This is a genomic window from Paenibacillus sp. MER 99-2 (assembly GCF_023714095.1).
Classification (GTDB): Bacteria; Bacillota; Bacilli; order Paenibacillales; family Paenibacillaceae; genus Paenibacillus.
In genome coordinates this window covers 1-115,343 of the sequence record NZ_JAMAUZ010000011.1, presented here as the reverse complement: position 1 = coordinate 115,343, position 115,343 = coordinate 1, and the positions used below count along the sequence as shown (strand labels likewise).

Here is a 115,343-nt window from a genome sequence, read left to right as displayed (position 1 = left end):
AACAGTACCGATTTGCCTCCATGCCATATGAAGAGGGAGCCAAAAGCCAAGATAAGGGCTGCATTGATTAGACGCCCGGCAAATATGCTCATTGCCTCCGTCCCCTTCCCTGTGCCGACAACTGAACCGGAATCGGAACGGAAGACAGCGCCTCATGAATCACCTGCTCCTGTGACCATGAACCCTCTGCTCTGTTCTGGGATTTAAGCTGAATGCGATGGGAAAGTACAGGAATTGCCATCTCTTTGACATCATCCGGAATCACATAACTGCGTCCTCGAAGATAGGCAAAGGCCTGTGTGGCAACCATCCAAGCAAGTGTGCCCCGAGGACTAACTCCAAGTCTCACGGATGGATGGCTACGTGTCGCTACAGCGACAGAGACCAAGTATTGCTTAATGACCGCATCAACATGTACCAGCCGAACCTCACGTTGCATCGCTACCACTTCTTCTGCGAGCATGACCGGTGGACTTGCCAAGCTGGACTCTCTATTTTGCATCCGTGTTAATAGCTCTACTTCTTGATCAGGCTCAGGGTATCCGAGTCCAATCTTAATCATGAAACGATCAAGCTGTGCTTCAGGTAAACGGTATGTGCCCTCAAACTGCAACGGATTCTGCGTCGCTAGCAAAAAGAAAGGACGCGGTAACGTATACGTTGTACCATCAACCGTAACTCGGCGCTCTTCCATCGCTTCTAGTAGAGCCGACTGGGTTCGGGGCGAAGCCCGATTGATCTCATCGGCCAACACGAAATTAGACATCACCGGACCAGGGCGGAACGTGAACTCCCCTGTAGGTGGATGATATATCGAGGTACCCATTACGTCTGCCGGCATAACATCCGAAGTAAATTGAATGCGTCCCATGGAACAGTCAAGCGCAGAAGCCATAGCACGAACTAACATCGTTTTGCCTGTGCCTGGTACATCCTCCAGAAGTGTATGTCCACCACCGAGCATTGCCGTAAGCACATATTGAATCTCTTGGTTCTTACCAATAATGGCAGTCTCGACTCGTTTGATTACTCTATTTAATAACTCCACTGCATGCTCATGTTCTATTCGCATATATGTCATATCACTCGTTCTCCTTCCATTTCATCGGCATTTCTAAGTCATAGTAATCTATGATTTTAGTGTTGCCCGGAAGTTGAGAGATTAGACGTAGATTGTAAGATTTCCCCTTCCCACTGCAGCCACAGGGATGTTCGCCTTCACCGTCCACTCTACTTTATTGGACTTCATCGATTGTACGCTCAGTCCCATCTCTTCTAACAGATCTCGAAGTGGAACCCAAGTTGTACCGCCCTGGCTTCGAACCTTCCCCTTCACGTTATCTCCCGCTTGCCCTAATCGTCCTGAAGTTAATTCCCCACTGATGCTGTTAGCGTAGATGGTTCGATCTTTCCAGACTACCGAAGCCGTTCTTGTCTCTGCATCCCAACGTGCATTACTGCCGAACTTCTTCATGAAGCTTCGCAATGGCACCATGATCTGCTGCTCTTCTACACGAAATTCTCCTGATCGCAAAGTTGCTGCCGCCATCCCTATTTCAACCTTTAGTTCCTTACCTGCCAGCCACAATTCTGAATTGGACTCTACATGCTCAGCAATCCATGCTTTGCCAGGTGCTTTACGAGAAGCATATGCCCCATCCGACTTAACGCGAAATTGGACAGGCTCATCGGAAGCTTTAATCGTATCGAATTGATAGTTTTGCTCTTTGTAATAACGGATAATTTCCGGTAAAGCTTTTACCGTTTCGGCGTGTGCTCCTCCATCATGCATCAATACAATAACCGAGCTGGTTCCAGCAGGCACCTTGGTGGCATTACGTAGAATTTCGCTTGCAGGCACACCTTTACGTTTGGAATCTCCACTGTCCACATTCCAATCCATTACGGTGTATCCCCCTTGCTGCAACAGGTCGAAATAGCTTTGATCAAAGTGACCGTAGCTCCCACCCGGTGCTCTAACCAGATTAGGACGTAACCCGGTGATTCCATATATCACTTCTTCCGTCTGTTTAATCTGTTTCCAGAACTCTTTAAAATCACTATATAATTGCTTGTAATTATGATTAAAAGTATGATTTCCCACTGCATGTCCGTCTTCTACAATTGCTCGAATAAGTTCAGGATTTCGCTGCGCCTGCTCACCAAGTACGAAGAACGTAGCGGGGATCTCCTCTTTACTCAAAATATCCAGCACTTCCCGAGTATGTACTCCAGGGCCATCATCGAAACTCAGATAAACCATCTTCTTCGAATTATTATTCTCGCTGGGAGTGGGTACATTAGAACCTGAAGCATAAGAAATGTTGGTTATCCCCGGGCATGTCGTAAACAGACATATCGTTATTGCCACCCGGACTAGGAACGTAATCCATTGGGGAAGCCTACATGTATGTTTTTGGGTACTATTCACGGACATATCTACTTCTACACTGATTCTCGATTCCATGATCTGCGTCATTTATGAATCAACCTCCAACGTTTCTAGTAAATTTGCTGATAGACTTCAGCGGATTTGTTAGAATTATATGGAGGGCATGTGAAAAAAAGACGTCATTCTTCACTATAATTTTTGGGATCGGTATCGTATGGATTACGATTGATTCTTGGCCATGAATTAGGTAGCATATCCTAAACAAGACGTGCCCCGAGAGTTATGGTTCGCTCGTAACTCACACCTTAACTTCAGGAGAGTGAAAAGTATTGGAATTGCTTGAGAAGATCCAACATTTATTTGGATCCTACGGATATAGTGTATTATTTTTTGGACTGTTGCTTGAGTTCATTGCCCTCCCCTTCCCAGGAGAAACAACGATGGCCTATGCAGGTTATTTATCATACAAAGGACAGCTCGACTTCGGAATCCTTCTTATCCTTGCGTTTCTAGGAACAACGATCGGCATGACCATCACGTATTTTATTGGAGCTAAGGCAGGGCTGCCGTTTATAACCCGCTATGGGAAATGGTTTTTACTGAAGCAGGACAAGCTGGATAAAACGCAAAAATGGTTTGGCAAATACGGTAACGGCTTGATCTTCATTGGCTATTTCATTCCAGGTGTACGACACTTTACAGGTTATTTTGCAGGCATTGCTGCCATTCCCTTTCGTAAATTCGCTCTCTACGCTTACTCGGGTGCGTTATTCTGGGTCGTCTTATTTTTAGGCATCGGCAAACTATTTGGCCCTCAGTGGAACGTCGTATTTCAGCTCGCGCATCAGTACTCCGCGTACCTCCTAGCTGGTGTTGGACTTCTCTTATTAGTCGCTGTGGTCTACCGTTACCGCACGGTCTGGAGTCACCGCAACATGAAGAAAAGCGCCCCTGTTCCCCAACGACAAAAACAAAATGCAGACTGAACGTCGTTTCCACACATCCCATGACAAGGAGCCGCAGACTATGCAGCTTCTTTTTTTTATTTTTTCTACGTCTTAAATAACCTTGCTCACGAAAATCAACATACGATACCGCACTATAGCCGGAGAAGCCCATGACTACTCCAAACCCTCAACAATTTCCTAAATCCACTTTCAACGTATTGCTCTATGTAATCTGTATGATTCGAGTCAATTTATGTTGCCTCTTCGTTACCTTCACTTTGTTGTCATAATCTGTATTCATTCAGGTCATACTACTTTGCAAATAAAGGATGTAAGGGGGGATCGAAGATGAGCATCGATGCGCAAAGCCATGATACATCACAGCAGATCCATCCAAATCTGAGTCAAAACATAGAGTACTGCAAAGAGATGATGGGTAACAGCAATGACTTAATGATCCGCCCTTTTCAATGCTTGCACAAATGGCCTGCCGTTCTGCTATATATCGATGGGCTCGTTGACGTACAGATATTAAATCAAGCAATTCTTGAATCATTGCTACAGCGACGGGAACTCCCTGATTTCTCAGTAGATGATGAACATCTGATATACCTGCAAAACGATGTTCTTGCCGCTAGTGAAGTATTGCTTATTGAGGATATGAATGATGCATTAAATGCCATGATTGCAGGCTTTGCCATTCTGTTAATTGAGGGTTCCGTGCGTGGTCTCAAGATTGGAGCCGCCGGATGGGAAGATCGCTCTGTCAGCGAGCCTATTTCTCAGACTGTTGTCCGTGGCCCCATGGAAGGATTTAATGAAAATTTACGTACAAATACAGCGATGATTCGTAGAAAAATACGGGATTCTCGCCTCTGGATTGAAGAAAGAGAAATTGGACAGATCACCAAAACAAGAATCGCTGTACTCTACATCAAGGGTACGGTCAACAATGATGTCGTTGAAGAGCTCAGAACACGTCTGGATCAGATCGATATCGATGGCATCCTGGAGGGCGGATATATAGAGGAGTTTGTTCAGGATGAGACACGCACCATCTTCCCGACGGTCTATAACAGCGAACGCCCCGATTCTGTAGCTGCTGCACTGCTTGAAGGTCGAGTTGCCATTATTGTGGACGGTACCCCTTTTGTATTGCTTGTTCCGGCCTTGTTTGTACATTTCTTTCAATCCCCCGAGGATTATTATCAACGGGCAGATATTAGTACACTGATTCGTATGATTCGGTACCTGGCATTTTTTATTGCTCTACTAGCTCCATCCTTTTACATTGCCATCACAACCTTTCACCAAGAGATGTTACCGACCAATCTGCTGATCAGCCTCGCTGCACAACGTGAAGGTGTACCCTTCCCAGCGTTCATTGAGGCAATACTCATGGAGTTAACCTACGAAATCTTGCGAGAAGCGGGTATCCGAATTCCCAAAACGGTCGGTCAGGCTGTCTCCATCGTAGGTACACTTGTTATCGGTCAAGCAGCGGTTGATGCTGGGGTCGTCTCAGCAGCAATGGTCATTATCGTTTCCATTACCGCGATTTCAAGTTATGTCATTCCAGAGAACGGTCTATCGATCTCTGTCCGGATCTTACGCTTTGTGCTGATGATGTTGGCGGCTGCCTTTGGTTTCTACGGCATCTTGATTGCACTGCTTATTACTGTCACTCATCTGTGTTCGCTTCGTTCATTCGGTGTATCGTACATGTCACCTTTTGCTCCCTTCATTCAGAGTGACTTAAAAGATACGTTGTTCCGGGTACCGTGGCCTGATATGAGAACTCGTCCACAATCTACAAAATCACCGAACGTCAACAGACAGCCCCCTAAAAAAAAGAAGCAACAACGATAGTCAGGAGAACATGACATGAAGACATCCTTACGCCTTATATCCTGCTTTCTCGTAGTCCTCCCTCTCCTAACCGGATGTTGGGATCGTCAGGAGCTTAACCAACTTGGTATTATGCTAGGTCTGGGTATCGACAAGGACGGCGACAAAATAAAGGTTAGTGCTCAAGTTGTTGTGCCCGCCGAAATCTCTTCCAAATCTGGTGGAGGAAGAGGTACGCCGGTTACACAGTACCAAGCCACAGCAGACTCTATGCTGGAAGCCATTCAAAAGTTGACCGAAACAAGTCCGCGTCGAATCTTCATGGCACATGTCCGAATTCTTGTGTTCGGGGAAGAGTATGCAAGGGAAGAAGGGATTTATGACGTTATGGAGGGACTCATGCGTGAGCCTACTGTTCGTCCTGACTATTACGTTATGGTAGCAAGGAAGACCCAGGCTTCCAAGGTTCTTGATTTGCTCACGCCACTTGATAACATTCCTGCGGAAAAGTTATTTAATTCACTTGATGTCTCCGCCAAGATCTGGTCACCTACCACCACGGTAACCGGAGACGATCTAATCAATACTATGCTATCCCCAGGCATACAACCTGTGATTACTGGGGTAGAAATTATAGGGGACGCTAGCAAAAGCGGGGAAAAGAGTAATATCGAGAACATCATCGTGCCTGCACGCCTCAATACAACTGGACTATCTGTCTTTAAAAAGGACAAGCTGATTGGTTGGTTAACCGAAGAAGAATCCAAAGGATTCAATTATGTAAAGGGTAATGTCAAAACAACTGTTGGTCATGTGGATTGTCCAAAGGACGAGGGCACGGTAACGATGAAGACACTTCGAACATCAACTGATCGCAAAGTAAAATTTATGCGTGGAGAACCGGTCATTAATCTTAAAGTCAAAAACGTCTCTTCCATTGGCTCGGTGGAGTGCAATTTTCAGATTGGTTCCATGACTGCCATCCATGAATTAGAGAAACTATCCGAAGAACGGCTCATTGAGTTAATGAAAAATTCGGTGAATTCCGTGCGGCGCAAATTCCACGTTGATATCTTTGGATTCGGCCAAGAGATATATCAGACTAACCCTAAATATTTCGAAAAGGTAAGAGAGAACTGGGATCAACATTTCGCAGACCTTGAGGTTAACTATGAAGCAAATTCACAAATCAGACGTGTGGGTACGTTGGATAATTCATTCCAAAATGAGCTAAAGGAGTGATAATATCGCATGGTTCTCTCCATTATCGCCGTAGTGATTGGAATCATCATCGGCTGGATTGATCTCCCAACCCTGTTTAAGAATAAGCAATGGAAAGAAACGGCAGTATATAGTGTCTTACTTCTAGCAGGCATCACGTTTAGTGTCATCGCGGTCAATCTGTGGGAATTTCCGAGTCCCTTAAAGCTCGTGGTTTGGATCTATGAACCAATCAATCAGTTATTAGCTCGAATTACAGGTACTTAGTTAAAAGGGGTGGAGATATGCTTGAGCAAGGGCGGCTTGGAACGAGACAATTGGCTACGCTAACGATCATGATGGTCGTTGGCGACATGATGATGATCTATCCTTCCGTAATTACGTCCTATGCGAAACAGGATGCCTGGATGTGTGCTCTGGTCGGTATTCCTTTAGGGATGGGTCTCATGGCAATGTTCCTTAAACTGGGCAACGCCTATCCGGGTCAAAACCTCGTATCCCTCTCCAGATCCATTTTAGGTTACTGGCCTGGAACACTGCTATCTCTTTTTTACCTGTATTTTTTTGTAATCGGAGCTGCCACCCATACCCGAGAAGTTGGGGATTTCATGACAACCCAAATTTTCATATACACACCGATCCGGGTTGTCATTTTATTATTTGTCATTGCTATTGTGTGGGCCGTCTTTCATGGTGTGGAGTCACTAGGACGAACCAGCGAACTTCTGTTACCTTTGCTTATTGTATTTATCGTTGTTCTTGTCGTTAGCTTGTTACCCCAGGTTGATGTCAATAATCTAAAGCCAGTCAGAGAGAACACTAGCGTTACAATTGCTCAAGGCATCTTGGTTAGTATCATTTATCCGGTGGGCGAGGCTATCCCTATTCTCATGCTCCTTCCCTACACTGCCAAAACCGCTCATCGAAACAGGGACGTTATTCTGGCTGCGGGCATTGGAAGCCTTATCCTCTCATCTCTAGTCACAATATCTATGCTTGTTCTAGGTGCTTTTCTTACACAGCATAATATCTACGCATCCTTCATTTTGTCGCAAAAGATCAACATTGGTGACTTTTTCCAACGCATTGAAGCCTTTATGGCCTCTGCATGGTTAATCTCTACTTATTTTAAAGCGTGCATCTATCTCTATGTCTTTGTACTAGGTATCGCTGAACTGTTTAACATGAAACAATATCGTCGACTTATTCTACCTACTGGCTTGCTGATCTTTGGACTTGCCAATCTGATCTCGCCCGGGATTACGTATATCATTATCACCGTCGTACCTTATTGGGTGGATTGGGATACGACGATAGGCATTATCCTTCCAGGATTGCTTCTTATGATCCATTGGATCAAATCAATTTCTCATCGTAAGAAATCATGAACAGTCAGCCTGAAATCATGAGCGCTTAAAGGAGTCCAGGTATGAACAAAGAAACGCTTACACTTAAACAGTTCACAGCACTCACCTTCCTGGTCGTCCTTGGCGACATGACCTTGATCTACCCTTCAATGATTGCTGCCTCCGCTAAGCAGGATGCTTGGCTCGCTTCACTCGTAAGTCAACCATTCGGATTACTCATTGTGTATGTAATCTATAAACTTCACCGTACTTACCCTGAGTTAAGTTTTATTCAGATCTGTATGAAGATTCTTGGGAAATGGATGGGAACTATTTTCACGGTAGCCTACCTATTTTATTTTGCCATGATCGCCTCTACGTGTATTAGAGAAGTTGGGGACTTCTTAACCACAAAAATTTACATTAATACTCCGATTCGAGCAATTATCATCTTGATGGTGGCAGCACTCACATGGGCTCTTCTCAAAGGAATCAGCAGCATTGGTGCCACCAGCGAGATTCTACTTCCGATCTTTGTGCTGTTCATGCTTATCCTGCTCCTAGGCCTCCTGCCACAAGTTGAGTTATCTCGTATTAAGCCTATACTTAATTCCAGTCTGATTGAATTCTGGAAAGGTGTTGCGATTGGAACCTTTTCTCCTTTTGGAGATATACTTGCACTTATGATGGTTATTCCTTATGTCCGCACAAAGACCCATCTTAAACGGGATTTGTTATTGTCCTCCCTAACAGCAGGTATCATGCTCACGCTTCTTGTTTTGATGTCATTGGCAGTAGCAGGTTCATTTATCACCCAACATAACATTTACATCTCTTATTTCTTGTCCAAAAAAATTAATATCGGAGGTTCTTTTCTTCGTATCGAGGCGATGATGGCTTCAGCCTGGTTGATCTCTACCTACTTCAAAAGCCTATTGTACATGTATTCGTTTGTGGCGGGAATCGCCCAACTGTTCCAACTTAAAAGCCATAAAATGCTGATCCTACCGTCCTCCATGCTATTCTTCTCAATGGCAGTGCTACTCGCTCCCAATGTGCTCTACTATATGGTCATCACCGGTAACACCTGGCTCTTGTGGGATACAACAACAGGCTTTGTGATCCCATTACTTCTGTTATTGATTCACCGAATCCGCAATGGGAAGTCTACACAAAGTTAAACATGGCTATGTAATGAAAAGTCGGTCGACGAGCATTCTTTTCAGCAATACAGCGAAGATGCCCCTACTCTTCTGGATGCTCTCTAAATAGCCAAAAAGGCCATGTTCCAAGGAATCGTCCATTCCTCAAACACAGCCTTTTCCACTTTTATATTTTCCAATAACTTGTACTAGCTCGATAACTCCCGAACTGCCTCAAGTGCTGCTTCAATATGTCCCTTTACTCGCACTTTAGACCAATCCTTTATCAATTTCCCCTCTTCATCAATCAAAAAGGTAGAGCGCACAATGCCCATGTATTCCTTGCCGTACATCTTCTTAAGCTGCCATACGCCATACTGCTCTGCTACTTGATGCTCCTCATCCGATAGCAAGGCAAATGGCAGCCCATGCTTGGCAATGAATTTATCGTGCTGCTTCATCGGATCCGTACTGATGCCTAAGATGACGGTATTCAATCCTTGAAACTCTTCATGCAGATCTCGAAAATCACAGGCTTGTTGTGTGCAAGAAGAAGTTAGATCTTTAGGATAAAAATAAAGCAACACCCGCTGTCCACGATAATCGGACAACTTAACATTCTCTCCCGTACTGGACGGAAGTTCAAAATCCGGGGCCATCTGGCCTACGGTTACAGTCATCTGAATCCCTCCTCATTTTTCACTCACAATTGCAATATGTAAGTTCAACTAAAAAATGTTTAGTTGAACCCATTTATTACGATCCTGCTCCGCGATAACGTTTCACGCCGAAATTCCATAGAAGTAAGCCCACTGAGCCAAATACGAGTCCCATGACTGGCGTCAGAAGTGCCATACGATGCATCTCCGATCGCTCTAGGAAGAGCGCTGCTGGATAGATGCCCACAAAGGCAAATGGAATAATCCAGGTTAACAGCACCTGTATCGCACGATTGTAGATCGTCACCGGATAACGACCATACCCTTGAATGTTATACATCAAAGGCAGAATTCCTGTTGGTGCGTCTGAATAAAACGAGAGCGAGGTCAGAATGGTATATATACCCGTGTAGATCATTACTGAACTTAATGCCAGAATGATAAGCGCCGGAATATGCCACCACTCCAGTACTAGTCCCATTTCTGCTCCGCTTATAACCATAATAATCAAACCGATGAACGAACCTACCAGCGCCGGTGGATCCACATTCTCCAGCAAGATCTGGAACAGATTATGGGCAGGACGAGTCAGTATGCGATCCATCTCACCCTTGACAATATAACGCTCACTGAACCCCCACAGATTAACGAAACAACTAAAGATACCGTACGGTACCATAAAGTATCCATAGACGAAAAGAACTTCACTCTCGCTCCAGCCACCTAAGTTATCCGTATGACGGAAAACAACAAAGATAAAGATCAGATTGGTTGCCTGAAACAACAGATCCGATATGATCTCAACCCAGAAGTCGGCACGGTAGGTGAGCCTGGTTTTCATATAATTTTTCAGATATTCTCCGATTAAACTTAAATAGTACATTCCGTTAACCCCCTTGCACGAACAAACGCTTACGCGCCTGCCGCCAGATCAGCATCATCGGAATCAGCAGCAGAACAAACCACAGCACCTGAATACCGAGTACATTCCATATGCCTGTGCCTTCCACTCTTCCCGTAAATACAGAACCGGGCAGATACGTAATCGCTTGGAAAGGCAGCAGCTTCATGATGGTTGACAACCAATCTGGATATAAGCTGATCGGAATAATTAAACCTGAGAACAGATCCACCACTACCCGTTTCATGCGCATCATACCTTCGTTATTTTCCACAAAGAATGCCGCAAGTCCCGTAATGACGTTAATCTGGGAGTTAATCAGGAAGCTGAAGAACAGCATCACCAGAAAACCAATCCACGCCGAAGGCGCAGTAGGCAGCTCTACCGGGAAGAGAAGAATGGCAATCAACATGCCCGGGATCATTAGCAACAAGAAGCGGAATATGCCTTCACCAAGCCCTTGCATCATTTTGACCATCACATAGTTAATCGGCCTGATGAATTGAATCGCTATGGAGCCATCACGAATGTCAGCCGCAATCTCTCGATCCAGGTTGTTAAAATAAAATGCCCGCGCCATCCACGACACCGCAACATACGTCGTCATCTGAGCAGCCGTGAAGCCGCCAATTTCTCCGCTTCCTCCGTAAATTGCTTGCCAGGTGAAGTAATACACGCCGATATTCAGCGTATATATCAAAATGCCGGAATAATAATTCACCCGATATGCCAGCATCGTTAGAAAACGAATGCGCATGAAATCAATAAATGCACTGTTCATCTAAGATACACCCACCGCTTCGTTGCTTGCCGTTACGATCTCAGGGCGCTCAGCAGAACCGGATTGATAGATACTACGTACGATCTCATCCGTATTAATCTCAACAATCTGAATATCCGTAATGTCAGCTTGTCCAACAACCCTTCCAAGCACGTCGGATACATTAAGCTCCAATGGAATCCAGACGGATGCCGACAGCTCGTTCTCCACTGTCCAGCGTACAGGCATTGCGGCAGTCCACTCCTGCATTTGGCTCATCGTGTGTGCTGTACCGAACTTGAAGCGGATCTCTCGCTCCGTTCCCCATTGGGATTTCAAATGATCCAAACCACCGTCATAGATGATATTTCCTGCATCCAGCATGATTACTCTTGAACAAAGTGCCTCAATATCCTGAAGATCATGAGTAGTCAGCAAAATGGTTGTACCATGCTCCTGGTTCATGTCTTTCAGGAATTCCCGAATCTCGGACTTCACGACAATATCAAGTCCAATTGTCGGTTCATCAAGAAATACAATGCCTGGATTATGCAGCAAGGCTGCTACTAGCTCACAACGCATGCGCTGTCCAAGGCTAAGCTTACGTACTGGACGACTGAGCAGGTCTTGAAGCTGTAACCGCTCAACAAGCTCATCCAGTCTTTTACGGAAATCAACTTCGCCTACGCGGTATACTTTGCGTAGCAGATGGAAGGATTCAATCACGCCGATATCCCACCACAGCTGACTGCGCTGACCAAATACGACGCCAATATTCTGTACAAACTTCTCCCGTTCCAGATATGGAACATATCCACCTACCGATATTTGGCCTGAAGTAGGCACCAAAATGCCGGTCAACATCTTAATTGTTGTTGATTTGCCGGCACCATTCTCCCCGATATATCCGCAAATTTCGCCTTGCGGAATTTGAAACGAAATGTCGTTTACAGCCAGTACCTCCTGGTATTGACGTGCAAACAGGTCCTGAAACGCGCCCTTGAGGCCACCGCGGCTCTTCTGAACGCTAAACGACTTGCGTAAATCTTTGACATCAATCGCCAGCATGTTTATACCTCACTTGGATTTTGTTGAAATTGCTTGTAGCCCAAAAAGAAATTATAATAGTATCAGTCGAAATTCAGCAAGCTTTAAAATAGTGTGAGGAGTGTCCTCTCTCGCATCTGTGAAAGAGGTCGTGCGCGGAAAACCTCGGCTAGATGATCATCGGACTGATTTTTAATTCATTTTGAATACAAAGGAGAGCTAGCATGACCAGAAAGACGAAGAGAACCATATGGATATCTCTTGCCGCCTTCGTATTGATTGTTGGTGGAGCTGCGGCATTTTATTTCGGTTCTATTCTCAATCAGTTGAATGGTTTGCAAAAGGAAGGCGACGAATCTCCGTTTGCCGGTATCGAAAATGTTGAAAAAGTGAACACCCCTGACCCGCCGAAGTGGGAGGGAACTGACACCGTAAATATTTTGGTTATGGGTGTCGATGCTCGTGGATTAGCCAAAGGCGAAGTTCCTCGTTCAGACAGCATGATGGTGGTATCACTCGATCCACTCACCAAAAAAATCAATCTGTTCTCCATTTTGCGAGACACTTATATGAATATAGACGGCTACGGTAAGGAGCGGATTAATACCGCGATTACACATGGTCCTAACACAGCAATGAAAGCCGCAAGTGACTTACTTGGTATCCCTGTTCAGTATTATGTGTATACGGATTTCCAAGGATTCATCAAATTAGTGGATGCCGTTGGCGGTGTAGACTTTGACGTAGAGAAGGACATGCATTATACAAGTAAAGCAGACAATAACGAATACGATATTGATCTCAAAAAAGGTTATCAGCATCTAGATGGAAATACCGCTCTGATGTATGTGCGCTTCCGTCATGATGCGATGTCAGACTTCGCTCGATCCGAGCGTCAACGCGAGTTCCTCAAGGCCGTTGCGGCGAAGATGCAGTCAACAACAACCATCGCAAAGCTGCCTTCCATTCTGGAAGAGGTTAGCCCATATGTAGATACGAATCTCACCCTTTCCGACATGTGGAAGCTAGGTGGACTCGGATATCAGAGTAGCATGAACGGTAGTGAACAGATTCCTCCAATGAACATGCTCAAGGAAGAGCGCACAGCTGGTGGAGCACAAGTACTAACCGTTACAAACGAAGAGAAACTCAAACAGCACATTCAGGATATTATTCATCCGCCTGCTGATCCTGAAGACAGCAGCAAGGTAACGGAAGATAAAACGGCTAGTGGGGACGAACCCAAATCCTCCGAACAGCCAGCACAGTAACAACTTCGAAGTCGAACACACAGAGGGCAGCCATCACGCTGCCCTCTCGCTGTGTTGTGCTAAGTATAGAAATCATTCAAACCATATTGAAAGGAAGTTATTCCATGAACTCATTCCCATCTCGCTCACGTTCCGAAGTTTTATATGAAGAAGCACTTCAACATATCGTTGGTGGCGTCAACAGCCCCTCCCGCTCATTCAAAGCCGTTGGCGGTGGTGCACCCGTATTCATGAAAAAGGCACAAGGTGCTCATTTCTGGGATGTTGATGACAACAAATATATTGATTACCTCGCAGCTTACGGTCCTATTATTACAGGACATGCCCATCCTCATATCACAGAGGCAATTACGAAGGCGGCTGCCAATGGCATCCTGTACGGTACACCAACCGAGCTTGAGATTCATCTGGCCAAAATGTTAAAAGAAGCGATCCCTTCCATGGATAAAGTTCGCTTCGTTAACTCAGGTACCGAAGCTGTCATGACAACGATTCGTGTAGCACGTGCATATACCAAGCGTAACAAAATTGTGAAATTCGCTGGCTGTTATCACGGACACTCCGATCTCGTATTAGTAGCTGCCGGCTCTGGTCCATCGACGCTTGGTATTCCGGATAGCGCAGGTATTCCAACGAGTATTGCCCATGAGGTTATTACGGTTCCCTTTAACGATCTGGATGCTCTCAAAGACGCTCTAGAGCGTTGGGGTGACGACGTTGCCGCAGTCATGGTTGAACCCATCGTAGGTAACTTCGGTATGGTCATGCCAGAACCGGGCTTCCTAGAAGGGCTCTGCGCGATGACACGAGACAATGGCTCACTCGTCATCTATGACGAGGTTATTACAGCCTTCCGTTTCCACTATGGTTCTACTCAGACATATGCTGGTCTGGAGAATCATGCTGAGATTGAACCAGATCTGACGGCATTAGGTAAAATTATTGGTGGCGGTCTCCCGATTGGTGCATATGGTGGACGTAAACATGTCATGGAACAAGTTGCTCCACTCGGCCCTGCTTATCAAGCAGGAACCATGGCGGGTAACCCGGCTTCCATCTCCGCGGGTATCGCCTGCCTTGAAGTGCTGCAAGGTGAAGGTGTATACGAAGAAATGGAACGCCTTGCAATTGATCTGACCACTGGGCTACAAGCTTCGGCAGATCGCCATGGTATCGATGTAACAATCAACCGAATTCGCGGTGCCTTCTCCACTCATTTCTGTAATCACCCGGTTACGAACTATGACCAGGCGCAGGATACAGACGGAGAAAAGTTCGCGTCCTTCTTCCGGCATATGTTGAACCGTGGCATTAATCTGGCTCCATCCAAGTATGAAGCGTGGTTCCTGACTACTGCACATACCGATGAGGATGTACAAGCGACATTAGAAGCAGCAGAAGCTTCCTTCAAAGCTATGGCTCAGGAATAATTTACAATGCTAAGTCGTGTCTAAAAACTCGGCAAACTCTGCGTCCTTCGGAATTCTCAGACACGCCTTAGAGGCGTCGATAAACGGTGATGGTGACCGTTTACGACGCCTGTTTTTTTTGCGTTTCTATCTGATCCATTCTAATACTGGACTACATGTAACCTCGTAATCTGCTCTGCGATTATTCGGATTCCCTCTGCGATTCGCTGTTTCGGCACGTTGGATATGTTTAATCGCAGCATTTTATCCCCGTGCATCCCCTCCGGGTAATAACGCTCTGTAGTTCCTGCCAGAACTCCATACTGTTCCAAACGAGTCAACAATGCCTTGAGCGGAATGTTGGCCGGGAGGGGCAGCACCGTATGCTCCCCTCCTGTACGCGGCGCTTCCTTGAAAGGTCCAAATTCAGGATAAACATCTAACTGCTCATGAACCTCACGCATGCGCGCGGCATAGCGATTGCGAATCACTTTGCCATGATGGGCAAACATGCCACTGCTTATATAAATCTCTAGTGCAGCCTGAGACAATACGGAGGTGTCAATATCGAGCATTTTTTTGTACATATGGAAGGAAGAGGTAAGCTTCTGGGGCAAGATCGCAATGCCTATGCGCAGACCCGGAAACAGAATTTTGGAATAACTTTTCAGATAAATGACCCGTCCGTCCGTATCATGGGAAAATAAAGGGTCTTGCTTCGAATTATCTTCCAGATCGGCCAAAAAATCGTCCTCAACGACGTATACATCGTACCTCACGGCGAGCCGAATTAACCGTTTCTTCTCCGACGTTGTCAGTGATGTTCCAAGCGGATTATGAAATCGTGGCATGACATAAAAGAATTTGATATCGCCCTCTCGGAATTGGCGTTCTAATTCATCCCAGTCCAATCCTCTTAGTGAGCGCTCAACTCCTGCAATCGGCACGTTTAATCCACTTAATAGTGAAGGCATATTGTGATACGTCGGTGATTCGAGCAGCACTCGCTGCTTTCCGTTCGGAAAAGGCATTAGTGCGAGCACTGCAAGTGCCTGCTGTACCCCTGATGTGATAAAGAACTGATCCGTATGGGCAAAAACCTGATAATCGGCAAACTGTCTCTGTACTAACTGAATGAGTGAAGGCAGACCTCTCTCCGTCCCATACAGAAATAAATCAGCCTGTTTCTTCTCCATCGCTTGATCTACACAATGGCGAAAATCGGAATAAGGAAATACCCGTGGATCAGGTGCAGCGGAGGCAAAATCCAGCGGCTCATTCCATTCACCATCATCTACATCTGCACCATTCTGTACAGCATAATAGCCAGACTGAGGGATCGCATACACCAGATGTCGTTCCTCAAGCCACTCATACGCTCTAATCACGGTACTGATGCTACATCGATGCTGCTGTGCTAAAGTCCGAACTGCTGGAAGTCTGATCCCCTTATCCATCCATTGCCCTGTATTCTGCTCGCGAGACTGCTCCTGAATCCAACGTTGTATGGACTCCGCGATAACTTCATATTTCTTCTTCATTCCAAGTTCGCACCTCCACAATTGTACCGGTACAGTCTTTATTTATGTTCATTGTAACACGTTCTTCCCGGCAGTATATTGATAGGGTCAACATGATCTTATGAATTAAGCGGAGGAATCGACATGAAACAATCCCCTACTCGTACTCAAGGTTTGGCCTATGTGGCAGCGGTTGTCTATGCGGCTATTATCGGCTTATCCTTTTTATTTGCCAAAATGACAGTGAATATCGCTCATCCAATTGATGTGTTAGCACACCGATTTGCCCTGTCCCTGTTCGTGGTCAGTATACCTGTTGTTTTGGGATGGATTCGGATTAAACTCACGTGGCGAGATCTATTGCGGATTATCCCACTTGGTCTTCTGTCTCCTGTATTATTTTTTGCATTCCAGACCTTTGGGCTTGTCTCATCAAATTCATCAGAAGCTGGTATTATCCAGGCCATGGCTCCTGTATTCACACTCATTCTGGCTTCTGTTTTTCTGAAGGAAAGAACAACAACGTTGCAAAAGCTATTTCTGATGTTATCGGTGGCTGGTGTGATCTACATCTTCTTGATGAAAGGTACTGCAATGTCTCTCGGCAATTTTAAGGGCATTGCACTACTTCTGCTCTCCACCATTTGCTTTGCAGGTTATGGTGTTCTTGCACGACCCCTGACGCAAAAATATAAACCGATGGAATTGACGTGGGTAACCTTGATGGTTGGAGCCATTGTCTTCAACGCCACATCTGTCATTCGCCATACTTCAATGGGAACATTATCGGATTATGTCAAACCACTTGGGGATGGTTCTTATCTGGGCTCGATCGCCTACCTGGCGATCCTATCAACCATGGTCTCTACCTTGCTTGCTAGTTACGCACTGACCCATTTGGAGGCTTCGCAGATGAGTGTATTCAGCAATCTGTCCACGTTAATTTCGATTGCAGGCGGGGCTTGGGTTCTACATGAGCCGGTTAGTGGTTATCATTTTATCGGAGCATTGCTCATTATTGCAGGTGTTCTTGGCACCAACATTAGTGGTAGGAAGCGCAGTCTAGAACCTGAACTCAGAGCCTGATGTTGCGTTAATTCGTTGTTGAAATTAAGCAAATACATTGACCTAAGTACCACTCACTTGTATGAAGCACAGGATTCAAGTAAACACTGCTGAGATAATCTATAAGTAAGTGAGGTTCCCTCAGCATGAAACCAACCCAGCCTTCATTCCTGCAAGCATTAATGCTCATGATGTTAACGGTGGGGCTTGTCAGTCACGTATTGATCATCCCTGCTCTTCTCACGGCTGCCAAACGAGATGCGTGGATATCCGTTCTGCTGTCTGCAGGCCCCTTCCTGTTATTCACTCTCATGCTTGCCTACGTCTCCCGGCATCTTGAGCATCAAACCTTCAATAACTGGTTATCGAATCATCTCGGTAAACCAATCGGTCTGCTGTTTCGTATCGGAAACAGCCTCTTTTTCCTGTCCTTGATCTATTTCACTTTGCATGATACGACCACATGGACCAAAACAAACTATCTGCAGGATACGCCAGTAATTGCAACGACTATCGCGTTGATGGCTGTGTGTGGCTACACCGCTTATAAAGGTATACGCACGCTGGCGTTCACAGCCGGATTGCTGCTTCCGCTCGTGGTTCTGCTTGGCTTCTATGTAGCTATCGTTAACATGCAATACAAGGACTACAGCCGCTTGCTGCCTGTGCTTGAGCATGGGTGGTCGCCTGTCATGAATGGAACGTTGTACTGCCTGGCTGGCATGTTTGAGTTATTGTTTATCTGGTATATTCAGCCTCATCTGCGTTCTCGCATTCGCCTGTGGCAGTATCTATTACTCGCCTGCATCATCGTAGGATTAACACTAGGCCCACTGATCGGAGCAATCGTGGAATTTGATCCGTATGAGGCGGCCAAGATGCGTTATCCCGCCTTTGAGGAATGGCGCATTGCTTCCCTGGGCAAGTATATAGCCCAAACGGATTTTTTTTCGATCTACCAGTGGCTCGCAGGTTCATTTACACGGATATCCCTCGGTATGTATATTGTGGTGGAGATATGGAATATTAAAAACGCCTATACAAGAAAAGCTGCCTTTAGCGCGCTCACTGTCGTTTTTATCATGACGATGTTACATCCATTGGATGATATCACGTTCGAATATTTGCTCGTACATGTTATTTTCCCGGTTAACGTGCTATATCTGAGCAGCCTTGCTGTAGTCGCCACTTTCACTGCGTGGTTCAGTTCACGCGCTCAGAGGAGAAAACAACATGGAGCACACACCGATTAACTCCGAATCCCCAGAGTCCCTATACGCTTCATTACAGCAGTTATTCAATTCATGTGCAGACGTTGTTGTACAAGCCTATCCTTCTAATCAGCCAGCTGGATTATCTGTTATTTTGGTCTATTGCGAGGGCTTAACCGACACCAAACAAATTAATCAATATGTTGTCCCTCGACTAGAACAGGCTAGACTCGATGCAGACATACCATTACCTTCACAACTAGGGCTCTCCATAAGCTCCATTCAGAATATACAAGATGTGCCCAACATTAATCGCCTCGTATTTAGTGGACAACTTGTCCTTTTCTTCGGGCAGGGGCATCCCGCTTATAGCATGGACATTGCCTCTATTCCGGGTCGTACACCCGAGGAATCCGCCATTGAGACCTCGGTCAAAGGGCCCCGTGATGGATTTACCGAAGAGCTTAGCACCAACATTGCCCTTATTCGAAAACGTCTAAAAAGCGACTCGATGTGTTATGAGAAAATTGTTAAAGGAACCCGGACACAAACCTCCATGGGACTGTTGTATATAGGCGATATTATTAACCCGGATATTCTAAGCGAAGCTCGTCACAATCTCAATCAGATTGAGATTGATGGAGTTCTCGGAACCTCGCTTGTGGAAAGGGCCGTTATGGGCGGAATCAAAAGTATTTTTCCTTTAACAGATAGCACTGAACGTCCTGATTACGTCGTTGATTCCATCCTTAATGGTCGCTTTGCCGTGCTTATTGAAGGTTCTCCAGTAGCGACAATTGCACCTACTACCTTATTCAATCAGCTGAAGTCCCCAGAAGACGAGAGTACTCCGTTCTTTATCGTGACCTTTGAGCGGATTCTTCGCATTGCGGGGCTATTAATCGCCTGCTTTTTTCCTGCCTTCTATATCGGACTTACAAGCTTCAATCTGGAACAGATCCCACTACCTCTGCTCGCGACCATTGCAGGTACTCGATTGGGATTACCTATGCCGGTTACACTAGAAGCCTTCTTAATGATCTTTATGTTTGAATTATTCAATGAAGCTGGACGTAGACTTCCCAGAGCACTAGGACAGACAGTCAGTGTCGTTGGAGGACTTATCATCGGGGATGCGGCTATTCGGGCGGGAATAACCTCCCCCACCATTATTGTTACCGTGGCGATCTCTGTCATCTCTAGCTACATTCTTGTGAATTCCGTTCTAAGCGGAGCCACTTCACATATCCGAATTTTCATGCTGGTTCTCTCTTCTGTACTTGGGCTGTTTGGGTTCATGATTGGTTTCTTCGCTCTGATTGTACACCTGGTGTCCCTAGAATGTTATGGCGTATCGTATCTGTCTCCTGTATCGCCTTATATCCCTGGTGATTTTACTCAATCCGTATCGATGCTGCCTACACTGAAACGCAAACAACGCCCTAAGGCTCTTCATACCCAAGATACCACTCGAAAGAAGGGAGATTCATGAGGTGCTCCGTGCAGTATATGACATGTCTTACTCAAAAAATAGGGCTCTGGCTGATCGCCATTATTATGACTATTCCCCTATCTGGCTGCTGGGATTCGAAGGAAGTTCAGAGCATCAATTTCATCACTGCACTAGGTATTGATTATGTCAAAGATCATTATGTCGCCTATGCACAACTGATTGATTTTTCGAGCATTGCGAAGCAGGATGGACCTACCTCTCGTGAAGGGAGCCAAATCTGGATCGGTCAAGGTGAAGGAGCAACACTGAATATGGCGATCAACGATCTGTACCGCAGTTCTCAGCAGCAGACGTTATGGACCCATGTGAAGGCTATCGTATTATCCCAAAATGCGCTGAATGGGCATCTAGAGGATATCTTCGATACACTGATGCATTCCGGGCAACTTCGTTATACCCCTTGGATTTACGGAACGGAGGATGATATGAAAGATCTGCTCTCTTCATCCGCTCTACTAAACCAATCTGAACAGACGATCGAGTTATTCGAGCCGGTTAAGCTATATAAACAATATTCAGCATTTGAGCCTATTCGCATGCATCAGCTTCTTGATGGATTCCGGGAACCCGCGTCCACCGTCCTTGTTCCTTCTGTTACCAATACAAATCACACGTGGACAAACCAGGATCGGAGGCCCTCCCTCGTTCAAATGAATGGATTTTACGTTATCACAGGTGGGCAGAATCAAGGAAGAGTAGACGCAAATCATGCGGCAGGAGCAAGATATGTCAACTACAACAAGGTCTATCAGTATCCACTGTATGTCTATTCGGACAAGCAAAAAACACCCAGTCTATCCCTCATGCTCCGTGATCCACGAACGGTGATCCGAGCAAAGAAGAATGGAACTGGGGTTCAGTTTGATCTTAAGACAATCGTTAAAGGTACGATCATTGAAGACCATAGCACACATCAATCCAAACGCATGTTGGAAAAAGAAGCTGCGCAGCAAATTCAGAACGAGATACGACACACCTTTCGACATACACAGGCGATGAAAATAGATACCTATGGCCTGGTCGAGTATCTATACCGACATGACCATCCCTTGTGGGCTACACACGCCAATAAACGAGCTAATCCTCTCGCCCAATTCAAGCTGGGTCAGGTGGATGTTCGTGTCGATATTATGAATGCAAGCACCTATAAATATAATGCTTCCAAATAAAAGACGATCCATTTCCCTTACTTAGAGGGCGATTGGTTCGTCTTTTGGTGTGCTATCATTTTAGTGTTCTAACTTTTTTGTTGCTCCACTATTATTTATCTAAGCTATCGGAAAAGCAACAACACTCATCAATGCTAGTTCAGGCTGCGTCGTATCCAATCGACTGTACTGCACAATGATCGGCACATTGCTGGACACCGTTATGGCGTAGGGAACTCCGAGTGGAATCGACTCGCCATTTGCTTGCAATGAAGCTGTTCGGATGTGTTTCGTTCTCCGCCCAGGTACCGTTGCCTCGATCTGCTCCAACGGTTCCCGATCCTCGAAGAAAATGGTGATCTGAAGTTCAGCATCTTCCGTGCCTGTATTCAATACACAGATGCTCTCATGGCTCTCCAATGCACCGCTACTATCTGGCGGAATGTATCCGTCGGGGATCACCCAATATGTATGGCCTTTCGCTCCCCCTGCGCTGTTTCCTGTATTATCGCTCGTGACATTCGTCTGATTCGTTCCCACGATGCCTACCTCCTCGTCTTGAACTGAGTCCTTCCGATTGATTCCGATCGGCTCTTGCTTCATTGCTAAAATTCTCGCCTAACGCAAGAACATCTGTAATGGCTGTAGTCTCAACTCACGGATGGCTTCTGCCACTTGCTGAGCAAGACGATGAGCACCGCGCTCTTGAAAATGCGTGTTGTCTTCAACACCTGCAGGGAAATTCATAAATTCACCAGGCAGCACCCACATAAAATCCTCTTTGGTACCCTCTATACCCGTCTGCTCGAACATAAGACGGCTTCGCTCAGCAAGATCAATTAGCGGTACTTCCTCCTCTTGCGCTAGTTCACGTACAGCTACGATATAATCGCCATGCGTATCTGTCAGCGTACCGTCGTCTGCGAAATAGCGACGATGAACGGGAGTAACCAGCACTGGACGAGCCCCCGCCTCATGGGCGACATCAATATATTTTTTCAAATGCTCTTTATATGTTGTGAAAGGCTTCGTTCCCCGACTAGGATCTGGCTTCTCATCGTTATGTCCGAATTGAATAAAGAGAAAATCCTCTGCCTTGATCTTCCTCTGAATGGCATCTAAGCGTCCTTCATTAATGAAACTGCGAGAACTGCGCCCTGACTGCGCGTGATTATCTACAGCCACATCGTGTTTGAATTGAGCAGGTAACAACTGACCCCAACCACAGTAGGGGTAGCCACTTTCGGGTTGATCCGTAACCGTGGAATCCCCTGCGAGAAATACCGTCATGGTCTGGTTCGCAAGTGTAACCTCTAATGCATTAATTCGTGGTGCTGGGCCAGAGAAGGATAAGCGAAGCTTGCCGCCTCGAACAACGACAGAGAATCGAACCTCTGCACATTGCCCTGGCAACGTATGGATGGTTGGCACCATCAGTCTGCCTTCTCCAGCTTTGACACGGGTACGTGTCTCAGCCAGCTCATCTCCTGCTAGCATCATGATCTGGTACGTGCCATCCGGCACATCCATGATAAAGGAGGCTTTCGTTGGAATACAGAAGCTTGAACGTAATTGGGAGGCCAGGTTAACCGGCTCCCCACTACCTTGAGTGCGATTAGCCCCTCGTGATGACTCATTCTCATGAATCCGTTGTTTCTCGTACACGATGGAGCCTTGTTCAAATCCGAATCCCTGATGAGTCTCATAAATTGTATTCGAAGATACCGCCTTGTATCCTTCTATTGATTCTCCAGGGCCAAACTTAAACTTCCATGCTGTAGCTGTACTCTCGTTGTTCTCTGCCGTTGCCTCCGGAGCAACGGCATGACGATCCTGAGCATTATTCAATGGAAATAGCCTCCTTGTTCAGCGTTCTGTTCCAACGCGTGCAATTAGCCTTTCAAACCGCTGGTGCTCATCCCTTGTACAATTTGTTTCTGGAAGATGAAGAACACAGCTACAACAGGTACGAGACTGACGATGGACATCGCGAACATCGCTCCCCAGTTAGAGGCAGATTCGCTATCCAGGAACATTTTCAGAGCCATCGAAACGGTGTATTTATCCGGTGAATTTAGGTACAATACTGGACCTAGCAGATCCTCCCATCTCCAGTAGAAGGAGAAGATTGCGGCAGTAGCCAGTGATGATTTGATGAGTGGCATAATAATCTGAATGTACAGCCTGAATTTGTTACATCCATCAATCGTAGCTGCCTCATCCAATTCCTTAGGAATGGTTCGAATGAACTGCACCATCAGGAAGATGAAGAACGGCATCCCGAAGAATGTAGGAACAACGATCGGCAGGATCGTATTCAGCCAACCAAGCTTCGTGAAAATGATGTATTGAGGAACGAGTACAACGTCATGTGGCAGCATAAGAGTCAACATCATAATGGAGAACCAGAAGGCACGTCCTTTGAAGTTGAGTCTGGCAAAACCGAAAGCGATCAATGATGATGATATCACTGCACCAATAGTTGAGATGATAACAATGACAAGCGAGTTCGTAATGTAATCCATGAACGGTCTACCGCCAGCACCTTTCCAACCATCAACATAGTTGCTCCAGATCCATTCTGTTGGGAAGAGCGTGTCTGCTGTAACAAAGATGGTGCGGCTTTCCTTGAAGGAACTAAACAGCATCCAGAGTACTGGATAGAGCATCAGGAGGGCCAGTGCTGCAACGAACAGGTGATAAATGGGCCATTTCACATTTCTCCAAACCATCGTTACTTCCCTCCTTCGGATTCATAGAACACCCAGAATTTGGATGTCAGGAATACGGCTACAGTAAGCAAACCAATCATCAGCAACATAATCCAGGCCATTGCCGAAGCGTAACCCATGTTGTTAAACATAAACGCCTGACGGAACAGGTACAGAGAGTACAGCATTGTACCGTCCATTGGACCACCCTCTCCTTTGGAGATGATGTAGGCAGGTACAAACGTCATGAATGCACCAATCGTCTGCATGATCAGGTTGAACAAAACAATTGGACTGAGGAGTGGCAAGGTGATGCTGAAAAATTTACGAATCGGATTCGCTCCATCCACGCCCGCTGCCTCATACATCTCAGGAGAGATATTTTTGAGACCCGCTAGGAAGATCAGCATGGAAGAACCAAACTGCCATACAGACAGCGAGATCAGCATCACGAGGGATGCATCAGGGTCACCGAACCAGCTTATTGGCCCCACCCCGATTGCTACGAGTGCACTGTTAATGACACCTTCATTACTGAAGAGGTTACGCCACATAATGGATACAGCTACACTACCACCGATGATAGATGGCAGATAGTACAAGGTACGATACGTTCCAACCATGCGAGAGCCAGTATTCAGGATCATCGCTACGAAGAGGGCGAAAATCAACCTTAACGGTACCCCAATGAATACATACAGGAATGTTACCTTAACCGAGTTCCAGTATTTCGGGTCTTCAAAGAACATTTTGTAATAGTTGTCGAGCCCGATCCAGCGCGGAGAAGTGAACAAGTTATAACTCGTGAATGACATATATAGAGAAACAAACATGGGGATCAGCGTAAAGCCCAGAAAGCCAATAATGAACGGGCTGATAAACGCATATCCGGTCAGGTTTCTACGTAACGACGAATACTGTCTCAATGGAACGAACCTCCTTCATAGTGCGTGTTCAAAAACGACGGTTTTCAGTACCGAGAAGATGGGATGAAGATAGAAATGGAGTAGCGGAGCGTAGGCAAAACTACGTGAGCAACGGACATTTCGGCTGAATCTCATCTTCGATGCTGAGATGCCGTCAGGCATCCATCGTAATCAAAAGCGGACTTTTTGAACAACATCTCATAGATCTGCTTGCGCTACGACTGGTTTTCTAGTGATGATTGGACGGGGAAAGGCCCTCGCAGAAGCGAGTAGCCCTGTTCCCGTCCATCCCAGTCCCGGGATGAGCAAGCAATCATTCAACTGTTATTTATTGTTGGCTAGGACAGATTCAGCATTTTTGCGGAATGTCTCTGCCGCTTGCTCTGGTGTGATTTTGCCAAAGTTCAGTTCTTCAACAACATCTGCTAGGGATGAGATTACTTCAGGTGAACCTACTGGTGGTGGCGGGCTCATTGGAGAAGCTTTTGGCTCCATCGATGCTACGAATTCAAATACCTGTTTGGTTGCATCGCTCAGTTCAGGTGCAATCGCTTCTTTGATTGCTCCAGAGATTGGCACACCGCGCTCACCTTTGATCAATTTGTTAGCTTCTACATCGTTCACCCAGAAATCGATGAATTTAGCCGCTTCTTCTTTTACTTTCGAGTTGGACGTTACACCCCAATACATACTTGGCTGCATATAGAGTCCTTTTTCCATATCAGGACCTGGCATTGGTGCAATTGCAAGTGGACGGTCAGCTACTTGTTGCAAGGCTACAAACTGATTCGACCATTGCCATACACCGATTCCTTTTTCTTTGACAAGATCGGATTCTTCGATAATGCCTTTGGTTTGGTTCGCGATATCTGGAGTAGGCGCTGCACCTTGCTCAATCATGCGACGCATAAGTCCGAAGAACTCAACGAATAATTTATCGTCGTCATAACCAAGGCCAGTTCCTTCCGCATTGTACAATGACAGTCCTTTCGTACGCAGGAAGTAGTGGAAGAAGATATCCGGCGCTACCCCACCATCCAAATACAGACCTTTATCTGCGGTTTGTTTACCCAGCTCTTCGTAGGTTTCCCAAGTCATATTATCCGGAATGGCATCCACGCCTGCTTTTTGAAGCAATGCCGGATCGTATTGGAAGCCTAGAACGTTAACACCAGCAGGCACACCATACTGTTTGCCGTTAATTACGCCAGTGCTGATAACATTCTCAGAGACATCGTCTACTTTGATCTGGTTGCCTAGATAAGGAGCCAGATCTTCTAGCTGACCATTCTGTGCATACTGGCTAATGTAAGAGATGTCCATCTGCACAATGTCCGGCAATTGACTTGCTGCTGCTTGTGGAGCGAGCTTTTTCCAGTAATCATCAAATGAAGCATATTCCACGTCGATTTTGACATTCGGGTTTTTCTCTTTGTACAGGTCGATGACCTTCTGTGTGTATTCATGCCGTGCATCTGAACCCCACCAAGCGATTCGTAGGTTAACCGATCCATCCGAGGATGAACCTTCTGTTCCTCCGCCTGAACTACATGCCGCTGTAAAAACGAGCAAAGCAGCCATCATCAGGAATATTGCCTTTTTCACCATGCCAATCTCCCCTTTTATGTTGATATGGTTGTGTGAACGGGTTACCTTTTCTTTCCTGATAACGCTTTCACAAACTTGATACTGTCATTTTCGCAAATGTACGCGCAGAGTTGAATACACAAATCCGTCTTGTTGGTTCAAAAAACAGAGGAGGACGACATTGCCCCTTATGGCACTGTTCGTCCTCCCCATATTGTCACCACAGGATCGGTGTGCAATTGTTACGTGCCGGATCTACGGAATTCAGTCGGTGTCATTCCCGTCCACTTTTTGAACACCTGACTGAAATATTGAGAATTGCCGCCGAAGCCGAATAATTCAGCAAGCTCAAATACTTTTACATCCCCGCCTCTACGAATATGGTCACACGCCCGTTCAATCCGCAGACGATTCACATAGTTGGAGAAATTTTCACCGGTCACCTTTTTAAATATTTTCCCCAAGTAGTCCGGGTTCATATATAACATCTGATGTGCTACGCCATTGAGCGAGAGATCCGCTTCACCGTAATGACGATCTACGATATCCATCATTTTCTCCACCGCCGAAGATTGACGACTAATATGATTCTTGTAGTAACCCGAGGTTAACCGAGCCGCACTGCTGGATACAAAAGATTTCAGACCAGATAACGTATCAATATGAGACAGCTCTGCCATCCGCTGAGTGAATTCCGTCGCCTCTTCGGGCGGACAGACTTGAATCATTGCCGAATACAATTGCACCACGTAAGAGCGGGTAACCTCAATCTCCAGCTGATGCTCTGATAACAGATCAAACAGACGATCTACTTCAGCTGCTGTTTCTTCGGCATTCCCCGACTTGATTAATTGACACAATTGATCCGCATCCTGTTCCACATGAATACCTTCACGTTCCCCCGCTAATACAAGGTCGTTCTTCGTAATGAGCTTCCCTTCTCCGATGAAAAAGCGATGATTCAGACATTGCAGTGCTTCACGGAACAAACGCCGAGCCTGAATCATTCGATCTGCTTCGCTCAGTGCAGCAGTCACCTGTAATTTATACAAGCGGGTAAATGTAGCCCGAACTTCTTCGATACTTTCCTGTAATGGAGCTGCATCAGCGGAATCCTTCAGCAAAATCAATAGCTTTCCTTCAATCGTTGTACTTAACATGACATGTGGGAGAAGATCGTTCGCGATATTCTTGATTGCAAATAAATGACTATAATCATGCTCATCTGCAATTCGGAACAGCAACAGGCGCACTTCAGTACCCTCAAGCTCCAGATCGAACAGCTCCTGATAATATTCCAGATCCCCTGGCCCATAGGTTCGATTTGTCATGAATTCTAGCAGAAACTGTTCTTTCACATGTGGAAGAACCCGTTCCAGACGTTGCTTCATCTCTCCCGCTACATGCTCCTTCACCTGGGCAACCTGCTGTTCCTGTAGCAGCTCTGAAATGGCGTCATGGATCTGGTTTTCATTACAAGGTTTCAGCAGATAATGCTTCACCCCATATTGCATAGCTCTGCGGGCATATTCGAACTCCTTATAACCCGACAACATAATAAACCGCAGATCAGGGTAGGCCTCAGACGCCTTTTCAATAAGTCCAAGACCGTCTAAACCTGGCATTGAAATATCCGTAATGACAATGTCAGGTCGGGATTGCCCAATTTTATCCAATGCTTCGATCCCATTTCTCGCCGTATCCACCAGCTCCGTGCCTGCCGCTGCCCAATCGACCACCTGGGAAATCCCCTCTAGAATGACACGCTCATCATCTACGAGCATCACTTTGTACATCGTCATCGTCCTCTCTAATCCAAGGTATGCTGATCGATACTACAGTTCCTGATCCAGGGCTGCTGCTCATGACCATTGTGCCTTCATCACCGAAGGTCAGTCTGATCCGTTCTTGAATGTTAGATAACCCAATGCCCTGCCCTCTTGTCTGAATCTGCCCCTCCTGCAATTGTTGTAGGAACTCAGCTGTCATTCCCGGGCCATCATCCTCCACTTCAATAATCACCTTATCACCCTCTGCCCTCGCTCGGATACGAATACGGCAAGGGTCTATGCTTGGCTCCAGTGCATAATGAATGGCGTTCTCCACCAGAGGTTGTAATGTCAGCTTCGGAATCCGAGCTGTGCCCACTTCAGGAGCAATCTCCATGTCAAAATCCAGCCTTTCCTCAAAGCGTGTACGCTGGATGGTCACATAGCTGCGAACGATATCCAATTCCCTTTCGAGCGTTATCCACTTTTCAGACATGTTCACAGAGCTCCGTAACAAAAACCCTAGCGCCTCCACCATTTCAGAGATTTGACGTTGTTTCTGAACTTTGGCGAGCCAATTGATTGATTCAAGGGTGTTATATAAGAAATGAGGGTTGATCTGTGCCTGAAGCGCTTTCAACTCTGTCTCACGAATCACGAGCTGCTTGGCATAATTCTCATCAATCAATTCACGAATGCGCTGTAGCATCATTTTGAAGGTTCGATGTAACAAGCCGACCTCATTTTGCGGGGAAGACGGAATATCACCGAGTGCAGCTTCCTCCAGCTTGTCGAGATCACCCTTTTCGATATTGCGCATTTTCTTGATTAGATGAGCAATAGGCTGAGTAATGCTACGCGAGAACCGGAATCCGAATACAAGTGCCGCCAGGAATATGACAATGAAAATGACCGTTACCAGCTGTTTGACAAATTGAACCTGCTTAAACATCTGATCAAAGGGCGTCATATACAGGTATACCCAATCCGTGTAAGAGGAGTGAGCACGGGCAACAAAATTCCTTCCCTGTTCAAACGTTGCAATGCCATACGGCTGAATGCGTTTCAGCTCCGACTCAATTTCGGCTTCACTGACTGAGGGTTCAGTTGGATAGATGACTTCTTTGCCATCCGTAATGAGTAGCTGAGAATCCTCTGCCGGATGCTGCATCTGATCCTGGACAATACGATCCAATCGAACACGAATCACTAATGTCCCCAGCTTATCGAGCGTAAACGCACCCCCGATGAAGGATTTTACCTGTCTCACCGACAACAATCTCGCTTGACGATCCCCGCCGGTATACCATGCGTTTGCCCCTGAATGCTGCTCACCGAGCACAACCAGCTCGTTCTGCATCGATTCAGAGACACCTTCCCGGTTTCCCGCAGCCATAATGTTTTTATCATTATCAATAAATATCATAGAGTACACGTATTTCTCTGAACCAGCATAAGCTACAAGTCGATTCGTGATTTTCTTGCGCAGACCGTTCTTCTCGTATCCCGTCTCCGCCTTCTCCAACTGTAGCAGGTATTGCTGTAGCGGTTCGTCTGACATGACTTTGAAGGATAGATTTGCGATCTCGCGAAGCTGATTCTCGATGCCTACAGAAGACATATTAAGAACCTGTGATGATTTCTCGTAGATCTGTCGGTCATAGATGCTAAAGACATATCGCAGGACAGAGACATAAAAGGTGAAGCTGACCAACATCAAAAGCCCGATGAGAAGAATGGTTTTGTGTTGTATCGGCAACGTCATGAAAGCGTTCTTAATTTTCCTCATCCAACGCGCTCCTTTGACTGGAAAAGGGTACGGTGCTTCTTATGGCGTGTAGAACTACTGTAAGTTATTTTCATATTTACACATCCATGGTCAGATGACAAGTCATATTTATTCAACTTTTGGAGTCATGAAACAATCTATTCACGATGTGCCTAGAAAAAGACAAATAGACAGAGGTTTCCCCTATGGAAATAAGGGAGACCATCTGTCTATTCGGATGCGAAGTAACGGTTACGGATTCACAAATACTGTTTTTAGCTTCGCTAGATACTGCACGTCAAATCCAAGACCTTCTGCTACCATAGCAAGAGGTACGTATGTTTTGGACTCTTTGCCTACTTTGTTCAGGAAGGCAGGTGTGTCCACTTTCACCGATGCTCCGTTAACTAGAACCGCATTTGCACCAATCTTCACAGCAACCTTGCGATCACCATACGTAATTGTAGCGGTAGACGTTTTGTTATCCCAAACCGTTGTTGCACCAACCGCATTCACGATATCCTGAATGGCTACAAAGTTTTTGCCGCTGCGGATGATTGGTTTGTACGGTGTATTTAGCGCTTTGCCGCTGACGATAATGTTCATTGGCTCGCCTGCTGCTGGAGCTGTCAATTTGGTATAATTGCCCCAGATAGTTTTGGAAAACACTTCAGCAATCGATGCATATCCCAATTGATTCGGGTGGAAATCACGATCTCTGATCATATGTGTCATCGTACCTTCGCCACCGATAAACTCTTTCGCTACATGAGCTACTTGTACGTTGACCCCTTGGGCCGTAAATTGAGCTGCAATCCCATCAATCGTTGTTGTGAAGCCTTTGGATGCCTCCATGAGTTTAGCATAAAGCTCCTTACCTGCTACCTCTGGCATTGGTTGATACTGATCAGCAATCACAATTCGAGCTGTCGGGTTAATCTCATGAATATCAGTGATCGTTGCATTAATATTCGCTGTATAGGTTGTAAGTAATTCTTTGACCTTCTCTTGCAGTTCCTGATCACTCATCTTATTGGCTGTACCAAGCAACTCCGATACGTCATTACCGCCAATTGTAATGGCTACTAGATTCGCTTGAGCAATACTCTCCCGAATGGCAGCGGTATTCGCTCCAATCTGTCCTGCTCTTGGGTCTGGCAGACTTGGTTGAATCGCTTCTGACGTGAGCGTTTTGCCTTCTTTAATTGCCGTCGTGAATGTCTTCAGACCACTACTCTTCAAACCAGCAATACCGTAGTTATCCACTTGTGCACGGCCATGAAGCAAGCCTTGCTCCTGCAAACGTTCTACATAACCATATGGCTGGTCTTGCTGTTTGAGATTAGGCTCGTATCCTACAGTGATGGAATCTCCCAAGGTTACGATACGAAACTCCTTCGTTACCGCGACTGCGTCTTTCTTCGCTGGCAAGGATGCTTCGCTTGTGCTCGCTGGTAATGTGCTTGTACCTGCCTCTGCTGCATATGCAGGCAATGCAGATGATGCTAAGAGCAACATTCCGGCTAACATACTCGCTGTTAATCCTGCTGCTGTATTTCCCCATGTACGTTTACGCTTCATTCTCGTTAACACTCCTTTTCGCGAATCTATCATTTACACGATTATATAAAATATCAGTCACTTTAATGACATAAGTGCGTGTGGTTCTATTCTATCATTATAAAGTAGAGGTTGTCCCAACTACTGGTGATGCACATGAAATAACAGGCTTCCCGGATGGGATAACCTGTTATTTCGTTCATATATTCATTGGTCGTTAGTTAAGTTTGCGACGGATCCGGATCTTTAGAACGGTTGGAATCCCCTGTGTCTGTATCCGGTTTGTTCCCAGTAGCTCGCTCCAGATAACGATCATAACGATCATCTACTTCACGTGCTAATTGCCGGAATTTTAACGTTTCTTCGACAATGGGGTCGCGTTCCGTCTGAATCCGCACTTCATATTTGGGAGGAATCAATTGGCGTTCACGCTGATCAGCATCGCCGGAGTCCTCCATGTCCCCTTCCATCAGCATATCTCTGAGCCGTTGTTCCAGTTCTTTGGATTCATCCATTGGTATTCGCTCCTTTGATTGAATTCACTTCGTGAACAGAACAATCTTCTGATCGCTGTTATCCTCAGTTGCCTTCAACGTATTCAAGCATACATGAGTTTAATTCACTTACTCCATGCCTGTAGCTTTGGCTTCCTTCAGTACACCTGTCAGGGCGTCATGAATTTTGCCATTACTTGCTACGATGTGGCTAACAGACAGATCGTACGGTGTTCCAACCGTATCTGTGATTGTGCCACCAGACTCAGCAACGAGCAATGCGCCTGCTGCAATATCCCATGGTTTCAGTCCGATTTCCGTATAAGCGCTGAGTCGTCCCGCAGCAACATAAGCCAGATGTAATGCAGCCGAACCGCCAGCACGTAAGTTACGCACCTGTGGTGCAAGTGCCTGTACAGCAGCCATATTAATCGGCAGAGTATAGTTAGGATCAGCAGGGAAGCCAACCGCAACAAGGCTATGTGCCAGCTCTTGCTCTCCAGATACGCCCATACGATTACCATGAACGTAAGCGCCTTTTCCCTTTTCAGCTACAAATAATTCATCCCGTGAAGGATCGTAGATAACACCTACAATGACTTCACCACGATGCGCTAATGCGATAGATACCGAAAAGAACGGAAATCCATGCACGAAGTTGGTCGTGCCATCCACAGGGTCAACAATCCAGAGGTACTCTTCATCTTGGATCTCTTGGAGTGCTCTAGCCGAAGCTTCAGGTCCTGGCTCCACGCCCTCTTCACCCAGAATAGCATGCTCTGGAAAATGGGTAAGAATGAGGCGGCGGATCATCTGTTCCGCTCCTTTATCCACTTCGGTTACCAGATCTTGCGGAGAATACTTGATTCCAAGTTCACTTACCGTTCCAAGGCGACTCTTGATCCACTCTCCAGCTTTGGAAGCTGCATTGATGGCGACGGCAGTATAGCTTTTGCTTGTCACGACATAAGGTGTCTTTTCCTTCTCATTCAAAGCGTTCACTCTACTTTCTATATCAATCTACGAAAAATTAAAATACTTGATAAAAGTATACGCCTCACCAGCGGTAAAGTTTCTGGTTGCCTAAGCCTCTTTTGGCATTAGGGATGAATAATGACCGTTGACTCGTCCACCCATTCCACGCCCTCTTCGTGATAGAATGCTAGCTTCTGCATCAACTGAACCAATGCTTCATCTTTACGTTTGGCCTCTATCATGACATCCAGCGCAGGGGTATCTGCAGCAATGTGCCTTAAAAAGTCCAGCAATGGCTCAACCTCTACCCCGTCCGCATGACCACGCAGGTCTTTCTCACTCTTCGGGCTAGATACGTGAATCTTAGGTGGGAGTGGGCGATCCGCTGGAGAATCTGCCTGTGCAAGTGGTGACGTCCATGTTTTCAAAATATTAGGCCACAGCTCCCAAGGCTTTTCCCCTTCGTTGTTGACCCACTGATGATGAATATCCAGTACCATCGGTAACCCCAAATGTTCACACACCGCAAGAGTTTCAGGCACATTGAAAGTTTTATCATCATTTTCGAGCGTAATCCGCTCTTGAATATCCCTGTCCAGCTTCATAAAGTTCTCTTCAAAACGAAGTGCTGCAGAAGGCTTGTCCCCATATGCACCACCAATATGTATATTGTTCTTGGCAGTTGCATTCAGACCCATTGCATCCAGCATCCGCACATGATGGCGCAGATCCTTGATCGAATTACGTAGCACTTCCTCACGAGGTGTACTGAGTACCGTAAAATGATCCGGGTGAAACGATACACGCATCTCGTTCTCCTTCACAAAATCACCTATCGCTGCAAAATCAGATTTCAGTGCCGGAAATGGATCCCAATCACTTAGATCCTCATGCGTTGCGAGCGGAATTAATTTGGAGGAGAAACGATAGACATGAATATGACTCCCGCGATTATGTCTGAGTAATCGTAACGTATTGTGTAGATTCTCAGCCGCGATCCGTTCCAGCTTACGAATGGCTGCTTGCCTGTCGTCGATCTTTTTGAAGCTGGCCATGGTCATTGTGCGCGACGGTGAAGCATTCTCCACAAGCACAGACATAGCCACGTAACCAAAACGCACGAGCATGAAAGTTCTTCCTCTCTATGGGCGGCAATTCTGCCCGACTGATATACGCCGAGCTTTGCCAACTTGTATATAACCAAGTTTTACCCTAAACGAAAGACCATAATCGCTCAGGCACCAAATCGGTTGATTAACCCTGCGCCTGCTCTCCAAAAAACATCTCGTCGGCAAGTGCAGTCTGGATGCGTGACTCTTCTTCCGTTAATTTACGGATGAGTTGCATCTCCACTTCGGTCACCTCTTGGTTTTGGAAATTAATCTCCGCAATGGAAGCAACAATCTTCACGATGGCAACTGCCACATTGTCCGGTGTGTACGCAATGACTTTCTGTCCGGTAGGGAATACCCGGAAGCCTTGTTTTACCATTTTGCCACGGCCATATTCAAGTAGTTCGAATAGTTCTTGTTCGCTTTTGAATTTGCATACGGAATTGAATTCAGTCTGAAATCCCATGCCTATCCCTCCTTAAATTAGCGTGTAAATAATAAGTTCATTTTATAAAATCCGAAATTATGCTTGCACGCCGTTTTCGTAGTTCAGCGCCTGTTTGCGGTTGTAACGCTCCAAAGCAAGCTCAATCATACGATCTAGCAACTCTGCATACGCTACACCTGTCTCGCGCCACAACAACGGATACATACTGTACGGTGTGAACCCTGGCATTGTATTCACTTCATTAATAAGCAAGGCTCCATCCGATTTGCGAATGAAAAAGTCCGCGCGGGAGATACCATTGCCTTCGATTGCACGAAATGCCTGCAACGCCGCTTCACGAATACGATCTGCTGCTTCTGGATCGAGTGGTGCAGGAATTAACATCTGTGATTGTCCGTCAATGTACTTCGCCGCATAATCATAATATTCACCAGAGGATACGATTTCTCCTGGCACCGAAGCCATCGGCTCATCGTTTCCTAGCACACTCACCTCGACTTCACGTGCTTCAACGAATTCCTCAATAACCACCTTCGTATCATAACGAAGTGCAAATTCAACAGCCGTTTTCAATTCATCCCGGTTGCGTGCTTTGGAGATGCCCACGCTGGAGCCCAAGTTTGCCGGTTTGATAAAGCATGGATAACCTAGCTGATCTTCCACCTGAACGATCATTTCGTGCTCAGATTGCTTCCATTGTGTTGCGTTAAAATAAGTAAAGGCACATTGGTCAATCCCCGCCTGTGCGAACAACTTCTTCATTACAACTTTGTCCATACCACCCGCTGAAGCGAGTACGCCCGCACCAACGTAAGGCATATCTGCCATCTCGAACATACCTTGGATCGTTCCGTCTTCACCGAATGTGCCATGCAGCAGCGGGAACATGACGTCCAATGCTTCTTCTCCGCCGTACAAGCGACCGAATAGCGCGTTCAGCGCTTCCTGCGTTCCGCCAGCAGCTTGTTCCAGCTTCAGATCTTCGATCTGCGCAAATGGCGCATGCATCACAGAGCCTTTTTTCCATGTACCTTGCTTGGAGATATAAAAAGGAACAAGTTCATACTTTTCATAATCAAATGCATTTGTTACAGCAAACGCCGTTTGCAGCGATACCTCGTGCTCGCCAGACTTCCCGCCATAAACGACGCCTACTTTTAATTTATCCATACTCATGCGTAACCTCCGATTATCTGTGCATCATGCCTTCTTCATGACCGTAATCACGATAGGCACCGTTATTATTCTGTACTGAACTTATTTTACACGGAATGGGCTTGGCTCGTCACCGAAAACAAGTCTTTCCCTGTGAGAACAGACTCAAAATTCATCTGCAATGTGAAAAAGCCGATACACCGTCCGCTCTGTCCAAGCGTAAGAGTCCTGGTAATCCCAGTAACGGTGACGACTGCTGACTGTATGTGCGTTAACAAGCGGCATGCCACCAGCATCAAAGGCGGTTACCACCGTGCTGTGCTGAAATCGACCGTCCCCGTCCCAATCGTAGAGAATGACATCCCCCAGCATCAGTTGCTCAGGACGCTCCACTGCCGTTGCGGTCAAGCCCCAAATGCTACTGGACAGATAACGCTCCAAACTGTTCGATACCGCCCAGCTGTAGCTCCACATCTCCGTGCCATTTACATAGCCTTTATACCACCAGCCCGCTTCTCTTCTACCAGTATAGTGGATGGGTGCCTCCCCTGCAAAGAGGCATTGGGACACGTAATTGGTGCAGTCCACCTCGAATTCTTCAAATGCCGGATTGCCTGTATTCCACCAACGATCCGCATATGCAACGGCTAAATCTCGGCGATATAATTGTTGACGAGTGCTGCGTCCCTGTCTAAGCACATCGTGATTGAGCAAAGGTCGATTCATCGCCTGTACAAAATCAGCCTGCTGAAAAGGGCGACTCGCTCCAGGAGGGCGGCGTTCAGGCACTTCACGTTCTACCCGTGTAATCGTCCAAGTTCTGTTCTGCCGCAGAAAGGTCAACCGTTCCCGCTCAATTCGATCTTCGCGATGAGTCATGCCGCTTTTCTCATAAAACAACCTGCTGTATAGCTGCACATCCACCACCGACTCTTCCGGGCTCTCGGTAACCGTACGTACGATCTTGGCGCTGGTCTCGCTCCGCAGCGGCACAGCCCGCCGCCTGCGATACCACTCATCTAATCTCGTCATACGTTCGCCACGATCTAGAACAAACGCAGGATCAGTTACAATACGTTCGCTTGTCTGTGGGCGGTAGTCAATCTCGCAGCGATTATATTGGTTAACATACGTATACAAGGCACTCTTCCATTCCCGTTCCAAGCTGTTGTCCCCCTTCGGCATAAGCTGTGTTTGGACGATCTCCCACCGATATGCACAATAAAACTCCTTCTATATCTATGAGAACCCACCGGGTTGTATGAGTACGCCTTCTCAAATCCAAATGATACGAACTTACTCTTTGTGAGAAAACGCCTTCATTCTTTTTAAAAAGCAGGATTTCACAGGCAAAAAGCCCTTTACGTAGACCCCTTGAAACGGTATACTTAAAACTAAAGTTACGATTATGAAATTATGTTTCACCTAATGAAACCAACGAACAAGAACACGGAGCGATGAAGGCCTGTTCTTCATTTAAAATGAATGTCTTCTTCATCTCACCGACACATTTTTAAGGAGGTACATGTATGTCAGCCAAGAACCATTTCTCCGCCGCACGCAGTCTTGAGGTCGGAGGCAAGTCTTACCGCTACTACAGTTTAGATGCTCTTCAGGAAGGCGGCTACGGCGACCTTTCCAAGCTTCCCTTCTCTATTAAAGTGCTGCTTGAAGCAGCAGTTCGTCAATTCGATGGACACGCAATTACCGAAGAACATGTGAAACAATTGACCGGCTGGGCAGATGGCCGTGACAATAACAAAGAAATTCCATTTATTCCTGCACGTATCGTTCTGCAAGACTTCACCGGTGTACCGGTTGTCGTTGACCTTGCTGCAATGCGTGATACGGTTAAAAAAGCAGGCGGCGATCCAAAACAGATCAACCCGCTCGTACCAGTTGACCTCGTTATTGACCACTCCGTTATGGTTGATGCATTCGGAACAAACGATGCCCTTGACTACAATATCAAGGTTGAATTCGAGCGTAACGAAGAGCGTTACCGTTTCTTGCGTTGGGCACAAACGGCGTTCAACAACTTCCGTGCGGTTCCACCGTCCACAGGGATTGTTCACCAAGTCAACTTGGAGTACCTAGCTTCCGTTGCTGCAACCAAAACAGTTGACGGCGAAACGGTAGTATTCCCAGACTCTCTCGTAGGTACGGACTCCCATACAACGATGATCAACGGTCTTGGCGTTGTAGGTTGGGGTGTTGGCGGGATCGAGGCTGAAGCAGGTATGCTTGGCCAACCGCTTTACTTTGTTACACCTGACGTTATCGGTTTTAAATTGACAGGTAGCCTGAGCGAAGGCGCAACAGCAACGGATCTGGCGCTGACTGTTACCCAAATGCTTCGTAAAAAAGGCGTTGTTGGTAAATTCGTAGAGTTCTACGGCCCAGGACTTGCTAATATCGGTCTTGCTGACCGTGCAACTGTAGCTAACATGGCACCTGAATACGGCGCAACAATCGGTTTCTTCCCTGTAGATAGCGAAACGCTGAACTACTTGCGCAGCACAGGCCGTTCCGATGAGCAAGTGGATCTGGTTGAAGCTTACTACAAAGCTCAAGGTATGTTCCGGACTGCTTCAACAGTAGATCCTGAATTTACAGATGTTATTGAACTTGACCTCGGCTCCGTTGTACCAAGTCTTGCAGGACCAAAACGTCCACAAGATCGCATCGAGCTGACACAAATGAAAGAAAGCTTCAACAGCATCGTCCGCACACCGGTTGATAAAGGTGGATACGGACTGACTGAAGAGAAGCTTGAACAAAAAGTACCTGTTAAACATCCTGATGGTTCAACAAGCGAGCTTGCTGCTGGAGCTGTAGTAATCGCAGCCATCACAAGCTGCACGAACACATCTAACCCTAGTGTTATGGTTGGAGCAGGTTTGCTTGCGAAAAAAGCAGTTGAACGCGGCTTGACTAAACCAGGCTACGTGAAAAGCAGCTTGACTCCAGGATCTCTGGTGGTTACCGAGTATCTGGAAAAAGCAGGTCTGATCGAGTACTTGGATCAACTCGGATTCAACGTTGCTGGTTACGGCTGTGCGACTTGTATCGGTAACTCCGGTCCACTGCCGGATGAAGTAAGCGAAGCTATTGCTGAGAACGATATGACCGTAGCGGCTGTATTGTCTGGTAACCGTAACTTCGAAGGCCGTGTACACGCTCAAGTTAAAGCTAACTACTTGGCTTCCCCACCACTCGTTGTGGCATACGCACTCGCGGGTACGGTGAATATTGACTTCGAAGTCGATCCAATCGGCTATGATACAAATAACGAGCCTGTATTCCTGAAAGACCTCTGGCCTAGCTCTGAGGAAATCAAGGATGCGATTGCTAGCTCCCTGAACGCTCAAATGTTCCGTAACAAATACGAGAACGTATTTACAGCTAACGAACGTTGGAACAACATCCCTGTACCAGAAGGCGAACTGTACGAGTGGGATCCAAACTCCACGTACATTCAGAATCCTCCGTTCTTCCAAGAGCTTGGTGACAAGCTGAACGATATCGCAGATATCCGTTCTGCACGTGTTATGGCATTGCTTGCTGATTCCGTAACAACGGATCACATCTCACCAGCAGGTAATATCGCACCGTCCAGCCCAGCTGGATTGTACCTGAAAGAGCATGGCGTAGAGCGCAAAGACTTCAACTCCTACGGCTCACGTCGTGGTAATCATGAAGTCATGATGCGTGGTACGTTTGCGAATATCCGTATTCGTAACCAAGTGGCTCCAGGTACTGAGGGTGGTATTACGAAATACTTGCCAACAGACGAAGAAATGTCCATCTACGATGCTTCCATGAAGTATCAGGATGAAGGACAGAACCTGATCGTTATCGCAGGTAAAGAGTATGGTACAGGAAGCTCCCGTGACTGGGCGGCAAAAGGAACATTCTTGCTCGGCGTCAAAGCCGTTATCGCAGAAAGTTTCGAGCGGATTCACCGTAGTAACCTTGTCGGCATGGGCGTTATGCCATTGCAATTCCAAGAAGGTCACGGCTGGTCTAGCCTGGGTCTGAATGGACGCGAAACATACGACATTACTGGCCTGAGCAATGACGTGAAACCAGGACAAGAGTTGAAAGTAACTGTAACTCGTGAAGACGGTACACAGTTCGAATTCCCTGTAATTGCTCGTCTGGACAGTATGGTTGATGTGGATTACTACCATAACGGCGGTATCCTGCAAACTGTATTGCGTCAAATGATGAAAAAAGCTTAATCGCATTAACCATTCGTGCTATTAAGTGATATAAAAGAAAGCTCCCCATCGTTGCCGGTTGGCATGATGGGGAGCTTTTTTTGCTGGCTTATATATGTGTTATATCTAGTGGTAGACGATATCTGCAATGAATTAATTTCATCCTAACCAGAAGACTGCTCACTAATGATCCATATGATGGGAGGCTTGATCCAGCATTTGCAGTACTCCCATGATTAGAAATAAGCATGACATCATGATGAGCGAGTATCCGATCCATCGGGATGCCGTACGGTCCATCATACGACGATTCGAGTTATGAGTTACATAACGCGGACTAACGATGAATAGAAGACCTACGCCCATGATTAGAAGAGCCAAAAAGAACATAAGAATTCTCCCCTTTTAGGTGTGACTTTTGTTTGCATCATATCGTTCTCTTGGAGTACGTGCAGGTTTACCTGCTATTATGCGCTTCACCCCACGAGCCATCGTAAATAAAATGTAACCGATGATTCCACCCGCAGTATTGAGAATAAGGTCATCCACATCAAATACACCCATACCGGTCAATAACTGCGATACCTCATAAGCCAGGCTGAGCAGTAGAGATAACACCAATACGTTTGCCCCCGCCAACCACTTGTTGCCCATTAGCACAGGGATAAATATGCCTAACGGTGTAAAAGCAAGCACATTGCCAAACAAATGAATCGCACTACCCGGTCGATGCAACGACACACTATGCCAGTCTCTTGCAATCTCCTGAAATGGCGTCAAGTTGACGATGCGTGTATGAATAAGGTCTGGCTCTTGCATGAGCAACTTAAGTTGAGTCAGTACCAATTTAAAATCAACGGGGTTACCTTTGAATAAGATCAGCTTCGTTAACAAATATAGATAGATGACCAAAGCGGAGATCCATAAGAGTTGGACTATTAATTTTTTTGTGCTCATGATGATGAACCTCCATTATATTGTACGACTGAGACGATCCAAATGTTGCTATGTTAGTATACTGTTACTCCTTCACCGTCACGACGACGCCGTCCATATTATCGCCCGATATCTCATATGAACGGTTCTCAGGTATGTATACCGCTTGTTCTCGGGAAGCAGTGTAATAATGGACGTGATAGGTCTGACCCTCAACATCAACAGTCAGGCTCTTCTTGTCCTTAAGCAACTCCAGATATTGCTCCAACGCCAAATTACGCTGAACCATGACGGCACTATGCGGTAAACCTACATAACGAAAGTGCCAGGGTTCATATTGAATCCCCGTGATATGTACCTTGTCCTTCGGATACCGTAAAATAAAACCGTATTTCCAGGCATTTCGCTCCAGCCATGCCCCTTCTGGTGCTTCACTCATGGCAGCTAGTGTAGAGCCTACATCTACGGACAAGCCTAGATTATGTTCACTGTGCCCCGGAGGGAGCGCATAATCCAGTCCCTTTTGCGCATACAATTGTTCTTGTTCTGCCAAGTCCCGATAACCACTACTTATCATAAAATAACGCACATCATCCTGACCAGCGGCTTCAACCATTTGCTCAAACGCTTGAGCTACATACCGTGATAGTCTTATTTTCTGATTCATCAAACCATATCCACGCACCAGTTCATTCTGTTCAGCTAGATTCACAATATCCGCTCTCACGCCCGCCGGATGTACGGGATATTCTGAATTCACGAGCAATAGATTGCCTTTATGTACTTCACTTTTCATATCGATATGGATCGTATGAGCATGTCCCGCATGAATCTCATTCGTGTACTTAATCTCTACCATCGGTTCGGTCTGTTCTTGAAACCAAGCGGTTGACCTGCTAAAAATATAACCTATGGCAATGATACATATCAAAAATCCCCACTTTTTCATCTCCACGCTCCTCCTTTTCCTCATACAATCAAGGATAGAAGAAACTAGTTAAATAAAAGCAGGGCAATTCTAAAGTTTTTCTTAAATTAGAGCGTATCTTACAACTATATAGGTTCAACTAAAGAAGGTTTACACTTGCCACTCCGATGACAGAATAACCTTCCGATCGCTGTTATCCCCAGATTTTTTGGATTCCCTTCTTCAAAGGGAAAATCCGGTGATGGCGTATGCTTCCGAAGTAGCTTTCTTTCAGAAAGCTTTGAGGCGAGCGCTTCGCTTCTTCACGTTATTTCTGTCCTCTCCGTTCTCGTGTAAAAAGTTTAGTTAAACTTATATATTTCATTGGATTTAATTTAATTTGATTTCACGTTAGCGCGGGCAGGCGAATCTCAAATACCGTCCGTACAACATCGCTTTGAGCTGATATGACTCCATCATGCTGCTCCACAATATTTTTCGCGATAAACAGCCCTAGCCCTGTTCCACCCTCCTGAGGTGTCCGTGAGCGATCTCCGGTATAATACATATCGAAAATATGCGGCAAATCCTGTGGATCAATATGTCCTCCATAATTCATCACCTGAACGATAACCTGCCCTGCTTCGCAATGACCGTAAATATCTACATACAGACCATCCTTACCATGCCGGGCGGCATTAATTAGCAGATTCTCAAAGACACGTGCCAGCAGTTCACCATCGCCAGAAATGACCAGATCGGAATCGATATGAAGCCGAGTAACCAATTTATTTTTTTCAAAAACGGGGTACAACTCTTCATTCATCTGCCGGAGCAATTCACTAATATCCAGTCGCTTTTTCTCAAGTGGTAACATGCCGTAGTTCATTCGCGTAATCTCAAACAAGTCATCAATCAGCTTCTCCAACCGCTGAGACTTGGTATATGCAATGGAAGTAAAATGCTTAACCTGCTCCTCTGTTAGTTGATCATCCTTCACCAATAGATCCAGATAACCTAACACAGAGGTCAGAGGCGTTCGCAGATCATGTGCCAGATTCACCACCAGCTGATCCTTACTGTTCTCTGCAAAATCACCCCGCTCTACCGCTTCCTTGAGCTTGAGACTCGCCAGATTAATATCCTCAGCAATGGTTCCCAGTTCATCCTTCGAGGAGATCTGCACCCGATGCTGAAAATCTCCATTAGCCAAGTGCCTTATGCCTACAGAGATGTCTTTGAAATAAGTAACATAGGGTTTGGTAAACCAGAAGAAGAACAATATCGCAAGGGGAATGAACAGAAGTAAGAAGAAATAAATATCCCCGACGCTCTTCATAAAATGACGATATTCAGCAAGCTGATCTTCAGCTCTCACTCCTGAATAGAAATATTGCATTAGTTTATACACACCATAGGTAATTGCACCAGAGGCGAGCATGCTCAGACCAAGCAACAGAATCATCGTTGTTCGAAAACTTCTACGTTTATTCATTGAATGTGTACCCCACACCCCAGATCGTTTTGATAAACTTATTCTTGTCTACGTCTTCACCAAGCTTCTTGCGCAGGGTTCGAATATGAACCATAACGGTATTACCGCTCTCATAATAAGCCTCTCCTCACACTTGTTCAAAAATGCTCTCAGCACTAAAAACCTGTTTGGGATGGCCTGCAAGCAGATATAAAATATCGAATTCCTTCGGTGTTAACTCTATTGGCTTGCCATAGAGCATAACACTATGCTGATCAGGAGCGATCACAAGCCCACCCTTCTCCAGAACAGATCGCTGCGCAGATACCGCCTGACTGAATTGAAGCGCACGGCGTAGCTGTGAATTAACCCGGGCAACCAGCTCCATCGGATTAAACGGCTTGGTCATATAATCATCCGCACCCATCACGAGTCCCGTGATTTTGTCCATATCCGAGGTCTTCGCGCTTAGAAAAATAATAGGCATATGGTGCTGCTCCCGAATTTTGCGGGTCACCTCATAACCATCCATGCCAGGCATCATAATATCCAAAATCGCTAAATCTATCGTTTGTGTCTGAACGGCTTGAACCGCTGTTTTCCCATCAAATGCTTTGATGATATGATATCCTTCTTTTTGCAGATGCAAAGCAACCAGATCCGCAATCTCAACTTCATCATCTGCAATCAAAATCGTAATACGTTTCATTGCCTATTCCACTCCTATATGTGATAGTGGGCAGTATAATCTATCTGAATCTAACATAATCAACGATCGAAAGGAAACCCACTCATGAAACTGGATCGTTTATTAGCCATCGTGGTGCTGCTGGTCAATCGAGGTCGTGTACAGGCCAAGGACTTGGCAGATACGTTTGAAGTGTCCATTCGCACCATTTATAGAGACATCGACACGTTGGGTCAAGCAGGTATCCCTGTCGTTACGTATCAAGGCGCTAGCGGCGGAATTGGTCTTGCAGAGGGCTATCGGCTTGACCGTAACGTGCTGACAGATCAGGATCTGGCATCGATCGTGACCGCACTTCGTAGTATCTCAACTTCTCATAGCAACGTGGCACGAGATCTCTTGGTCGAGAAGCTCAGCAGTATTGTACCTGAAGCCAAAAATGAAGATTTCCAGTCCAATACAAGCCGCTTCATTGTCGATTATTCAACCTGGACACATCCCGAAGCCTTGCAGATCAAGCTTCAGTTGATCGAATCTGGAATGGATCAGTCACGGCTCATCACCTTCACCTATTGCAGTGCTGGAGGGAATCAGACCATTAGAACCGTTGAACCCCATACGCTTGTGCTCAAACGACATTCTTGGTATCTCTATGCATTCTGCCATGAACGGGATCAATTCCGCATGTTCAAGCTTGTCCGTATGCGAGATGTATCCCTTGCACAAGAACATTTTGAGCGAAGAATTATACAACCACATGATAGACCCTGGCAGCAAGAATGGGTAGTACCCGACAACCAAGCCCCTCTGACCCTGCGATTTCACGCTCGCGCCCGCCATCTAGCAGAAGAATGGTTTGGCATTGAAAATGTCATTCCTGATGGAAAAGGATATTACATCAGTCAGGTCGCCTTTCCAGAAGATAACTGGCTGTACGGCTTCATTTTGGGCTTTGGAGCAGATGTTGAAGTGGTAGAGCCAGAGCATATCCGCGTTACAATAAGGCAAATGGCAGAACAGATTGTACAAAATTATACTTCTTCATCCCAAACCTGACAGACTGCTGTCTAGTTCCTCTCGTTATACTGTCCATATATTCAGTTACAACGATCGAGGAGGAATTGATAATGAACACAACGTTATGTCAAAGCTGCGGCATGCCACTGACAACTCCAGCTCAGTTCGGAACAGAGGCTGATGGGAAGGCTACAAGAGAGTATTGTATCTATTGTTATAAGAACGGGCAATTCGAGCAGCCTAACATTCCACTGGAAGGTATGATCGAAATGTGCACCGCGATTCTCAAGGAGGAAGGCATGGATGAGGAGTCTGCACGATCTATGCTGCGGAATCAGCTTCCTTATTTGAAACGATGGAACGGCACTATAATGAGAGGAACCTCGGCAAGCTCAGGGGACGATTCAAATGATACATCTACGGAGTCGAATGGTCTGAGCGGCGCGCTTCTTGGATTGTCCGAGCCTGTTCGTTATGTGACTCTTCCGGCGAAACGTCTTGCGGGTGTGTCTGCGAGAACAACCAATGCGATTGAGATCAGTGGCAAAGGCTGCATTCAAGGCTTGTGGAATCAGTATTTCTCCTCTGACCAACTACCTGCACCAGAGGTAGCTCGCTATGGCTGTTATAGTGACTATACAGACGGTATTACCGGGGAGTACACCATTCTGGTTGGTCACGAAGTTTCTGCGGACGAAAGGCTGCCCGAGGACATGAATTCAGTTGATCTACCTCCAGCTACGTACGCCGTGTTCACCTCCAGAAGAGGACCTATGGCAGAAGTTGTAGGTGAAGCATGGGGGGCAGTATGGGCTTGGGCGGATCAGCATAAACGTACATTTACGGGTGACTTCGAGCTATATGATGAACGTAGTATCGACCCTGAGAATGTTCAGGTAGACGTATATATTGCTGTTCAGTCAAAATAGTAGATTTTTATTTGATGTGATAGCTATCCTTCATCCTAAATTTAAATTCTAAGATCATATTCAGGCGAGCTGTCGGAGGAATCCGATGGCTTTTTGTTATATGTACTTTTAGCAAATGATTTTAGCCAATGAAAGGTCAATTACTAAAGTAGAATCCATGCAACGACTCATTATTCGCGCAAACAAATTGCCTTTCTCCCCTCCAAACAACGGTCTAAGGTACCAAGTTACTTAGCATTTCCCATACCTATTCAACCAGACAATATGTCTCAATTAGGTCATGGTTGACTTATTTAAAATTGGGTCTATTCACTTAACAACCGATTCTATCCTCCCATTTAGCCTCTTCGAAATGCAGTCCTTTATTCCTGAATTTCCCTAAAAACGTTTACATCTCTCAAATACCGGGTAAAATCACTACAATCCAATTGGAATTACATCATAAATTGGCTCATTTCGTATAACAAGTCACATATACCTATAAATCATGAATACATAAATTACGCATCAAAGGAGGAACCAAGATGATCCGCATGCCTATTCAGCAAATGATCCCGTATCACCACCAATATCCGCGCAACACGGCGACCAATGCTCCAAAAAAGGAGAATGAGAGCACTCAAGGTCTATCCTTTCATGAAATTTTGCAGCAAAAGATCGCCAATAAGAACGCTACGCCATCTATGCGCTAATATATCATGCTCTAACCGGTCTCTTGTTCTTATTCGGTTACACCCAGCTTACCGTCCTTCCAGAACGCTAGGGATGACGGTTATTCGCCTATCCTCTATAATGGGTTAAAACTTTGGCAAGCCTAGGCTGCTCACAGGCAGCTGAAGCCATTAGGGGGAGAAATACTATGCTTACCATCAGTTGTTTTCACGCTCACTATTCCAACATTACCCTGGTCGAAGAAGCTTTGTCTGCCTATGCGGTGGAACTCGTGCATTATGTTGATCCCGGTCTGGATCGGCTTAAACATGATGAAGGCTTCTCTGACGCAATAACGAAGGACAAAGTATCTCAAACCCTGCAATGGATTGAGCGCTGCCATACCGATGCCATTCTCGTGACCTGCACCCTGTTTGCTGCTGTTCTGGAACAGGAAGCACGAAAGATTGCCATTCCTGTCATTGGCATTGATGATCCACTACTAGCGAAGATACAACGGATGGACAATGAATACATATTCGCTTTTACCAATCCAGCTACAATTGAAGGTACAATGGCACGGGTGTATCGGGCTTTACAGCAAGATTATGAGAAAGAGCAGAACTGTGTTACCGAGGTGCCTCAGCCAGAAGCCGTGTGCATTCCTGAGACGTTTCAATTGATTATGCGCGGTGACAAGGAAGGTTATCTTGCAGCAGTACGTGAAGGATTACAGTACATTGCTGGGCAGCATCCCGGCAAAACGGTAGTCGCAGCCCAATTATCCATGGCGCCCGCTGCTGCGCGAGTTACAGTAGAGACCGGTATTGCGATCCATAGCCCTTTGGCATTGCTTGCAACGTATTTGGAGAAGAAGCTAGGCATAGCACCGCATTGAATGTTGGAATGGGGAGTAGATTAGGGCACTAGTTTTATACTTTTGTATCTAGTCTATTTAATATTAATATGTATTTTATGGCTTACATAGTGTTGGATTAACTTTCGGAGCTTTGAGCGTTAGTTTTTCGGGTTCGGCCAATAATGATTCCAGAGGAACACTAAAAAATTTCTATTATTAATTTACTCTGAGTATTAAGAACATTATATCTTATTAGATAAATTTGAATTATTGTTCACACTCTTAAGGTATGTTAAGCACAGTTCCATTTATTGTAGAGGAGTGAATGTTAGTGCGTTTCTTATACATTCTAATTTTGTTTATTATAGGCTTGGCCTGTTCTGCATTTATCTACGGTGGAAGTCTTAAATTAGCAGACGGCATACTATTTGTCATTGCAGGTATTCTGTTTCGAATTTGGAGTAAAATGAAGTAAACTATAGTAGAGATATCTGTGAACGACGGCCAATATTTAGTCAAACCAAAAGAGCAATTCTGAAGGCTACAAACAAAAAACAGTTCATCACTCATTTTATGTGATGAACTGTTTTTTGTTTTTTGCTGCACTATCAATCTCCAATCTCACCTACCGCATCCGATATTCTTCAGCCTTCGCCTGCATCCCTGCGGCTACCGCATCATCTTCGGACAACCCCTTGTCTGCAGCAAATGCACGAATGTCTTGCGTAATTCGCATACTACAGAACTTCGGCCCACACATCGAGCAGAAATGGGCTTCCTTAGCTCCCTCAGCAGGCAATGTCTCGTCATGGTAAGAGAGCGCCCGTTCAGGGTCAAGCGACAAGTTAAATTGGTCGCGCCAGCGGAATTCGAATCTAGCCTTGGACAGCGCATCATCTCGGCGTTGAGCTCGTGGATGACCTTTAGCTAGGTCAGCGGCATGTGCTGCAATTTTGTAGGCGATGACTCCCTCTCGTACATCATCCTTGTTAGGCAGCCCCAAATGTTCCTTCGGTGTAACATAACAGAGCATGGATGTCCCGAACCAGCCAATCATCGCCGCTCCAATAGCTGAAGTAATGTGATCATAACCTGGAGCAATGTCCGTTGTCAGTGGACCCAAGGTATAGAACGGAGCCTCTTTACAGATTTCCATCTGTAGATCCACATTCTCCTTGATCTTATGCATCGGCACATGCCCCGGCCCTTCAATCATCACCTGTACATCATGCTTCCACGCAATCTGCGTTAACTCGCCCAGTGTAGCCAGCTCGGCCATCTGAGCCTCGTCATTGGCATCATAGATACTCCCCGGACGCAATCCATCCCCAAGCGAGAATGCCACATCATACCTTTTCATAATTTCACAGATTTCTTCAAAATGCGTATACAAAAAGTTCTCTTGATGATGTGCCAAACACCACGCAGCCATAATAGATCCACCCCGGGACACAATGCCTGTCATACGTTTGGCTGTCATCGGGATATAGCGCAGTAAGACGCCTGCATGGATCGTGAAATAGTCTACGCCTTGCTCTGCCTGCTCAATGAGTGTGTCTCGGTACAATTCCCACGTTAGTGCTTCTGCTTCGCCATTGACCTTCTCCAGCGCCTGATAGAGTGGCACAGTTCCGATCGGTACTGGAGAATTACGAATGATCCATTCCCGCGTAGTATGGATATCCTTTCCTGTCGACAGATCCATAACGGTATCCGAGCCCCAGCGTACAGCCCAGGTCATCTTCTCCACTTCTTCTTCGATGGAGGAGGAGACGGCAGAATTCCCGATATTCGCATTGATCTTCACATGAAAATGACGACCAATCAACATCGGCTCACTTTCAGGATGATTGATGTTGGATGGTAGAATCGCTCGGCCACTGGCCAGTTCTTGTCGCACAAACTCCGGCTCTACTCCCTCACGAATCGCGGCAAACTCCATCTCTGGCGTAATGATGCCTTGGCGTGCATAGTGCATCTGCGTTACACATCGTCCAGCCTGAGCCCGCAGCGGCTTGCCACGCAAGCCTGGGTAAGCTTCAGCTCCGGTTCTTCTACTCCCCGCCTTGAGCCCGTTATCTTCCGGTTGCACCGTACGTCCTGCATAAGCCTCCACATCCTCACGCTCCGTAATCCAGCGTGTGCGGAGTGCAGGTAGTCCTGCCCGGATGTCTGCGTGAAATTCAGGGTCGGTCATCGGGCCGCTCGTATCGTACACACGCAGCGGCTCATTATGCTCCACCCCTTGGGGAGTACTCGTGTCATGAAGAGCTATTTCACGCTCAGGTACAGCAATGTCCGGACGTGAGCCCTGAATGTATACTTTACGGCTGCCGGGAAAAGGTTGAACCCCTCCAGCCGAACCTGTTTCTTTTGCCGCCTGCGCTTCTGTATTCCCTTGTCCCATCATTGGTTGTTCTGTACTCATCGTCTTTGTCTCCTCCTCATTGGTCTTCACGACTGCATCACTTCTTTTCCATGCGAGCGCATCTAATCTGGAGACCATCCATATAAGGAGCAAGGACAACCTTACCTAGAGAGACATATACAGTAAGACAACATGCAGCAGAGTAAGGTTCATTCACCTAACTAATTGAATAGATTCCACAACAGATACCTACCTCCGCTCTTTTTACGAAAGTAACTCTGAAGTCTAAATCTTGTCTCTGCTCACTGTATATAAAAAAAGCCGGTTCCCGAGGGAACCGGCTATGTCCATCACCAATGATGTACCGATTACCGAACTCTAATTGAGTTCAGCCATAGGTTACATCCCATTGATGTTCGTGGTTGATTGGCCGATTACTTCCCTACGCTGGTATGATCCAGATCAGGTGCAAAGGGTCCAGAATCTCATGCGATTCCGTCTCAGTCCGGACAATTCGGACTCCCCTAGTAACGTTAACAAGTTGCGGCAAGTATACCGCAGTGTCATATTCAATTCATCAAGCCCGGCTGGGCTGTCCATATCAGGATAGCTCAACCGAGAACGAAAAACAACCTTTATGTTCCAGAATCAGCAGATTCATCATGACATATATGTTCCATAAGAGCGTTGTGGTTGAACAAACTCGTTAAGATAACATCAAGCCCATCTGAGCAGCTGCTTCTTTCAACACGGGTGCATACTCATGTAACGTCTCTTGTGATAAACGGCTGACAGGTCCTGATACAGACAATGCAGCAGCGATTTGGCCTTTGCGATCCATAATCGGTACAGATACCGCCGCAGCTCCCGGTTCACGCTCCTCATAGCTCGTTGCATAACCATGCTCCAGAATATCCTTCATCTGCGCGAGATAGACCTTAGGATCGATAAAGACAGGCCACTCCGGCCCATTCATCAGCTCCTCACGATCCTCTTCCGTAGCAAAGGCCATTAGCACCTTACTGGACGCACCTACGGATAAAGGAAGGCGCACACCAACAGGAGCTACACGCCGTATAGCCTGATCGCTCTGAACAGCCTGAATCCGAATCCGTTCACTGCCATCCCGCAAATACAAGCTAACCGTCTCCCCGAGTCGATCTCTCAGACGCTCCATCGCAGGAAGAAGAAGGATAGCTGGGTCATCACTACGGGACATATGAGCGGACAGCTCCCAGATGCGGATGCCAAGCCGATACTTCTCGGTAGCTGCATCCCGGATAACAAATCCCCGTTCTTCCAAGGTTGCCATCAGCCGGTGCACCGTGCTTTTGTGCAGACCAATCTGGCTTGCAATCTCGGTAAGCCCCAGATCACTCCGAGTTGTGAAGCACAATAATATATCCAAGGCTCGTTCCACAGCCCTGACGGTCAACTTGCGGTCTTCCATGACACTAAGCCTCCTCATGTTTCATCACATGAAACTTGGTTACATAAATTATATGAGAAACGATCTCATCTGTAAACTAAAAAGGGGCAATATTCTCCTTTTTATAAGACTAAATATTCCGCGATTTGTACGCTTAGGAAATGTTAACCAGATCCTCTCAGGACTATATAACAATTGCGTAACAAATGCTGCCAATCAATTGACTTTGGTTATATAGGAACATACGATAAAGATAGATTATGCATTTGTATCATTCGTTCCTGTGACTTAGGAACTACGTATATGGGTTGATGGTTCTCGTTGTTATCCTCAATTTCATCTGAACTTATAAGGAGGGGCAATCATGTATTCGACATCCCAGAGCGAAGCCCCGCTGCAAACGAAAGTGTCCGATCTGCCTACTTCGTTATCGCCAAGGCTGATTCGGTTCAAGCATATTATCGTAGCGTTGCTGCTCTCCGTGGTATTTTTTCTACTCTTTTGTTTTATTGCACTACACGGTTACATCGCCTGGGTCTTATCCAACCCAACGGTAGCCCCTGTCTTCTCTAATCCGATGCAAGCGAGGAATATGAAGTACGAAGACATAACATTCCCTGCGGCAGACGGAAGCCGAACGATGCAGGGCTGGTACATTCCTGCCGACAAAGATGTGAACAAAACGATTATCTTCAGTCATGGCTATGGTGCCAACCGTGAGGAAACCTGGGTTCCGATGTATGACCTTGCCCATTATGCGCACCAACTTGGATTTAACGTCATTATGTTCGATTATGGTTTTGCATCTCAGGTGAATAAAGCCGTCGCTACAGGCGGCAAAGCGGAATCACAACAATTGCTGGGCGCCATTCAAACGGCGAAGCAACGAGGTGCTGAGGAGCTCGTCGTATGGGGATTCTCCATGGGTGCAGGCACAGCATTACAGACAGGCCTTCTTACCGAGGATGTTGATGCGATGATTCTGGACAGCACATTTTTACTGGAACCAGATACGCTGTATCACAACATTCATAATCAGATCGATCTTCCGCGCCAACCTACACTTGAGATTATGAAGCTGTTGTTCCCGGTTCTGAACGGCACTGGATTACAGCAAATTCCGTATCAAGAGGTCAAAAACGAGGATTATCCTTTCCCGATTTTCTTCATTCACGGTACGGAAGACGAGAAGGCACCTTATCCGATCGCGGAGCTACTCGCAGCCAATCAAACCAATGCCAATTCAGAGGAATGGATCGTGGACGGAGCCCATCATGAGTTAATCTTCCGTGAGCATCCCAAAGAATACCTGCGCCGCGTATCAACCTTCCTGAGTCATGTAACCAAGACCACCAGTGACGATCTGGATAGATATTAATGTTCATGTCCTGAAGTATGTTGCGCCTGAATATGAACTACGTAAGAGCCCTTATGGGGCTCTTTTTTTATATACATAGGACAACATCTTCTATGAATATATTGATGCGATGGCTATGCACGACATGTTCGAGGATACAGAGACTGGGCAGTTTTAGCCTAATTTCAATGTTAAAAATGGGTTCGGAATCATATCACTGATGGGAGGATGCTTGGTTATGCAATGGAAAGGATATGGACCGCTCTTACCCCTGCGTATACTAGAAGAAATTCGTTTCTGGAAAGAGCAAGAGAAAGAGCACACCCTTGTTATTCGTACACTTGTACCTGACCTAGAACCTGAATATGTCAAACTACTGGAGGAATGGGAGACAGCATTTGCAAACAGCGAACACACGGCTAACCAGCTTATCAAACAAGTGTTACCCGGAACTCACACCCCTGCTCCCTATATTCTTCGTAGTGTAGAACAGTTAGTGTCTGCGAGCATAACACAATCCAGAGAGTTTATCCGGCAACTGTATGTTGTATTGGAACAGAGTGCTGCCGTGCAGGCCGTCCCCTCTGCCAAAGCCGTCATTCTGCATTTCATTCGAGAATCAGAGTACTTCCTTGGTGTATTAGATACACTTCGTGAGCCTGGACTCTTGAGAGACTCTGCAACAGATGCCCCTTTTACGCTGGACAATCTTCTTCAATCATCCCAACGAGAAAGCGTAGAGAAGCCTGCAGCTACATCAGCTAAGGAAACTCCTAATGCCCCTGCTACCACTCAGATCCAGAGCTCTCCAGCAATTCACTCAGCTCCCACACAAACAAGCGATAGCACCAGCACTTCAGTAGCTGCAACACCTCCTGTTAAGGAGCGACCTGTACCGATTGGCGGACATACCTTGCCACCACTGCCTTATGCCTACAACGCCTTGGAGCCACATATTGATGAGCTGACCATGCGCATTCACCATGATAAGCATCACCAGTCCTACGTGGACGGATTAAATACGGCTGAGAAAAAATTAGCTGAATCCAGGAAAAAGAACAATTTCGAACTCGTAAAACACTGGGAACGGGAACTTGCCTTTAACGGGGCAGGTCATTACCTCCATACCATCTTTTGGACAATTATGAGTCCTCAGGGTGGTGGCAAACCGTCGGGTATGCTTGCTGAACAGATCAAACGTGATTTTGGCAGTTATGAAGCATTCAAGAACCAATTCACAGAAGCAGCAAACAAAGTAGAAGGCAGTGGCTGGGCTATGCTTGTCTGGAGTCCGCGGGCACATCGTCTTGAAATTTTACAAGCAGAGAAGCACCAGAACTTATCTCAATCTGACATTGTTCCTCTCCTCCCTCTGGATGTGTGGGAGCATGCGTACTATCTGAAGCACCAGAATGAACGCAAAAAATATATCGAGGATTGGTGGAAGGTCGTCTACTGGCCTGCAGTAGCTGAGCGATACGAAACGGCAAGAAAGCTACTCTGGCCGCCTTATTAAAGACCCCTATGATTCTTAAAGTCTGTCCACCCTAAGAACAACTCCCATCAGCGAGAGACAACATAATTAAATATGTCATACCTCTTTAAGCCTGATGCTTCACAATATCAATGCAAAAAAAGAGATATCTCCAGCCGAATGACTGATAGATATCTCTTTGCATTTGATTATTATGAGATTATAACGATAAAATGTAACGATCTATTGACGGATAGAAGCTGCTTCAATTGCTGCAGAAGCCCAGTGTGTGGCAGGTACATCCGACCACTGTCCTGCTGCATTCGTTACAGCTTGAAGACCAATCAGCTTATTCAGCATCGTTACGGCTTCAGCGCGAGTGATCGGCTGACTTGGACGGAACGTGCCATCTGCATAACCGGTAACTACTCCAGCTGAACTCAATTGTTCTACTGCCTGCTGTGCCCAATGCCCGTTCACATCAGTAAATGCTGTCGGCACAGTCTTCATCTGGTCAGATGTTACCAACGGCTGTAATAGAGCAGCCATTTCCGCACGAGTAATCGCTTGATTTGGCTTGAAGCTGCCGTCCGTGTAGCCTTGAACATAACTGGATTGAGCTGCTGCTGAGATAGCTGCATCTGCCCAGTGACTGGAGTTCACGTCTGTAAAAGGATGACTGGCTTCCAATGTAGATGCTCCTGTAATACGCGTAATTAATGTTGCCATTTCTGCGCGAGTTACATTACGCTCTGGTCGGAAACTACCATCTGCATATCCTTGAATATATGGCTGAGCTTTCAAGCTGTTGTCCGTCCAGTCCTTCACTTTAACAACGGAGAACGTACTGAATTTGTTGACTTGAATCTCAATGCCTTGTTGATCATCATTGTTTATCGTAACGAGTTTACCGTGTACAAGCTCCTTCGTACCGTCGCTATGCTCAATGTATACACCCAGCTCTTCAGAATTCACACCTGCGATCTGACTAGCCTCAACAGGTAATACGAGCGTTACAGGTCTGCTCTGCAGATTCGTTTCGATCGTCATTGGACGACCGAGAATCTGAATATTCGTTGTGCCTACAACTTGAGTAATTGTCTCATTGCTTTGCACTCTCGTTTGGATTTCTGAACGTTCAGTCTCTTTTTTCACCGGTACCAGACGGAAATAAATATCATCTGTACGTCCGAGCAAAGAACTTGCCGGTATAGTAATCTTCACGTTTGGATTGGAAATAACGAGATCCACACCTTGCTCAGCCAGCATTGCTGACGATTGTGGAGAGAGATTAAGGTCCCACTGTGATACTTCATCTTTCGTATCTGGAATCAAGACAACCGCTGTGCGGGAGCCTGTCTGTTTCAATTGATCAATAATGGTTTGGGTCTTGCTCTGATCAAGCAGAAGCTCATCCTTCACCGTGCCATCTGTGCCCCGTGTACGACTAATCTCCAAGGAAGCAATCGTTGACGCCTGATTCCCATTTGCTACATCCACTTTGATTACTTCTTTTTGTGGAGCTTGTGGAGTAGTTGGCGCAGGACTCGTTGTCACAGGTGCTGGTGACGGTGTTGGCGTTACCGGAGTAGGTGTAATAACTCCCCCGCCTCCCCCATTACCCGGTGTTTCTGGATTGGATGGAGTGATGTTAATCTTCACTGAATTAGAAATTCCATATTCCGATTCGCCACCATCATATACAGCTTTAACAGCGAATATATATTTTTCGCCTTCTTTAAGGTCTTTAATTTCCCAACTATTATTCATAATTTCCGTAGAAACAAGAATCCATTGTGAAGGATCTATCGGTGCTGATGAACCTTCGTACATATAAACTGAAGCGTACCCGTTTAAAATTGGATCCCAAGTTAACGTAACCTTTTTATCTCCCTTTGTTGCCACTACGTGCTGCGGTACAGGAAAATTCGGGTCTGGGTCTGGATCTGGATTAGATCCACCACCACCATCATTACCACCGCCTGTATTCTCCTCTTGCGGAGTTACAACGTTAGACGCAACATAATCTGAATTCATTTCATCGGAAGCATACGATCTAACTGCAAATACATAAGATTCACCATTCGTCAGCCCACCGATATATCCATCGATGTAACTGTCCGTTACATTGGTCCACAGATCTGGATCTTTTGGTGCCTCCGTACCTTGGTACATATACACGCGATATTCTACTTCTGGTTCTTCAGTCCATTCAAGGGCAGACTGACCATCACCCGGTGTAGCGACTACATTTTGCGGAAGAGGAGTATAGTTTGCAGGTGTTGGATAAATATTAGATCCCATATCTACGAGTTGACCATTCACATCTTCAACAGCCAGGTACAATCGATACAATGTGTTCTCATCCAAACCTGTAAACAAGAACGTTTTTTCTTCATTCGCAGCTAAATCCACATAGGTTTGTTTGTTCATAGCGTTTAACTTGGTATCTTCTTTTGTCAACTGATCATTAAACATGTCCCACACATCGTTGTCAAAGTAAAATCTACCAGGCTCACTCACCTTCACTGTAACTTTAGATGTGGATTGAGTAACTGTTCCGTACAAAGGGTATGGAGACAGGAAGTGTATTGTCGGATCTGGCAGTGGCGGAGTCGGTGCAGTCATCAGCTTGGATGAACGCAAGATCGGATACCCATCATTAATACGTTGTCTGAATGTCCAAACCTCATCGAAATCCCATCCACTGAAATTAGATTGTTGTTTCATCTGCTCAGTAGTAAGACCCATTGCATAATCAGAACCATTCTGCTGGTTCGTATCAATTTTGTTCAAATCAAAATAATTACCGAAAAAAGTCACTTGATTAGTTGGGCCTTTCACTTTGCCGATGACTGACCCTATCGTCTGATCATCAATAGGTGATGATACACCATTAGAAAGGTCAACTTCGAGGGATGCAGCAACGTAATTATTCTGAATAATTACTTGGATGTCATCATTACGACCATTTTTTCTTACTTCTCCAATTAAGCCTCCAATAGTCTCAGCAGAAAATTCATCCTCACCTGCAGCATAAGTTTTCATTGAACCAACCACATAGTTGTCTTCAATAGTCTGGTTCAGTTCAGATTCAGATTCATAATTAAGTTCACCAATCAAGCCACCAACCTGATAGTTCCCTATTACCTGTCCTGAAGCGTAGCTCTGACGAATGGTATTATCATTCGACTCTCCGATCAGTCCACCTATTGTCTGATAACCACTCACTGTACCTTCAGCAGCATTTGCGATGATTGTGCTCTCGTAAAGTTCTCCAAATAGTCCCCCGAGTGATTCGCCATACTCATCTATAGTGCTCACCACAACGTCAGTACTATTATTAATATATTCACTGTTATTAGAAACCCCTGATATGCCCCCTACTCTTCTATTGCCTTGTATATTCCCACTGATATGCACACCCTCAATACGAGAATTTGATATACTACCTGCAAGCCCACCTACCGACGCATTCCCTGTAAAGGATACATTATTTAATATAAGATTTTTAACCTCAGCATCATACAAATCAGAGAACAGCCCTACATCATTCTGATTTTCATCTGTTGTTTTCAAACCGGAGATTGAATAACCGTTACCATCAAACCTGCCTGTAAAAGGTTCAGACTCATCTTCTACCTCATAGGCAATCGGTGTCCAAGATCCTCCGTTTAAAAACGTGCTCATATCTGCTTCAGAAATATCATTCTTCAGCTTATAATTACCGTTTGCGTCTTCTCCCACGCAGTACAGCTCTTCAGGAGTACTAATGAGATTCCATTCTACATTATTTGAATCGATTTCCGTCATCTCATAACAACTTCTTGCCTGTACAACTCCTTGTTGAAATAGACCTGGCAACAAACCCAAGACCATAAGGAATGTTAAGGCTACAATCCCTATTTGTCTCAGGAGCTTAGAGCGCTTCTGGCCATCCTTTTTACGCATGTTTGAATCTTCCCTTCTCTTTCTTTTTGTGAGAAGAGTATACATGTCAGCTCTGAACGGATTCTGAACATTTTCGACATTTTCCTCCAAAAAGAGCCTTTCTCTCATTTCTGCAAAAAAATTTCAAATATAGATGTTAATAATTTCGCACGTTGTTACAATACAAAAAAGCAAGCCTCTATATCAGAGACCTGCTTATCATAAGAACCTATCCGTGCTAAACATTTACTTAAGAAGCGCACCCTTCACAGGCAACATAGTTGTCGCCAACCTGTTTGCTAATCGCGATGAGATCGCCTAGCTTAATATCTTCCTCACCCGTAAACTCCAAGTCAGCAATTCGTGCAATAATCAACGCCGCAGCTTCTTCTTTACTTGTACCCATTTGGCTGAATTCAGACTTTTCGCCCGAAGATACAACCTCGTATTCAAATGTATATCTCAATGTTTCCATTCTGTCACTCTCCTTCCGAAATCACATCATATCATCTCTATTAACCAATTCCAAGTCAGTGTATTCCAATCTAATGAATCTATATCAATCTAGGTCGTGTCTGAAAACTCCCTAATCATAACGTAACTTCATCTGCTGCATCGTCTGTTCAACCGTGTCCCGGTTCACAGTCAATACTCGGCTCGTTTCTGACGAAGGATAATGGTTACGTAGTGTACGCACCAAGGATGCTGTATATGCCGCCGCAGAAGGTACACCAGCTAGTTCTTGAAGACTCGCCATCGTACCTGAATGTACATCCGGATAGCCAGATTTCATCCCATTGGCCGCTTGCTCATAGAATCGTCGCACCTCTGCTGCAAGCATATCGCCCTTGCCTTCCACAATTACAAACGCAGTAATAATGTAAGCCTTAGCCTGTCTTCGCTGAGCGATTCCGCAAAATTTCAATCCCCCAACACTTACATCATAATCCCCCGGGCAAAAAGCACCTTCCACTTCTCCCGTCTTAGCCTGATCAGACCATGGATTCAGTGAGCGGGCTATCAAAGCAGCCATATGACGGAAATCATCATGAATATTGATCGCGTGCTTAGGATTAGGCAAGATTAGTGACAAGTTAACCACACCTGGATTGAGCGGAACCGCCGCACCACCAGAAGGTCGAACACAGACGGAAATCCCCTCATTTCGGATACGTTCCATGCTCTCAACCGCATGTGGCAGTTTGCGATCACGCAAACCAGCAACAAATGCATCCGTATGTCGCCAAATATGAGCCACCGGTTCATGCCCCTGTCCTACAAGTCGACACATCACTTCTTCCCATGCAAAAGCCTCAAGCACATTTTTGTTCTGCCCCATAAGCGGTGTCTCCCAAATCTGAAGACGGCTGGTAGGACGATCTTCCGACGAACTCTGCTCCATTGGTTTTCCAAATCGATCCTCTGGTGTTGAAGGTACACTCATAGAAGACAGCCTCCGTTGTATATAGATGAATGAGAGCGTACAAGTCATGATACATTCTCGAACCTACCATAACTCCCACTACAATTATAATAGAATCCATATAAATATTGTTCAAAAAAAGGCGGTTTTCAGTACCGAGAAGATGGGATGAAGATAGAAATGGAGTAGCGGAGCGTAGGCAAAACTACATGAGCAACTACATTGTTTCCAAAGGAAACCAACTTCGTAAGCCTCCATTTACTTCGGCTGAATTCCATCTTCGGCGGTGAGATGCCGACAGGCATCTTTTGTAATCGAAAGCGGACTTTTTGAACAACCTCTATAAATAAGCCGTGTTCCCCTGGGAACACGGCTTATTGTTGTACAACCTCAGATGCTTGCTCTATGCTACGCTGCTCCGCATTGAGACATTCTAGTTCGTCCTAATGCCAAACAACATGCAAGAAAGCAGGTGAGAGCATGCAGCTTGTCTATTAAGCCAAGCTGGACCTCAATCTTTAACAAGTGACAGGAACTCAGCACGCTGTGCTGGGTTCTCACGGAAAGAACCACGTACGGCAGACGTTACCGTCTTGCTGCCCGGCTTCTTCACGCCGCGGGAACACATGCACAAATGCTCGCCTTCCACAACGACCATAACACCATGAGGTTCAACTGCCTCTGTCAAAATATCAGCGATCTGTGATGTAATACGTTCTTGCACCTGGAGACGACGCGTTACCGCTTCCACCAGACGAGCCATTTTGCTAAGACCAACGATCTTGCCGCTTGGAACGTACCCAATGTGTACCTTACCGAAGAACGGCGCCATGTGGTGCTCACATTGGCTATAGTAGACGATATCCTTAACGATAACCAACTCTTCATGATTCTCGTCAAAGGTTACCCCCAGTACATCACGTGGATCTACCTCATACCCACCAAAAATCTCTTCATACATCCGGGTTACGCGTGCAGGCGTTTCAAGCAGCCCTTCCCGCGTACTATCCTCGCCAATCAATTTCAAGATCTGTTCCACATGGTACTCGATCTTCTCCCGATTGTCGGATACTTTTGAATTCAAATAATCTTTCACGCCAGCCACTGCCGAACGCCTCCTTTCGAACCACATGGTGTAAAGCAGTTACCACACACTGCTGTTATCTTCGGCGGCCCGAATTTTTACGCGCAGGATGTTGCCCTGGCTGAGGCATTTTACCGCCAGGCTGCTGATTCTTCATCATCTGCTGGGCACGCTGCATCTGCTTTCCATTCAGGTTATAGCCCATTTGCTTCGCCATCTTCTGAAGTGCGTCTGGATCGCTTTGCATTTTCTCAAGCTGTTTACGCAAGTAGAACACCCCGATGAAGAAGCCCCCGACCAGACCAACAATCAATGTAATAATCGGTATTACAATTTCCATCTCTTAGACACCTCTTTATGCAATCTAAAAAGCATGATGATCCGCGCATATACATAACATCCTAACGCCTGTTCATACACGTGTCACGGACCGGATTTCCTGAAAGTTATCATAGCATTTCCGCACGCATGGAGCAAACGGATTTTCCAGCTATCACTGTCATTGGTTATCCATTTCTAAGTCATGACCGATTCAATAAAAACGGTGGTATGCTCCGCTAGATCGATTTCGATAACATCGAGAGAGTAGCGCGTGCTCCCGCGTGCAATCCTCACGACAGGTCGGCCTGGCAGTCCACGATGCTGCCGCACGATAACGCCAGACTCTTTGGTTGAGAGTCGTACAGCGGTTCCATTCGGATAAACGGATACACTTTTGTTAAACTCAATCAAAATGTCCCGATCCAGTCTCGTGCCTGACATCGCCATCATCTCTTCACACGCTTCATGTGGCAGCATGCTGCTTCCAGATAGTCCATTGATCAGATTATCATAGATGTTCGCTGTGCTAACAATTTTGGCAAATACATGAATATCACTGCCTTTGATGCCTCTAGGTAATCCTGTCCCATCGACATGTTCATGATGCTGTAGAGCCGTGTGAGCGACGAGCAAACTGAACTCCCGTTTGTTCTTAATCACTTCGAATCCACGCCATGTATGATGAAGCGAGGAATTGGCAGCAGAGTTACCACCCGGAGGCTCACCAACTTTACCGATGTCATGCAGAAGCGCACCTACAGCGAGATCCTTCAATTGATTGTAGTTAAGCCCCATATTCAGTCCGATTACCGACGACAACAGGCATACATTCATCGCATGAACATACTGTGCATTGTCCTTCGTGCGAATATCCGTAAGTTGCACAAGCAGCTCACGCCCGTTCAATACATCGTTCAACAGTTTATCAATGCTAAGCGTTACCTTCTTCGGACTCCACTCTTTCCCTGAACGAACCGCTTCAAGGGTAACGCTCATTTCATTAATTACTGCTCTTTTCGTGGCTTCATCCAGAATGTCTTCTGTCTCCACATCTTTAAACGCTTCATCCTGGATGTACAGCATGGTTACGCCAATACGCTTCAGCGTATTAACCATAAATACGGTAAGCTGGACGCCGGCAGACAGCAAAACAGTTCCGTTAGCTGAATATACGGTCTTCCCCAGAAGCTCCCCCGCCTCCACACTCTCCACGTTTACATACTTCATGCACGTCCCCCGCTCTTACGATTGCTGCTCCAATGTGAGCAATTGCTCCTTGGTTTGCAGACCGCCTACATAACCCAACAGGGTACCGTCTTTGTCGCTGATGCGGTGACAGGGAATAATGATCGGCATCGGATTTTTGCTGATAGCATCCGAAACTGCGCGAACCGCCTTCGGTCTTCCGATCGTTTCCGCAACCTGTTGGTGTGATGAGGTCTCTCCATAAGATATATCGGATAGAACATGCCATACTTGTAGCTGAAACGGTGTTCCATGCAAATTTAGCTTTAATTCGAAGCTTTTTCGTTCTCCGGCAAAATACTGCTGAACCTGCTTCGCAGCCTCACTTAGCTTCTCTTCATTCTTCTCGTAGCGATACTCACCGATCCAAGTTCGAGCCCATTGCTGCAGATGTGCCTCACGGACATGAAATGTTCCAAAATCAACGTGGCATAAGCCTTCGTCTGTGGCACATAGCGTCAATGTTCCTATTGGCGTCAGCAATTCATCATAATACACAGGTGTACCCTGAAGCCCCGTAACTGCTGAAGGTTTCCAGGCTGCTGCTTCCGGTTTGGCCGGCTGCGGAGGTAACTCACCACTCTGATCAGATGCCATTTCCGATTGCAAACTCTTCTGTAACTCGTGTAGTGACTCAAACTGATGCTGTGCCACTGGTTGTTCTGCTGGTTGTTCCACTGATTGTTCCACTGATTTTTCCACCGGCTGCTTCTCACTTGCTTGCCCAGCCTGTGATTGATCGGGTAAGGTCTCGGACGAGTGTAGTCGTTCCTTGGCCTTCTGCAGCATGCTTAGCACGTTCCCATCTTGTTCGTTAGCGGCAGCTTCCCCAATTACTCTCATTGCGTCTTCTCCTCCAATTCTGCTCAGCGCCCAAGCTGCGGTTCCCCGCAGTTCAGGACGCGGGTCTCGCTTCAATACTTCCGTGAGTTTTGGTACAGCGCTCTTATCCTTGAAATTGCCTAAGGCGATCACTGCATTACGTTGAATCGGTTTCTTTCCCCGCCATGCGGCGGAGCTTTGGCCAAAACGTTCTTTAAATTCACGGTTACCAATGTCTAGGAGTGGCAGTAACAAAGGCTTTACAATCTCCGGATCAGGCTGTAGATCGGGATGATGATCCCAATTTTTGCCCCGATTCTTCGGACAGACAATCTGACATGTATCACAACCGTATAACCGGTTGCCTATTTTCAACATAAACTCTTCATCTACAAACCCTTTGGTTTGGGTTACAAAAGAAATACATCGCTGTGCATTAAGCTGCCCCGGCCCGACCAACGCCCCGGTTGGGCAGGCATCAATACATTTTGTACATTCTCCGCAGTCTTCGGTCACAGGTGTATCCGGCTGAAATGGAATATTGGTCACCAGCTCACCCAGATAGATCCATGATCCAAACTTAGGGGATATAATGGCACAGTTTTTGCCGCTGAACCCAATCCCTGCACGCTGAGATACTGCACGATCCACAAGTGCTCCGGTATCCACCATGCTCTCGATCATAGCCTCCGGTACACGCTCACGGATGAAATTCACCAGCTTGTCCATCGCTTCACGCAGCACGTAATGATAATCCCTGCCCCAAGCTGAACGCGCCAATATGCCGCGATATGCACCTGGCTCCGACTTCGGCGGATTGACCATTTTCGATGGGTAGGCAACGGCAATCGCGATCAGAGAAGCAGGCTCACCCTCCTGTAGCGCAGGTCGTACCCGTTTCTCAATGTCCGGCTCTTCAAATCCCGAAGCGTAACCCTTGTCCCGAGACTGCTCTAGTAGCGACTTAAGTGATACAAATGGTTCCGCAGAAGCAAATCCAATATCATCAATGCCCAGCCCGGGGGCAGCCGCCTTAATCTCTTGTTTTAACTGCTCCCATACGGAACCTGCTTGCGATGCCCCGGTCTGTACGCTTGTCATGATTCTTTCCCTCTTTTCTGTTCCCTGCTCTTATTCCCTTAACGATTGAACGCCCGCCTCATTCAAGGAGGACAGGCGTCTATATGCATATGCAACTCAGGCATACTCGCCCCGAGCTTTATTATAGTTAAACGCAAAACGTCGAGTGAAGTTGTTGTTACAACGATATTTTACAGCTTCTTCATTTCGGAAAATGGCCAGAAGATGAATTCAGCCTTACCTACAATCTCGCCAGAAGTGATGCTTCCGAATACACGGCTATCCTTACTTTTACCCTCATGACGGTTATCCCCCATGACAAAATAATGATCCGGCTCCAGCGTAATCGGGCCAAAATCGGGATCTTGTACCTCGATATCCGTATACGTCTCCGTCTGCCGTTCACCATTCACATACAGGTGGTGTTCACGCACTTCAACCGTATCCCCAGGAAGCCCTACAATCCGTTTCACGAGAAAGTCTTTCTTCTCCTGACCCTCACTTGGGTCACGAAGGACGATTACATCAAAGCGAGATGGTGAACCAAAATCATAACCAATCTTATTCACAAACAAACGGTCACGCTCGACCAACGTAGGCTGCATGGACTGCCCTTTAACCATTGATAGGTTAAATACAAATAAATTCAACAACATCATAACGACAAAAGCGATAATGATTGTTTTGGCCCAGTCCCATAGCTCTGCTGCCCATGAGGTACCAGAGTGATTCGCTGTTGCCAGTTCAGTTCTCTCTTCGGAAGACACCTGCTTCGTGGAAGGGTTGTTAGAATTCAAAAGGACACCTCGTTTATTAAGAATGATCATATTCTCTTTAAGTCTACTTCATTTGGAGGAGTGAAACAATTGGTTATGCCCACCAGTGGCAGATGGGCTTAATTTGTGAGGAATATTGAGCGGATGTATATCATACAAATAGAAAGGCATATCCTCAAGCGTGGTCACGCTGATCGGATATGCCTAATATGAAATGAAAATCTTCTTTTTTTCTTTAGTTTAAGAGGTTGTTCAAAAAGTCCACGTTTGATTACAAAGCACACCGACTGCTGGCCTTTTTGAACACGCACTTTGACGCCGAACTTCCGTTACGCTTTGGACAAAATACTGAGTTTCTGGAAAGCGCTCATAATCTGATTCGCACCGTAACCCATCGCTTCATATAGCGGCATGGCTACTTTGTTGTGCTCATCTCCCGCAACCCATATTTGGCTGACTTTACGCTGCTGGAACCGTTGTTCCATGGTCTCGACAAGTTTTTTGCCGACTCCGCGGCGACGATAGTCTGGATGAACCGCAATACGGTAGATGCACCCCTGGTTTTGATCAATCGTACCGATCAAGGCTCCAACGAGGTCTCCCTCTTCTTCTGCAACCATGATCAAGTCAGAATCCCATGACAATTGACGGGCAAACGGGCCCATCGTGTTCTCATAACACTCTTCCGATAGTGCAACCTGGAGAAGCTCCGTCATTTGGCTTGCATCACTCAACTGAAAGGAACGAACGTGCATGTCTTAAATCTCCCTTTTCGTTAGCTTGATGAGGTTTTTACATAGAAAGGTTACCCTTTTTACCAAAAACCCAAAGTTCGTATAATGACAAAAAACGAGAAAATACCTCTTCTCCGTCAATTAAACCATACTTTACGCCATAAAACACGCATTTTCTTTTGAAAGCGCTTAATTGTAACCGTTTTCAACAAAATATGAACGATTCTCTTTTAATTTTAAGAAATATTCACATAAATATATTCAAAAAGGGTAAAATATGTTTGTTATCTCTGACCCATTAATAGATCAACGCCTCGGGGGACTTAATAAACAAAAATGTTGCTTAATTAGCTCGAATGCGGTTTAATATTAGTGGCAAGGGTATTAATACATATGTACCTGAGCAATTTGTATCTACTTGGACGAGCCACTTCTGCAGGATATGGATGGGCACGTTTTTTAATCCATGTCATGTACTAGAAGAACTCGAAATGAACGATGCAAAATGCTGAATTACCAAAAATCATAAAATATCAGGAGGTTTTTCACTATGGCTTTTCAACTACCGGCACTTCCTTACGCTAACGACGCACTGGAACCACATATCGATGCACAAACGATGGAAATCCACCACGATCGCCATCACAATACTTACGTAACTAACTTGAACGCAGCTCTGGAAAGCGCTCCTGAACTGCAAGAAAAAAGCTTGGAAGATCTGATCGCTAACCTGGATAGCGTACCTGAGAGCATCCGCACAGCGGTTCGCAACAATGGTGGCGGACACGCTAACCACAGCTTGTTCTGGGAAATCATCGGACCTAACGGCGGCGGCGCTCCAACTGGTGATATCGCAGCTGCTATCGACAGCGAACTGGGTGGCTTTGACAAATTCAAAGAAGATTTTGCTAAAGCAGCTACAACTCGTTTCGGTTCCGGTTGGGCTTGGCTCGTTGTAGGCAAAGATGGCAAATTGTCCATCACTAGCACGCCTAACCAAGACAGCCCACTCTTCGAAGGTCTGACTCCAGTATTGGGTCTGGACGTTTGGGAGCACGCTTACTACCTGAAATACCAAAACAAACGCCCTGACTACATTGGCGCTTTCTGGAATGTAATCAACTGGGATGAAGTAAACAAACGTTACGCTTCAGCGAAATAAGTTTGTTTCACTAAATATGTCTCATCTAACAGATGCTTCATCTAAATAGATGTTTCATCCGATAAAAGAAGAGCCCGACTTGGTCTGATGACCGAGTCGGGCTCTTTTTTGGATAGGATTCTGGCCAGTTGAGTGCGTGAAACGCAGAAAACAAAAAACCAGCCGTTGGACGGGTGGTCGTGATTTAGGAGAAGTACAGGTATGTTGCTCATCTCTGATGGTAACGAGATCATCGAACCGGATGATGTTGCTCGTCAACATGCCGAAGATTAACAACTTCGCTGGCTTAAGTTCTATATAATAGCTTTCATGTGATTAACTAAGGTGCGAAAACCGTTTATTAATCCTCTACGAAGGATACCCGATAGCTCTGTCCTCTGCGTCATGACACAAACTGCGCGTGGGTCACAGATTATTCTCTAGTGTTCTATCTAACACCGTTCAATCTAATGAACTGAGGGCACGCTATCTGTCTATATTTCTTATCTTTGGAAACCTAAGGAATCCGAGACACGCTATCTTTCCAAATATGGACTTGTCCATGCCCTATTTGTTCGTTTTCGACTAAGATAACGTCATTCAGATTCGTTAGAATTTATATTTTAGTTTTATCGCCATAATAAGCTCTCCCAGATTCGTTAGCCACTATTAATAGTACTTCTCGTAGTACTTCTGGTAGTACTCCTGATAGTACTTTTGTTCATACTTTTGAGAGTTCTCTCGGAAGTTCTTTCCGTAGTTCATTCGGTAGTACATTCGGTAGTACATTCGGTAGTACTATTCGTTAACACTCCTGCTCGACTACACTCTTACACATTCCAAACGGACAGTTAACCTTGAATATGGAATAAGCCATTGTTACTCTTCCGGTACAATACCGGTACATACCTGACCGCCTCTTCCACCATCCATGTATGAAAAGTCCCCTCTCCCGGGCACATGAATGTTTCCGTCCGCTTGGATGTGCTCTGCACTTTATCTATTACGTCAAAGAGTAAGGTGTAGCCCCATTTACTCTTTATTACTCTTTATTACTCTTCGTTACTCGTTACTATCATCATACACGCCAGCAAAATAACTGCTAATTAGCTTCAAGAAGATATTCGGGAATGCCATCTTGTCCATATCTTCTGGCCCTATCCAGCGGTACGTTAGCTGATCGCCTTTACCAATATACACCTCAGAAGCATTCTCCAGAATCTCTACATCATCTGTCGGCATGTGCATAGCTTGATCTGATGTTGTTGAGGACATGGATGTAAATGCCGATGCAGATCGTCCATCAGAAGCTGTGGCAGCTGCATCCGTACTGGTTGCCGCCTGTGCATCGTAGGCGGCTCTCGCTTCCGCTGCAATCAGCGGAAGCTCACTGCTCTGGCTCTGCTCGGTGCACTTGTACACCTGCAGTTGCCAAACGATATGGCTGAACACATGCTCCGCATGAGTAGCCAGCCCTTCCGGGCGGGCAGCGAAGCCCTCCGCCCACAGACTGCCGGCGAGCAGCGCCATCGCCGGCTCATCCGCCAGCGGCGCCGCCTTCTTGCCAGCTTTGGCAGGCGGCTCCGCTAGCACGTGCGGCAGCTCCCACATGCGGGCCAATAGGCCGCTCTCGGGGCGCTGACGCACGAGCACCCGGCCGCGATGTGCGCCGCGGCCTTCCACAATGGCGACCAGCCGCTGCTCAGGGCGCGGCGGCTTCGCCTTGGTTTTGACCGGCAGCGTAAGCTCCCTGCCGGCAATCCGGCCTGAACATTGCTCCATCACTGGGCAAGTTAGGCAATGCGGCGCTTTGGGTGTACACACCAGCGCGCCAAGCTCCATGAGCGCCTGATTGAAATCACGCGCTCGCCCTTCTGGAATGAGCTCTCCTGCGAGCTCTTCCATAAGAACACGGGTGCTGCCCTTCATAATGTCCTCATCAATGAGGAAGTATCGGGACAGTACCCGCATAACATTGCCATCCACCGCAGGTTGCGGTTGGTTGAAGGCAATGCTAAGAATGGCCCCTGCTGTGTAAGGGCCAACCCCTTTTAACGCAAACACGGCCTGTTTATCTTGGGGAATCTCTCCCCCGTGCAGCTCCATAACCTGCCTTGCCGCCGCCTGTAGGTTACGCGCACGAGAATAATAGCCGAGACCTTCCCAGTTCTTCAGCACCTCTTCTTCCTGGGCTTCAGCCAAGGCTTGTACCGTCGGAAAATTGCCAATAAACCGATTGAAATATGGAATCACGGTATCAACCCGTGTCTGTTGAAGCATAATCTCGGATACCCATGTAAAATAAGGATTGTTGTGGCGACGCCACGGTAAGTCTCGTCTATTGATCATATACCAGTCCAGCAGATTTACACTGAAATGTTGCTTTTGTTCAATTAAACCCATGTTCCCGTCCTCTCCTGATTCCCTTACTACTCTTCTCACACTACTTCTCTTAATCCATGCGCTCAACCACGGCAAATGCCGCTGCAAGCTCTGTCTGATGCGTGATGCTCAGATGAATCATATATCGATCCTCGGCGGGCAGACCAAGACGCTCCCAAGCCTGAGCAGATAAAGTTACTACCGGCTTTCCTTTGCGATCAGGCAGCACTTCAATATCGGTAAAGCTCATCGTACCGCCAATACCACAGCCAAATGCTTTGGATATCGCCTCTTTGGCCGCGAAACGTCCTGATACAAATTCAATCAACCGTTTTCCCCGCTGATTCGCAATTTCCCGTTCCGCCGGGGTCAGAATTCGATCCATAAATGACTCGGCATGTCGCCCAGACATTAGCTTATGCATGCGTGCAATTTCCAGCACATCATTTCCGATTCCAACGATCATCAAGATTCACCCGCTTAATCATTTATACAATAAAAGGTTGCCCAACTATTCACTTCGCTTCGCTATTGCAATCGAATTCCATGAACAGATGCCCTAATCTCTCTCCATCCGGAGTTTACGTCTACAAGGTACATCCGAACACGTATTCTATTGTAGCAGGAGGAGAACCTAGATGCGAGTATATCCGTTTATATTGCTTATGTTAAAATAATTACCAACGCGCATTGGTAGAACAAATGCGTTTGCGTTCCATTCGGTTCCACATCGCTAGGCGAATGAATGACTCAGTGCAGTATTAGCTACCAAATATACGTAGGAGGAATGCTACATGTCTACAGCGTTTGAACTACCCATAGGCGACAATTCCGTTATTCGCGGAAATACATTTCTTGCCCGTCAATCGGCTCAAGGTATCATCATTGTCGTCCATGGATATAAAGGCTTCAAAGACTGGGGCATGTTCCCTTATGCTGCTTCCCAGTTAAGTGAAAACTATCATGTCCTTACCTTTAATTTTTCTCATAATGGTGTAGGGGAAGATTTGCAGCAATTTACCGAGCTTGAGAAGTTCGCCGTAAACACATATAGCCAGGAACTCAGTGATTTAGCTACCGTACTTGAATATGTCTCTAAGCACCCTGAGCTTGGCAATCTGCCCGTATATCTCGTTGGGCATAGCCGCGGTGCTGGTGTAAGTCTTGTGTACGCGCTGGATCACCCTGAACAGATCGCAGGTGTATGCTCATGGAACGGCGTTACCAACCTAGACTTATTCACTGCCGAGCAAAAAGAAGAAATGCGTACTCACGGCCGTAGCTACGTTACGAACGGAAGAACCGGACAGCAGATGCCTCTGGACGTATTGATTCTGAACGACCTCGATCAGCATAAGGCAAGGTATGCCATCATTGAACGTCTGACGCAATCCACACTTCCCGTCGTCCTCATTCAAGGGACAGAGGACAGCGCACGCCTTCGTGACGGCTCATCCACATTAGTACAAGCCCGTCCGGATATTCCGTGGCATCAGATTCCAGGAGGAACGCATACCTTCAACACCGTACATCCATTCCAAGAAACAACCCCACAGCTTGAACAAGCGATATCCGAAACCCTCCGGCAGATCGATGAATGGAATCATTCGAAGTAATCGAATTTCATGATAGTTGGATATCTTAATAAACTAGGGAACGCCACAAAAAGACTCTGTAACCACGCAGATGGTGGAGACAGAGTCTTCGTTAATTAGAACGTATCTTAAATCTCACTTGAGGACATCTTTCATCGCTTGGTTTCCCTTGTGCATCGTTTTCTCCAGACGTACCTCATCAGTACACCTGCAAAAAACTCCCTGCACGGAACCTAAATTCGGTAAAATCTACTCCTTTCGGAGTTATAAAACACGGTTTATAACACACGTCTTAGATATACAAGCTCAATGATTAACTCCATTAAGTAATACATCTACTAGCGTTACTGGAACTTAATCTTGATGAACTCACACTTCTATTAGATGCCAGGGATGGCATTACGTTTGTGATGTGTGCGTGTATAGAACGCCTCAAGCTTATCCTGTGCAGCAGGATCAATCTGCTTGCCTTCCAGGTAATCACTGTTTGCTTCATACGAGATGCCCAGCTCCGTCTCATCGGTCTGCCCTTCCCACAATCCTGCGGATGGTGCCTTGTCCAGAATCTCTTGCGGAACACCTAGATGCGCAGCGAGCTGACGAACTTGGCGTTTGTTCAGCGTGCTAAGTGGTGTAATATCCACCGCGCCATCGCCCCATTTAGTGTAGAAGCCTGTGATTGCTTCCGAAGCATGGTCTGTACCTACTACAAGTAAGCTCTCTTCAAAAGCAAGCGCATATTGCATAACCATACGTGTTCTTGCTTTTACGTTGCCTTTGCCTTGATGCGTCATATGACGCGGGCTACCCATGGATTTGAAGCCTTGCTCTACCTCAAGTGCGATCTCGTTAACCGCATCCTCGATGTTCGTTTCCACCACATGTTTCAGGTCAAATGCTTTAGCTACCGCGTAGCTGTGATCGATATCCTGTTGTTCACCATAAGGCTGGAATACGCCGAGCGTTTTGTACTCTTGATTATTCTCCGCAGTCAGCTCGTCCGTTGCTTTTTTGCAAAGCGCTGCCGCTACAGCACTATCGATACCGCCACTAATTGCAATTAGCAATCCTTTGGTGCCGGAATTTTTTACATACTTTTTGAGAAAATCCACACGTGTGCGTACTTCCTCTTCCACATTAATACTTGGTTTAACCTTCAATTCAGCGATGATCTGTTGTTGCAAACTCATCGTTCATCACACCCCGTTTCTAAAGAATGAAATTTGATGTTCCACTTGAAAGGTTCGAATGGTTCAATAACCTTATCTACTCAAAATGAAACGCCCCGGCATCGGTCATCCGAAGGGCGGGGCGCTTTATGAGCTGATTAACGGCAGTAACGATCAAACACGCTGGTAAGCTCAGCAGCAATTTCCTCCGCGGAACGATCTTCCACTTGGTGACGCTCGATGAAGTGAACGAGTTCTCCGTCTTTCATCAGTGCGATGGAAGGGGAAGACGGTGGATAAGGTGCGAAATACTCACGAGCTTTAGCTGTAGCTTCTTTATCTTGTCCAGCAAATACGGTATACAAGTGATCTGGTGTAAGATCATTTTGCAATGCTTGAGCAACTCCTGGACGGCACTGACCAGCAGCACATCCACATACCGAGTTGATTACAACCAGTGCTGTACCTTTGGCATCTGGCAGACTTACTTCGACTTCCTCAGGTGTACGCAGTTCTTGAATACCCAAGCGAGTCAGTTCATCCCGCATCGGTTGAACCATATCTTTCATGTATTGATCAAATGACATAGACATTCGTTTCACTCCTTAAAAATGGTTATTCTATTATTGTCGAGAAAGTTAAAGACCATAGAATCACATTCACATGTTCTCCGTCAATACAAAAACGGTTTCCATGATGTGCTATTCCTATTATACATCGCTATGCAATGAAAGCAAGGTTCAGACACGACCTGCGGGAAGGCTTACTCCATCTGTAGTATGTCTTTTCTCTTGCCAAAATATGCTGAACTCTTATCGCTCAAATGCGACTTTAAAGGTCGTTCCTTTGCCTTCTTCCGATTCAACAGTAATCGTTCCATTATGCCGTTCAACGATACTCAGACACATGGATAACCCTAACCCCGTGCCTTTCGCTTTGGTCGTGTAGAACGGTTCGAATAGCTTCTCCTGGGCTCCTTGTGGGATACCTAAGCCCGTATCTCGTACACAGAGTTCTACTTTATCATTCACAACCCGTGTCTCCAGGGTTAATACCCCCTTCTCACACATGGCTTCCATCCCATTGCGAGCCAGATTAAGCACAACCTGCTTGATCTCTTTGGAATTCAAATGTAACTTCGGTACATTATGCGCTAACATAAGCTCGATGCTCTGACCTCTCAGGTTCGCATCTGCCCACAATAATGGACTGAGTTCATGAATGATGTCATGTAGCTGATATTCCTCTTTCTCAGCAATTCGATCTTGAGCAAGCGACAGAAAGTCATTAATGATACTGTTCGCCCGATCAAGCTCCTCCAGCACAATGCGATAATAATGATCAAGCGTATCAGGACTCTTCTCCTGCATTAATTGAAGAAAACCACGTACAACCGCCATCGGATTCCTTACTTCGTGCGTAATGCTCGCCGCCATCTGTCCCACTAAACTCAAACGATCTACATTATCCAACTCACTTCGCAGCATCTCCAATTCAGTAATATCCTGAATAATCAGCATCGCTCCAGTGACCTCTCTAGACTGGTCGGTCGAGAATGCGTAGATAGGTACCGTTCTTGATTGAAATACATGGGAACCGTAACGTACTGTTAATCCATCGACTTCACCATGAACAAGTGCCTTGTGAATGCTTCTCTCCATTTTGTCCGCCTGAGCCTGTTCTACAAATTGACTGGCTGGGTGCCCGATCAGATCTGGCGTGGTTGTACATGGAAGCTGTTCCTTCGCGGTCTGTTCCATCGTATCATTGACGAATTTCACATTTCCTTGTTTATCTACAGTAGCAATGGATAAAGGCACAGCGTTAAGTATCTGATGAAGTTGTTCCGTTTCCAATATGTACTGATGATGGACTTCCGATAGGTGATGTTCAAGACCACGGTAATGTTTCATATGCTCAATCCAAAGGACGCTACAACCTGCTATCATAATGGCGCCTAACGTATAACCTAGTGTAATCATAATTGATGGAAAAAGAGTTAACGAGGGATCGCTGCCCATCAGTGGAATGCACAGTAAGCTAGCCACAACCAGCCCTGTTGCAGTTATGGAGATGACCATCGTCATTTTGCGAGTACGTGTATAATGCTTGAATCGTCTTGCTGACAGCCATACAATAGGATAGAGAAGAATACCTGTTTGAACTAAAAATCCGTACAGACTATAGGGATACGCAAAGAGGCAATAGGTTAATAAATGGAGAATGGATAACGTCAAGCCAATTGCGGGTTTGCAGTATAATATGGCAAGTGTAAGAGGTACAATACTTAAGGAGATTGGAATATTCACAATATTGGCATGTAGGGCAAATAGCAAACAAAGTATCATGCTTAATGCACTGGTTATCGCAAGACCGAGCTGCATCATTCCGGTACGTTCAAGCTTGGTCATCGTTTGCTTGATGAGCCCAAGATGAAATAAGGGAATTAAGAATACTGCTGCACCTGCCAGCAGCATTTGTAAAAGAATGTCTTTCAACGCAACCACTATGCCATCTCCCTCCTCGCCTGTGCATTCCCTCATTATTTCTGATTAAAACATAGGCGACAGTATATTACAATATATCCCTTAAAACTGCATAATAGAACTTGAAATACACCATGAATGGTCAAAAAACTGAACCATTTAGGCATAATCCTGCATCATTCGATGTTCACCATTCTAGGCACAAGATGTAGATAAACTAGGCCATCTAAATCTATATCTGGATCTATCTAGCTATATACAATTCTATTGTACAAAGATGGGAAAAGGGTTGTACAAAATCAAAGAAAAAAGAAGGTAATTATTGTATGTATGATGTAATTGTAATCGGTGGCGGGTCGGCGGGTCTCATGGCCTCTGTTGCCGCTGCTGAGCATGGAGCCGCTGTGCTTCTGCTGGATAAAGGCGACAATCTTGGGCGCAAGCTGGGCATCTCTGGTGGTGGTCGCTGCAATGTGACCAATGCAAAGGAAACAGATGAATTAATCCGACATATCCCCGGTAATGGGCGCTTTCTATATAGTTCTTTTCAAAATTTGGACAATCAGGGCATTATGCGTTTTTTTGAGAATCTGGGAATTGCCCTCAAAGAAGAGGATAATGGAAGAATGTTTCCGGTGACAGACAAAGCCAAAACGGTCGTTGACGCATTGGTAGGCAAAATCGTCTCCCTCGGCGTAAAAATTCGTACCAAAGAACCCGTAAAAGAACTTATTCATAATGGTCAGCAGGTTCAAGGTGTAAAGTTAGCTTCTGGTGAAACGGTGCTTGGACGGTCTGTCATTATCGCAACTGGAGGTAAGTCCGTACCTCAGACCGGCTCAACCGGTGACGGTTATCCGTGGGCTGAGTCTGCTGGGCATACGATCACTGAGCTATATCCCACCGAAGTGCCTATCGTCTCTGGTGAGAGCTGGATTCAATCCAAAGAATTACAGGGATTATCACTGCGAGACGTAGGACTTTCCGTTCTCGATGCCAAAGGGAAGTCTGTCATCTCCCATCGAGGGGATATGATCTTCACCCATTTTGGTGTATCCGGCCCTATTGCGCTGCGTTGTAGTCAGTTCATTCGTAAAGTTCAGATGAAATCGGGGAACCCACAAGTCATGATGAGCATTGATCTATTCCCAGATCTATCTCCTGGTGCTTTGGAAAACAAGGTTCAACAGGTGCTGGAACAAGAATCCCGCAAAGCCGTCAAAAATATTTTGAAAACATGGGTTCCTGAACGCATGATTCCCTTACTGATGAAACGTGCTGAGATTAGCGACGAACTTACCTATCACCATTTTCCTAAAGGTACGCTTAGTACACTATGCGGGCTAATGAAATCTTTTACCTTCCGTGTAGACGGAACTCGCTCGCTCAAAGAAGCCTTTGTTACTGGGGGCGGAGTCCACTTAAAGGAGATATACCCTAAAACGATGGAATCCAAGCTACTGCCTGGGCTATTCTTCTGCGGTGAGGTGCTGGACATTCACGGTTACACTGGCGGTTATAATATCACGGCTGCCTTCTCTACAGGCTATACGGCTGGCATGCATGCAGCTGAATACAAACACGCTCGCGCTTAACTAGCTACAGGTGAGTTGATGATGTAGATGCTATTAACTCCATGGATCTATCTAATGCAATGAACGAATGAGCTACACGTAAAAAATAAACACCCCAAAGGGGCTGTCCCATAAGTCATGAAAATGACAGGTGACAGCCCCTTTAGTGTTATTTTGAATGAATAAATCTGAAACACGCTGCTCGCTCTCAACTCCCTAGATTCGAGATCTAATGAGTCACATAGGCATTATTTCAACGATTCTTTCATTTTTTAGATTTTGACACCGTTTTACGCCTTCACACTGCCTGAGAATCCATCTACCGAATCATCAAATGTAGGATCGTTATCCCGGTTATGCTGAGCCTCTCCAGAAGGACTCTCCTGTAACCCAGTTGCGTACCCTTCACTCCAATCCTCATTCACCATATGTGCTGGAATCGAGAATTCCTGAAATGCATTAGCAGCGTCTGTTGCAGAAGCAAATACGGCGCTTCCCCCATGAGATTGTACAATCTCTACCGCGGACTGAGGATCTTGACGATCCGTAGGAATGTATAGTTCGAGCGGCCCGGACTGATAAGGCTTATAACCAAGCTCATTCAGTGTTGCTTGTGCGGCGAGCAACGCATTCGGGTCTGCGAACTGCACTTGAATTTCACCATCACTCATCATTATCTTTTCCTCCTTACGTTAGGGCTTGTCTTATCTTCCACTAATGAGATATGTCTCCTATAGCATGGTCAGATATTCAGCCTGATATGCGAATCTTGTAAGGAAGTGATAACTTAGTTTCTACGAGTCAGTCGTATGCCACCCGCCACGGATAAAACTAACAGCCCACTTGCCACAACACCCACTGCGGTAAGTATACTTGCCATCCAACCGAGCCAGGTTAACCCGAGTGCTAGCCCCATCAGTATACCAATCGGCACAAAAAGCATCCGTACCATCATCAGCCCTGCCCGATGCAATGCATCTGAATCATATGAGATCAGCTTCACATAATCCGAAGTAGCAAAATGATCCCATGAACGATAAAACATGACTGTCAGCATTATAATCAACAACCCGCATACGATGACATTCACGGGAAAAGGAGGCAGAGCTACTGCCGCAATGGATAGACTGCCCATCTGAAAATATAATTTCAACGTAGATGATTCGCGAAAAAAGGCCTTGTATGCCGTTTCGGCAGTCCGGTTCGCAATAGAACGATTGCGTAACAGTTTGCGTGGTTTGCGAAAAATCATCGTTTTAGTACGCGGAGCTTTCGGTTTGTTTACCGCCTGACTGATCAAGATGGCCGTTAATTTCACCCTTGTTCGCAAGTCCTCTCGTACATCACCTTCAAAGGTTCCTTGCATCTGTAGTCGGATACGACCGAGCAGAATGGTCAGAAGGATTGTGCAGCCTAACGCGATAAATAGAGCGCCCATCTGTACATGAACGAATGAGGTGACTGCGATCATAATGATCCCCATTCCCACCGCAAGAGGAATGAATCGTAATACAAGTCGCCATCCGGTATAACGAACTTTGATCATATGTACTGCAATGGCCTGTAACGAAGCAGCCGCACCAAACCATAAGCATAGAAGCAGAATCTCAGTAACGGACATACCATAGACCCGGTACCATAACGGTGCGGTTAGACCGGTAACAATCATCATTTTGCCCATATGCAGTGTACACGCTCGGTACATCCCCTGACGCATCAGAGTATGCATCCAACGCTTCTGAGATTTCAGAAATAACACATCGGCCTCTTCCACAAAAAGAAGCACTCCACCCGTCAACATCACGATTTCGATAATTAGTGTTAATAATGGCAATGGTGTATTAGTCGCCCAGAGTGGCAACGGCTTGCTCCACAGACTGATATACCATCCGCTCAGATAGAGTACACCCGGAATTAGCAAGTATAACCAAACAGTCCAATCTACCACGAGCTTCAGGTTCTTCCATTGTTCTCTGAGATGCTCTTGGTGCCTACGTCGATATAATCTTAAAGGTGTATACTGCCTAGATTTGGCTGCTCCCTCCACCTCTATCAGCTCCTCTCGATCCTTGGTATCAGGAAGTCAGTATGTCAAAACAGTCGAATAATGTTGCTTCAGGTAGTTCTGCAACAGCCCGAATCTCATCTAGCGTTCCTTCTGCAGCCGAGCGCCCAGCATGGATGAGGATAAAGCGATCACAGATCCGCTCTGCCGTATCTAACACATGTGTCGACATTAGAACCCCTGCACCCCGGATGCGTTCCTCGTCCAGTAGCTTCAGGAAATCCTTCGTCGCACGGGGATCTAAGCCAATGAAGGGCTCGTCCACAATATATACATCCGGGGCAGAGAGAAATCCGATCATCAGCATCATTTTCTGACGCATGCCTTTGGAGAAGCTGGCGGGCAGATCATCTCGAACATGATCCATCCCGAATCGAACCAGCAGTTCTTCCGCTCTGGTGATGAATACATCCTCTTCCATTTCATATGCAGCAGCAGCCAGATCAAGATGTTCCCACAACGTCATATATTCGTAAAATACAGGCTGTTCCGGAATATAGGCGTAACGTCCTTTTCCCCCAATCTTCACCTCGTAGTTAGCATGTTCAAGTAGACCTAACATCGTCTTAATCGTTGTACTTTTTCCCGCTCCGTTCGGCCCGATAATGCCTACCAGCTCGCCTGGTGACACATGAATATGAATGTTTCGGATCGTAGACTGCCCAACCTCGTACCCAGCTTCACTAATATGTACGTCCAACACAGACTCTTGTAGAGATGTTACGCTTTCGTTTGCTATCTCCATAGTGCTCACTCCTATCCCAATTCGTTGCTGGGTTGCTTCTTTCTTATTATTGTAATTCAGTTATGAGCTAAATGTTTGATCATTTTAAGCATTTCATTATATAAAAAAAGAAGCAGGGGTTCCGGAGCCCCTGCTTCTTCCTATTAGAGTAAAAATCTCATATTATCGATTGTTCTCCACCACAGTCATCGTTTCACTTTCGCCTTCTGCGTTGGCATTCAGATCAAGATCCAACGCGCCACGGCTTTCGCTTGCATAGCTGCTGTTCGTGCTGTCCTCGCGGTCATTCACGCTGTTATTGCGTTCGGATTGAGCCATTGTTGCACTCTCTCCTTCCGCATTTACGTTCAGACTAATATCCAACGCGCCACGGCTTTCGCTCGCATAGCTGCTATTCGTGCTATTCTCGCGGTCATTCACGTTGCTATTGCGTTCGGATTGAGCCCACGTTGCACTCTCTCCTTCTGCATTAGCGTTCAGACCAAGATCCAGTGCACCACGACTTTCGCTTGCATAGCTACTGTTCGTCGTACGTTCACGATCATTCACGCTGTTATTGCGTTCAGATTGAGCCCATGTTGTACTCTCGCCTTCTGCTTTAGCGTTCAGACCGAGATCCAGTGCGCCACGGCTTTCACTCGCGTAGCTGCTGTTCGTGCTGTTCTCCCGGTCATTCACGCTGTTATTGCGTTCGGATTGAGCCCATGTTGCACTCTCGCCTTCTGCTTTAGCGTTCAGACCAAGATCCAACGCTCCACGGCTTTCGCTTGCATAGCTACTATTCGTCGTACGTTCACGGTCTTTCACGCTGTTATTGCGTTCGGATTGAGCCGATGTTGCACTCTCACCTTCTGCTTTAGCGTTCAGACCGAGATTCAAAGCGCCACGGCTTTCGCTCGCATAGCTGCTGTTCGTCGTACGTTCACGGTCATTCACGCTGTTATTGCGTTCAGATTGAGCCCATGTTGCACTCTCGCCTTCCGCATTTACGTTCAGACCGAGATCCAACGCTCCACGGCTTTCGCTTGCATAGCTGCTGTTCACATTACGCTCATCGCCGCTTCGTGAATAATCGCTCATCGTTGTACCTTCTCCCGAAACATTGGCATTTAGGCCAAGACCCAACTTGCCAGAGCTGCTGTGCTCATTTGTATAATCGGAAGAATGACTATGGTAACGGCTTGTACTCTCAGACGATACGCCAGCATTCAACCCCAGATCCAAGTTCAATGCTCCGGTTGCACTTGATGAACCTCCATAGCTGCCTTGATTTCCGTAACCTGTGTCACGTTGTCCTGACAGTAGAGACCCTAGCTCCAGACGCAAACCTGCATTCAGATCCAGATTACCTTTGCTGTTATTGCTATAGCTGTCTGCATAAGTTGCCTGCGTAGCTCCCAGCAATCCAGCGACCAACGTACCCGACAGTACCGACATTTTTACCCAACGATTCACTTTTTTCATGATAATATACACTCCTTCTCATTTTTGGTTGAATTAACGCCATTGTTATTGAGAGAAAGAGGTATATTGCGGCGGCCGACCTGGCGGCGCTTGTGACCACTGACTGAACCCATCGAGCTGTTCTATTCGAAAGCCAACATCATTATCTGACAAAACCAGATTCGTTATTGCTCCCGGAAGGGCAACGACCTGAGCAGTTGCTCCACCTCCAGATGCACCAGACGAGCTGGAGCTTGTACCCCCATAACCACTAACCGCTGCTGGAGAAGTTACTGCAACATTCCAGCTCGTTGATTGCTCTGCACGCGGCTGCAAGGGAGACACTGCATTATTGTCTGCTTTTTCCACACTTGCATCTGTCTTACTCTGCACTTGCTCCGTAACGATCGGTTTCACAAATGGTTGATCGATGCGGAACAGCTCGGTATCTGGTAATCCTACATTCACATCAGAATGTTGAATTAGATCGACTCCTTCCACAGGCAATGCTTGCGGGATAACTTCTGGACGAATTGTCGGTTCAGGGGTAACTTCAGTCACTTTGCCTGTAACCTGTGCGACGTCCTGTCCTTCTTCGTTGTCCCGGGATGATACCGGATCAGTAGATTCCGTAGTATTCAGAGCTGGAACTTGTGTTGTTTCCACAACCACCGGCTGTTCTGATGTATTCACAGGGCTCTCCAGCTTCACCGCAGGAATGTCCACCGATCCTTTACCGGGATCAACTTCTGTGGATATGCCTACGGGTGAAACGGTTGCTTCCACCGATGGGAGTTGAACTTTACCTTTGCTCAGATCTACACCAGAGGAAGAGACATCTACCGAAGCTACTTCAGGTACGTTCACCTTCACGGAAGGTAGTTCAACCTTGCCCTGCCGAAGGTCTGTTTTCACAGCAGACGTCTCTGCTTGAATGACCTCTGGTACCTCTGCGGTAACGCTAGGCAAGGAAGCTGTTCCTTCGTTCAGGTTAACCTGACTGCTTGATACATCTGCCCGAATTACCGGTGTATCCGCCTGCACAGAAGGCAGTTCTACGGTTCCCTTATTTGCATCGATGCCAATCTCTGATGTTCCAGCCGATCCAAGCGGTGTGTCTACCTTAAGCTCAGATACACTCAGCTTGCCTGCCGAAGCATCCGCTTTGATCGACGGAACTTCAACATCCAGCAATGGTGTGGATACAGATACCGATGGAGTCAGGTTCAATCCACCATCTGAATCACGTGTAAACAAATTCAGCGACAATCCGTTAGAGGATTTTTCTGAGGCGGCCTGAGCATCATCCGCATAGACATGCGATGAACCTAAACTTATTACCAAGGTTCCTGCAAGGACAGCCAGTGGTATGCTGGCTAGACGTACAATCGATTTGGGTAGCTTTACCTTCAAGTTGCTTCACCCCCTTTCGCTTGCTGCGTTGGTGGGACAAGACATACGAGTTTTCCCCTAGGAATAATTAGAATACAGGGATTTGTGCCTGTTCCTCATTAAACGTGAAGGCGTTTACTCAAACGTTATTTTGGCAAAAACTTTAAATTTGAAGTGTTTCCCGTCTTCTGAACCAGCAACTGGAATGCATTTGTCCATCCAATGCTGTGTATTAGGAATGCAATGATTGAATATTGTACCCAGCTATTCTTTCTACCTCTGTTACGTTATGAATCGGAGATTGGATCACCTAGATATGTATTTTATTGAATTTGATTAATGATTAAATTTTAAATGCTAAAAATGCAGATCTTGTGACATATCGCATGTTTTTCGTAGAATTAGAGGTTTACAATACAGTCATGGCGACAATTCGAATCGTCAAACGTCAGCGTATCAACCCATATAACTAACTGTAAAGGCGGGATCAGCATGCTAGAATTACAAGAAATTGAAACAGAACGTTCTCTTCATCTGTACCGCACCTTGGCCAAGACATTTAAGAGCGTGAATGAACACGCTGTATCTGGAAGCAAAGTGCATGGATTCAATCCTACAGCATATGGTTTACTTGAAGTTCTGTATATGAAGGGGGCACAGCCTATTCAACAGGTTGGGGCACAGCTTCTATTGCAGAGTGGTAATGTTACGTATGTTATTGATAAGTTAGAGCAAAAAGGACTTTTACACCGTAAACACTGTCCTCAGGACAGACGGATTATATTTGTGGAACTAACAGAAGAAGGGCAACGCACAATGGATGATATCTATCCAGGCTATGCTCACAAGATTGATCGTGCCGTCAGCGGCTTGAGCGAAGCAGATAAGACGATACTCGCAGACTTACTGGAACGACTGGCGAGTGGTGCAGATCGGTTATCAGCCAATAGCTGAATACTTCTATTCGTAATAGCAAGCAACAATAAAGGCAGCCTCATTAGGCTGCCTTTATTTATATGTTTACGTTTAGCGATGGATAGCCATCCGCACTATTTTTTCTTTTTCACACCAGCCACTTGCACAGAGCCTTGTACTTTCTGTGGAGAATCTGCGTCTTCCGGAACCAAGAGGCGTTTGCGTAGAGCTAGCGTAGCAAACCAAGACACAATTGCAATCACAAACATAATGATGAACAAGGAATGCAGACTGCCCTCAAGCACACTTCGCAACAACCGCCATTGATCGTCGGACAAAACCGTTTCCGTATGAGGTGCCAACAACTCGTTCAAATCCGAATCCGAGATGCCAGCAGCCGCAAGATTTTGTGCACTCGATAACGTTGAGATTCGATAGTTCAACCATGTACCAAAAGCTGCCGCACCAATCGTTTGTCCCAGTGTACGCATGAATGTATGTAGTGCCGTGGATGAACCTCGTTCCCGGTACCCTACAGATGACTGTGCAATGATCGTGAAGATCGTAAATGCAAAACCAAAGCCAAGCCCATAGATAAAGGTCAATAAAAACAGAACATACTGCGGCGATGAACCGCCGACCAGGAATAATCCGCCTGAACCGACCACGATGCCAGTTAGTCCAATGAGAGACGTCATACGCGACCCAATCTTCATCAAGAGGCGACCTGCCCATACACTGCCGATCAGCCAGCCAACAGACATCGGTGCAAGCAACAATCCGGATTCAGTCGCATTTCCTCCTCGTACCCCCTGCACCCACAGTGGCAGATAACTCGTAAGACCGATCATCAGTGAGCTGGTTAACAGCCCAGCGATATTCGCCACACGAATGTCCTGAATGCGGAAGAGGTGAAGTGGAACCATCGGAGCTTCAGCTCTCTTTTCAACTACGAAGAATAATATGATAAAAGCTACGGCGATCGCGCTGAGTCCCAGGATCAACGGAGAGCTCCATGCGTAATACTGTCCACCCGCTGACAACACGAAGAGCAGCGCTGTAATCCCAACAGTGAAGGTCAACGCACCCATAACATCGATTTTGGCAGTACGTGGCGACACATTTTCATGCAAATAACGAAATACAAACCACATAGCTAACAAACCAAACGGCACATTGAAGCCAAATATCCATTGCCAACCTAGATTATCTACAAAATAGCCGCCTAATAGCGGCCCCGCCAGAGATGAAATTCCCCATACAGAGCTAATCCAGCCTTGAATTTTGCCCCGTTCCTCAATGGGATAGATATCTCCAATAATCGTAAACGTCACAGGCACTACCGCACCTGCGCCAATTCCCTGGATCGCACGAAAGACAATGAGCATCTCCATATTCTGCGAGAAGCTGCATAGTAACGATCCAAGTATAAACAGAGCACATCCAATTAGGAATACAGGCTTCCGTCCATACAAATCACTGATTTTACCAAAAATCGGGGTGCTAACCGCCATTGTGAGTAGATATGCCGTAAAGATCCAGCTAAGCAATTGCACACTACCCAATTCACTGACGATTGTCGGCCCTGCCGGCCCAATGACTGTGCCTTCAATGGCGGACAAAAAGGTAGCTAACAACAAACCCGCCAAAATGAGACTGCGTTTGGAATTTCCCGTCGTATTCAATGGAACCCTTCTCTCTTCATTTCTATATCAACCAGAAAATGTTTACACTCACCACTCCGATGACAGAATAACCTTCCGATCGCTGTTATCCCCAGATTTTTTGGATTCCCTTCTCCAAAGGGAAAATCCGGTGATAAAGGCGACCGCTCTGCTTCTTCACGTTATTTCTGTCCTCTCCGTTCTCGTGTAAAAGGTCCAGTTGAATCTTTTTATTTATTATTACGCGCCCGCAGCCATTCATCATACAAAAGAGAATACATTAACATGTCTTTGTATCCCGTAGACGTATGTTGAATTTGACGAAGTAACCCCTCTTTCGTAAATCCCATATTCTCCAGAAATCCACCTGACGGTGCATTACGCGGATCCACAAGCGCCTCAATGCGATTAAGTCCCATCGTCTCATATCCAAAGGACAACAATACCGAGAACGCCTCCGACATATACCCATGCCGCCAGTAGTTACGTCCTAACTCATAGCCGATCTCACCGCGAAACGCGCCTTCAAGTTGCCATGTATTGAATCCACAGCTTCCAATAAGGCGTCCTGTCTCTTTCAGCTCTATTCCCCAACGGATCGCATCCTCTTCTCCAGCCATATGGTTAAGCAGACCAATCATATCCGCTGCTTCAGTTGCCCCAACCATTGGGGCCAGATTCATATAACGGGTCACCTCTCGATCTGACCAGCACGCGAACATCTGAGCAGCATCCCGGCGACGCATTTTGCGCAAGCGAAGACGTCCCGTCTCAAGCTCGGGGATTCTACCTTTACATTTATACATCAACATACTCTCCGATCCGATCCATACCTTAAGACCATAAAAATTCAATAATTATCTAACCATAACCTGCGCATGATGGCAACGGTTTAATCCTGATTCGTGCATGTTCAAAAAAGTACGGTGAAGATCGAAGTGTACCTTCGGAACAGCCTCTATTATAACATCAAAAAAACCGGGTCACATATGCTCCCGGTCTTGTTCTACATATTGCTCAACTCATCAGGCACATTCAGCCATATAGCTTGTCCCAATCATATCTTCACAATTAGGTTTACCTACGCTTCAGTGCCTGTGGCTAACAATTCATTGCTGACTCGGCCGAGTACAGCTGTAATTTCCTTATACTCCTCAATACCTGTGCCTGTAAGACTCCACTGGTCTCCATGAGCCGTCAGGAAATTCTCTTGGGTCAGGTGTTCAAGCTCCTGCTTAATCTCCCGCTCTCCCACACGATATCCCCGTTCTTCCAGCCAAGGCAGTGCGTCACTAACCGTCAAATCCTGATGCTGAGCCAAATATAGAAGATGAATCCGTACAAAAAGATTCTGTACCTCTGCGTGCATAAGTCAATCTCCTTCCAGGGTTCGCCCTCTGTGATTGCTAAGTAATTACCCCAGTGAAGAAGCAGAGAAACAGGAGGAATTTACAGGCTAGTTCCTTCGTTTTCAAAATCCTCCGCTTGACTAACGACATACACTACACTATCTTGAAAATAAGTACCATTTTTGCTCGGGAGGGTGATTAACCATGTTTCAAGCTGTTTCTTATGAAGGAACACGAAGCGAGCAGCACAACGCCGTCCTGGGACAGTTAAGCGCTCTGATTCGCGATGAACCTAGCGCCATTGCCAATCTGGCAAACGCAGCGGCGCTGCTCAATGTATTTTTGACCGATACCAACTGGGTCGGCTTCTATCTGTATGATGGCAAAGAACTTGTACTTGGTCCATTCCAAGGACTGCCTGCCTGCATCCGTATCCCACTTGGACGCGGTGTATGCGGCACATCTGCTGCAGAAAAACGTACGCTCGTCGTTGACGATGTACATGCTTTCCCAGGCCACATTGCCTGTGATGCTGCATCCAACAGCGAAATCGTCGTACCGATTATTAAAAATGGGGAACTATACGGAGTACTCGATATCGACAGTCCGATTAAGAACCGTTTTGACGACGAAGACCGGATCTTCCTGGAGCAAGCAGTACAACTGCTCGTAGACCAACTGTAAGCAGGTACTGTGAGCCTCTATACGCATAAAGCTTGTGAGGTCATTTGCTTCTTACAATCGGAAAATTCGGCAAAATGAAAAGCACAGTCCGCAACTGGACTGTGCTTTTTCATTTGCCATCTTCATACACCCATGTTCTGCTCGCCCTTCAACATGTTATGCATCTAAGACAATTCTTGTTCCGCTTTAATCAACATGGCATCCCTTAGAAATTCAGCGAGCTTAGGATGATACCCGTCATACATTTGGCGGAAGTTCTGATGTTCAACGTACAGATTACCTAACTCCCGGTAGATCTCGGCTGTAGGCGTATAATACCCTCTGACCCATTCCAGATGTCTGTCAATAATCTGCTGCACCTTCGGACTATCCGCAGACAAACCATCCTCGATGGCCTGCTGCAGGTCACGATTGATGCCATCTATTTTCTCCTGAGAATCCAGATAGTCTCTTTTCGTCTTAAGCTGCACACTCCGGAGTGTATTATCAGATTGTTGATTGTGCCTAGGCTTGTCTGTGTTCATCTCATCCAACTTCGGACGAAACATCGAATCAGCGCCCGATGAAGGTTGTTGCAGTAACGCACTGCGCTGTCTCGGCTCAACAAATCCCTCGTATAGTGCACACTCCTCAATTTCTTGCTCACCTTGCAGATGGGATATCGTTTTGTCGAGTGTTTGTATTAGACCATGCAAGCGAAGTGCCTTTTCTAGCATTTGAATACGTTGCTGCTGCATCATTTGAATCATGTCATACGGATCTTCCTGTAGCATTGAGCCGATCTCTTCCTGCTCCACACCAAGTTCCTTGCAGAACAGTATTTGCTGGAGCTTTAACAGTTCCGGCTTCTCATAATACACGTCGTTCGGGTCATTGCCGACAAACGCTGGGGTTAAGAGCCCAGCATTCACATATTGACTTAATTCATCCAAACTCACTCCGGACATACCGGATACGTCAGCCATAGTATATGCCATTCCAAACACCTCCTGTCATGGTCTGCAACTACTGGGTTTCAGACATATTATCAGATCATAAGTGCTTCATCAGGTAGTAGATCGCTGCCTTAAGATCGATCAATTGTTCACTGGCTTAATTTTTGTTAAACATCACAAATTTCAATTCGGTCATCTCTTCCACTGCATATTTCACACCTTCACGTCCCATGCCGCTCTGCTTCACGCCGCCGTATGGCATATGATCAACCCGGAATGTAGGAATATCATTAATCATGACACCGCCAGCTTCAATATGATCCGCCGCATGTAAAGCCGTCTGAATATCATTCGTGAATATGCCTGCTTGCAGTCCATAGATGGAATCATTCACATGTTCAATACCTTCTTCAATCGAATCAATCGTATTAATGACCACAATCGGGGCAAATACCTCCTGACAGGATACTTTGGCGTCGCGGGGTACATTGACTAGAACAGTAGGACGCAGAACCCCACCTTGCACTTCGCCCCCAGCCACCACTTCAGCTCCTGCCTGCTTCGCTTCGGCGATCCATTCTTGAGTACGTTGTACATCCTTCGCTGATATTAGCGCAGACACAACTGTATCCGGGTTCAAGGGATCACCTGTGACGACTTGCTTCGCAGCCTCTGCAAAACGACGAATAAATTCATCTGCGATCTCACGGTGTACATAAATCCGTTGAAGAGAGATACATACCTGCCCCTGATAAGTAAATGCACCTGTCACACTTCTAGGGATTACTTTATCAAGATTCGCATCCCGATCCACAATAACAGCGGCATTCGATCCAAGCTCCAGGGTCACTCGTTTCAACCCAGCCTGGCTGCGAATGCTCTTCCCTACAGCTGGACTCCCTGTAAAAGTAATATGGGCAATACGTGGATCAGCCACGAGCACATCACCAATCGTCTTGCCATCTCCACTAACCACGTTCAAGGCACCATCTGGTAAACCTGCCTCCTGGAGTAGATCAGCGATATAGTATGAAGATAACGGGGTCTGCTCTGCTGGTTTCAGCACAATGGTATTACCCGCTGCGATCGCCGGTCCAACTTTGTGCGCCACCAGGTTCATCGGAAAGTTAAAAGGCGTAATGGCTCCAATGACACCGAGCGGCTGGCGCATCGTAAATCCAACACGTCCTTCTCCGCCTTTGGCTGCATCCATAGGTACAGTCTCACCAGTTAGCCGCTTCGCCTCTTCTGCAGCAAAACGGTATGTCTCAATTGTCCGATCTACCTCGGCTAATGCAGCTGTAATTGGCTTCGCCGCTTCCAGAGCAATAACTCGTGCGGCCTCATCCTTACGTTCCTGGAGCAGCTCTGAAAGCTTATATAGGATATCCGCACGCTGATGTGCGGGCATTCGGCGCATTGTATCTCCAGCCTGGGTTGCCGCAGCAATAGCTGCTTCCGTCTCCTCTGCCGAAGCCGTAGCAACCTCCGCAAGTGTCTCACCGGAATAAGGTGCTTGAAGCTCTTTATATTGTATAGACTCGGTAGGTTTCCCTCCGATAAACAGATGTTGTTTTTTCATTGCTGCATCCTCCATCCCTTCATTACTACAAGATGAACATATAAATTAACACGGGATCACCCTATTTATTTATACACTATTTTATTATTCTCAACCCAGTAGATAGGCTTAATATTGCATTTTTCATCTAAGTAACAATCTCAGATGTCTCGAACCGTAAAGCTCATATACAAGCTCTTTATCATGCAGCTACAGCGCTATTTAACTGTTAGTACAGGACAATGAGCATGTTTCAAGACTCCGTGACTCACACTGCCAAGTACAATCTCAGCCAGCATACCTTTGGCTCCCGCACCCATAACGATCAGCCCGCATCTTTGATCCCGTGCAACCCGGCAAATCTCATTCACAGGATCTCCGGCTACTAGAAGTGTCTCAGCAGGGACAGAACGTCCTGACAAGAACGCATGAATCGGCTCTACGATACGTCTGCCTTCTTCGGCAATTCTAGCGTCCAGATCAACGCCCAGCGCAGGCTCATTGATGGATATCGATGGATTCACATGTACAATGAGCAATTGCGGATTTTTTTGCATACCCTCTGCTAGTTCGACCGCTGCCTCCAGCGCCTTATGAGCATGATCCGATCCATCCACCGCTACAAGTATTCGTTCAATCATGTCGCTTCCTCCTCGGTATTAATGATGCGAAATAGCCGTATCGATCTCACGCAGATGGCTGCGGCGAACCAACAGAACAACCACACCAATCAGCACCATGATCGCGCCAAAATAAAACGGTGTCTCCGGCATGAACCATTCGGATAATTTACCTGCAAGCCACGGTGCAAGAGCACCACCCAAGAAACGAACAAAGCTGTAGGCCGCAGATGCTACTGAACGCTCCACTGGCGCGGCTTCCATTACAGCGGTTGTGATTAACGTATTGTTAATGCCTAGGAAAATACCAGCTACAATTACTGCCACAATGACGGTTGTAGAAGAGCCCATCACTGTACCTACAGCCATTACAACCAGATCAATAGCGAACAAAGTTAACATGACACTCATGGATGGAACCGATCCGAATCGACGTTGCAGTCTAGGAGCTACAAATACAGATGTAATCGCCAGCGCCAGTCCCCAACCGAAGAACACGTACCCTAACCCATGCTCGTCCAGATTCATGACATATGGTGAATAAGCCATTAATGTAAAGAAGCCAAAATTGTATAAGAAAGCGGTAATCGCTAAGGTTTTCAGAGATGGATAACTAAGCGCCTTGAACGGATCGGACAAGGAACTTCTTGTTTTCGGTTTGGCCATCTTAGGCAACATAAACGTAATGCTAATAAACGCAATGGTCATCAACACAGCCACACCGTAGAACGGACCGCGCCATGAGATGGAGCCAAGCTCGCCACCGAGCAGTGGACCTACTGCAATCCCAAGCCCCAGTGCTGCCTCGTACAAAATAATAGCTTTCGCTGTCCCTGACGTGGACAGACCTACAATGGCAGATAACGCTGTTGCGATGAATAGCGCATTACCAAGACCCCAACCGCCACGGTACCCTACCAGAGCACTTACCGTATCCGAAGTTCCCCCAAGAGCGGAGAAAATGATAATGAGCAATATACCGCTCAGTAGCGTCCATTTCACACCAATCCGGCTGGATACAACACCGGTGATCAGCATGGCAATACCTGTGACCGCATTGTAGCTCGTAAATAACAGGGAAACCTGACTTTTGGATGCGTGCAATTGATCGGCTATGGCAGGCAAGATTGGATCGACAAGTCCGAGCCCCATAAACGATATAATACATGCAAAGGCGACAGCCCATACGGCTCTCGGCTGTGATAACAGCCCTCCGCGTGATGATGGCAATTCGTCAGGTAGCGATGGTTCTCTTTTCATAACTAATTCCTCCTGATGATGGTCTGTGTATTGGCGTTGCTCGGTTTATTACTTAACAGTTAAAGCTTTGTAAATAGATGAAAATTTCATTTCACTTTCATAAAAAACGCAATCAAAACGGAACAAAAGAACACCGACATGGGCGGTGCTTATGTTCTCAGCTATATACCTTTATTTCGTCGTAAGGCTGATCGCCCCTATTTCTTTCAAATCACATTCACATTATCTTTCGCACTGCTATTTATCCGTCTTGGACTCGATCTGATGCGTCTTGTTCTTGTTTCTGTTCCTGCAACCGCTGAATACCCGTCTGAACTCGTCCTCGTAACTCCTCAAGTTCACTCTGCACGGCATGAATGCTATGAAGTTTCTGTTCAATCAACTCCAGTTGTTCATTCAGCGTGGTCTCCATCGTGCTCAGCTTCTCAATGCGCTCCTGCACTTCAATCGTCTGCTGATAGTCAAAACGCTGTTCATTCAGCGCATCTGATGTTGCGACATACGCATGCAGTTCCTGAAGTGAGAAACCCAATACCTCCTTGGCGCGAACGACCTTTTTCAGATACGTAATATCCTCCCGGGTGTATAAGCGCGTGCCACCATCCGTCCGTTGAGGTGAAGGCATGACACCAATCTCTTCGTAATACCGGATTGTACGTTTGGTTAGTCCACTTTCCTTAGCGACATCATCAATTTTATACAAACTCATTTCCTTCACCTCACTTTATATGTCTGTAATTTTATATGTACATAATTATATATAATTATAACGTTAACGTCAACGTTAGATTTTATGTATACGGAATCTGGAATGAAGCTTCTCCACTTCAAAAACATTAAAAGAAAATCGACTTCACTGCGATTCCCACTAAAATAATCAATATGATTACCCCGATGCCCTTCCATCCTAGGGTGCTTACCAATTCTCCTAGGTTGCCAATCGTCGACCGATCATATGCATCCTTCATCGTTCCCGTTGGATTATTCTTTAATTCTTCGCGGGCTAGCCGTTCTCTTTCTCGCTGCGGCTCTTGATTCGTCATCTGATCTCCCCCAGTCTCACAGTTTTGGTTGTAGTCCTATTATACTAAATAAATGTTTCATTTCTGGTTAAATCATCCATAAATATGTATATATTTTATAATCAGCTTAATTCTATGTTTATTCGTATGCACCTACTTTAATAGCTACAAAAAAAGACCCGCTTGTGCGAGTCCCTCGGTTAGTGCTATGCCTATTTATATTATGCATTCTGCGGCTTTTTTTTAGGTTTACTTTGTAACTCCTTCAAACGCCCCTCTACCTTCACAAACAATCGAATCGTATAAAAAGCTAACGAGCCGAGACTCAGTATCAAGGCTTGTACTTCAGTAAACCAAAATCCAAGAATCCCGAATACCAGAATGATAAAGCCAAACTGCATCATCAGATTCGAGGCATAATGCTGCGCTTCCTTCCACAATTCCGGATCACTCATCGCTCTTGGTGTACGATAACCGTAGATTCCGTTAATTGCTCTCGGTGGTTTCTTGAACATCATGAAACCCAGTATAAAATAACACACCCCACATATTATCCCTAAAATCGATCCAGCCAAAACTGCCTTTCCCCTTTCTTCTGTTGAGCTTACTCAGCCTACATGACCACGACCTGTTAAAAACAAAAAAACGGCTCTACGTATATACGAAGAGCCGCCATGAAGCGTTTCGAAAACTTAGCTTTCCTGTACTCGCAGTACCCGCATAGCGTTGAGGACAGCAAGAACCGTGACGCCTACATCCGAGAACACCGCTTCCCACATGGTTGCAATCCCGAACACACCGAGCAACAGGAAGATGGCTTTGACACCAAGGGCAAATCCGATATTTTGCCATACAATGACGCGAGTTCGCTTGGCAATGCGAATTGCACCGGCAATCTTGGACGGTTCATCGGTCATGATCACAACGTCAGCGGCCTCAATTGCCGCATCTGAACCGAGTCCTCCCATAGCAACACCTACATCAGCCCGGGCAAGCACCGGTGTATCATTGATCCCATCACCGACAAAAATCATTTTCTCCTTCGGTGACTTGGCTGCTTCCAACTTCTCCAATTGCTCGACTTTGTGCTGAGGTAATAGTTCTGCGTAGACCTCATCCACACCCAGATCATGCCCGACTGCTTCACCTACTGCCTTCGCGTCCCCAGTGAGCATGACCGTTTTGCGTATCCCCAGCTTACGCAGTGCTCGGATTGCATCTGCAGCGTCATCCTTCACTTCATCAGCGATAATCAGGTGTCCTGCGTACGTTCCTGCCTCAGCAATGTGAACGACAGTACCCACCTTTTGCGGAGCAGTATAGGAGATGTTCGCCTGCTGCATCAGTTTGGCATTGCCCGCCAGTACCTCTTTTCCATCTACCTTAACCTTGATACCATGCCCGGCAACTTCATCGTACCCGTCCACACCTTCGGTTGGAATCTCTCGTCCCCAAGCAGCGCGAATAGATTCCGCAATGGGATGATTCGATTGGGCTTCTGCAATAGCAGCTAACCGCATAAGCTCTTCTTCCGTACGTCCGCCCTCTGGGCGAATGGCTGTAACTTTAAATACGCCTTTGGTTAGTGTGCCCGTTTTGTCAAAAACAACCACTTTTACATCGTTCAATGCTTCAAGATAGTTGCTGCCTTTTACCAAAATACCATTACGAGAAGCCGCACCAATGCCGCCGAAGAATCCAAGTGGGATCGATACTACAAGCGCGCAAGGACAGGAGATCACCAGGAAGACCAAAGCCCGATAGATCCAATCTGCGAAGGTAGCACCACTCAAGAGCAGAGGCGGAACCAATGCAATTAACGCAGCCAGGATCACAACAACCGGTGTATAGTACCGAGCGAATTTACTTATAAAATGTTCCGTTTTGGCTTTACGGCTGCTGGCATTCTGCACGAGATCAAGGATTTTGGAAACCGTCGATTCCCCGAATGTTTTGGTCACTTCAATTGTCAGCAATCCATTTTTGTTCACAAACCCACTGAGTACATCATTTCCAGGTTCCAGTTCCCGTGGTAAGGATTCACCCGTTAGAGCTGACGTATCTACCATCGAATGCCCCGCCCTCACGATGCCATCCAGCGGAACTCTCTCTCCCGCTTTTACAAGGATACGATCTCCAATCCGAACCTCTTCAGGAGATACTCGCTTTGTCTCATCCCCTGTACCAGTAAGGATGTGGGCATAATCTGGACGAATGTCCATCAGTGACTGTATTGACTTCCGCGAACGGTTAACCGCCATGCCCTGGAACAGCTCACCGAGCTGATAGAAGAGCATTACTGCGACCCCTTCTGGATATTCACCAATGGCAAAAGCTCCAATCGTCGCAACCGACATCAGGAAATATTCATCGAACACTTGACCACGTAGTATATTTTTACCTGCTTGGAGAACGATATCTCCCCCTGCAATCAAATACGCAACAATGAATAGCGCAAGCTGTGCCCATCCTTCTAATGGAGACCAGATCGCAGCCGCCATGAGAACGGAACCCGCTGCGAGCCTAGCGAGTAGCACTTTGGTCTGCCCAGCTCCATGTTCATGGGAATGACCAGCATGAGCATGACCTTCGTGACCGTGCTGGTGCTCTGCGTGAGTATGCTGATCATGATTATGGTTATAAGAATGGCTGTGATGGCTATGTTCATGAACATGATCACTGCCTGTCGTTAGATGTCCATGATCGTGTGTATGCTGATCATGGCTTCCATGGTTATGTCCATGCCCATGTGCATGACCTTGATGTTGGAGTCCGCTGAATTCGGAGCGATTAGCAGCAGACGGTTTGCCTTTTTCCGAGATACGAATATGTGGCTCTAACCGCAAAACTTTACGTTTCGCTTCCTCCACAACCTGTTCATCCATATCTGATGTTGTGTGCAGCGATAATGTTTTGGTTACAAAATTAACAGAGCATTCGGTAATACCGTTAATTTTTTTGACACCATTCTCAATCTTCAACGCACAGTTCGCACAATCTAATCCATCTAGCAGCAGTTCCCTCTTCACCTGTTCTGATCCGGTTCCCATGTGAATTCTCCCCTTTGCAGTTGCGAAACTATATCAGTTCAATTAAAGCATGCTTACACTTACCACTCCGATGACAGAATAACCTTCCGATCGCTGTTATCCCCAGATTTTTTTGATTCCCTTCTTTTAAAGGGAAAATCCGGTGATAAACGCGAACGCTCCGCTTCTTCATGTTATTTCTGTCCTCTCCGTTCTCGTGTAAAAAGTTTGTTTGAACTTATATAGCTCAAATAATTCTTTTATTATAACGCATGAGCAATCATTCATATGTTCATTTAACCTCATTATATGCATGCCTAAATACAAGTGTCAACATTCGCAATTGATTTTTCATACAAATTATGCTAATAGTAATCATTTCGCTTTAGACGATTTTTGGATATAATAGGCGTATATCGTATAACAAGTTATTTAGTGTTGATTGAATATAGGCGGTGATAGGTAATGGAACAACCGGTTAAAGCTGTATCCGAATGCGACGTCGCCTGCTCAGGTACCGAGGCAGATGTGCAGTCCATCCGTACATCTCTAATAGATCGGGAGACTTCTTCCGAAATGGCAGATTGGTTCAAGGCATTCAGTGATCCAACGCGTCTACGTATTATTGATGCTCTGTTGCAAAAGGAATTATGTGTGCATGATCTCACGGTGTTGCTTGATATGGGGCAGTCAGCCATTTCACATCAGCTACGTTCACTACGCAATATGCGCATTGTGAAGCGGCGCAAAGAGGGCAAGACGGTGTATTATTCCCTGGATGATACACATATTGAGCAGATCTTCCTGCAAACGCTCCAGCATATTAAGCATGGCTAGGTATAGCTAGGGCGTGTCTGAGAACTCCGAAGGACACAGATTTTGCCGAATTTTTGTTCCAAGCAAGGAAGTTTTCCGCAGGCGTGCCGGGGCACGTCAAGGGGAACTGACGCAGCAGGGGGCGAAAAGGCGGTAAAAGATGCACTTCAGCGAGTTTGCAGACACGCCCTAACCTGCTGAACAAACAAGAACCCCCGTCCTTCGGCAGTAAGCCGACAGGCGGGGGTTCTTGTTCATAAGGGCACCGTTTTATAGTCATCCTTCGTAATCAAAAGCGAACTTTTTGAACTTCCTCTACAATACATGTTCAAAAAGGACGGTTTTCAGTACCAAGAAGATAGGATAAAGCTAGAAATGGAGTAGCGGAGCGTAGGCAAACCTACGTGAGCAACGGACATTTCGGCTGAATCCTATCTTCGACGCTGAGATGCAATCAGGCATCCTTCGTAATCAAAAGCGGACTTTTTGAACTTCCTCTACAATACATGTTCAAAAAGGACGGTTTTCAGTACCAAGAAGATGGGATGAAGCTAGAAATGGAGTAGCGGAGCGTAGGCAAACCTACGTGAGCAACGGACATTTCGGCTGAATCCTATCTTCGACGCAGAGATGCCGTCAGGCATCCTTCGTAATCAAAAGCGGACTTTTTGAACTTCCTCTACAATAGATTGTTTTTGTTCGGGTCATATAGACCAGTACTGCTCTTGAACCAATTGAAGATGTGGGAAATACATACCTTCAATACCGCGTAACCTGGTACAGCCAGCAGAATGCCGACAACGCCGAACAGGTTACCTGAGGTCAGGATAACAAAGATAATGGTGATTGGGTGAATCTTCAATGTTTTACCCATGATCTGTGGCGAAATGAACTTGCCTTCGATCAGTTGCACAATCGTCCAGACAGCAATCATTTTGAGCAACATTACTGGTGATGTAACGAGTGCTACAATCAATGCTGGCGTAATGGCAATAGCAGGACCGAGATACGGCACCACACTGGTGAATGAAGCAATAATAGCAAGAATTAATGCATAGTCCAGCCCGATGATCATGTAACCAATGTAGAGCAGAACACCGATGCAGAAGCTAACGATAATCTGTCCACGAATGAACGAGCTGATCTGATGGTTAATATCCTCAAGCACATGCATCGCACCTGTACGGCTCTTGATTGGTAAGAAGGACAAAATTTTTGCTGGAAGCTTCTTGCCGTCTTTGAGCAGGTAGAACAGTATGAACGGAACCGTCACAATCGACAGCACAGTTTCCGTGAATACACCTAAGAAATCTCCGATTCCTGTCCACGTGTGATTCAGAATCTCCGTAGCACGCGCAGAGATTGTAGCCCATAGATCTTCGAAATTAAAATTAATCGTTTCTTGAACCTGGTTGAACATTTCACTTCCCGTAAGCTGCACAAACTTCTCTTGCACCGCTGTGCTATATGCTGGGAAGTTCGCAATTAGACCCATAATCTGATTGCGCAATACAGGAATAACAGCAAGTACGACAATGGTCAAAATACCGCCTATAGCGAGATACAGAATCAATATTGACCAGCCGCGCTTAATTTTCCACCTCTCCATCACATCAACCAGCGGATTCAGCAGATAGTACAGTACTCCAGACAAAATGATGGGTAATACAATGGTTTTGATCAACACTGCAATGGGATGAAAAACAAAGGATATCTTCGTCATCACCATAACGTTCAACCCAACCAATAACAGAATCAACAGGAATAGGACAAACTTATTATTCAAAAAAAATCGTTTGAATCGATCCGGCCAAATTCGGGGTTGTTCCGGTTGTTCCATAGACTTGTCTTCCTTTCTTCTATTGCTGATGTACGCAAACTCTGTACAAGCCAACTTATGTATGACACTCCCGATTTATACGTATCGACTCAATCTGTCGTTTCATAATTGATCGGTATACTCATTTTACCCGAAATACAACCTTCTGCCCCAAAGTGCACTTTTGCAATTAATCCCAAAAAAAGACTCGCCTCCAACGAGACGAGCCTTTAATCGGAATATTAGGTTAAATGATTAATATTGTTTTACGCTTTTCCAGCCAGTTGGGCGATCAATTCATACGAATGTAGACGCGCTTGATGATCATAGATCATGGATGTGATGATAAGTTCATCTGCTTGGGTCTGCGCAATAAATGACTCCAGTTGCCCACGCACCGTTTCAGGAGAACCATTAACGGCTGCTTTTAATGTCTGTTCTACACCTGCTCGCTCACGATCTGTCCATTTGCCTTCCATATCCGCTGGCGGCTGTACCAGTCCGGTCGTGCCACGGATAATGTTCAGGAATTGCTGCTGCATCGTTGTTCCTAACCATGCGGCTTCTTCGTCCGTATCAGCAACCACCGCATTTACACCCACAATAACATGTGGCTCTTTCAGTAGATCGGATGGTTGGAAGTTGTTTCGGTACGTTTCCAGGGCAATTCGTGTGTAATCCGGCGAGAAATGGCTGGCAAAAGCAAACGGCAATCCCAGTTGTCCTGCTAGTCTGGCACTGAAATCACTGGAACCGAGCAAGTAAATCGGAATATTCAGCCCTTCCCCTGGCACTGCTCGAACGGGAGCATGATATGAAGTCGCTGAAGCATCGAAGTAAGCTCTCAGCTCTGCTAACAATTCAGGGAAATCTTCGCCACTATTCAAGTCTTTGCGAAGAGCGAGCGATGTGCGGCGATCACTTCCGGGTGCACGTCCTAATCCGAGGTCAATCCGTCCTGGATAAAGAGATTCCAGCGTGCCAAACTGCTCCGCAATCACGAGTGGAGCATGATTAGGAAGCATAATGCCGCCAGAGCCCAAGCGAATCGTTGATGTTCCACTCGCTAGATACCCAATAACGACCGACGTCGCCGAAGACGCGATGCCTGGCATATTATGATGCTCCGCTACCCAGTAGCGGTGGTATCCCCAGCGTTCCGCATGCTGCGCCAGATCCAAACTGTTACGAAGAGCGTCGGCAGGAGTTGATCCTACCACGACTGGAGCCAAATCCAAGATAGATAGCTTAACGTCGGTAATCCGTTCTTTATGAGATGATGCTTGGTGTTCAGTGGTCATGATGAGAATGTACTCCTTTTTGAATTATATTTTTGTATATCCAGATATATAGATTAATAAGACGATAAAAAGATATGGATTACTCATAATTAGCCGTATACTTCGGACGGAATACCCGTTGCAGTTGCATTCTTGCTTCCGTCCTTGCGCACGGCTTATAACTCATGCTGCACATAATCGGCAAATTGACGAATGATTTCTTCATTGCGGCGATAATATGTCCACTGTCCCCTGCGCTCTGAGAGCAGCAATCCGGCTTTGAGCATGGTCAGTAAGTAGCTGGATATGACAGATTGAGCAAGTCCAGCCTTCATCTGAATCGTTCCGACACAGATGCCATTCTTCCCTCCATCCGGATGCTGGGATAGTTCCAGCGGCGAAAAGTGTTGCTCCGGGTTTTTGAGCCACAACAAAATCTGTCTACGTGTCTCGTTGGACAATGCTTTAAATATGAGTATAGGTTCCATGGGTACGATTATACCCCCTTTCTGCTGTTTTGCAAATGATTGAACAAACAGACCGACTCGTATCATTACGAATCGGCCTGATATACAAGCAACTTGTCATGCAATTATTTAAAATTTAGTGCTAACAGTCTGTTTCACTTGCTCCAACATCGCTTCATAAGCCGCGGTGTCCAGATAACCAATGCTTCCGAACAGCAGGTGATCCACAGCTTCGATGCCAACAAAGTCGAAGATTCCTACATCAGAAGTAACTTTCAAACCAGCTGTCATGCCGATCTGATCGTACACCTCGCTTGGCGTACCATGTGTATTGATGATTAGGCCTTTTTTGCCAGTCAGTAATTTCTCGATACCGGCTTCACCTGCTGCATAAGCGAATCCATAAGCGAACACACGGTCAACGTAACCTTTCAGGATCGCTGGAAGTCCTGTCCACCAGATCGGATAAATAAACGTAATGGCTTCGGCATCAGCAACATACTTCTGCTCTGTAGCAATGTCCTCCGGTGTTTGTCCTGCACGCATCGAAGCCGTGTCTGCTTCAGTAAGTACAGGCTGGAAGCCCAGTTTGTACAAGTCACGAACAACAACCTCATGCCCTTGTGCTTCAAGTGCCTCTACAGCCGTGTTTAAGATCGCGTTATTCAAACTACCTTCGTGTGGATGTGCATATACGATAAGATGTTTCATTGACAATTCCTCCAATTTAAGTTGAGTATAGTTACCTATAACCTGCCTGCTTACAAAACTTCGCTTCAACCACTTCGCATCTACAGCTTCTGTGCATGGATGTACACATATACATAGACATCTATGTTTGTGCATAAAAAAATACTTTGCATCCATCCGCAATGATTACATCTTGCGGACGATGCTAGACAACAGGAGCTCAAGTTGTTCTGCCTGTTCGTCGGACAGACCCGAGTATATCATCTCATTGATCTGTTTGGAGACCTGGTTAAACACCGGTTCCAGCTTCCGCCCTTGCTCTGTCAGGCGAATCATCGTTACACGGCTGTCCTCTGCACCCTTATGCCGCTCGACATATCCCAGCTTCTCCAGCTTGTTCACCAGCACAGTTACCGTGGGTTGGGTTCGCTGCACTCGCTCAGCCAGCATCTTAATGGATAGTGCCTCTTCGCGGTAGAGAAACATCAAGACGTCACCATGAGAAGGGACAATGCCCGTCACCTCATGCTGTTCTAACTCATGTACGATTCGTTTATTAACGTGATCCCTGATTCTTGCGATCAGTGCAATTGCATTATATTTTGGCATGAGCTCATTATACATAGATATCTATGCATTTGCAAATAGAATGTTTTCAGACTCCTTTATATGTCCTGAATACATATACAAACGAGCCTCTGTACCCCCTCGCAGGTTCCTACAGAAGCTCGATGCACGCCACACAACACATACATACATGTGAGCATGTAGCCATTCTATTTAGAAAGATGGTCTTATGGCATTACTCGATCCATTGTGTAATGTTATCCAGTGACTTTCTCGTCTTCTCCCGTGCTGGATCTTCTTCACGATAGCCAAATGCAGCCATCACCGAGATGTTCCATGCTCCATTCTCCAATAATCCTTCATCTTCCAGAATCTGATGCACCTTCTCATAGTCATAACCTTCAATTGGACAAGAATCGATTCCGATCAGGGCGGCAGCAGTCATCATGTTTCCAAGTGCGATATACGTTTGTTTGGACGCCCAATCAAACAAGGTACGCGGAGTTTCGAACAACCGTTGATTATTCTGGAATTTGCCATATGCTGCGCTGGTCAACTCAAATACATCATCAGGCATGCCTTTGATCTCCTTCAGCATGTACTCCGCATATGGCGAATTATAACCGGCATCCGTTCGAGCCAGAATGACCATGAAATGACTTGCCGTGGCTAATTGCTTCTGGGCTCCGGTGGACACCTCGGATAACCGCTGACGCAAAGCTGGATTCTGCACAATCAGAAACTTCCACGGTTCAAATCCAATAGAGCTTGGAGATAGACGTCCCGTCTCTAGAATATATTCAAAATCCTCTGCTGGAATGGTACGTGTAGCGTCAAACTGTTTTGTCGCATGACGGAAGTGATACGCCTTTAATACGTTTTCCTTCATGATTTCTTTGCTTGAATTCTCCACAACAATCCACATCCTTTTCTCTACTTTGTTCATTATCCCTAATCCATATATATTGAACTAAAGAATATTTACACTTGCCACTCCGATGACAGAACAACCTTTCGATCGTTGTTACCTCCAGATTTCTGATTCCCTTTTCCAAAGGGAAAGTCCGGGGATAAGCTTATGCTTCCGATGTAGCTTTCTTGATGTAGCTTTCTGTAGAAAGCTTTCAGGCGAAGCGTATGCTTTCGAAGTAGCTTTCTTACAGAAAGCTTTTAGCTTCGCTTCTCCATGTTCTTTCCATCCTCTCCGTTTTCGTGTAAATGTTTAGTTCAATTTATATAGCAATATCTTGGGACTTGGAACTCTAGGTACTATTCTAGTATTAATGTTCCCAAATAGAAAGTACGCACAATATTGTTGCTTAGTTTAAAAAAGTAAGTATAGTTGTAGCTATACGATTTGCTCCTCCGATTAAGGATCTAGAGGAACTACAGCAACGCCATGAACTCATTTTCCGACATTACCGTAAAGCCCTCTTGCCGAAGTAGTGCCGACGTAACCCCTTCTCCTGATACCTTGTGATTATCAAAGCTCCCATCATAGATCATCTGTGTTCCACATGACGGACTGTACTCCTTGAGCACAACACAGCTTACCTCCAGTTTCCTCGCCCATTCGAGCGTCTCATAGGCTCCCTTGATGTATAGTTCCGTTACATCTCTGCCACCTTTCTCGATAACCTTAGCTGTGCCATTCAGCACATCTTTACCCGTTCCACCGATAATCTCCGCGGCCTCTCGTGGTGTAACGAAACCACCCAGTAGTTATGGACAGACCATTTTGGCTTGATCCTGTTCCACAAGCTCCCGAATTCTCTCATCCAAACTTGCTGTACCGTTGTATCGACATGCTACCCCGGCAAGACATGAACTCACCAAATATCTCATCTTCTTAACTCCTTCTTCTCGTTCCATGAACTATGAAGAAGATTGTACCATATCCCATTACCTTGAGCCGTTCTCTTCATGCTGGATTCTCTCGATCATCGTTATGCGTGCATCGTGAGTGTATCGAATCTGAATTTCATCCTTTGTTCCCGATGGTTCTTCTAAATCTGTTGTGGATTTTGAATCTGTTGTACCTCCTGAATCTGTAGTGCCTTCTGGGTCTTTATTACCTTCTGGTCTGAATGAGGCCATACCCAGGTTGCTAGAATCTCGATAAAATGTGTAGTCATTCAGATCAATATTAAATATTTGTTTGACCATTGGTGCTGCATGTTGTCTGATTATCTCTTCTTCTACACCCAACAATGCCTCAATATAGTTCTCGTGATCTTCCGTTGTCTTCAACTCGGGCGTATACCCCTTATAATCCATCACCATATAATGAGTGCCTGACTTGCCCTGAGTAATTCGTACACCATAATGATCGCCAAAAGTTAAACTAATCGATTCCTCAGACTCATCATCGTCTCGTGCATAGGATACCTCACGGAGCGATAACGCTGACTCACCAGACAGTGCCTTGATAGCATCTTGCGCAGTCTGCAACATCTCCGCTGTGACTCGCTCTGTATCTAACGTCAAATCTCCCGAGACGTAAATAGCCTGATCCTGCCTCCATCTAATCTCACCATAGGACTTATCCTTTTGCAGTGTTAATGATGTATGCATGATGGGCATCGCCTGACCTTTCTTCATTATGGCGCTCCGTAGCACCCGCACAGGCTTCATGCTACTGTCACTGCCGATGTCTGCCAATAACCCTGGAATCTGGCGTACGAATCGATGCTCCAGCCGATCTCCCGGAATCTCACCTCTCATATTCAGCTCAACCAAGTCTCCTGTCTCTCCATCCAGCCACATCTGAGCATAATCTGTTTCTAGCTCCTGCCCTGCCTCGACGTAGACCCACCCAGTAATTGGACCCTTCTTCGCGAGGGTCACTTGTAATTGCTTGCCAAGGTAGTCTCTCATCGTTACCGCAACCGTTCTTTTCATTTTGTCCGTTAGCAGGCTCATGCTAGGATCATCTGACAATTGCAATGATGCTGTAGGATAGAACCGCTCCACCACAGGTTCAACGATCTGCCCATTCCAGAGAATAAATGAACCAGCTAACGCGGCAACCACGACTCCACCGATAACCGATCCTGAACGAAGACGACGTTTGCGTGGATTGATAGGATCATTTGGTATACTCCCATGAGGGTGACACTCACCCGTCTGCTTCGGAGTTGTCTGGCTCCAAGACACCTGTCGGAGTACATGCTGTTTATGTTTCTCTGTAAAAGGAGACTCCGCAAATGGCTCCTTATGGATTTCTTTTTCCCAATCGTCATTCGGATGTTTCATGATTCGCTTCGCTCCTTCCATTGCTTTTGTACTTTGGCTTTCCCACGTGACAACCTAGACTTCACCGTACCTATGCTAATCCGCAGCATTTCCGCAATTTCATTGGTATGAAGCTCATACTTGAGATGCAGCAGCAGAATCTCCCTGAATTTATCCGGCAGAGCCATCACGATATCCCAGATCTCATGTACATGCTCCTTGCTCAGCACTTCGGCTTCAGCAGATGGATGTGCATACGTCTCAGGGATCATTTCCCGGCCTGTTGAATACTCTTGTTCTGTCTGAATCGATAAGGTCTCTCCCCATAAACTGCTGCGAAAAAATCTCGATTTGCGGTATGTAAATGTCGTATTTCTTGTGATGGTCAGTAGCCATGTCTTTAATGAGCTTTCCCCGCGAAAATGGGCAATCCCGGAGTATGCTCGGATAAATACTTCCTGCGACACCTCATCTGCCAGCTCCGTGCTTTTGGTCAGAAAGTACACATAATTCCACACATCATTACCATAGTCATCCATCATGTGACTTAACGTGTAATTGTCGATCGTCTGGGCATATGCCAGAAATTGATAGTCCAACTGTTGTTCACCTCACATAATAAGACTGAGCCCAATGGAGTTTGGTTCCCCAGTTCCCTAAACTTTTCCTTACACCATTAATTCAAGCTGCCTTCGATATTAAAATAAATAGTGTCCACACACTCTACCACAGGTAGAACATTTTCAGAGGAAATTGCTAAACAATCGCATCCTGTGATATTATACAGAACGAACGTTCAGTATAACATCATATAGAATGAACATTCAGTTTATTAACGGAGGTCAACATGAATACGAACTGGTCTCACCCGCTTGAGCAACAAACTGTAAGACAGGCTTTTATACGCTATCTTGTGCCCTCAATTCTTGGCATGTTAGTCGTTGGCTTCAACTTTATTATTGATGGCATTATGGTAGGTCATAAGCTCGGCTCCACGGCTTTAGCTGGAATCGGAATTGCTTCGCCGGTCTATACGTTATTTGTTGCGATGTCCCTCTGGATCGGTATGGGCGGTGCCACACTGTATTCCACACATATGGGTGAGAAGGATCTCCTGAAGGCCAAACAGATCTTCTCCAAATCCATCACTATTATTTTGCTGGCAACTCTTGTGATTGGACTTACAGCGTTTAGCTTCAAAGACGCATTGGTCTACGCCCTTGGCGCGAATGCAGAAACTTTCCCTCATGCTGCGGATTACATGAATGTCATGCTGCTGTTTGGCTTTGTATTTACGATAGAAAATGCACTGAGTATTTTTGTGCGCAATGATGGTAATCCGAATACGTCAATGTACGCACAGATCACCTTTGCTGTGGCAAATATCGTCATCAATTATGTGATGTTATATATACTGGAGTGGGGTGTTCGAGGCGTAGCTCTGGGGACGATTATATCGGCTTTCCTGGCTTTACTTGTTCTGTTAACTCACTTTTTCAAAAAAACAAACCATCTCACCTTCACTCGTTTCAAGTGGAACTGGAAGTTGCTGTCTGCCATTGCACTTATCGGGTTCCCCAGCTTTCTAGCTGAACTCGGTATGTCCGTCTTTTCCGTTTCCCACAATGTATCACTCGAACGAATTGCAGGAACAGATGGCGTCGCATCATTTACCGTATTGAACTATATTCACGGGGTTGTCTTACTGGCATTTCTGGGGCTCGCTTCGGCTGCTCAGCCTCTCATCAGTTATTATCATGGTGCGAAGCAGAGAGATCGGGAGAAGCAGGCTGTACGTTTGGCGGGATGGACGGCTGGGATATGCGGTGTTTTGTTACTGCTCATCGTACAGATCGGTGCGTCTTACTTTGTGCAAATCTTCGGTAATTTCAGCTCGACTGTCACAGATAATGCGATCTACGGCTTAAGAATATTTACGTTTGCTTACCTCTTCATGGGGATTAACTTTGTGATGAGCACATACTTTCAATCGATTGGAAACGCCAAAATGGCGATCTGGATTACAGCCGCACGCGAGATGATCATTATGATTGCATTGATTGCACTGCTTCCTGCGTTCTTCGGCATTACAGGAATCTGGCTGGCTGTGCCGCTATCTGAGCTGCTCGTTCTCATTTCAATAACCATCTATTATAGAAAACGTTCATTGGCTGAACGATTAAGCCAGCTAAGCATCCACAATTAATCTATCGATATTGGTGCAACTAAGAAAAATTACACATACCGCTTCGATGACAGAATTACCTTGCAATCGCTGTATAGAGGTTTGAATAGTCATTTGCCCGTGCCACTTTAACGAAACAGGGTACTCCCACACCTAACTGGAGTACCCTGTTTCTATGTATTACGCTGTGCTACCCACTAGATGACCTCAAGAAAGGCTCTCTAAATTCGAATATCAAACCTACCATTGCTGTCTGTTGTGGCATTCGCAATTTGTTGCGGCGAAGCGGCTGTCATTCGATTGGCAGATGCCTCTGGTGGCGGTGCTTGTTTTTGCCCAGTTGAACCGCTACTTTGAGCGCTTTGGCTAATCTGTGCCTCAATCTGCTTAATCTGCTGCTCTAGCTGCTTGGTTTTCGTTTCTTTTGTCTTCTCATCATCTTTGCTAGATTGAACCTTCTCCAGTTCGGATTCGAGTTTTGCCTTTTGTTTCTCCAGCTGGCTGGTGCTATTAGAGCTTGAAGATGATGATGTGTACGATGTGCTAGAGCTTGTCGTGGATGAGATATTCAAGGTCATTCGCCTCCTCTTATAGTGTATGTTCATAAAGATCGGACTTTATGAACAACCTCTTATAGTGATTTCACTATACCTCTTGCGGCTTTAAGACACCTTAAAGTCAACTGAAAGGTTGCTGAATGACCTCATCCTACACATTCAAACTTTACCTAATCTCTACATTCGAAAGAGCCTCGGTTTCGGATATTTCCAGACCGTTTGCTTCAATCACCTGACTGATCCACTTCGCGCTCTCCTTCGGGGTACGCTTTTGTGTTGTGTAATCTACGTAGACGATCCCAAACCGTTTGCTATAACCAAATGCCCATTCGAAATTGTCCAAAAAGGACCACACATAGTATCCATGCAACTGTCCGCCTTCCTGAATAAACCGATGGCAAGCGACCAGGTGATCTTGGATATACTGCTGCCGGCTCTCATCCTTAACGGCGCCATGTTCCAGCTCATCCTTCATTGCAGCGCCGTTCTCGGTAATCAGGATCGGTAGACCTTGAGTAAAATCACGCTGAACCCGCGTCAATAAGCGATATAACGAATCGGGATGGATTTCCCAACCCATATCGGTAACTGGCTCTGTGAACAGCACCTGCTCTGCCTGCAACAAGCTATGGTCAAAAGCTGCTTTGATTACACTTCGTGCATAATAGTTGATGCCGAGGAAATCACCCGGCTGATGAATTCGTTCGAGATCCCCCTCGTGGACAAAATCCATCCCTTGCGCCTGATCACCGTACCATGCCACCATATCCTGCGGATACCTTCCATGGAAGATCGGCTCAGCGAACCAACGGTTCAGGAAGCCATCCCGCCGTGCAGCGGCGGCAACATCTTCCGAAGTATCCGAAGCAGGATCAACGTACTCCATATTCAATGTAATACCGATCTGACCAGTTAACCCCTTCTCCCGATGAAGCTCCATCGCAATACCGTGACTGAGCAAGAGGTGATGTGCTGCCGTAAACGCTTCATACCAGTTCTGGTGTCCAGGTGCATGATCTCCCGTACCATAGCCCAGAATAGAGGCACAATAAGGCTCATTAATGGTATTCCACCAGCCTACTCGTGATCCGAAACGCTCCATAACGACCGAAGCATATTCGCGGAAATGTGCCAACACCGCCCGGTTCGTCCAGCCTCCCTCATCTTCAATCCATTGCGGCAAATCCCAGTGGTACAGCGTAACCATTGGAATAAGACCTGCCTGCTCGATCTCATCTAGTAGGCGTTCATAGAACGCCAGCCCTTCCTCGTTGATTACGCCAGGTGCAGTGATAATGCGTGGCCAAGCAATGGAGAAGCGGTAGTGCTTGAACCCAAGCTTTTGAATGAGCGCAATATCCTCCGGATATCGATGGTAGTAGTCACACGCAACATCGCCATGATCGCCATCCACGACTTTGCCCGGTATACGGCTGAATGTATCCCATACAGACGGTACACGCCCACCTTCATTAGCTGCTCCTTCAATCTGATAGGAGGACGTGGAGGTTCCCCACATGAAATTCGCCGGGAACGGTAGTACATGCTTGTTCATCATTCAAGTCATCCTTTCACTGTATATCATCAATGACATCACTTTCTAAAATCAGACCACACGACTTCTGTTCATTCGGGTCAACGAGGAGACCAGGATTACGATTTTACGGCTCCAGCCATCGCACCACCTACAATAAAGCGCTGTAACACGACATATAGAACCACGAGTGGCAACGTTACAATCAAAATACCGCAAGCAAGTAACGGCCAGTTGTTCATATATTGACCATAGAACGTGAACAGCCCCTTGGTAACTGGTTGATAACTCGGATCGGACAAATAAATCGTCGGCCCTATGATGTCATTCCACACGCCAATGGCTGTCAAAATAACGCCTGTAGCCAAAATCGGCTTCATCAGTGGAACCAGAATGGTGAACAGATATCTCGTATATCCACACCCATCCATAGCTGCCGCTTCATCCAGTTCACGCGAGACGGATTTGATATAACCTACGAACATCAAGAAGGCAATGCCCGTTCCCGTCGTTTTTAGCAAAATATAGCCGGTCTGTGTGTTATAGAGTCCTAGACTATTAATCAACGAAAATTGCGGGATAAGCGGATTCGGAAGATACATCGAGATCAGGAAGAAGACGTACAAGAACGTACTGAACTTCACATATCTTCTTGCCAGCGGAAACGCCGCGAATATGGATAGAATCAAGGTCAACATCGTTGATAGCCCCGTATAGAGCACGCTATTCCACATATATTGAGAGAAATTCCCCCGTGTCCAAGCCTCTGTAAAATTCTCTAATCGGAAACTCTGAGCGAGCGCAACCGGATCAATCAAGTATTCCGTCTGCGTTTTCATCGATACGTTGAATAGATAGAACAGAGGGAAAATATATAACGCCAGCATTAGCAGTACGATGATATAGCTGACCGTTCGAGACCATTTGCTCTGCTTCATTACATCTCCACCTCTCTTCTGCGAAGATAGAACAAGGCCACCATTGAGATAATAAATACGAACAAGAATTGGATCATAGCCACTGCAGACGCTAAACCGTAATCCGACGTTCCACTACCAAACGCTGTAGCATATACGTCAAAGGCCAGTGTAGTCGTGTTGAACTTACCGCCTGTGAGTACGTAGATGATGTCAAAGGTTTGCAGTGCACCGATGATCGAGAGCAACATATTGACCGTAAAGGCCGGTGCAATCATCGGGAAGGTAATATTCTTGAACGCCTTCCAGCCAGAAGCTCCATCCATGTATCCTGCTTCGTACAGGTCACTTGGGATCGATTGCAGACCTGCGAGGAATATCGTCATCGAGTAGCCCATGTACATCCAGATCTGCACAAAGATAATTAATTCAAAGGCAATATTATAATCTCCGAAAAAGTTCGAACTCGTGCCGAAGAAGTTCAATACAGACTGTGCAGGTCCACCAAGCGGATTGGCAACAAGCTGCCAGATCAGACCCGATACCGTTACCCCAAGCACGACAGGTAAGAAGAACACTGCACGATACAGATTGTCACCACGCAGCTTCTTGTTGATTAACACGGCCATGAACAATGCGACGGCATTTTGGATAATGACGACGGCAAAGGCAAAGTACAATGACCGTCCAATCGCTGCCAGCCGATCACCGGAGTTCGAAGCCCCGAAGAACGTTGCATAATTGTCTAATCCGATAAAGTTCCAGGACTGTCCCCGCACCCCCGTAGCATCGGTGAACGAGAATAGCACAGTGACAACTGATGGCCCAAAGCCAAACACAATATATAGTAATAAGGGGACACTCAAAAATAAGTACGGAATAAGGCGAGCTTTTCCTTTTCCAAAGGGATACATATGACTCACACCTTTCATCTGGTGATACGATCTATTCAAATAACGCCGGGATAACAGCCCGGCTCACCCGAAGGTATTGACCCTGAGCGCTATTCCGGCGCATTCGACACAATTACCGTACCTGATGTGCTAATTAAACGTTCAATATAAGTTCAATTAAAGAATATTTACACTAACCACTCCGATGACAGAATAACTTTCCGATCGCTGTTATCCCCAGATTTTTTTGATTCCCTTCTTCAAAGGGAAAATCCGGTGAGAGCTTATGCTTCCGATGCAGCTTTCTTTCAGAAAGCTTTGAGGCGAAGCGTATCCTTTCGAAGTAGCTTTCTTACAGAAAACTTGTAGCTCCGCTTCTTCATGTTATTTCTGTCCTCTCCGTTCTCGTGTAAAAAGTTTAGTTAAACTTATATACTTCATTTACTTTATTTAGGCGCTGCCGCATCCCAGTCTGCCTGGGATTTTGCTGCGAGCTCCTCTGGTGTGTTAAGTGGTCCTGCTGGCTTCAACAGCTCTGCGTGCACACTGGATTCAGCAATGTACTGTCCTACATTTTGACGGTTGATGAATAGCTGATCCCATGAGAGCTTAAAGTTGTCGAGATATGGCTGAATTTCTTTGATGAATTCACTAGTCAGAGCGACGTCAGGTTGAGTCGGTAGGAAGCCCGCTGCATTGACAAAGTCTGTGTAGTTTTGTTTCTCAGACAACATCTCAAGCCACTTCAGTGCATATTCCTTCTTCGGTGATTTCTCAACAACCATCCAAGTCATATCATATTTACCGGCCAAATCTTTGTTTTTCGCTGCATCATCACTACCTGGAATAGGGAAATACCCGAACTTCAGATTAGGATTCGCTGTTTGAATCGTTGTTGCATCCCATGTACCATCAGCAATCATCGCAACGCGCTCTGTCGCAAACAATGTTGGCAGTGTACCATAGTCAATTCCCATAAAGCCGTTCATTGCACTGTTCATCAGATCCTGAGACTTCTGAAGCACTTCAATCTGTACTGGATCGGTCAGTTTAGTCTCTCCTGTCCACAATCCCTGGATATAACTCAATTGATCATCGTGAATGGAAGCTTGCAGTCCTTGTACCGCAAGGTTAATTGGCCATACATCTTTTCCTGCGAAGCCAAGTGGCTCTACGCCATTATCCTTAAGCACCTTAATTACATTTTGAAGCTCAGTCCACGTTGTTGGAACTTGAAGGTTATATTTAGCGAATAAGTCCTTGTTGTAGAACAAACCTGTGAATGCCACCTTACCCATGTTCACGCCATACACCTTGTCGTTGTACGTCATTGCATTCTGTACATCAACTTCATTGTAGTTTTTCACAAATGCTTGGTCAGACAGATCAGCGATTAACCCAGCATCAATCCATTGCTTCCACATTGGATCAGCTGCTCCTGGAGACCAGTCCTGTGGTGCGCCAACGAAGCTAGATTTCAGCGGGATAATATCCGCATCCCCTGATTCACCAGCATTCATCCGCGTCTGCATCAGTTGATCATACGTTGCATCGGCTGGAACCGTCGTATATTCAACCTTTACCTCAGGATACTTTTCTTCAAATTTCTTATTGAACTCCTTGATGTAGTTGTTAATATTCTCTTGCTGCCAGTGAATGATCTTAAGCGTGACCTTCTCTTTGCCGCCTTCCGTAGACGAGCCTCCCGCCGTCTCCTCTGCATTGCTACAAGCTGCAAGAACCAAAATTAAAACGGTTACAAATGACATCATTAAAAATTTTCTGAACATGTCTGTGTCCCCCAATGATTTTGAGATAATGTTAACGAAATCAGTTTCGTTGATTACTCACTCATTATGAATGCGACTTCATATTTTGTAAATAGTGGATTTTTATTTTTTTCCAAAAATAAGATAAAAACCTTGTTAAATAAGGACTTTTTTAAATAATCACTTCAAGTTACACCAAACTAAAAAACCCGAAAACCCGTCTAAACACATACGAAATTACATATACTTCAGTCATCTAACATGTTGCTTTTTGCAGACAAACCTTATAGTAATACTGATAAAAGCACTACTGTTTCGTAAAAAAACTCTATAATTCTACTAGAACCCTGCCGTTTCTTCTGATTAACAAAGCTATTTATATTCATAAACCTGAAGCATATATAGAGTATTGTCCCTTATTTATAAGGTGTAACGGTTGACTCAGCTGGCATTGTAGCATAAAATACAGGCAGGAAAGTGAAAACTTACACAACTAAATCTAGCGAAACCAGTTTAGAAGCCGGAGGATGTTTAATGAATATCAAAACGATTGCCAATATAGCCGGCGTCTCTGTGGCGACAGTCTCCAAAATAATTAATAACTATTCCGATATTAGCGAAGAGACCCGTCAGCGTGTACTTAAAATTATGGATGAGAACGGGTATCGTCCTTCCTCCTCTGCCAAAACACTGGCTACCAAGAAATCCAATCTTGTTGGTGTAGTATTCGCCGGTAAGCTCAATGTGGATTTCAGCCACCCATTCTTCGTGCAAGTCATTAACACATTTAAGAAACAAATAGGCTTGCTCGGTTATGATCTGCTCTTCTTTTCTAACGAAAAATTTCTTGATCAGGGAGAAGATTATTTAGCTAGATCCAAATATTTTCAAGTGGATGGCTGCATCATCATTGCGGGTGATGAAGTGGAAAGTAGTGTGTACGACCTGGATGCAAGTCCAATTCCCTGCATTGGCATTGACATTGAATTAACGGGGCAAGGTTCTTGTTACATCATGTCAGACAATGAGAAAATCTCCCCAAAGGTCGTTGAGCATTTCTATATGAACGGTTACCGGGACATTGGCTTTATCGGTCTACAGCGTGCTTCACTCGTCATGCAGCAGCGTGAGGATGCCTTCAAGCGTTCACTTAAACAGTTTAGTCTGGATACCAAGCCTGAATGGATGGTGTACAGCAAGGATTATGCTGCTGAGGATGGCTATCAGGCCGCGAAGGAAATGCTGGCTCATGGCGAGCTGCCTCGTGCTGTATTTGCAGCCACAGATCTTCTGGCATTCGGCGCGATGCGTGCTTTCAAGGAAGCAGGACTCCGCATTCCTGAAGACATTGCCATTGCGGGATGTGATGATATTGAAGCTTGCCGCTACACAGATCCACCGCTGACTACAGTCAAGCAAGATACTGACAAGATTGGACGCCTGGCCGCTATGATTCTTTTTGACTTGATGAACAAGCAAATGGATAATCAATGCATCAAAGTCGAGCCAGAGCTTGTTGTACGCCAATCTTGCGGCGTCATGCTTCCTGGTATTGACGGTTAGTGCACGCACTAGGAAGAGACAATACAATTCACTCCTAGCACACGTCGCTCCGCTTCATAACGAGAGTAGTTAACTATATTAACCTTTGACTAGGTTAACTGTGTCTATGCTCATATAGGCGGATTATCTTATCTTCACACATCACAAAAAAGAAGATCATAAACGCGAATTCGTTTACGATCTTCTATGGGTATTATACGATTCCACAACGTAAGTTTTACGAGCATGCTAACAATCCTTCATCCCCACCAATCACTGATTTTTTTGAGGTTTTTGATTTTTGGTTATGGTTTTTAGATGTTTAATTTCAGTTTTAAGTTTTTAAATTTATCCACTCTGATCTTTTCTTCTATCTTCTATCAAGTTGGATCTCAAGTTCTTTTCACTCAGGTTAGTCCACTTAGACTTTATACTGAATTGTGAGTTATATTTATCTCCTAAATCCTAAGGCAGGTCTAGTCCTCGCTGTGAAGGAACTCAAGAAATTCAATGATGATCTCTGATGCTGCATCTTCAGGTGGCAAATAGATAAACTGACTTAATCTTCGAATGTCTGAGTTAAACAATTGGAGCAGTTCAACTGTAGCTTGGGGATCTTTATTTCTTGTTGCTGCTAACAGCTCTATGAACTTACTTTCTGAGATAACAGATTCAACATTTTCCTCTTCCATTTGTTCACCGCCTGTTGGCTTATATTCAGGTGACTGGCTACTTCTGCCTCCGTATACCCTTGGAAATAAATTTTATGCAGTATTTCCCTCCCATTCATAGGAAGCGTGTTAATAAGCTGTTCGATGACAATACGATCATCCACCGGTACTGTGAAGCTTTGATTGAAGGCCTCACCATCATACATAGGCAACTCCCGCTGTTTAATTTTTCTCGCCCTATACTGTACTCGCCATCCAATTCTATAAATTTCCCTCCTATATCTCTCGAAAACTGTTTGCTCATTTTGCAATGGAATAATCACTCCTTTTCGTTCTTATCTCGTACACCTATAGGGTAAATAAATCAGGTATTCTACAACTAAAATAAGAACATTTGTTCTTATTATTATATCATTATTTTACAATTATTTCTGCTAAAATGATGTAATTTCATCAATTTATATATCTATCATTTCCCATATGCGTGTCCCCTTCTTCCCGCTGTTTTCCACATGCTCTCCTGTTCTTATTGGATAATGCGGGTAGAATTCCGTGCTATGTGTGAAGCCTAATTTTTCTAAAGCCTACGTATAGAAGGTTTGTAGCTGCGCTTACTCAGATTGGCTTTTTAGCTTTCGTTCCACACCTGTAAATATTCAGTTCCAGCACAAAAAAGCCACTCATTCTGACTCATTGGATCTCGGTCATGTGATATGGCTTCAAAAAGTGATTATCTAAAAAAGTTTAAGAAACGGGTTGTAACTCCTTGTTTAAATTCCCCTATATATGCAAGGACAAAAACACAGAAAAAGGAGAGAATTATTATGGCAAACTATGAATACTATTCTTGGAAACACATCCCGGCGGCAATTGTGGAGCAGCACGTGATTAAAACCCCACTAAGTAACATTAAATCTGAAACGGTGCTTCGGCCACTGAACAAAACATCTCATGTGGGCATTAATGGCGGGTTCTTCGAAGCAACTCAAGGCTACAGCAGCCCTCCAACCGGAGGTTCCTCCATTATCTATGTCAAAGGGGAGGAGAATCAGACCGTTACCTATGAAGGTCGAACGCTGAAAAAGAACTATCTCTCGAACACTTCGGTGAGTGGTAACGAAATTTCGCGTAAAACAGCTGTTTTCTATAAAGATATGAACGGCTCACTTAGAGCCACACATTTATATGTCAAAAACCTCAATGAGGTGTACGCCTATTATCCAAAATCAACGGTGGAGATGGTCATTGGGGGCAACGATTACAACCTTGAGAACTGGGGTGGTTCCTCTATAAAAGGCGAGCTTGGATACTACCTGTCCATTCCAAGAACGATCTTAGCCTGGAAAAACAATGATGCTTACCTCATTGCAGGACAGGGAAGTGTTCCATTCATGCGAGATATTATGGATGATCTCGGTTTGAATGCAGTGAATTCCATCATGCTCGATGGATCAGGCTCTACCCAGATGCAAATCAATAATCCCAAACGTAATCCAGTAAATAGTAGTCGTTATGTATACAACATGATTCGCGTAATAACCCCTTAAAATCTTTGATCACAATAATAAATAAGAAAAAAGCACATTCGAAATTAATCGAATGTGCTTTTTAGTTGCTTGGCGGCGTCCTACTCTCCCAGGACCCTGCGGTCCAAGTACCATCGGCGCTAGAGGGCTTAACGGTCGTGTTCGGGATGGGTACGTGTGGAACCCCTCCGCCATCGCCACCAAACGCGTAGC

The 115,343-nt window shown here is 45.9% G+C and carries 102 protein-coding genes, 1 rRNA gene, 2 pseudogenes and 1 riboswitch (1 of these 106 running past the window's edge); of the genes and pseudogenes, 29 read left to right on the top strand and 76 right to left on the bottom strand.

Features of this window, described 5'->3' with window-relative positions; genetic code table 11:
• The 3 genes from M3636_RS26755 to M3636_RS26745 all read right to left on the bottom strand — a co-directional run.
• On the bottom strand, positions 1-92 hold the beginning of the coding sequence (locus M3636_RS26755) for a DUF58 domain-containing protein (protein ID WP_251384547.1). 1,297 nt of this gene lie to the left of the window's left edge; the window shows 92 of its 1,389 coding nt (coding positions 1-92); its start codon is at positions 90-92; the stop codon falls past the left edge of the window.
• Complete coding sequence (locus M3636_RS26750; RefSeq protein WP_251384546.1) at positions 89-1,081, bottom strand: AAA family ATPase; 993 nt, start codon at positions 1,079-1,081, stop codon at positions 89-91. The genes M3636_RS26755 and M3636_RS26750 overlap by 4 nt, the downstream gene beginning before the upstream one ends.
• An 81-nt stretch (positions 1,082-1,162) precedes the next feature.
• On the bottom strand, positions 1,163-2,479 hold the full coding sequence (locus tag M3636_RS26745; protein WP_251384545.1) for a polysaccharide deacetylase family protein: 1,317 nt from the start codon (positions 2,477-2,479) through the stop codon (positions 1,163-1,165).
• A gap of 242 nt (positions 2,480-2,721) precedes the next feature.
• Here M3636_RS26745 and M3636_RS26740 point away from each other — a divergent pair, with 242 nt between their 5' ends.
• The 6 genes from M3636_RS26740 to M3636_RS26715 all read left to right on the top strand — a co-directional run bounded on the left by M3636_RS26740 (position 2,722) and on the right by M3636_RS26715 (position 8,935).
• Positions 2,722-3,378: a DedA family protein gene (locus M3636_RS26740; RefSeq protein ID WP_128100255.1), complete on the top strand. Its 657-nt coding sequence runs from the start codon at positions 2,722-2,724 to the stop codon at positions 3,376-3,378.
• A 309-nt stretch (positions 3,379-3,687) separates the two neighbouring features.
• Positions 3,688-5,208, top strand: coding sequence for a spore germination protein (locus M3636_RS26735; RefSeq protein WP_251384544.1), 1,521 nt, complete (start codon positions 3,688-3,690; stop codon positions 5,206-5,208).
• A gap of 15 nt (positions 5,209-5,223) precedes the next feature.
• A complete protein-coding gene (locus M3636_RS26730) occupies positions 5,224-6,429 on the top strand; it encodes a Ger(x)C family spore germination protein (RefSeq protein WP_251384543.1) in 1,206 nt (401 codons plus the stop codon).
• A gap of 9 nt (positions 6,430-6,438) precedes the next feature.
• On the top strand, positions 6,439-6,675 hold the full coding sequence (locus tag M3636_RS26725) for a hypothetical protein (protein ID WP_251384542.1): 237 nt from the start codon (positions 6,439-6,441) through the stop codon (positions 6,673-6,675).
• Between the two features lie 17 nt (positions 6,676-6,692).
• A complete protein-coding gene (locus M3636_RS26720; protein ID WP_251384541.1) occupies positions 6,693-7,796 on the top strand; it encodes a GerAB/ArcD/ProY family transporter in 1,104 nt (367 codons plus the stop codon).
• Between the two features lie 41 nt (positions 7,797-7,837).
• A complete protein-coding gene (locus M3636_RS26715) occupies positions 7,838-8,935 on the top strand; it encodes a GerAB/ArcD/ProY family transporter (protein ID WP_251384540.1) in 1,098 nt (365 codons plus the stop codon).
• Between the two features lie 170 nt (positions 8,936-9,105).
• Here the strand turns inward: M3636_RS26715 and bcp are convergent, their stop codons facing one another.
• From bcp to M3636_RS26695, 4 genes are all read right to left on the bottom strand, one after another.
• On the bottom strand, positions 9,106-9,576 hold the full coding sequence (bcp, locus tag M3636_RS26710; protein WP_251384539.1) for a thioredoxin-dependent thiol peroxidase: 471 nt from the start codon (positions 9,574-9,576) through the stop codon (positions 9,106-9,108).
• Positions 9,577-9,652: 76 nt separating this feature from the next.
• Positions 9,653-10,438, bottom strand: a complete 786-nt coding sequence (locus M3636_RS26705; RefSeq protein WP_128100248.1) for an ABC transporter permease — start codon at positions 10,436-10,438, stop codon at positions 9,653-9,655.
• Positions 10,439-10,442: 4 nt separating this feature from the next.
• Positions 10,443-11,237, bottom strand: coding sequence for an ABC transporter permease (locus M3636_RS26700; protein ID WP_056699805.1), 795 nt, complete (start codon positions 11,235-11,237; stop codon positions 10,443-10,445).
• The gene (locus tag M3636_RS26695; RefSeq protein WP_251384538.1) at positions 11,238-12,284 is read right to left on the bottom strand and encodes an ABC transporter ATP-binding protein; all 1,047 of its coding nucleotides are present in this window, start codon (positions 12,282-12,284) and stop codon (positions 11,238-11,240) included. It abuts the gene before it with no gap.
• Positions 12,285-12,487: 203 nt separating this feature from the next.
• On the opposite strand from M3636_RS26695, the gene M3636_RS26690 reads away from it, so the two are divergent.
• Both M3636_RS26690 and M3636_RS26685 read left to right on the top strand, forming a co-directional pair.
• Positions 12,488-13,534 (top strand): LCP family protein, encoded by a 1,047-nt coding sequence (locus tag M3636_RS26690; RefSeq protein ID WP_251384537.1) that lies wholly within the window; start codon positions 12,488-12,490, stop codon positions 13,532-13,534.
• Positions 13,535-13,638: 104 nt separating this feature from the next.
• Positions 13,639-14,964: a glutamate-1-semialdehyde 2,1-aminomutase gene (locus tag M3636_RS26685; RefSeq protein WP_128100245.1), complete on the top strand. Its 1,326-nt coding sequence runs from the start codon at positions 13,639-13,641 to the stop codon at positions 14,962-14,964.
• A gap of 140 nt (positions 14,965-15,104) precedes the next feature.
• Here M3636_RS26685 and M3636_RS26680 read toward each other — a convergent pair whose 3' ends face one another.
• Complete coding sequence (locus tag M3636_RS26680; protein WP_251384536.1) at positions 15,105-16,484, bottom strand: aminotransferase-like domain-containing protein; 1,380 nt, start codon at positions 16,482-16,484, stop codon at positions 15,105-15,107.
• 123 nt (positions 16,485-16,607) lie between these two features.
• Here M3636_RS26680 and M3636_RS26675 point away from each other — a divergent pair, with 123 nt between their 5' ends.
• The 4 genes from M3636_RS26675 (at position 16,608) to M3636_RS26660 (ending at position 21,421) form a co-directional block, all read left to right on the top strand.
• Positions 16,608-17,549, top strand: a complete 942-nt coding sequence (locus M3636_RS26675) for a DMT family transporter (protein WP_251384535.1) — start codon at positions 16,608-16,610, stop codon at positions 17,547-17,549.
• Positions 17,550-17,674: 125 nt separating this feature from the next.
• Positions 17,675-18,781, top strand: a complete 1,107-nt coding sequence (locus tag M3636_RS26670) for a GerAB/ArcD/ProY family transporter (RefSeq protein ID WP_251384534.1) — start codon at positions 17,675-17,677, stop codon at positions 18,779-18,781.
• Positions 18,762-20,231 (top strand): spore germination protein, encoded by a 1,470-nt coding sequence (locus M3636_RS26665; protein WP_251384533.1) that lies wholly within the window; start codon positions 18,762-18,764, stop codon positions 20,229-20,231. Before M3636_RS26670 ends, M3636_RS26665 begins: the two co-directional genes overlap by 20 nt.
• 17 nt (positions 20,232-20,248) lie before the next feature.
• Positions 20,249-21,421, top strand: coding sequence for a Ger(x)C family spore germination protein (locus M3636_RS26660; RefSeq protein WP_251384556.1), 1,173 nt, complete (start codon positions 20,249-20,251; stop codon positions 21,419-21,421).
• A gap of 99 nt (positions 21,422-21,520) precedes the next feature.
• Here the strand turns inward: M3636_RS26660 and M3636_RS26655 are convergent, their stop codons facing one another.
• The 14 genes from M3636_RS26655 to M3636_RS26590 all read right to left on the bottom strand — a co-directional run bounded on the left by M3636_RS26655 (position 21,521) and on the right by M3636_RS26590 (position 37,090).
• Positions 21,521-21,940, bottom strand: coding sequence for a sensory rhodopsin transducer (locus M3636_RS26655; protein ID WP_251384555.1), 420 nt, complete (start codon positions 21,938-21,940; stop codon positions 21,521-21,523).
• Between the two features lie 78 nt (positions 21,941-22,018).
• Complete coding sequence (locus tag M3636_RS26650; RefSeq protein ID WP_285859234.1) at positions 22,019-23,248, bottom strand: rhamnogalacturonan acetylesterase; 1,230 nt, start codon at positions 23,246-23,248, stop codon at positions 22,019-22,021.
• Positions 23,249-23,292: 44 nt separating this feature from the next.
• On the bottom strand, positions 23,293-24,132 hold the full coding sequence (locus tag M3636_RS26645) for a carbohydrate ABC transporter permease (RefSeq protein WP_128100237.1): 840 nt from the start codon (positions 24,130-24,132) through the stop codon (positions 23,293-23,295).
• Between the two features lie 2 nt (positions 24,133-24,134).
• Complete coding sequence (locus M3636_RS26640; protein WP_128100236.1) at positions 24,135-25,037, bottom strand: carbohydrate ABC transporter permease; 903 nt, start codon at positions 25,035-25,037, stop codon at positions 24,135-24,137.
• Positions 25,038-25,361: 324 nt separating this feature from the next.
• Positions 25,362-26,645: an ABC transporter substrate-binding protein gene (locus M3636_RS26635; RefSeq protein WP_145410037.1), complete on the bottom strand. Its 1,284-nt coding sequence runs from the start codon at positions 26,643-26,645 to the stop codon at positions 25,362-25,364.
• 221 nt (positions 26,646-26,866) lie between these two features.
• A complete protein-coding gene (locus M3636_RS26630; protein WP_251384532.1) occupies positions 26,867-28,420 on the bottom strand; it encodes a response regulator transcription factor in 1,554 nt (517 codons plus the stop codon).
• Positions 28,395-30,182, bottom strand: coding sequence for a sensor histidine kinase (locus M3636_RS26625; RefSeq protein WP_251384531.1), 1,788 nt, complete (start codon positions 30,180-30,182; stop codon positions 28,395-28,397). The genes M3636_RS26630 and M3636_RS26625 overlap by 26 nt, the downstream gene beginning before the upstream one ends.
• Before the next feature lie 231 nt (positions 30,183-30,413).
• Complete coding sequence (locus M3636_RS26620) at positions 30,414-31,742, bottom strand: stalk domain-containing protein (protein WP_251384530.1); 1,329 nt, start codon at positions 31,740-31,742, stop codon at positions 30,414-30,416.
• A 200-nt stretch (positions 31,743-31,942) separates the two neighbouring features.
• Positions 31,943-32,236 (bottom strand): hypothetical protein, encoded by a 294-nt coding sequence (locus M3636_RS26615; protein WP_251384529.1) that lies wholly within the window; start codon positions 32,234-32,236, stop codon positions 31,943-31,945.
• A gap of 108 nt (positions 32,237-32,344) precedes the next feature.
• Complete coding sequence (locus M3636_RS26610; protein WP_285859233.1) at positions 32,345-33,208, bottom strand: inositol monophosphatase family protein; 864 nt, start codon at positions 33,206-33,208, stop codon at positions 32,345-32,347.
• A gap of 107 nt (positions 33,209-33,315) precedes the next feature.
• Complete coding sequence (uvsE, locus tag M3636_RS26605) at positions 33,316-34,317, bottom strand: UV DNA damage repair endonuclease UvsE (protein WP_145410043.1); 1,002 nt, start codon at positions 34,315-34,317, stop codon at positions 33,316-33,318.
• A gap of 127 nt (positions 34,318-34,444) precedes the next feature.
• Positions 34,445-34,768 carry a hypothetical protein gene (locus tag M3636_RS26600; protein WP_145052337.1) on the bottom strand — a complete coding sequence of 108 codons (324 nt, stop codon included), beginning with the start codon at positions 34,766-34,768 and terminating at the stop codon, positions 34,445-34,447.
• A gap of 57 nt (positions 34,769-34,825) precedes the next feature.
• Positions 34,826-35,926 carry a D-alanine--D-alanine ligase gene (locus M3636_RS26595; protein ID WP_145410044.1) on the bottom strand — a complete coding sequence of 367 codons (1,101 nt, stop codon included), beginning with the start codon at positions 35,924-35,926 and terminating at the stop codon, positions 34,826-34,828.
• A gap of 144 nt (positions 35,927-36,070) precedes the next feature.
• Positions 36,071-37,090, bottom strand: a complete 1,020-nt coding sequence (locus tag M3636_RS26590) for an amidase domain-containing protein (RefSeq protein ID WP_251384528.1) — start codon at positions 37,088-37,090, stop codon at positions 36,071-36,073.
• Between the two features lie 344 nt (positions 37,091-37,434).
• Between M3636_RS26590 and acnA the strand changes: the two genes are divergently transcribed.
• Positions 37,435-40,149: an aconitate hydratase AcnA gene (acnA, locus tag M3636_RS26585; protein ID WP_251384527.1), complete on the top strand. Its 2,715-nt coding sequence runs from the start codon at positions 37,435-37,437 to the stop codon at positions 40,147-40,149.
• 162 nt (positions 40,150-40,311) lie between these two features.
• On the opposite strand, the gene M3636_RS26580 is transcribed toward acnA, so the two are convergent.
• The 5 genes and pseudogenes from M3636_RS26580 to M3636_RS26560 all read right to left on the bottom strand — a co-directional run bounded on the left by M3636_RS26580 (position 40,312) and on the right by M3636_RS26560 (position 44,154).
• Complete coding sequence (locus M3636_RS26580) at positions 40,312-40,518, bottom strand: hypothetical protein (RefSeq protein WP_251384526.1); 207 nt, start codon at positions 40,516-40,518, stop codon at positions 40,312-40,314.
• Between the two features lie 15 nt (positions 40,519-40,533).
• Positions 40,534-41,085, bottom strand: coding sequence for a VanZ family protein (locus tag M3636_RS26575; RefSeq protein ID WP_251384525.1), 552 nt, complete (start codon positions 41,083-41,085; stop codon positions 40,534-40,536).
• A 64-nt stretch (positions 41,086-41,149) separates the two neighbouring features.
• A complete protein-coding gene (locus M3636_RS26570) occupies positions 41,150-42,013 on the bottom strand; it encodes a M15 family metallopeptidase (protein WP_251384524.1) in 864 nt (287 codons plus the stop codon).
• Positions 42,014-42,377: 364 nt separating this feature from the next.
• Positions 42,378-43,466: a HAMP domain-containing sensor histidine kinase gene (locus tag M3636_RS26565; RefSeq protein WP_251384523.1), complete on the bottom strand. Its 1,089-nt coding sequence runs from the start codon at positions 43,464-43,466 to the stop codon at positions 42,378-42,380.
• Positions 43,459-44,154 (bottom strand): annotated as a pseudogene (locus tag M3636_RS26560) (response regulator transcription factor). The gene M3636_RS26565 and the pseudogene M3636_RS26560 overlap by 8 nt, the downstream one beginning before the upstream one ends.
• An 84-nt stretch (positions 44,155-44,238) precedes the next feature.
• Here M3636_RS26560 and M3636_RS26555 point away from each other — a divergent pair.
• The 5 genes from M3636_RS26555 (at position 44,239) to M3636_RS26535 (ending at position 48,064) form a co-directional block, all read left to right on the top strand.
• Complete coding sequence (locus tag M3636_RS26555; protein ID WP_145410051.1) at positions 44,239-45,189, top strand: helix-turn-helix transcriptional regulator; 951 nt, start codon at positions 44,239-44,241, stop codon at positions 45,187-45,189.
• A 71-nt stretch (positions 45,190-45,260) separates the two neighbouring features.
• Positions 45,261-46,079: a zinc ribbon domain-containing protein gene (locus M3636_RS26550; RefSeq protein ID WP_145410052.1), complete on the top strand. Its 819-nt coding sequence runs from the start codon at positions 45,261-45,263 to the stop codon at positions 46,077-46,079.
• Positions 46,080-46,603: 524 nt separating this feature from the next.
• Positions 46,604-46,771: a hypothetical protein gene (locus M3636_RS26545; RefSeq protein WP_156395468.1), complete on the top strand. Its 168-nt coding sequence runs from the start codon at positions 46,604-46,606 to the stop codon at positions 46,769-46,771.
• Between the two features lie 167 nt (positions 46,772-46,938).
• Positions 46,939-47,628 (top strand): hypothetical protein, encoded by a 690-nt coding sequence (locus tag M3636_RS26540; protein WP_128100216.1) that lies wholly within the window; start codon positions 46,939-46,941, stop codon positions 47,626-47,628.
• 292 nt (positions 47,629-47,920) lie between these two features.
• A complete protein-coding gene (locus M3636_RS26535) occupies positions 47,921-48,064 on the top strand; it encodes a hypothetical protein (RefSeq protein WP_164848599.1) in 144 nt (47 codons plus the stop codon).
• Between the two features lie 150 nt (positions 48,065-48,214).
• Here M3636_RS26535 and thiC read toward each other — a convergent pair whose 3' ends face one another.
• Positions 48,215-49,999 carry a phosphomethylpyrimidine synthase ThiC gene (gene thiC, locus M3636_RS26530; RefSeq protein ID WP_128104294.1) on the bottom strand — a complete coding sequence of 595 codons (1,785 nt, stop codon included), beginning with the start codon at positions 49,997-49,999 and terminating at the stop codon, positions 48,215-48,217.
• A gap of 380 nt (positions 50,000-50,379) precedes the next feature.
• A riboswitch (TPP riboswitch) is annotated at positions 50,380-50,493 on the bottom strand.
• A gap of 170 nt (positions 50,494-50,663) precedes the next feature.
• Positions 50,664-51,407 (bottom strand): IclR family transcriptional regulator, encoded by a 744-nt coding sequence (locus M3636_RS26525; RefSeq protein ID WP_056697171.1) that lies wholly within the window; start codon positions 51,405-51,407, stop codon positions 50,664-50,666.
• A gap of 343 nt (positions 51,408-51,750) precedes the next feature.
• Here M3636_RS26525 and M3636_RS26520 point away from each other — a divergent pair, with 343 nt between their 5' ends.
• Together M3636_RS26520 and M3636_RS26515 are read left to right on the top strand one after the other, a co-directional pair.
• On the top strand, positions 51,751-52,764 hold the full coding sequence (locus M3636_RS26520) for an alpha/beta hydrolase (RefSeq protein ID WP_251384522.1): 1,014 nt from the start codon (positions 51,751-51,753) through the stop codon (positions 52,762-52,764).
• 217 nt (positions 52,765-52,981) lie between these two features.
• Positions 52,982-54,259, top strand: coding sequence for a Fe-Mn family superoxide dismutase (locus tag M3636_RS26515; RefSeq protein WP_251384521.1), 1,278 nt, complete (start codon positions 52,982-52,984; stop codon positions 54,257-54,259).
• A 201-nt stretch (positions 54,260-54,460) separates the two neighbouring features.
• Here M3636_RS26515 and M3636_RS26510 read toward each other — a convergent pair whose 3' ends face one another.
• The 9 genes from M3636_RS26510 to M3636_RS26470 form a co-directional block, all read right to left on the bottom strand.
• A complete protein-coding gene (locus M3636_RS26510) occupies positions 54,461-58,168 on the bottom strand; it encodes an S-layer homology domain-containing protein (RefSeq protein ID WP_251384520.1) in 3,708 nt (1,235 codons plus the stop codon).
• A 229-nt stretch (positions 58,169-58,397) separates the two neighbouring features.
• Entirely contained in the window at positions 58,398-58,622 is a 225-nt protein-coding gene (locus tag M3636_RS26505) for a hypothetical protein (protein ID WP_128100212.1), read from the bottom strand.
• Positions 58,623-58,733: 111 nt separating this feature from the next.
• On the bottom strand, positions 58,734-59,591 hold the full coding sequence (locus M3636_RS26500) for a lipoate--protein ligase family protein (RefSeq protein WP_128100211.1): 858 nt from the start codon (positions 59,589-59,591) through the stop codon (positions 58,734-58,736).
• A 490-nt stretch (positions 59,592-60,081) separates the two neighbouring features.
• Positions 60,082-60,675, bottom strand: a complete 594-nt coding sequence (gene folE, locus M3636_RS26495) for a GTP cyclohydrolase I FolE (RefSeq protein ID WP_036668229.1) — start codon at positions 60,673-60,675, stop codon at positions 60,082-60,084.
• Between the two features lie 55 nt (positions 60,676-60,730).
• A complete protein-coding gene (locus M3636_RS26490) occupies positions 60,731-60,994 on the bottom strand; it encodes a YneF family protein (protein WP_128100210.1) in 264 nt (87 codons plus the stop codon).
• Positions 60,995-61,170: 176 nt separating this feature from the next.
• Positions 61,171-62,202 carry an HD-GYP domain-containing protein gene (locus tag M3636_RS26485; protein ID WP_251384519.1) on the bottom strand — a complete coding sequence of 344 codons (1,032 nt, stop codon included), beginning with the start codon at positions 62,200-62,202 and terminating at the stop codon, positions 61,171-61,173.
• A gap of 15 nt (positions 62,203-62,217) precedes the next feature.
• Positions 62,218-64,143 (bottom strand): tRNA epoxyqueuosine(34) reductase QueG, encoded by a 1,926-nt coding sequence (queG, locus tag M3636_RS26480; RefSeq protein ID WP_251384518.1) that lies wholly within the window; start codon positions 64,141-64,143, stop codon positions 62,218-62,220.
• A gap of 170 nt (positions 64,144-64,313) precedes the next feature.
• A complete protein-coding gene (gene lepB, locus M3636_RS26475) occupies positions 64,314-64,919 on the bottom strand; it encodes a signal peptidase I (RefSeq protein WP_251384517.1) in 606 nt (201 codons plus the stop codon).
• A gap of 308 nt (positions 64,920-65,227) precedes the next feature.
• Positions 65,228-65,653, bottom strand: coding sequence for a GNAT family N-acetyltransferase (locus M3636_RS26470; protein ID WP_128100207.1), 426 nt, complete (start codon positions 65,651-65,653; stop codon positions 65,228-65,230).
• Between the two features lie 529 nt (positions 65,654-66,182).
• On the opposite strand from M3636_RS26470, the gene M3636_RS26465 reads away from it, so the two are divergent.
• On the top strand, positions 66,183-66,794 hold the full coding sequence (locus tag M3636_RS26465; RefSeq protein ID WP_251384516.1) for a superoxide dismutase: 612 nt from the start codon (positions 66,183-66,185) through the stop codon (positions 66,792-66,794).
• 1,041 nt (positions 66,795-67,835) lie between these two features.
• Here the strand turns inward: M3636_RS26465 and mutY are convergent.
• Both mutY and acpS read right to left on the bottom strand, forming a co-directional pair.
• Positions 67,836-69,176, bottom strand: a complete 1,341-nt coding sequence (gene mutY, locus M3636_RS26460; RefSeq protein ID WP_251384553.1) for an A/G-specific adenine glycosylase — start codon at positions 69,174-69,176, stop codon at positions 67,836-67,838.
• A gap of 49 nt (positions 69,177-69,225) precedes the next feature.
• Positions 69,226-69,621 carry a holo-ACP synthase gene (gene acpS / locus M3636_RS26455; RefSeq protein WP_251384552.1) on the bottom strand — a complete coding sequence of 132 codons (396 nt, stop codon included), beginning with the start codon at positions 69,619-69,621 and terminating at the stop codon, positions 69,226-69,228.
• 328 nt (positions 69,622-69,949) lie between these two features.
• Between acpS and M3636_RS26450 the strand changes: the two genes are divergently transcribed.
• Positions 69,950-70,771 (top strand): alpha/beta hydrolase family protein, encoded by an 822-nt coding sequence (locus M3636_RS26450; RefSeq protein WP_251384515.1) that lies wholly within the window; start codon positions 69,950-69,952, stop codon positions 70,769-70,771.
• Between the two features lie 359 nt (positions 70,772-71,130).
• On the opposite strand, the gene nadE is transcribed toward M3636_RS26450, so the two are convergent.
• The 3 genes from nadE to M3636_RS26435 form a co-directional block, all read right to left on the bottom strand.
• On the bottom strand, positions 71,131-71,940 hold the full coding sequence (nadE, locus tag M3636_RS26445; protein ID WP_128100205.1) for an ammonia-dependent NAD(+) synthetase: 810 nt from the start codon (positions 71,938-71,940) through the stop codon (positions 71,131-71,133).
• 137 nt (positions 71,941-72,077) lie between these two features.
• Positions 72,078-72,512, bottom strand: a complete 435-nt coding sequence (locus M3636_RS26440; protein ID WP_128100204.1) for a BrxA/BrxB family bacilliredoxin — start codon at positions 72,510-72,512, stop codon at positions 72,078-72,080.
• A gap of 219 nt (positions 72,513-72,731) precedes the next feature.
• Positions 72,732-74,426, bottom strand: coding sequence for a two-component system sensor histidine kinase NtrB (locus M3636_RS26435; protein WP_251384514.1), 1,695 nt, complete (start codon positions 74,424-74,426; stop codon positions 72,732-72,734).
• A gap of 305 nt (positions 74,427-74,731) precedes the next feature.
• On the opposite strand from M3636_RS26435, the gene M3636_RS26430 reads away from it, so the two are divergent.
• Entirely contained in the window at positions 74,732-76,000 is a 1,269-nt protein-coding gene (locus M3636_RS26430) for a BaiN/RdsA family NAD(P)/FAD-dependent oxidoreductase (protein WP_251384513.1), read from the top strand.
• A gap of 269 nt (positions 76,001-76,269) precedes the next feature.
• Here M3636_RS26430 and M3636_RS26425 read toward each other — a convergent pair whose 3' ends face one another.
• The 5 genes from M3636_RS26425 to M3636_RS26405 form a co-directional block, all read right to left on the bottom strand.
• Complete coding sequence (locus tag M3636_RS26425) at positions 76,270-76,653, bottom strand: hypothetical protein (RefSeq protein WP_128100200.1); 384 nt, start codon at positions 76,651-76,653, stop codon at positions 76,270-76,272.
• 113 nt (positions 76,654-76,766) lie between these two features.
• Positions 76,767-78,026: an ABC transporter permease gene (locus M3636_RS26420; RefSeq protein WP_251384512.1), complete on the bottom strand. Its 1,260-nt coding sequence runs from the start codon at positions 78,024-78,026 to the stop codon at positions 76,767-76,769.
• A 28-nt stretch (positions 78,027-78,054) separates the two neighbouring features.
• Positions 78,055-78,789, bottom strand: a complete 735-nt coding sequence (locus tag M3636_RS26415) for an ABC transporter ATP-binding protein (RefSeq protein WP_251384511.1) — start codon at positions 78,787-78,789, stop codon at positions 78,055-78,057.
• Between the two features lie 162 nt (positions 78,790-78,951).
• On the bottom strand, positions 78,952-80,253 hold the full coding sequence (locus tag M3636_RS26410) for a hypothetical protein (protein ID WP_251384510.1): 1,302 nt from the start codon (positions 80,251-80,253) through the stop codon (positions 78,952-78,954).
• 45 nt (positions 80,254-80,298) lie between these two features.
• Positions 80,299-81,645, bottom strand: coding sequence for a hypothetical protein (locus M3636_RS26405; protein ID WP_251384509.1), 1,347 nt, complete (start codon positions 81,643-81,645; stop codon positions 80,299-80,301).
• Positions 81,646-82,116: 471 nt separating this feature from the next.
• Between M3636_RS26405 and M3636_RS26400 the strand changes: the two genes are divergently transcribed.
• Entirely contained in the window at positions 82,117-82,578 is a 462-nt protein-coding gene (locus tag M3636_RS26400) for a MarR family winged helix-turn-helix transcriptional regulator (RefSeq protein ID WP_128100196.1), read from the top strand.
• Positions 82,579-82,673: 95 nt separating this feature from the next.
• Here the strand turns inward: M3636_RS26400 and M3636_RS26395 are convergent, their stop codons facing one another.
• The 3 genes from M3636_RS26395 to M3636_RS26385 all read right to left on the bottom strand — a co-directional run bounded on the left by M3636_RS26395 (position 82,674) and on the right by M3636_RS26385 (position 85,572).
• A complete protein-coding gene (locus M3636_RS26395; protein ID WP_251384508.1) occupies positions 82,674-84,224 on the bottom strand; it encodes an MDR family MFS transporter in 1,551 nt (516 codons plus the stop codon).
• Between the two features lie 209 nt (positions 84,225-84,433).
• Complete coding sequence (locus M3636_RS26390; protein ID WP_440131397.1) at positions 84,434-85,015, bottom strand: GNAT family N-acetyltransferase; 582 nt, start codon at positions 85,013-85,015, stop codon at positions 84,434-84,436.
• A 269-nt stretch (positions 85,016-85,284) separates the two neighbouring features.
• The gene (locus M3636_RS26385; RefSeq protein ID WP_128100194.1) at positions 85,285-85,572 is read right to left on the bottom strand and encodes a hypothetical protein; all 288 of its coding nucleotides are present in this window, start codon (positions 85,570-85,572) and stop codon (positions 85,285-85,287) included.
• Between the two features lie 184 nt (positions 85,573-85,756).
• On the opposite strand from M3636_RS26385, the gene M3636_RS26380 reads away from it, so the two are divergent.
• Positions 85,757-86,236 (top strand): GAF domain-containing protein, encoded by a 480-nt coding sequence (locus M3636_RS26380; protein WP_056697222.1) that lies wholly within the window; start codon positions 85,757-85,759, stop codon positions 86,234-86,236.
• Positions 86,237-86,400: 164 nt separating this feature from the next.
• Here the strand turns inward: M3636_RS26380 and M3636_RS26375 are convergent, their stop codons facing one another.
• The 8 genes from M3636_RS26375 to M3636_RS26340 form a co-directional block, all read right to left on the bottom strand.
• A complete protein-coding gene (locus M3636_RS26375; RefSeq protein ID WP_251384507.1) occupies positions 86,401-87,213 on the bottom strand; it encodes a MerR family transcriptional regulator in 813 nt (270 codons plus the stop codon).
• 115 nt (positions 87,214-87,328) lie between these two features.
• The gene (locus M3636_RS26370; RefSeq protein WP_251384506.1) at positions 87,329-88,753 is read right to left on the bottom strand and encodes an aldehyde dehydrogenase family protein; all 1,425 of its coding nucleotides are present in this window, start codon (positions 88,751-88,753) and stop codon (positions 87,329-87,331) included.
• A 197-nt stretch (positions 88,754-88,950) separates the two neighbouring features.
• Positions 88,951-89,373, bottom strand: coding sequence for a universal stress protein (locus M3636_RS26365; protein ID WP_251384505.1), 423 nt, complete (start codon positions 89,371-89,373; stop codon positions 88,951-88,953).
• An 18-nt stretch (positions 89,374-89,391) separates the two neighbouring features.
• Entirely contained in the window at positions 89,392-90,612 is a 1,221-nt protein-coding gene (locus tag M3636_RS26360) for an MFS transporter (RefSeq protein ID WP_251384504.1), read from the bottom strand.
• Positions 90,613-90,853: 241 nt separating this feature from the next.
• Positions 90,854-91,321, bottom strand: a complete 468-nt coding sequence (locus M3636_RS26355) for a MerR family transcriptional regulator (protein ID WP_251384503.1) — start codon at positions 91,319-91,321, stop codon at positions 90,854-90,856.
• A 127-nt stretch (positions 91,322-91,448) separates the two neighbouring features.
• A complete protein-coding gene (locus M3636_RS26350; RefSeq protein ID WP_251384502.1) occupies positions 91,449-91,655 on the bottom strand; it encodes a DUF6366 family protein in 207 nt (68 codons plus the stop codon).
• Between the two features lie 200 nt (positions 91,656-91,855).
• Positions 91,856-92,209, bottom strand: coding sequence for an SdpI family protein (locus M3636_RS26345; protein WP_251384501.1), 354 nt, complete (start codon positions 92,207-92,209; stop codon positions 91,856-91,858).
• Between the two features lie 117 nt (positions 92,210-92,326).
• Positions 92,327-94,684: a heavy metal translocating P-type ATPase gene (locus tag M3636_RS26340; RefSeq protein ID WP_251384500.1), complete on the bottom strand. Its 2,358-nt coding sequence runs from the start codon at positions 94,682-94,684 to the stop codon at positions 92,327-92,329.
• A 444-nt stretch (positions 94,685-95,128) separates the two neighbouring features.
• Here M3636_RS26340 and M3636_RS26335 point away from each other — a divergent pair, with 444 nt between their 5' ends.
• Complete coding sequence (locus tag M3636_RS26335; protein WP_128100183.1) at positions 95,129-95,500, top strand: ArsR/SmtB family transcription factor; 372 nt, start codon at positions 95,129-95,131, stop codon at positions 95,498-95,500.
• Positions 95,501-96,158: 658 nt separating this feature from the next.
• On the opposite strand, the gene M3636_RS26330 is transcribed toward M3636_RS26335, so the two are convergent.
• From M3636_RS26330 to M3636_RS26290, 9 genes and pseudogenes are all read right to left on the bottom strand, one after another.
• On the bottom strand, positions 96,159-97,319 hold the full coding sequence (locus M3636_RS26330; protein WP_251384499.1) for an AI-2E family transporter: 1,161 nt from the start codon (positions 97,317-97,319) through the stop codon (positions 96,159-96,161).
• A 245-nt stretch (positions 97,320-97,564) separates the two neighbouring features.
• The gene (locus tag M3636_RS26325) at positions 97,565-98,599 is read right to left on the bottom strand and encodes an LLM class flavin-dependent oxidoreductase (protein ID WP_056697252.1); all 1,035 of its coding nucleotides are present in this window, start codon (positions 98,597-98,599) and stop codon (positions 97,565-97,567) included.
• Between the two features lie 155 nt (positions 98,600-98,754).
• Positions 98,755-99,066, bottom strand: a complete 312-nt coding sequence (locus M3636_RS26320; protein ID WP_056697254.1) for an ArsR/SmtB family transcription factor — start codon at positions 99,064-99,066, stop codon at positions 98,755-98,757.
• A 108-nt stretch (positions 99,067-99,174) separates the two neighbouring features.
• The gene (locus M3636_RS26315) at positions 99,175-99,756 is read right to left on the bottom strand and encodes an NAD(P)H-dependent oxidoreductase (protein WP_128100180.1); all 582 of its coding nucleotides are present in this window, start codon (positions 99,754-99,756) and stop codon (positions 99,175-99,177) included.
• Between the two features lie 165 nt (positions 99,757-99,921).
• A complete protein-coding gene (locus tag M3636_RS26310; RefSeq protein ID WP_251384498.1) occupies positions 99,922-100,344 on the bottom strand; it encodes a MarR family winged helix-turn-helix transcriptional regulator in 423 nt (140 codons plus the stop codon).
• Positions 100,345-100,537: 193 nt separating this feature from the next.
• Positions 100,538-101,248, bottom strand: coding sequence for an NAD(P)H-dependent oxidoreductase (locus tag M3636_RS26305; protein ID WP_251384497.1), 711 nt, complete (start codon positions 101,246-101,248; stop codon positions 100,538-100,540).
• 440 nt (positions 101,249-101,688) lie between these two features.
• Positions 101,689-102,147, bottom strand: a pseudogene (locus tag M3636_RS26300) (2-thiouracil desulfurase family protein).
• A 57-nt stretch (positions 102,148-102,204) separates the two neighbouring features.
• Entirely contained in the window at positions 102,205-103,557 is a 1,353-nt protein-coding gene (locus tag M3636_RS26295) for a hypothetical protein (protein ID WP_251384496.1), read from the bottom strand.
• Positions 103,554-104,135: an RNA polymerase sigma factor gene (locus M3636_RS26290; RefSeq protein WP_251384495.1), complete on the bottom strand. Its 582-nt coding sequence runs from the start codon at positions 104,133-104,135 to the stop codon at positions 103,554-103,556. The genes M3636_RS26295 and M3636_RS26290 overlap by 4 nt, the downstream gene beginning before the upstream one ends.
• Positions 104,136-104,383: 248 nt before the next feature.
• Here M3636_RS26290 and M3636_RS26285 point away from each other — a divergent pair, with 248 nt between their 5' ends.
• On the top strand, positions 104,384-105,742 hold the full coding sequence (locus tag M3636_RS26285; protein ID WP_251384494.1) for an MATE family efflux transporter: 1,359 nt from the start codon (positions 104,384-104,386) through the stop codon (positions 105,740-105,742).
• 200 nt (positions 105,743-105,942) lie between these two features.
• Here M3636_RS26285 and M3636_RS26280 read toward each other — a convergent pair whose 3' ends face one another.
• The 5 genes from M3636_RS26280 to M3636_RS26260 all read right to left on the bottom strand — a co-directional run bounded on the left by M3636_RS26280 (position 105,943) and on the right by M3636_RS26260 (position 111,412).
• Complete coding sequence (locus M3636_RS26280) at positions 105,943-106,299, bottom strand: FlxA-like family protein (RefSeq protein ID WP_483311548.1); 357 nt, start codon at positions 106,297-106,299, stop codon at positions 105,943-105,945.
• 145 nt (positions 106,300-106,444) lie between these two features.
• Entirely contained in the window at positions 106,445-107,833 is a 1,389-nt protein-coding gene (locus tag M3636_RS26275; RefSeq protein ID WP_251384551.1) for a GH1 family beta-glucosidase, read from the bottom strand.
• A gap of 98 nt (positions 107,834-107,931) precedes the next feature.
• The gene (locus tag M3636_RS26270) at positions 107,932-108,750 is read right to left on the bottom strand and encodes a carbohydrate ABC transporter permease (RefSeq protein WP_251384492.1); all 819 of its coding nucleotides are present in this window, start codon (positions 108,748-108,750) and stop codon (positions 107,932-107,934) included.
• Positions 108,750-109,643, bottom strand: coding sequence for a carbohydrate ABC transporter permease (locus tag M3636_RS26265; RefSeq protein ID WP_128100169.1), 894 nt, complete (start codon positions 109,641-109,643; stop codon positions 108,750-108,752). Before M3636_RS26265 ends, M3636_RS26270 begins: the two co-directional genes overlap by 1 nt.
• Before the next feature lie 425 nt (positions 109,644-110,068).
• The gene (locus tag M3636_RS26260; protein WP_145410801.1) at positions 110,069-111,412 is read right to left on the bottom strand and encodes an ABC transporter substrate-binding protein; all 1,344 of its coding nucleotides are present in this window, start codon (positions 111,410-111,412) and stop codon (positions 110,069-110,071) included.
• A gap of 513 nt (positions 111,413-111,925) precedes the next feature.
• Between M3636_RS26260 and M3636_RS26255 the strand changes: the two genes are divergently transcribed.
• Positions 111,926-112,954 carry a LacI family DNA-binding transcriptional regulator gene (locus M3636_RS26255; RefSeq protein WP_145410802.1) on the top strand — a complete coding sequence of 343 codons (1,029 nt, stop codon included), beginning with the start codon at positions 111,926-111,928 and terminating at the stop codon, positions 112,952-112,954.
• 455 nt (positions 112,955-113,409) lie between these two features.
• Here the strand turns inward: M3636_RS26255 and M3636_RS26250 are convergent, their stop codons facing one another.
• A complete protein-coding gene (locus M3636_RS26250; protein ID WP_128100166.1) occupies positions 113,410-113,625 on the bottom strand; it encodes a hypothetical protein in 216 nt (71 codons plus the stop codon).
• Positions 113,577-113,723 carry a terminase gpP N-terminus-related DNA-binding protein gene (locus M3636_RS26245; protein ID WP_251384550.1) on the bottom strand — a complete coding sequence of 49 codons (147 nt, stop codon included), beginning with the start codon at positions 113,721-113,723 and terminating at the stop codon, positions 113,577-113,579. The genes M3636_RS26250 and M3636_RS26245 overlap by 49 nt, the downstream gene beginning before the upstream one ends.
• 705 nt (positions 113,724-114,428) lie before the next feature.
• Here M3636_RS26245 and M3636_RS26240 point away from each other — a divergent pair.
• Positions 114,429-115,151, top strand: coding sequence for a phosphodiester glycosidase family protein (locus tag M3636_RS26240; protein ID WP_251384491.1), 723 nt, complete (start codon positions 114,429-114,431; stop codon positions 115,149-115,151).
• Between the two features lie 67 nt (positions 115,152-115,218).
• Here the strand turns inward: M3636_RS26240 and rrf are convergent.
• Positions 115,219-115,335, bottom strand: a 5S ribosomal RNA gene (gene rrf / locus M3636_RS26235).
• Between the last annotated feature and the right edge of the window lie 8 nt (positions 115,336-115,343).

Bases quoted from the DNA above. Each gene is read 5' to 3' on its own strand.
- M3636_RS26400 (WP_128100196.1), top strand. From the start codon at position 82,117: ATGCTAGAATTACAAGAAATTGAAACAGAACGTTCTCTTCATCTGTAC.
- bcp (WP_251384539.1), bottom strand. From the start codon at position 9,576: ATGACTGTAACCGTAGGCCAGATGGCCCCGGATTTTGAACTTCCGTCC.
- M3636_RS26675 (WP_251384535.1), top strand. From the start codon at position 16,608: ATGAAACAATCCCCTACTCGTACTCAAGGTTTGGCCTATGTGGCAGCG.
- M3636_RS26370 (WP_251384506.1), bottom strand. From the start codon at position 88,753: ATGAAAAAACAACATCTGTTTATCGGAGGGAAACCTACCGAGTCTATA.
- M3636_RS26515 (WP_251384521.1), top strand. From the start codon at position 52,982: ATGCAATGGAAAGGATATGGACCGCTCTTACCCCTGCGTATACTAGAA.
- M3636_RS26545 (WP_156395468.1), top strand. From the start codon at position 46,604: ATGATCCGCATGCCTATTCAGCAAATGATCCCGTATCACCACCAATAT.
- M3636_RS26365 (WP_251384505.1), bottom strand. From the start codon at position 89,373: ATGATTGAACGAATACTTGTAGCGGTGGATGGATCGGATCATGCTCAT.
- M3636_RS26450 (WP_251384515.1), top strand. From the start codon at position 69,950: ATGTCTACAGCGTTTGAACTACCCATAGGCGACAATTCCGTTATTCGC.
- M3636_RS26335 (WP_128100183.1), top strand. From the start codon at position 95,129: ATGGAACAACCGGTTAAAGCTGTATCCGAATGCGACGTCGCCTGCTCA.
- M3636_RS26735 (WP_251384544.1), top strand. From the start codon at position 3,688: ATGAGCATCGATGCGCAAAGCCATGATACATCACAGCAGATCCATCCA.
- M3636_RS26625 (WP_251384531.1), bottom strand. From the start codon at position 30,182: ATGAGGAAAATTAAGAACGCTTTCATGACGTTGCCGATACAACACAAA.
- M3636_RS26715 (WP_251384540.1), top strand. From the start codon at position 7,838: ATGAACAAAGAAACGCTTACACTTAAACAGTTCACAGCACTCACCTTC.
- M3636_RS26540 (WP_128100216.1), top strand. From the start codon at position 46,939: ATGCTTACCATCAGTTGTTTTCACGCTCACTATTCCAACATTACCCTG.
- M3636_RS26575 (WP_251384525.1), bottom strand. From the start codon at position 41,085: ATGAGCACAAAAAAATTAATAGTCCAACTCTTATGGATCTCCGCTTTG.
- M3636_RS26390 (WP_440131397.1), bottom strand. From the start codon at position 85,015: ATGTTGATGTATAAATGTAAAGGTAGAATCCCCGAGCTTGAGACGGGA.
- thiC (WP_128104294.1), bottom strand. From the start codon at position 49,999: ATGATGGGACAAGGGAATACAGAAGCGCAGGCGGCAAAAGAAACAGGT.
- M3636_RS26645 (WP_128100237.1), bottom strand. From the start codon at position 24,132: ATGGTTTGGAGAAATGTGAAATGGCCCATTTATCACCTGTTCGTTGCA.
- mutY (WP_251384553.1), bottom strand. From the start codon at position 69,176: ATGGGTTTAATTGAACAAAAGCAACATTTCAGTGTAAATCTGCTGGAC.
- M3636_RS26440 (WP_128100204.1), bottom strand. From the start codon at position 72,512: ATGTCTATGTCATTTGATCAATACATGAAAGATATGGTTCAACCGATG.
- M3636_RS26490 (WP_128100210.1), bottom strand. From the start codon at position 60,994: ATGGAAATTGTAATACCGATTATTACATTGATTGTTGGTCTGGTCGGG.
- M3636_RS26295 (WP_251384496.1), bottom strand. From the start codon at position 103,557: ATGAAACATCCGAATGACGATTGGGAAAAAGAAATCCATAAGGAGCCA.
- acnA (WP_251384527.1), top strand. From the start codon at position 37,435: ATGTCAGCCAAGAACCATTTCTCCGCCGCACGCAGTCTTGAGGTCGGA.
- M3636_RS26330 (WP_251384499.1), bottom strand. From the start codon at position 97,319: ATGGAACAACCGGAACAACCCCGAATTTGGCCGGATCGATTCAAACGA.
- M3636_RS26510 (WP_251384520.1), bottom strand. From the start codon at position 58,168: ATGCGTAAAAAGGATGGCCAGAAGCGCTCTAAGCTCCTGAGACAAATA.
- M3636_RS26270 (WP_251384492.1), bottom strand. From the start codon at position 108,750: ATGAAGCAGAGCAAATGGTCTCGAACGGTCAGCTATATCATCGTACTG.
- M3636_RS26720 (WP_251384541.1), top strand. From the start codon at position 6,693: ATGCTTGAGCAAGGGCGGCTTGGAACGAGACAATTGGCTACGCTAACG.
- M3636_RS26680 (WP_251384536.1), bottom strand. From the start codon at position 16,484: ATGAAGAAGAAATATGAAGTTATCGCGGAGTCCATACAACGTTGGATT.
- M3636_RS26465 (WP_251384516.1), top strand. From the start codon at position 66,183: ATGGCTTTTCAACTACCGGCACTTCCTTACGCTAACGACGCACTGGAA.
- M3636_RS26570 (WP_251384524.1), bottom strand. From the start codon at position 42,013: ATGAAAAAGTGGGGATTTTTGATATGTATCATTGCCATAGGTTATATT.
- M3636_RS26240 (WP_251384491.1), top strand. From the start codon at position 114,429: ATGGCAAACTATGAATACTATTCTTGGAAACACATCCCGGCGGCAATT.
- M3636_RS26255 (WP_145410802.1), top strand. From the start codon at position 111,926: ATGAATATCAAAACGATTGCCAATATAGCCGGCGTCTCTGTGGCGACA.
- M3636_RS26745 (WP_251384545.1), bottom strand. From the start codon at position 2,479: ATGACGCAGATCATGGAATCGAGAATCAGTGTAGAAGTAGATATGTCC.
- M3636_RS26410 (WP_251384510.1), bottom strand. From the start codon at position 80,253: ATGAAAAAAGTGAATCGTTGGGTAAAAATGTCGGTACTGTCGGGTACG.
- M3636_RS26705 (WP_128100248.1), bottom strand. From the start codon at position 10,438: ATGTACTATTTAAGTTTAATCGGAGAATATCTGAAAAATTATATGAAA.
- M3636_RS26485 (WP_251384519.1), bottom strand. From the start codon at position 62,202: ATGAAGTATGTAAACGTGGAGAGTGTGGAGGCGGGGGAGCTTCTGGGG.
- M3636_RS26695 (WP_251384538.1), bottom strand. From the start codon at position 12,284: ATGCTGGCGATTGATGTCAAAGATTTACGCAAGTCGTTTAGCGTTCAG.
- M3636_RS26580 (WP_251384526.1), bottom strand. From the start codon at position 40,518: ATGTTCTTTTTGGCTCTTCTAATCATGGGCGTAGGTCTTCTATTCATC.
- acpS (WP_251384552.1), bottom strand. From the start codon at position 69,621: ATGATCGTTGGAATCGGAAATGATGTGCTGGAAATTGCACGCATGCAT.
- M3636_RS26315 (WP_128100180.1), bottom strand. From the start codon at position 99,756: ATGAAACATCTTATCGTATATGCACATCCACACGAAGGTAGTTTGAAT.
- M3636_RS26500 (WP_128100211.1), bottom strand. From the start codon at position 59,591: ATGAGTGTACCTTCAACACCAGAGGATCGATTTGGAAAACCAATGGAG.
- M3636_RS26360 (WP_251384504.1), bottom strand. From the start codon at position 90,612: ATGAAAAGAGAACCATCGCTACCTGACGAATTGCCATCATCACGCGGA.
- M3636_RS26265 (WP_128100169.1), bottom strand. From the start codon at position 109,643: ATGTATCCCTTTGGAAAAGGAAAAGCTCGCCTTATTCCGTACTTATTT.
- M3636_RS26595 (WP_145410044.1), bottom strand. From the start codon at position 35,926: ATGAGTATGGATAAATTAAAAGTAGGCGTCGTTTATGGCGGGAAGTCT.
- M3636_RS26430 (WP_251384513.1), top strand. From the start codon at position 74,732: ATGTATGATGTAATTGTAATCGGTGGCGGGTCGGCGGGTCTCATGGCC.
- M3636_RS26305 (WP_251384497.1), bottom strand. From the start codon at position 101,248: ATGAACAAAGTAGAGAAAAGGATGTGGATTGTTGTGGAGAATTCAAGC.
- M3636_RS26250 (WP_128100166.1), bottom strand. From the start codon at position 113,625: ATGGAAGAGGAAAATGTTGAATCTGTTATCTCAGAAAGTAAGTTCATA.
- M3636_RS26590 (WP_251384528.1), bottom strand. From the start codon at position 37,090: ATGCCGAAGGGGGACAACAGCTTGGAACGGGAATGGAAGAGTGCCTTG.
- uvsE (WP_145410043.1), bottom strand. From the start codon at position 34,317: ATGCTCGTGCGTTTTGGTTACGTGGCTATGTCTGTGCTTGTGGAGAAT.
- M3636_RS26245 (WP_251384550.1), bottom strand. From the start codon at position 113,723: ATGAATGGGAGGGAAATACTGCATAAAATTTATTTCCAAGGGTATACG.
- M3636_RS26520 (WP_251384522.1), top strand. From the start codon at position 51,751: ATGTATTCGACATCCCAGAGCGAAGCCCCGCTGCAAACGAAAGTGTCC.
- M3636_RS26425 (WP_128100200.1), bottom strand. From the start codon at position 76,653: ATGATGAGTGATGGTGAAATTCAAGTGCAGTTCGCAGACCCGAATGCG.
- M3636_RS26600 (WP_145052337.1), bottom strand. From the start codon at position 34,768: ATGGGATTTCAGACTGAATTCAATTCCGTATGCAAATTCAAAAGCGAA.
- M3636_RS26280 (WP_483311548.1), bottom strand. From the start codon at position 106,299: ATGACCTTGAATATCTCATCCACGACAAGCTCTAGCACATCGTACACA.
- M3636_RS26260 (WP_145410801.1), bottom strand. From the start codon at position 111,412: ATGTTCAGAAAATTTTTAATGATGTCATTTGTAACCGTTTTAATTTTG.
- M3636_RS26730 (WP_251384543.1), top strand. From the start codon at position 5,224: ATGAAGACATCCTTACGCCTTATATCCTGCTTTCTCGTAGTCCTCCCT.
- M3636_RS26355 (WP_251384503.1), bottom strand. From the start codon at position 91,321: ATGAGTTTGTATAAAATTGATGATGTCGCTAAGGAAAGTGGACTAACC.
- M3636_RS26310 (WP_251384498.1), bottom strand. From the start codon at position 100,344: ATGCCAAAATATAATGCAATTGCACTGATCGCAAGAATCAGGGATCAC.
- M3636_RS26375 (WP_251384507.1), bottom strand. From the start codon at position 87,213: ATGGCATATACTATGGCTGACGTATCCGGTATGTCCGGAGTGAGTTTG.
- M3636_RS26725 (WP_251384542.1), top strand. From the start codon at position 6,439: ATGGTTCTCTCCATTATCGCCGTAGTGATTGGAATCATCATCGGCTGG.
- M3636_RS26670 (WP_251384534.1), top strand. From the start codon at position 17,675: ATGAAACCAACCCAGCCTTCATTCCTGCAAGCATTAATGCTCATGATG.
- M3636_RS26665 (WP_251384533.1), top strand. From the start codon at position 18,762: ATGGAGCACACACCGATTAACTCCGAATCCCCAGAGTCCCTATACGCT.
- M3636_RS26630 (WP_251384532.1), bottom strand. From the start codon at position 28,420: ATGTACAAAGTGATGCTCGTAGATGATGAGCGTGTCATTCTAGAGGGG.
- M3636_RS26505 (WP_128100212.1), bottom strand. From the start codon at position 58,622: ATGGAAACATTGAGATATACATTTGAATACGAGGTTGTATCTTCGGGC.
- M3636_RS26565 (WP_251384523.1), bottom strand. From the start codon at position 43,466: ATGAATAAACGTAGAAGTTTTCGAACAACGATGATTCTGTTGCTTGGT.
- M3636_RS26415 (WP_251384511.1), bottom strand. From the start codon at position 78,789: ATGGAGATAGCAAACGAAAGCGTAACATCTCTACAAGAGTCTGTGTTG.
- M3636_RS26700 (WP_056699805.1), bottom strand. From the start codon at position 11,237: ATGAACAGTGCATTTATTGATTTCATGCGCATTCGTTTTCTAACGATG.
- M3636_RS26615 (WP_251384529.1), bottom strand. From the start codon at position 32,236: ATGGATGAATCCAAAGAACTGGAACAACGGCTCAGAGATATGCTGATG.
- M3636_RS26325 (WP_056697252.1), bottom strand. From the start codon at position 98,599: ATGACCACTGAACACCAAGCATCATCTCATAAAGAACGGATTACCGAC.
- queG (WP_251384518.1), bottom strand. From the start codon at position 64,143: ATGACAAGCGTACAGACCGGGGCATCGCAAGCAGGTTCCGTATGGGAG.
- M3636_RS26620 (WP_251384530.1), bottom strand. From the start codon at position 31,742: ATGAAGCGTAAACGTACATGGGGAAATACAGCAGCAGGATTAACAGCG.
- M3636_RS26470 (WP_128100207.1), bottom strand. From the start codon at position 65,653: ATGCACGTTCGTTCCTTTCAGTTGAGTGATGCAAGCCAAATGACGGAG.
- M3636_RS26285 (WP_251384494.1), top strand. From the start codon at position 104,384: ATGAATACGAACTGGTCTCACCCGCTTGAGCAACAAACTGTAAGACAG.
- M3636_RS26275 (WP_251384551.1), bottom strand. From the start codon at position 107,833: ATGAACAAGCATGTACTACCGTTCCCGGCGAATTTCATGTGGGGAACC.
- nadE (WP_128100205.1), bottom strand. From the start codon at position 71,940: ATGAGTTTGCAACAACAGATCATCGCTGAATTGAAGGTTAAACCAAGT.
- M3636_RS26525 (WP_056697171.1), bottom strand. From the start codon at position 51,407: ATGGAAGACCGCAAGTTGACCGTCAGGGCTGTGGAACGAGCCTTGGAT.
- M3636_RS26750 (WP_251384546.1), bottom strand. From the start codon at position 1,081: ATGACATATATGCGAATAGAACATGAGCATGCAGTGGAGTTATTAAAT.
- M3636_RS26635 (WP_145410037.1), bottom strand. From the start codon at position 26,645: ATGGTGAAAAAGGCAATATTCCTGATGATGGCTGCTTTGCTCGTTTTT.
- M3636_RS26690 (WP_251384537.1), top strand. From the start codon at position 12,488: ATGACCAGAAAGACGAAGAGAACCATATGGATATCTCTTGCCGCCTTC.
- M3636_RS26555 (WP_145410051.1), top strand. From the start codon at position 44,239: ATGAAACTGGATCGTTTATTAGCCATCGTGGTGCTGCTGGTCAATCGA.
- M3636_RS26660 (WP_251384556.1), top strand. From the start codon at position 20,249: ATGACATGTCTTACTCAAAAAATAGGGCTCTGGCTGATCGCCATTATT.
- M3636_RS26320 (WP_056697254.1), bottom strand. From the start codon at position 99,066: ATGGAACCTATACTCATATTTAAAGCATTGTCCAACGAGACACGTAGA.
- M3636_RS26340 (WP_251384500.1), bottom strand. From the start codon at position 94,684: ATGGGAACCGGATCAGAACAGGTGAAGAGGGAACTGCTGCTAGATGGA.
- M3636_RS26350 (WP_251384502.1), bottom strand. From the start codon at position 91,655: ATGACGAATCAAGAGCCGCAGCGAGAAAGAGAACGGCTAGCCCGCGAA.
- M3636_RS26380 (WP_056697222.1), top strand. From the start codon at position 85,757: ATGTTTCAAGCTGTTTCTTATGAAGGAACACGAAGCGAGCAGCACAAC.
- M3636_RS26385 (WP_128100194.1), bottom strand. From the start codon at position 85,572: ATGCACGCAGAGGTACAGAATCTTTTTGTACGGATTCATCTTCTATAT.
- M3636_RS26685 (WP_128100245.1), top strand. From the start codon at position 13,639: ATGAACTCATTCCCATCTCGCTCACGTTCCGAAGTTTTATATGAAGAA.
- M3636_RS26550 (WP_145410052.1), top strand. From the start codon at position 45,261: ATGAACACAACGTTATGTCAAAGCTGCGGCATGCCACTGACAACTCCA.